A 113,089-nucleotide genomic window follows, 5' to 3' on the forward strand; every position below is an offset into this window, starting at 1 on the left:
AACGCAGCGACAAGAAGCATCTTCTTCATGCTCACCGACCTGCCGGAGTAGTCGGCAACGGCCGAAGATGGACAATCATTTCCTTTGATCCCCGGAGCGGCTATATGCCGCGCCACATCGTCGCCGCAAGCTCAGCTTGCGTCAACCGGACACCGGCCGGTGTTTGCCTCGCTCCAGCAGAGGCGGGCGTGGGCCTCAGCAGTGCACCGTACGCCCACTTGCGTAAGGGCCTTGATGGCCTCGAGTCCGAGCGCCATGGCCTGGCAGTCCACCGAATCCGCTTCGTGGATAAGGTCGGCCAGCAGACCCGTAAGTCCGCGCGCGTATTGCAGCCATTCGGTGGCGTCGTTTAAGAGATCGTGGACCGAGGCCTCTGAGCCGATCGGGTAGCCGGGGAAACTGGCTTCAGATCGTCCGGTTGTAATGGACATTTCGTTCTCCTTGATGTGCGGCCGCGTCGTCTTCCACGTGGGCATGCCAGGCCTGGCAAGGCATGCCCCGGATCATGCGGGCCCGCAGTTCATCGACTACCCGAGAACCGGGTGCCGGGTTTGATTGACGAGTCGCGTTGCGGCTCAGAGCCATTTCTCGGATGCGAACGATGCCGGGCCGGTTAGACCAGCCAAGAAACTTCGTATGAAAACGGCTCCCGCCGCGGTTCCTCGATCGTGTCTACGGTGTAGGCAGACGACCCGTTAACCGATGGGGATGTCGCCGAGGGGATTCGGCGGGCGAATGGGTGCCGTATGATCAGGGGTAGCCAAGATCAGCTCCAAGTCAGTTGGTTTGGTCAGCAGGTGAGGAGTGTCTCTAGCACTCCTCACCTGCGCTTTCACCGCATCAAGCGATGGTTGCCTGCGAGACGTTTCGATAAACCGCGCAGTCAACGAGGCGACCGTAACAAATCAACTTGCAGTTGTCTGTAGGGGTGAATCCCAATCACCACATGCTACGAGGCTCGTCACTCGGCAGCGGAAGGCGATCGGCCGGAACAGGCCAGCCCATCTTGCGAACAACGATCGGAACATTGCGATCCGCGATCTCCGCACTGACGACGGAAAGGAGCTCTTCGACGTCGTCGTAGTCGCTGCGCACGGTGAGCCTGGGAAATTTCTTCCTTTCGTCGGTAAAGAGCGCGTAGTGGCGAACGATCGCACCCTTGTAACCAACGTCGCGGCAACGCACGCTCGTGATCTCGTCCCAGGTCACGTGCCCGGAACGCACGCCAAACAGCGATCGGGCCAATCCGCCGGACATAAGCACCATATCCTGGGTGAGCATGAGCCCGGGAATGACGAGAAGCGACAGCAGTCCAAGCGCCAACGAGAATGTCCCAACGATATGCAACCAATCGTCGGTTTGCCTGACCTGACTTCTGGCCATGCCCAGGACAAATAGCAGCGCGACGAAGACGATGCCTCGAATCATGACTTTACATTCGCACTCGAAAACACGTTCGCTCGCTTTCATAGCGCCGCGCTCCCAGTGCGCTCTGACGACCCGAGAGCCCAGCCGCGCGACACTTCGGTCAGCCGAAGCGCCGACTTACGCGACAGCGTAAGCGTGCGCCCAAGCTCGGCATCGCCATCAAGGAATACTGCCGAGCGAATCAGGTATTTATGCCCTTTGGCCATGACCTCCGATTCTCGTACGACAACCTCGGACAGCCGGTGGCGGTCGATGAGGACGGCGTCGCTGAGGGGGATCGAGGCGAGTCGTCGCTCAAGAATGACCTCATCGTCGCTGACTCGAATGAGATCGTGCCTTGCGCATAGCCAGGAAATCCGTAAGCCGATCAGCAACGCGACAATGATGAACGGGGTACCGAACATAGTGACAAGAATGTCATGGAAAGAGCCCGCGCGAAAAATCCCGAACTGTCCTGCCGCGACACCCAGCAAGAGCAATGCGACGAGCGCACCGGACAGGCGACCTGCTCGCGGAAGGACGACCACGTGTGAAGCCTCACTTCCCGCTGCATTGATGTGATTCATCGACGTTTGTCCCCCGCTCCACCATCCACTCCGCTAGCCTGCCTTCCAATTGTCTTGCGATTCCCCATTCAGAAGGGCGGCGACGGCTTTCGCACCCTCATCCGATCCAACATCGATCTCGAGAGTCGTCCCGGAGAACTTTCCAAAAACGAAGGCTTTCACGATGACCTTTCCGTCAATAAGAATGAGGTCCCGGCGAGTGACGCCGCTCTTCAAGGCTTCTGAGAAAAGCTCGCCGATGGCATGACCTTCGGCCTCAGATATCGTCAGCACCACTTCGAGCTGTTCGGTCGCCTGGTTGTATCTGAGGTCGACCTTGCTCGGGGAAATCCGGACCTTTGCCGTGCCGTCCAGACATTCCTCCCGTGAACCCCCGTCGGGGATGCGTGGGTCCCAGTGGTGCGGCTCTCTGACGAGCGTTGGACTTCCTTCGCACCCCAAGCCGATGACCACGTGATGCGTGGCCGATGTTGTAGCCGGCTTGGCTGGCGTTGTCACCTCGTTCGACGTTGCCGCCATGGGAAGCAGAAGTGCCAGCCATGCGGCTCGGATGCCCATGACGCGCGCACGCGTCCATTGCGAAGTCAATGCGTTTCCCCTGTGGGCGATCCATCTTGGAGCCCTCAACTATCAGCGACGTTAGCCGAGGACGTGGCCGGGTCGCAAGATACACCCAAAAGAAAACGGCGACCCGAAGGCCGCCGCTGTTGTTAAACCTGCTTATGGGGGTAAGCTTATTTCGTCTGCGGCGCAGTCCACTCCTTCAGCCACTCATTCACCGTCTCGTGCCACTGCACACTGTTCTGCGGCTTGAGCACCCAATGGTTCTCATCCGGGAAGTGCAACAGCTTGCTCGGGATGCCACGACGTTGAAGCGCGGTGAACGCGCCCAAGCCTTGGGTTTCCGGAATGCGGAAGTCCTTGCCGCTGTGGATCACGAGCATCGGGACGCGCCAGTCCTTCACGTGGTTGATCGGGTTGAAGCGCTCGTAGTTTTCCGGGTGCTCGTACTGCGTGCCACCGTTCTCTTTTTCTTCAAACCAGAGCTCTTCGGTGTCGTAGTACATGGCGCGAGCATCGAAGACCCCGTCGTGATCGACGAGGCACTTCCACGGCTGGTTCCACACGCCTGCGATCCAGTAAACCATGTAGCCACCGTAGCTCGCGCCAAGGGCGCAGGCACGGTCGCCGTCGAGAAAGCTGTACTTCGAAAGAGCAGCGCTCCAGCCGGCCTTGAGGTCTTCGAGCGGCTTGCCGCCCCAGTCACCTGAAATTGCGTCAGTGAACTTCTGGCCGTAGCCGGTGGAACCGTGGAAGTTCACCGTAACGACGGCGAAGCCCTGCCCTGCATACGTCTGGGCATTCCAGCGATAGCTCCAGCTGTTGGTCATCGCACCCTGCGGACCTCCATGGATGACGAAGGCGACCGGATAGGTCTTGCCGTTCTTGTAGCCTACCGGCTTGACCACATAGCCCTGCACGCTGTCGCCGTTCGCACCCTTGAAGGTGAAGAACTCGAAGTCGCCGGTCTGTGCGCCCTTGATGCGCTTGGCATTGAAGTGCGAGACCTGCTTGAGGCTCTTGCCTTTGACGTCTGCCGTGTAGAGATCGGCGGGACGCTTCAGGTCGTCACGAGTGAGCAGCACCTTGTTGCCGCTGATCGAGAAGCCGCTGATCGAGCCGTCGGTGACCAGGGTGGTCGCCTTGCCCGTTGCCACGTCGATCGCGAACAGCGGGTGCTGGCCGTTATCGTCGGTGGTCGTATAAAGCGTCTTGCCGTCTGCCGACACAGTAAGGGACCCAGCCGACCGGTCCCAGGACGGGTCGACTTCGTGCTTCGAGCCCGACGCGATGTCCAGAGCCCAGATGCCAAAACGATCCGCTTCCGAGCCCGGATCCTTCATAGCCGTATAGAAGAGCGTCTTCCCGTCAGGCGACACCACCGGATTCGCATCCCAGGCCAGATTGTCGGCCGTGAGATTCGTCGGAGCAGCCGAGCCATCAGCAGGCACGCTATAGACATCGAAATTGGTCGACCAGGGTTCCGTCTTGCCGGCAATGCGTGCGTCGAAGTACACGGTCTTGCCGTCCGGCGAGAAGGTGAACTCGTCTTCGCCACCGAAGGGCTTGCTCGGGACATCACCGTCGATGCCTTTGCTCAGCAGCAGCGGCTGCGAGGCATTGCTGGCGTCAGCAATATAGAGCTGGTTGCGACGGCCGTCGGCCCAGGTGTCCCAATGGCGGACGAAGAGCTTGTCGTAGACCGTACCGGTTGACTTTTCCTTCTCGCGGCCGTCGAGGCGCTCCTTGGTGCAGGCCAGGTCGGCGCAGTCGGTAAAGACCTCGTAACTCAGGAGCAGCTTCGAGCCGTCCGGCGAGAGCTTGAACGAGCCGACATCGAGCGGAGCCGTGGTCACGGCATCGCCCGTACGGACGGTCAGGGCCAGGCCCTTGGCGTTGTCGGCGTCGAAAGCGCGATGCCAGACCTGGGCCACCCCATCCTTTGGAGCCGAATAGAAGATGGACTTACCATCCGGCGCCCAACGGGGCGACGAACCCTTCTCCACCACCTTGACCGGCTGCGGCGGCTTATTGAGATCCATCACATAGATAGATGTCACGCCCTTGTTGGCGGCGTAATCCGTGGCACGCACGGTAAACAAGGCATAGCGCCCGTCCGGCGACAGCTGCGGATCCCCTACCCGATCCATCATGACCAGGTCGCGGATCGAGAACGGGTGCGCGGTGGCGTTGTCAGCGTCGGCGGCCAGGACAGGGCCGGACGCCAGCGCGAGGGCCAGCGCGGCGAATAGAAGTTTCATAGGGGCTCCCTTGGTAAGGCCGCTGGGGACGGTACGGCCTGTGCGGCCCCGACGCAAGCGACATTACCTGCAAGCGAGTAGCTTTGGCCTTTACGATCACAGGCCTAACGACATACAGTCGTTCGCAGGGGGCAAACTTGAGCAGTTCAGCCGCGGACAAAAATTGGTCGGTAATCGTCATCGCCACATTGGCGGCTCTCGCCCTGCGCGCCTGGTTCGTCACTGCCGCGCATATCGACATTCCCAACCGAGGAGATGCCGGCGAGTACATCGCCTATGCGACGAACCTCGTGCAACATCAGGTCTTTTCCGTCGCATCGGGAAATATGTCGGCTCGTCCCGATAATTACAGGGACCCGGGCTACCCACTATTCTTGTCATTCTGGGTCACCTTCATTCACGACCCATCCCTCCGCTATACGTCGGTGCAATGGGCCCAGGCCTTGCTCAGCTCACTTACTGTTTCGGCTTATCTTCTGTTGGCCCGCCGCTGGCTGACACTACCTTGGCTAATCTTTTGCGCCGCACTACTCGCCTTCTGGCCACACTCAATCACGATGCCTGCGTACGTGCTAAGCGAAACCCTCCTGGGATTTCTCGTGGCTGCAGGCTTGTGCCTACTGGCTGAAGGGGCTGCGCGAGAGCAGGGTCGATGGCTGATGTGCGGCGCGGCAGCCTTCGGTCTGGCGGGGCTCACCAATGTGGTGATGGCTCCGTTCCTTCCCTTGCTGGCGGCAATAGCGTGGTTCACGCACCCGAGTCGACGGAATGCATTCGCACTCATCCTTTTGACCTCGCTCACTCCGCCTGCATGCTGGGCAATCCGAAATGCCCTCATTGTGCAGGGGAGTGCGGCGAGCTCTCGGGCTATCATAAACCTCGTGCAGGGCTCATGGCCGGAATACCACGACGCATGGCGGGCATCACTTCAGGGAAACGCTGCCGGAAAGGCGACAAGCGCATGTATCGAGGAGGAGGTCAGAGCTGCCATTCACTCTCCATCGGATGGAGTAATCAGCATCCTAAAACGCATCGACAAGCAGCCTCTGCGCTACATCGGATGGTACGCCTCGAAACCAGCCCTACTTTGGGACTGGAACATGCGAATCGCCGCCGCACCACTTTATGTGTTCCCAACGCAGGACTCCGCCCTCGAATCCGGTGACGTGTTGCGAATGCTTGTACGCGCCCTGAAGGCACTCAACCCGTGGATCGGAGTGCTGGCGTTTACTGGTTGTGGCATCGCTCTTTGGGGCCTGCGGACTTACGACGCTGCGATTACCGCTTTGCTTCTGCTACATGCGACCCTGATCTATGGTCTATTTCAATCGGAGCCTCGGTATGCCGTGCCCTTTCGAGGCGCAGAAATCGTAATGTCGATCCTGGCAATGGCTTGGGTGACTGGGACTTTGGCGAACAACGTCACATTCCTAATGGTCAGCCGGAAAAACCTTCGGCGATGGTACGGATCGTGCTGAATGTCTGGAACATTCCGCGAAGAATCAGCCATGTTACCGACCAAGCACACCAATGGCTTCACCCTGATCGAGCTCATGATTGTCGTGGCGATCATTGCCATCCTGGCTGCGATCGCCATTCCGGCATATCAGGACTATGCCGTGCGCGCGCAAGTCTCGGAGGGCATAAACCTTTCCACGGGCGCTAAGACAGCGGTGTGGGACTTTTTTGCCGACAAGGGTCGTTTCCCATCGGCCAATGGTTCAGCCGGCCTTGCGACCGAAACATCCATCGCCGGCCAATTCGTCTCCGCCGTACGCGTCACGGACGGAGCGATCAAGGTGTTCTACAACACGGGAAGGTCCAACCCTGACGTCCAGTCCAGTGCGCTCGTGCTGTCCCCGGTCACAAGCGCTGGCGCGATCGCCTGGGTGTGCAGGGGATCGCCCATGAATGCCCGGTACCTCCCGAGCGCCTGCCGGTAACGCGCCAATGCAAAGTGACGCTAAGTGTCACCTTGTGACGCGGAGTGTCATGACTCAGCGCATTGAAAAAGCAAGAAATTTTCCTGTTGCTCAACAGACGTGACACCCGGCACAATTCCGGCACGCGCAGTATGAGGAAATATGCGCCGTCACCCATGGCATGCAACATGCAGGTGACATCACGAGCTTCCTGGTCGTTCCTGACCACGTGAGTGAAAGGGGATCGGGCACCTTCCTAGGGGGATCCGATACCGGGGCTCAGGGGGCATCACAAACTTGGTTAGCTAACCACCTTTACCAAAGATAGGAACCGCCATGAAGACTGTGCAGAAGGGCTTTACCCTGATCGAACTGATGATCGTCGTCGCGATCATCGCCATCCTGGCCGCCATCGCTATCCCGGCTTACCAGGACTACACCATCCGCTCGCAGGTGACGGAAGGCCTCAGCCTGGCTGATGGCGCCAAGACAGCGGTTGCCGAGTTCTATACGAACAGGGGCGTCCTCACGAACACCGGCCAGAATTTGTCGGTTGGCTTGGCCACGGCCGGAAGCATCGGCGGTAGCTACGCTCAGAGCGTGACGGTCGAGACCACGGGCATCATCACCGTGAAGTACGGCAAGACTGGCGCGACCAACGGCTTCGGCACAAAGGCGAATTCGAAGATCGATGGCAAGCAGCTGGTGCTGTCGCCGATCACCAAGGCTGGCAGCCTGTCATGGACCTGCAAGGTCGCAGCTGCAACGCCGCTCGAAACGAAATACCTGCCGTCCAGCTGCCGCCCGTAATATGTGATTGATTCCGACGACCGTGCGGAAATCATCAGAAAGGCCGCTTATGCGGCCTTTCTTTTGTAAAAAAAGCCGCGGTAGCGGCTTTTTTTTAAAGTCACGTGGCACCATAGCGATGACGTTTCAGAATAGACATAACTCCATGCACATTCGCACGGCAGGGTTCGTCGGGCTATGCATCCTTCTCATCCTGACATGGATTGCTTATCGACCGGGTTTGACAGGCCCCTTCCTCTTCGACGATTACGCCAACCTGCCGAGCTTGGGCGAAGGTGGTCCGGTAACCGACGTAGCAAATTTTTTTCGTTACATCACATCGGGAACCGCCGATCCAACCGGCCGTCCCGTCGCGCTAGCGAGCTTCCTGCTCGATGCCCACAACTGGCCCGCCTCGCCTTACCCATTCAAACGCACAAACCTCATTCTTCATCTGTTGAACGGCGCTTTGCTTTTTCTCTTGTTGCGGCGACTCGGGCAGCATGTCGGGCGCGAAAATAGTGCTTTGCGAATCGAGCTCGCAGCACTTATTGCAACAGCTTGCTGGCTCCTGCATCCATTACTTGTCTCGACCACACTGTATGTTGTGCAGAGGGAGGCGATGCTTCCGGCCATGTTCACGCTTGTGGGCATGTTGGGCTGGCTTTCTGGGCGAGCGCGCCTGAGCCGAGGTATGTACCGCTCCGGCTCGGCCCTTATCGTCGCGGCGATCGTACTGGGCACGCTACTCGGCGCTCTATCGAAAGCTAACGGCATCCTATTGCCTGTCTTCGTCCTTCTGATCGAATACTTTCTGCTGCAAGATGCCAGCCCCCTCCGGGACGCTCAGGCTGTAAGGACGAATCGAAAACTTCTCGGCATTCTCTGCGTGCCGTTAACTATCATCATCGCTCTTGGCCTGCTGACAGTCGGCGCCCAGGGGCTGTTGCATGGCATTTCGCAAAGGCCCTGGACGCTCTCCGAGCGACTGATGACCGAGCCGCGTGTGTTATGGGACTACCTTCGGTTGCTGTGGCTTCCAAGCCCGTTTACCGCTGGCGTATTCAACGACCAATTCCTGGTCTCGACATCTCTAATCCGGCCCTGGACCACCTTACCCGCAGGTGTGGGACTGGGTGCACTGATCCTATTTTCATGGCGAGCGCGCCGCCGACATCCCGCCATCAGCACGGCGATGGCTTTTTTTCTCGTCGGGCATGTCATCGAGTCGACGACGATTCCGCTTGAGCTTTACTTCGAACACCGAAACTATGTTCCCGCCATGCTCATGTTTTGGCCATTGAGCTTATGGCTCGCTGGCGTGACCGACTGCAAACCTAGCAAGGTAACTCTGCCCCTCGGCCTCAGGGCGGCCATTGCTGCCGTCGTCATCCTGGGACTGGGCTTGATGACTTATTCGGGCGCGCAGCTATGGGGTAACAGCCGAGACCAAGCCGAGTTATGGGCCGTACTCAATCCAGACTCACCTCGCGCCCAAGTGAATGCTGCGCTAAGCGAGATCGCGCATGGAGATCCAGCCCGTGCGATCAATCGTCTCGAGCCCATGCTGGAGGGGCACCCTGATGAAATACAGCTCGCGTTGAACTTGTTGGCTGCGCGCTGCGCAACCGGATCACTATTGCCATCAGATCTGGAACGGGCACGAATAGCGATGCGGACTGCTCGCGATCCTGGCACACTCCTCGTGTCCTGGTTCGGTCGGGCAATTGCGGAGCAAAAGACTGGAGCATGCCCACCGCTCGATCTCGATGCGCTTGACTCATTGCTCGCGTCGGGCGCCCAGAACCCATACTTCTCCGCAGGGCGTCAGCAGGACTTGGCTTACGTTGAAGGCCTTATCGCGATTCAACGCAAATATCCGGTGGAGGCCCTTCGCGCCTTCAATCGCTCGTTGGCGCTCGAACCACGGTTGGGACTTGCCCTCGAGCAGGCGGCCACGCTAGGTTCCGCAGGCTATGCTGCCGAGGGACTCGAGCATCTCGCCGCGTTCGACTCAATCCCGATAACCTCGAAGCCAGGGATTGGCATGCCTGCGTTGCACGCGCGGATACTGACGCATCAAGGGTATTGGGCCCGCGAGCGAGCCCATCTCGACAGCACGTTGCGAAACGACCTACTCCGCAAACAGGAACACCCATGACGCTCGCTCGCCTGTATCGATGGTCCCAACATCCTTGGTTATGGGTTGCTCTGGGCCTACTCGTGGCGACAGCTATTTACAGCCCTGGCCTGTCCGGAGGGTGGCTCTTCGACGACTATCCCAATATTGTCGACAACCCCGGCGTGCACCCTACGGGCCACGATCTGCCTAGCCTAGTCAATGCGGCGCTGTCGTCGCCATCCAGCGATTTCAAGCGGCCGCTCGCGTCGCTAAGTTTCGCATTGAATTACCTAGCTGCGGGCATGGATCCACCTTCCATGAAGGCCACCAACCTAGTCATCCACCTTGCCAATGGTTTGGTGGTTTTCTTAGTAGTCCGTCTATTGCTGCGCTTGGACGGTAGTCGCGAGCGCTCGTCATCCGATCGAAGGGCCGCCCTCTTAACGACGGCGTGGCTGTTGCTCCCCATCAATCTCACAGCTGTGCTCTACGTCGTCCAGCGCATGGAGAGCTTGTCTAACTTGTTCGTGCTTCTAGGTCTCTATTCGTATATGTGTGGCCGAGTGCGGATGCTTTCTGGACGCCCTGCACTATTCCTCTGCTGCGGCGGCGTAGTGCTTGGGACAGGGGTCGGAGTACTGGCGAAAGAAACCGCCGTCATGCTTCCGCTTTACGCACTAGCCGCCGAGGTGATCGTATTCCGCTGGAAACGACCCAAGAACGATGGAGGCTACAACACTGACGTTCGTCTCGTTGCGTTCTTCATACTGGTGCTCGCAGTCCCGCTGGTGATTGGTGCGGTGTGGCTTGAACCCGTCCTGCTGAATCCCGAAACCTGGGCACGTCGTGACTTCACTCTTGGAACCCGACTACTTACCGAAGCCCGCGTCGTCATCAGCTATATCGACTGGACATTGCTTCCGACGCCATCAGCCTTGTCCTTCTATCACGACGACTTTGTCGTATCACACAGCCTGCTCGAGCCATGGAGCACACTGATCAGTGTCGTGCTGCTTGCGAGCCTCCTAGGTGCTTCCGTTGTGATGCACCGCTCCCGGCCGCTCGCCGCCCTCGGAATCGCTTGGTACCTCGGCTCCCAGTTACTGACGGGAACAGTGCTTCCCTTGGAACTTGTTTACGAGCACCGCAACTATTTCGCGAGCATGGCGCTTTTGCTGGCGACCTTTGATCTCGTCACGTTCGGAATTGCGACGTGGCGCATCGGCTCCTGGGTGACTATTGTCATCGCCGCGCTATTTTTGCTCTGGCAGGGGAGTTTGACTTTGATCACAGCGAGGGCATGGGGCAATCCCCTGTCGCTTGCGCGAGAACTTGCCTACCGAGGACCGCATTCTCCACGTGCCCAGTATGAACTTGGACGGACGTACATCATCTATTCCGGATACGATCCGGCATCGCCGTTCGTGGCAGCTGCAGTAGCAACACTCGAACGCGCCGCCATCATCGATGGATCTTCCATCCTGCCAGAGCAGGCGCTAGTTTTCATGACCGCCCGAATGCATCGCCCGATTGATCCGACGTGGTGGCTGAGCATAAATAGTAAACTAACAAGTCGACCGCCTACCGTCCAGGACGAAAGTTCCCTCGACGCGCTTTCTACATGCTTGCGAAACGCGGCTTGCGACTTTGACCCGCATAGCCTGTTCGACGCTTATGTCGCAGCGCTTTCGCACCCTGGTCCGAGTCCCCGCCTTCTAGGCCTGTACGCAAACTTCGCGTGGAGTAGTTTGAACGACAGGCAGCTGGGAATCCGCATCCAAAAGCAGACAGTGGAAGCGGCGCCCAACGAGCCCGCCTACCGTATCGGTCTGGCGCGAATGGATATCACCGCTGGGGATTTTCCCAACGCCGAAACGCAAATCGACAGTTTGCGGCGCATGAATATTGGAGGGAGACTGGATAAGGACATCGCCGCCCTAAGCACAATGCTCATCGATGTCAAACAGAAGAAGGAGGTGACCACGGATGACTGACCCCGTGCCGCTGAGATCGCGGCTTCGCGATATCGCACGAAGTCCGTTAGCCTCGCGCACTGCGGTGGCGACGGGATTCCAGCTGCTGCGTTTATCTTTACAAGTCGCCCTGCTGGTCCTTCTGGCGCGCGCGCTGACGCCCGTTCAATACGGCGTTTTCGTGGGTGTCGCCGGCCTCGCGAGCGCTGTGGCCGGCCTTTCAGGACTCGGTACTGGGATGCTGATGGTGAAACAGGTTTCGCTGCGTCCAAGTCTATGGAATGCAACGTGGGCACACGCACTCCGAATGTTCATATCGACCGGAGCCGTACTATCCGCCGCGTTTGTCGCGACCGCCCCCTTATTGTTACACGTGTCTCTCCCAGTCTCGGCACTGGCATGCATCGCCTTGTCCGAACTGGTCTGTGTGCCGCTGCTATATCTTGGCTCTTTTGCATTTCAGGCCTTCGAGCGCATTGCCTGGTCAGCCGCACTCCCATGCTTTATGGGAGCCTGCCGATTAACGGGCGTCGTCGCCTTCCTTGTCCTCGGTACGACACGCACGCTCGCAGAATACCTGGTGTTTCACGCAGTCGCATCCGCGACCGCGACTGCCTGCTCATTGGCACTCGTTCGACTAATGTTACGTCCCTCTAAGGTCTCTTCGGGTATCCCTAGAGGGACCACACTCGAAGCCCTTCGCTTCTGCGCCAGCTGGTTCAGTAACAATGCTCTAGTAGAAATGGACAAGTCGCTAGCTGTGCGCTTTGGCACGCCGGCCACCGCCGCCGCATACGCGCTGGCCTACAGATTAGCCTCAGCGCTCTCCACTCCGACGACGTCACTCGTTATGAGCGCACAACCTCGATTGTTCGCCGCGGGAAAAGCGCAACGTCAGCGCCTATCATTGCATATCGTCCTCGCAGCCACAGCGTGTTCTATGGCAGCATGTGCAGCGATGGTCGTACTGGCGCCCCTGCTCCCTTGGATATTCGGAGCGGCATATCAGGAGGCAAATCACTTTGGCCTACTTTTGGCCCTACTGCCCCTGGCATTCGGCATCCGCTTTGTCCTCGGGAGTCTACTCGTGGCAGAAGGACACCCCGGCGTTCGCGCTTTACTCGAAGCAATGGGTACGGTCGTGATGATCGTGGCAGGAGCGATACTCATTCCACGCTTCGGCGCAGAGGGGATGGTTGGCATGATCATGGCCGCAGAAATCAGTGTCGTTATCGCGGCGACGATCGCGTTGGCCATGTTAAGGCCGCGGAGGGTCAGTCCGGACGACCAAGATGTTTTCGTACTTCCAGAGTAAAGAGAATGGATGCCATCGGGATGAACTTGCTCAGCAGGTTGTCGGTCAATCTCGGAACCTTCGACAGCAACCTGTAGAGGAAAGGAATCAGGTAGGGCGTGTACTGCCTGTCGATCATCACGAACCCTCGTGACGTGTAGTCGCCGTAGATCTCGCCATCCGTAACGAAGTGATCGAGCGTTCGCCAGGCGTAGCCGCGCTGATGGGTGATGTCTTCATAGAGGGCTGCACTTCTAAAATGGGGCACGCGAATGATGACGCGTGCGCCGTGCCGACCGATGCGGTGGAGCTCCTGCATCACCCTTATCGGCTCGTGCAGGTGCTCTAAGACATTCATGCACCGGATCGCATCGAACGTGTCGTCGGCAAAAGGATAGGGCATGCTTTCAAGATCATGTCGGATGTCTGCTTTTACGGAATAGAAATCGACATTTACTGCACCGTCCAGGTAGTCGTTGCCGGAACCCAGGTTCAATGTCTTCATAGCTTCCGCTCCGCGTCATGCACATCCCTGAGATCGTTGTATAAGTCGATATAAGCATCCACACCTTTTTCCTCCGAAAAGTGCGCCAAGGCACGCTCACGCCCGGCGCGCCCCATCGTCCCCGCCAATCCGGGCTCCGTCGCTAGGCGTTGCGCTGCGCACGCCATCCCTTGAACATCATCGACTGCGACCATGAACCCGGTCAGCTGGTGGGCGATAATTTCATCGACCGCGCCACAGGCAAACGCTATCACAGGCTTCGCACATGCCATCGCTTCGAGGGCCGCATAGCCGAAGCCCTCGTACCTCGACGGAACCAGCACCGCGTCGCAATCACGGTAAGCCTCCACCAGTTGGTCTGTGGAAAGGCGCCCTAGGTGCCTTATAGCTCCGGCCCCCGCGACTTCGCCCCCCCCCCTCAATCCGCCCGTGCAGAGGATTTCGAATCCGGATCCGAGGAGCTCGGCGAGACGCGGTATAACGTCTGCACCCTTACGAAATGACCTGTTCCCCACGAAAAGAAGTCGAAATGGATCGTGCGCCGCGCCGTCGCGTATGGCCGAGCACCCTGGAGAAAAATGCTTCGCGTCGACCCACAGAGGAATCATCACCTGCCTGGTGTTCGGCGCCGCCCTTTGAAGCACGCGCTCTGTGAATCGACTCGGCGAAACCAACGTCGAGGCCACCGAAAAAGACCGTTTTGAAGCTCGGCCTGTCACGGCCAGCTGGTAAGCGTGCTGAACGATGGTTTTATAAGGCCGATATGCTGGATCAAGAACGTAGTGATGTTCGGAAACAACAAGAGGCACACCATGCCGCCGGAAGGCGAAAGCGTTGAGGCCGTTGGAGTGGATGATATCGACGTCTGAGGGCATCCGCTGAAAGACAAGCGCCTCCGGAAGGAACTCGTATGGTCGATTGAACCAGTCAATGGTGACTACGACTCCTCGACGACGAAGACCTTCGGCAAGACGCTCGATGAACACATCTGAACCGCTGTTGCCGCGAATGTTGGGCATCCAGACGTGTAATGGCCTACGGTCCGTCATTCGGCAATCTCTGGCGCGAGCGCCTCACGTATCGACTCAGCGAAGACTGGCCATGCAAAGCCGGCCGCGAACTTGCGGCACTTTTCCGTCACGCTGGTATCGTCCTCGGTCATCCTTTGCACTAGTCGCTGCACAAGCTCTTTGTAATCTCCCGCCCGCACGAGAGATCCGCTCGCCGGGTCGTCGATAGCGTCTGCGACGCCCCCCACTGCAAATGCGACCGTTGGAACACCGTAGGCAGCGGCCTCGATAGAAACCATGCCGAAACCTTCCACATCACCTATGACCTCGATGCCTGGAAATACGTGGACCGTCGCTGCGCTGAATGCTGCGCGTAGTTCGGACTCAGACACGGGCCCGAGGAGACGCACTGACGCACTTGCGCCAACTGAGCGTAGTGCCGCCTCCACTCGCGCTAGTTGTCCTACGCCTGAAGCATTCAATGCATCGGGCGCTTCGTCACCGACAACTACTAAGCGTGCGTCTGGTTGAAGCTCCAGCAAGGGCAAAAGTGCTCGCTCGATGAACTCGACGAGCCCCTTCCGATTAGTCAGCCGTCCTACCGAAAGTACGATCGGGCCAGAGCCTAGGCCATGCTTAGTTCGAAAGAAGGCTGCGTCGGCCCTCCGATCAGACAGGTCAACGGGAAGCGATACTCCGGGAAAGACAATGCGCAATCGCGACCGATTGACCCCCGCCCTTATCGCAAGGTCTCGCGTGTTATGGCTGTTGACGACGCACACGTTAACCCGTCGTATCGCAGGCAACCAAAGCATCCGATAAATTTGGCTTGTTACAACGATATCCAGGCCATGCAGGTAAACCGCGTGCCTGACGCCGGAAAGCCAACCGACCGTCAGCACCAGGGGGGCGACGAGGCCGCTCCCTCCCAATATGAGGGACGGCCGGTCAACGAATGCACGCCACATACCTGCGAACAAACCCCACAACAGATAGGACGTCAGTCCCGGAAACGGGCAACAGACGACGCGAACCGAAGGTGCGTCGTCAATGCGACTGCCTTTCGGCGCAATTACAGTCACGCGGTATTCGGCCGAAAGCGCCTCCGCCATATGCGCGTTCAGACGTTCCATTCCCCCGCGCAGGGGAGGCAAATTACGAGTCATAAGAAGCAGGGAACGAGAGCGGCCCACGTCGGACTCCGTATCTATGGCTCGCTCCGTTGACAAAAATGATATACCTGATATTGCCAGGGCAAGGGCCACGTCATCAAGGCCACAGCCTGCAATGCGCGAAGCGGCCAAGTAATGCCCTTGCCCATGGTGATCCAGGAAATACTCAACGGATGAAGGTCCCGTAATCGACGTGTCACGGTCAAGCCATTGGACGCAAACAATGCGGCCCAGGCCACGAGCGATTGCACGTCCTCCTTGATGCGAGCTTGCTGAGTGCCTCGATAAAGGCCAAGTCGTCGCGTCAGGAATCCAGCGTTGGGGACAAGAAGCACAAATTGTGCGCCAGGCCGCGCCACGCGGAGCATCTCCCGCAAAGCTGCGGGCTTGTCGACAAAATGCTCCAATGAGCCCATGCACGTAACAACGTCGAAGCTCGCATCCGCAAAAGGAAGAACCTCAGCCGCACCCACATGGAAGTCGCCAGCCGGATAGCGCCCGCGACAGGCTTCAATGGCGCGCGTGGAGAGATCGATGCCGCTGATCACGGATGCTCCACGATCTCGAAAGTAACCAAGCCAGTCGCCAAGGCCGCAAGCTACGTCGAGCACAGCCTTTCCCCTGATGTCTCCCAATAACGCTGCTGCACGGCGAGAGTGCCAAGGCAAGCGGTGCGCAACCTGGCCACCCGCGTAATACTCCTCGTCATAGAACTTTCGGATCTGCTCGATTTCGCTCGATTCGTCTGCGATGTTCATCAACGACGCTCCGCCACGTCACTCGGTCGATAGGTCAGTGAGGTTATTTGTTCGGAAACCAGACCGATCAGGAATACGATCACCGATGCGCTCCACATGAGCGTGCTGCCGTTTGTAAGGCGTCCTTCGTGGATGTACGTCCAGGCATAATTGATGCAGCCGAGCAAGAAAAACACCAAGCTGACGGGAAAGAACAACTTCAAGGGCGAATAGAGGGTCGCAATCTTGAAAATGATCAGGAGGAATCGCACGCCGTCCTTCAGCGGCTTGATGTGACTTTTACCGACCCGTTGACCGGCCTTGATCGGCTCATACGCCACTCCATAGGCGCTACGGAAGAAAGCCATCGTGCTAGTGGTTGGGTATGAGAATCCGTTGGGCAGAAGATGAATGAACTCGCGAAAACGGCTTGCCCGGACAGCGCGGAAACCGGAAGTCAGGTCAGCTACCGCTTGGCCCGTCATTCTGCTGGCCAACCAGTTATAGACAGTGTTAGCTACACCTCGACCAACCCCGGCTTGACTTTCCCAATCTCGAGCGCCGACGACCATGTCGTAGCCTTGATCGAGCCGCGCGAGCAGGCGCTGGATATCTGCCGGGTCATGCTGACCGTCTCCATCCATGAAGACGAGTAACTCCCCGGATGCCGCCCGGGCGCCACGCTTGATGGCTGCCCCGTTCCCCATGGAGTAGGGCGAAGACAAGCAGGTCAGGCCCAATGAGGCACACACTACGCGCGTGTCGTCGGTGGAACCATCGTCCACGACGATGATCTCAGCCTCCGGCTGGGCAGAGGTAAGGCGGGGCAAAAGGTCTTTCAGTGCGGCCGCCTCATTCTTGGCGGGCAGGATAATGCTGATACGGCTCAAGAGAATTCCCCGGTGATCGTTGAATCATAAGGGATATCCACGCCAGATAACGAGAATTCCGCCGCAGCGTTCACAGAATCGCGACGCGAGGGGCTTCGCGCGTGGATACGTGACCGGAAGCAGAATCTGGAGTAGATTCAGCGGCGTATCTCGGGGAAACGGGACCCAAAATGGCTTCACAAATGCAGGCGCCCATGCTGGCAGGTCTGACGGGTATGGCGCGTCGGTTAGTCACCGAGGGCGTCCTGCCCGAGGTCGATGTGCGCAAGGCAGTCCAGGACGCGGCGGAGAAGCGGGTATCACTGTCCGCCTGGCTCGTTGATCACAACCTGGTCGACAGCGCGAGGCTGTCCCAGGTGGCTTCGTCCGAGTTCGGCATGCCGCTGATGGACATCGCCAACATGGTCACGGCCAACATGCCGCTGGACCTGGTCACCGAGGCCCTGATTACCAAGCACCAGGCGCTACCCCTGTTCAAGCGTGGCAAGCGCCTGTTCGTCGGCATCGCCGACCCCATGCAGTCGCACGCGCTGGACGAGATCAAGTTTCACTCGAACCATATGGTCGAGCCGGTCCTGGTCGAGCGCGGCCAACTGCGCCGCATCATCGACAGCGCTCTGGCAGCGATGAACTCCCAGGTCGCCGGCTACGAGGACGGCACCCTTGATGAGCTATCCCTCGAAGGCGGCGACGAAGACGGCGAAACGACGACCGGCATCGACGCTACTGCCGGTGACGACGCCCCGATCGTCAAGTTCGTGAACAAAATTCTGGTCGACGCAATCAAGCGCGGCGCCTCTGATATCCACTTCGAACCCTTCGAAACCGTCTACCGCGTGCGCCTGCGCATGGACGGCATCCTTCGTGTGGTCGCCACCGCGCCTATCAAGCTGGGCAACCGCTTCGCCTCGCGCCTGAAAGTGATGAGCGGTCTGGATATCGCCGAGCGACGCATCCCGCAGGACGGTCGCATCAAGCTCAACCTCACCAAGACCCGTGCCATCGACTTCCGCGTCAGCACCCTGCCGACCCTGTTCGGCGAGAAGATCGTGCTGCGTATTCTCGACGGCTCCTCGGCGAAACTGGGCATCGACAAACTCGGCTACGAGGAGGTCCAGAAGAACCTCTACCTCGACGCCATCGAGAAACCTTACGGCATGGTGCTGGTCACCGGCCCCACCGGTTCGGGTAAGACGGTATCGCTGTATACGGCGCTAAACATTCTCAACACCGAGGGTCGCAACATCTCCACGGTGGAAGACCCGGTCGAAATCCGTGTCGAGGGCATCAACCAGGTTCAGCAGAACGTAAAGCGCGGCATGACCTTCGCCGCCGCACTGCGTTCCTTCCTGCGTCAGGATCCGGACGTGATCATGGTCGGCGAGATCCGTGACCTGGAGACAGCCGAAATCGCGGTGAAGGCGGCCCAGACGGGCCACATGGTCCTGTCCACCCTGCATACCAACGACGCGCCGCAAACCATCGCCCGCCTGATGAACATGGGCATCGCGCCCTACAACATCATATCGTCGGTCACACTGATCATCGCCCAGCGCCTGGCCCGCCGCCTGCATGACTGCAAGCGCGAGATCGCCTTGCCCGCGACGGCCTTGCTCGCCGAGGGTTACACCCAGGAAGAAATCGACACCGGCTTCAAGGTGTATGAGGCCGTCGGCTGCGACAGCTGCAACGAGGGCTACAAGGGCCGTGTGGGCATTTATCAGGTGATGCCGCTGGTCGAGGACATCCAGAAGATCATTCTGGAGGGTGGCAACGCCATGCAAATCGGGGAGGTGGCCCGCAAGAACGGCATCAACGACCTGCGCGCGTCCGCCTTGCTCAAGGTCCGCAACGGTATGACCAGCCTGGCCGAGATCAACCGAGTCACCAAGGACTGACAACGATTTGGGCCTTCCGGCGCGTCCAAGATGTGCGCCAGACGGCAGAATCGCCGATGACTAAAGCTTCACACTAGAATAAGAACAGGGGCCGACCGATAGGGGGCGGTCCCCTGAAGCATCCATCCGGGGGAAGACCGCGCCATGGCTATCGCCACCGCCAGCAAGAATACGCGCGCCGTTGGCGCTGCTCGCAGCCAAATAAGCACGCTTGTCTCGTACGACTGGGTTGCCCTGGACAAGCGCGGCAAGCGCATGAAGGGTGACATGCAGGCGAAGAACGCCGCGCTGGTGAAGGCCGAGCTCCGCCGCCAGGGGATGAATCCCCAGACGGTCCGCGAGAAGTCCAAGCCTCTGTTCGGTTCGACCGGCAGCAAGGTCAAGCCACGCGACATCGCCATTTTCAGCCGCCAGCTCGCCACGATGATGGCTTCCGGCGTACCCATGGTGCAGTCGTTCGACATTATCGTGGATGGCCAGAAGAACGCTCGCCTGAAAGCCATTCTCCTTGACGTCAAGACGGCGATCGAGGGCGGTTCATCGCTGCACGAGGCCATGGGCCTTCATCCGATTCAGTTCGACGAGCTCTACCGCAACCTCGTCCACGCCGGCGAATCGGCCGGTGTGCTCGATACCGTGCTCGACACCGTGGCGACCTACAAGGAGCGCATGGAGAGCATCAAGGCCAAGATTAAGAAGGCCTTGTTTTATCCGATGATGGTCCTCGCCGTTGCCCTGCTGGTCACTACCATCCTGCTGCTCTTCGTCGTACCGGTCTTCCAGGATACCTTTAAGGATGCGGGCGCTGCCCTGCCCGCACCAACGCAGTTCGTGGTCTCGGCTTCGCATTTCATGCAGGATTATTGGTGGCTGGTGTTCGGCGGCCTTGCCGGTGGAATCACAGCCCTCGTGATGGCCAAGAAACGCTCACCAAGGTTCGCGCATTTCCTCGAACGGATCATGCTGCGCCTGCCCGTCATGGGCAACATCATGCATCAGTCAGCGATCGCTCGCTTCGCCCGCACGCTCGGCGTTACCTTCCACGCGGGTGTGCCGCTGGTCGAAGCGCTGGAAGCCGTGGCTGGTGCAACAGGCAGCATCATTTACGGCGAAGCCATCATGCAGATGCGTGACGACATCGCCGTGGGTCACCAGCTGCAGCTCGCCATGCGACAGACGAGTCTGTTCCCGAACATGGTGGTACAGATGACCGCCATTGGCGAAGAATCAGGCTCGCTCGATCACATGCTCTTCAAAGTGGCAGAGTTCTACGAAGAAGAAGTCAGCAACGCGGTCGACAACCTCGCGACGCTGCTGGAGCCTATGATCATGGTCATCCTCGGTGTGTTGGTAGGCGGCATGGTCATCTCGCTGTATCTTCCGATCTTCAAGCTGGCCGGCACGATCTGACCCTGGCTCGCCCGCGCCATGCACAATAGGAACCCTTCGCCCTCACCGGCGGAGGGTTTTTTCTTTGGATCACGGATTGCCCATGCCCGATTTGCCCCTTTCTCTCTGGATCGGTATCGCCGGTGTCTTCGGCTTGCTGGTCGGTAGCTTCCTCAACGTGGTGATCCTGCGAGTGCCCGAGCGCATGCAGGCGGACTGGCGCAAGCAGGCCCGCGAGGTGCTCGAGATCGAGGCGCCCGAGGAGCCGCGACCGCCGGGCATCGTGGTCGAGGGCTCGCATTGCCCCAAGTGCAAGCACGCCCTCGCCGCCCGCGACAACATCCCGGTGCTTGGCTGGCTGATGCTGCGCGGCCGTTGCCGCTACTGCCGCGAGCCCATCTCGGCGCAGTACCCGCTGGTGGAGCTGCTGACCGGTCTCGCCAGCGTCGCGGTGGTGTGGCGCTTCGGGCCGACGATCGGCGCTCTCGCCGCCCTGGCGATGACGTACTTCCTGATTGCCCTGTCGGGGATCGACGCACGCACCCAGTTCCTGCCGGACGAACTCAACTACCCACTGCTCTGGATCGGCCTGGGTCTCACCCTGATCCCGGGCTGGCAGGCGCTGCCCGTGTCGCCCTCGTCCGCGATCCTCGGCGCGCTGATCGGCTACCTCAGCCTGTGGAGCGTGTACTGGCTGTTCAAGCTGATCACCGGCAAGGAAGGCATGGGCCACGGCGACTTCAAACTGTTGGCTGCCCTGGGCGCCTGGATGGGGCCGATCGCCCTGCTGCCGATCATCATGCTGTCCTCGTTTATCGGCGCGCTGGTCGGCGGCAGCCTGATGCTGTTCCGCAAGCACCAGCGCGAGGTGCCGATTCCCTTCGGCCCCTACCTTGCGGCGGCCGGCTGGGTCTGGCTGCTCTTTGGCGACTCCCTGCTCGCCGGCTACATGCACCTGTCGGGGATGCGATGAGCGGTTTTGTCGTTGCGCTGACCGGTGGCGTTGCCTCGGGCAAGAGCTCGGTGGAGCGCTGTTTCGAGGCGCTCGGTGTGCGTGCTTACGACGCCGACGTTGCGGCCCGTGCCGTGGTCGAGCCGGGGTCGGAAGCGCTGGCAGAGATCGCTCGCGCGTTCGGCACGGATGCGCTCGACAGCGAGGGTCGGCTGGATCGCGCCGCCATGCGCAAGCGCGTATTCGACAACCTGCTGGCACGTACGACGCTGGAAGGGATTCTTCATCCGCGTATTCGTACGTGGCTGCATGAGGCGGTCGCCGCGGACACCGGGCCCTACTGCATTCTCTCCATTCCGCTGCTAGTGGAGAATCGCGCCAATTACGAGTGGGTGGACCGGGTTTTAGTGGTCGATGTGCCCGAGGCTGTGCAAGTTGAGCGATTAACCCGGCGGGATGGCGTCGACGACGCGCTGGCGCGAAAGATGATCGCGGCCCAGGCCTCGCGGGAGCGGCGGCTAGGGATTGCCGATGATGTGATTGTTAATGAGGGGTCGGAGGCGGAGTTGGCTGGGAAGGTGGCTGAGCTGCATGGGCGTTACGTCGAACTCTCCGCTCGGTAGCCGGGCCCCCGCCTTTTGTGGGAGCCGCTTCAGCGGCGATGCTTTTGGTGATGTCGCGAACTGGTTTTCGCCGATGAATCGGCTCCTACACAGAGCCAATCAGACGAGGGACGCGGCGGCTATGCGCTCGGCGACGAAGGTTTCGGCCAGGACGGGCCGGCCTATGTGATAGCCCTGGACGAGGTCGCAGTCCATTTCGACGAGGCGGCGTAGGGTTTCTTCGTTCTCCACACCTTCGGCGACCGCTTCGAGACCGAGGCGGTGCGCTACGTCGACCATGGCCTGGACCAGTAGCTCCGTGCGGCGGTCGCCGATCATGGCGTGGACGAAGCTGCGGTCGATCTTGAGTTCGGTCGCGGGGAAGTGGCGCAGGTAGGCAAACGAGGCGTAGCCCGTGCCGAAGTCGTCGATTGCCACGCGTATGCCGTGGTCGCGCAAGCGGCGCAGCACGCGAACGCTCATGTCGAGGTCGGTGAGCAGCGCGGTTTCGGTGATCTCGATGATCGCCGATTCCGGCGGCACGCCCCAGATTTCCAGCGCACCGAGCATCTGTTCGGCAAAACCCTGTTCGACGAAGACACGTGGCGAGAGATTGATCGCCACGTCGAGCGGACAGCCGCCGCGGTGCAGTGTTGCGGTGTGTCGTAGCGAAGCGTTGAGGCTCCAGCGGGTCAGCGGCACGATGAGGTCGCTGCGCTCGGCGAAGGGAACGAAATCGGCCGGGGCCACTTCCACACCGGAGCGCGTGTTCCAGCGCGCCAGCGATTCCACGCGGACCACCGCGCCCGAACGCAGGTCGCACAGCGGCTGGAATGCGACGTGCAGGCGGTTGGCGTCGATGTCTTCGCGCAGCTCGCCATAGAGGATTTCGATTGGCGTGACGTCCTGCTGGTAGACCGCGAACGGCTCGCCCACGCGAAGGGCCTCGTCGTGCGCCAGCTCGGCGCGACGGTAAAGCAGCTCGGCCGTGGTGCCGTGCTCGGTGTACAGCGTGACGCCGATCACGGCACGGCCGTGCCAGGGACGCTCGCCGCGAAGCAGCGGCGCGTCGAAGGCACCGACGATGCGCGTGGAAGCGAGCAGCGCGTGCGTGCGGTTACGAATGGACGGCAGCACGGCGACGAAGGTGTCGTCGCCGGCGACGAAGATCTTGTCGACGTGACGCACGGCGTCGACGATCCGTTCGCGGGCGGCGAGCATCACTTCATTGCCGAAGTCGAAGCCGAAGCGCAGCTGCGCCTCGCGCATGCCTTGCAGGCGAATGACCAGGACAGCGCAAAGACCCTCCGCGTTTACCGCGCGATCGAGGATGGCCTGGATGGCCGGCAGGATATGTGAGCGCTCGCTGGTCATGGCAGGAAATACTCCCTCGGCTCGATACCGAAACTGCCGGCGGCCAGTGTGCGCAGAATCTCGCGTCGGACACCATCGGTCTGGCGCATGAGATCCACGATGATGAATTCGTCGAGATGGGTCTTGTCGGTACGGGTCAGGATCGCCACGCGCGGCTGCAGGCGGCGTGCCTGGTTCTGCACCATGACGATAGAGACCTCGCCGGTATTGAGCTCGACCAGGGAGCCGGTGGGGTAGACACCCAGGCAGGCCTGGAACTGCTCCACCAGCTCGCCCTGGAACTCACGATCGCGGCCCGAATAGATCTGCCGGATCGCCAGGTGCTGCGATACCGCCGGCCGGTAAGGCCGCGGCGTCGACATGGCATGGTAAGTGTCGATGATGGCAGCCATGCGACCGGCCAGCGGGATCTCCGTGCCGGCCAGGCCCTGCGGGTACCCGCTGCCGTCGAAGCGCTCGTGGTGGGTCAGCACCATGTCGCGGACTTCGGTGTCGGTTACACCGGAGTGATCGAGGATGGCGACGCCCTCATTCACATGCTGGCGTGCGAGCTCCCATTCGGCATCGTTGAGCGGGCCGCCGCGCTCGAGCATTTCCTCGGGCAGCTGCGACTTGCCCACGTCCAGCAGAAGGCCGCCCGCAGCGAGGCTGACGATGGCATCGCCGGTAAAGCCCATGTGCCGGCCGAAGGCGGCAGCCAGCGTGCTGCAGCCGACGGCGTGCTGGTAGGTATAGCTGTCGCGCTGGCGCAGGCTCTGCATCCAGAAGAAGGCGTCGCCGCTGCGCAGCACGCTCTCCACCATGGGGCGCACGGCGTTCTCCACGGCTTCCGGATCGATCACCCGACCAGCCTGGATATCTTCGATGATCTGCTCCGCGAAGCTGGCCACGGTGTCAAAAGCCGCGCGCGCACGCGGCATCTCGTCGTCGAAGGAGGCGGTGTCGTTGTAAGCGTGCCGGGTGACCAGGCGGGTATTGAGGACCGGGCGGGCGCTTGCTGTGCGGAGCGGCGCGACCACGGCGACCCGCGCCGGGGTGACCTTCCGATGGAGGTCGACGAAAACGTACTTGCAGAAGCGCCGCAGGGACTCGATGTCCTCGTAGGAGGTGATCGGCACCCCCTGCAACGGAAAGGGCGTGTCGGACCAGTCGCAATCGAGACGACTGACGTACATGCCGATCTCCAGATCGGTCACGAAGACGCGTCTCTCCACCAGGTCGTACGCCACTGTTTCCCCCTGCCTCCATCAATGCGCTGCCACCGCGGCGGGCAGATTGGTCATATAAACGTGGACATGGCGTCAATGCCCATTCCACTATTTTGCCGAATTCGTGCCGCTTTTTCTCGACCCACGGTCGCTTATCCGTTATCGGCGGGCCAGCCGTTAACTGTAGCGGGAAGGCGTGTCAGATTCCTGCGACTGGTCCGGTCTTATCTGGCAGGCCCCCTCCCCCGGAGATCAGCATGAACCGCCGTTCCCTGCTTGCACCGCTCCTGATCGCACTCACGGCCTGCTCCGCGGCCTCCGCCCGCGACGAAGGCGTTCGCCTGCCCGCCCCCACCGTGGACGCCGCTGCGGCGAAGGGCGACGCCACCGCCGTGTTCGCCGGTGGTTGTTTCTGGGGTGTCGAAGGCGTGTTCCAACACGTTCGCGGCGTGAAGAGTGTCCGCAACGGCTACACCGGCGGCGATGCCGCTCACGCCAATTACGACGATGTCAGCGACGGCGACACCGGCCACGCCGAGTCCGTGCGGGTGGTGTACGACCCGGCGCAGGTCACGTACGGCCAGCTGCTACAGGTGTTTTTCTCGGTCGCCCAGGACCCCACCCTGCTGAACCGCCAGGGGCCCGACTCGGGCACGCAGTATCGGTCGGCGGTGTTCTACGCCACGCCGGAACAGAAGAAGGTAGCCGATGCCTATGTGGCGCAGCTGACGGCGGCGCACGCCTTTTCCGCGCCGATCGTGACCCAGGTGACGCCGTTGAAGGCGTTCTACCCGGCGGAGGACTATCACCAGGATTACATGCGGTTGAATCCGGATGCCGCTTACATCGCGATCAATGACCGGCCGAAGGTGTTGGGCCTGCAGCGGATTTATCCGGAGCGGTATGTGGCTTCGTGGGCTAATGGGCGGTGAGGTAGTCCCCAATCGCCGCTGAAGCGGCTCCCACACAGAGCTGGCTCCCACACAAAGCCGGCTCCATGTGGGAGCCGCTTCAGCGGCGATGCTCGTCATGTGGGAGCCGCTTCAGCGGCGATGCTCTCAACCCACCATCGGCAAATTCAGCCCCTGCTCCTTCGCACACGCAATCGCATCCTCATACCCCGCATCCGCATGGCGCATGACGCCCGTGCCGGGGTCGTTCCACAGCACGCGCGCCAGTCGCTTGTCCGCCGCCTCGGTGCCGTCGGCGACGATCACCACGCCGCTGTGCTGGCTGTAACCCATGCCGACGCCGCCGCCGTGATGCAGGCTGACCCAGGTCGCGCCACCGGCCACGTTGAGCATGGCGTTGAGCAGCGGCCAGTCGCTGACGGCGTCGCTGCCATCGCGCATGGATTCGGTTTCGCGGTTGGGGCTGGCCACCGAACCGGAGTCCAGGTGGTCGCGGCCGATCACGATCGGTGCCTTCAGCTCACCGTTGCGGACCATTTCATTGAACGCGAGCGCGAGACGATGGCGCTGACCGAGGCCAACCCAGCAGATGCGCGCCGGAAGGCCCTGGAAGCTGATGCGCTCACGGGCCATGTCGAGCCAGCGGTGCAGGTGCGGATCGTCGGGGATCAGCTCCTTCACCTTGGCGTCGGTCTTGTAGATGTCCTCCGGGTCGCCGGACAGCGCGACCCAGCGGAACGGCCCCACGCCGCGGCAGAACAGCGGCCGCACGAACGCCGGCACGAAGCCGGGGAAGGCGAAGGCTTCGGTCAGGCCTTCGTCCTTGGCCATCTGGCGGATGTTGTTGCCGTAGTCGAAGGTCGGCACGCCCATGGCGTGGAAGGCCAGCATCGCCTCGACATGCTTGCGCATGGAGACCTTGGCGGCGTGCGAGGTGCCAGCGGGATCCGACTTGCGACGCTCGAACCACTCTTCCACGGTCCAGCCTGACGGCAGGTAGCCATTGACCGGATCGTGCGCGCTGGTCTGGTCGGTCACGGCGTCCGGACGGACACCGCGGCGCACCAGCTCCGGCAGCACGTCGGCGGCGTTGCCCAGCAAGGCCACGGAGACGGCACGGCCTTCCTTCGCGTAACGATCCAGGCGCGCCAGCGCGTCGTCCAGGTCGGTGGCCTGCTCGTCGACGTAGCGCGTCTTCAGGCGGAAATCGATGCGGCTCTGCTGGCATTCGATGGTCAGCGATGAAGCGCCCGCCAGGCTGGCGGCCAGCGGCTGCGCGCCGCCCATGCCACCCAGACCGGCCGTGAGGATCCAGCGGCCGGCGAGGCTGCCGCCGTAGTGCTGGCGCCCCATCTCGACGAAGGTTTCGTACGTGCCCTGCACGATGCCCTGCGAGCCGATGTAGATCCACGAGCCGGCCGTCATCTGGCCGTACATCATCAGGCCTTTGCGATCGAGCTCGTTGAAGTGCTCCCAGTTCGCCCAGGCCGGCACGAGGTTGGAATTGGCCAGCAGCACCCGCGGCGCATCCGGGTGGGACGGGAACACGCCGACCGGCTTGCCGGACTGGATGAGCAGCGTTTCGTCGTCGCGCAGTTCGCGCAGCGCACGCAGAATGGCGTCGAAGCATTCCCAGTTGCGCGCGGCACGGCCGATGCCGCCGTAGACCACGAGCTCGGCGGGGTTTTCGGCCACCTCGGGGTCGAGGTTGTTTTGCAACATGCGGAACGGAGCTTCCGTCAGCCAGCTGCGGCAGGTGAGTTCGGCGCCGCGCGGTGCGCGGACGGTGCGGGTCGTGTCGATGCGCGTAAAGGCCGTCATCGGGGAGGCTCCGTCGATCCAGGGGAATCGCCGATTATGGGCTTGCCGCCCAGCGCCTCGCCAGCCGCGTCGCAACAAACAACGCGTTAGTTGACTGCTTAGTGCCCGGCGGAGCCCGAATTGGCCGGCGCGGCGCGGCCGTTCGCATCCCGTGTGCGCGGCACGGTCGGGTGGGTGCGCACGGTCGCGTCCTGCTGCGACTGGTAGGTCTGCTGCTGAGCGCGGTCGGCGTTATCCAGCTGGTTGCGCAGGGCAGGATCCGTCGCGGTGCTGCGCTGCTGGTTCATGCTGTTCTGGCGCAGTTGCTGCTGCACGGCGCTCTGGTTCTGCTGGTTGATCACCTGCTGGCGATTGACCTGCTGATTGAACTGCTGGGTGTGCGACGGCACGGCGACAGCGGGCCTGGCGGCAGGCGCGGGCTTCGCCGGTGCGGCGGCTGCGGCCGCCCGTGCCGGCTGTGGCGGCGTTTGCGCCGCGACCGACAACGGCGCAGCGATCGTAAGAAGAAGCAGCAGGAACTTGTGAGATGAATTGGTCATGGGACTCGTCCATCATTGGCGGATTGCCTTGAATAAACCGAGCCTACGTCCCCCTTCATGAACGCCACGTCGTCCCTGCTGCAGCGCGCTTTCACTGCGCTTTTCGCGGTGGTCCTGGCCGGTTGCGCCACGCGCCCCGCCCAGCCCGCCACCCCGCCCGTCACGCCCGTGCTGTTGGTCTCGATCGATGCGTTCCGCCCGGATTACATGGACCGCGGTCTCACGCCGAACCTGGTCGCCCTCGCGACGGACGGCGCCCGCGCGCAGTACATGCTGCCGTCGTTCCCGTCGCTCACCTTCCCCAACCACTACACGCTGGTGACCGGTCGCGTCCCCGACCACAACGGTATCGTCAACAACACCATGCAGGACACGGTGCTGGGCAAGTTCAGCCTGTCCAACCACGCCGCGACCAGCGATGGCCGCTGGTGGGCGGATGCCGAGCCGATCTGGGTGACCGCGCAGAAGCACGGCCTGCATACGGCGACCATGTTCTGGCCGGGAACTGAGGCTGCGATTCACGGTGTACGTCCCGACCACTGGATTCCGTTCGACGATTCGCTCACCTCGCGCCAGCGCGTGGACAAGCTGCTTTCGTGGATAGACGAGCCGGGCCCGAAGCCGTCCTTCGACACGCTGTACTTCGACTCGGTGGACCACGCCGGTCATGAGCATGGCCCGGACTCCACCGAGTTGAACACCGCGCTCGGTGACGTGGACGATGCTCTCGGCTATCTGGTGGCGCAGCTGCGCCAGCGCGGTCTCTACGACCACATGAACCTGGTAATCGTGTCCGACCACGGCATGGCTTACGTGCCCAAGGGCAACATCGTCTTTGCCGACGATGCCACCGACCTCAACGCACTGGACGCGGTGTCGTATGGCGTCATGGCGACGTTCAATCCGAAGCCTGGCGTGGACTCGCATGCGGCCGTCGCGCGCCTGCTTGGCCCGCACGAGCACATGCACTGCTACCGCAAGCAGGATCTGCCCAAGCGGCTCGATTACGGCACCCACGCCCGCGTGCCCGCTTTCGAATGCCTGGCCGATACGGGTTGGTCGATCATCAGCCGCGATGGGCTCGCGAAACGCAAGGACCCGATGTCCCTGGGCGAGCACGGATACGACAACCTCGACCCCGCCATGCGCGCCCTGTTCGTCGCCCACGGGCCGGCATTCGCACGCGGCGTGACCGTCGCGCCGTTCCCCAACGTGGACGTGTATCCGCTGATCATGAGCGTGCTGCGGCTGCCCGCCGAGGCCAACGACGGTCACCTGACGGATGTGAAGGGCCTGCTGGCTCCGGCGCAAATCCCGTAGAATCGGCCTATGCGCCAACTCTATACCTCACCCCGCCCGGAAAACATCGACCGGATCGTGTCGCTCCTCACCGAGCACGGCATCGAAACGACCGTCACCAACCGGTCGACCTGGAATCGCCCGACCTACCAGCGCTTCAGCTATTCACAGCGCAACGACAACCGCGATTCGTGGCCGCAGGTATGGGTCCAGAGCGCCGACGACTTCCCCAGGGCCCGCGCCTTGCTGAAGGACATCGGCATCGAGCCGGTGGTGCGTTTCCAGGAAGAACTGCAGATGCACCGCTCGCCGGACCTCCGGCCCAAGCCGCAGCGCACCGCATCACGCGTGCGCCTGATGGCCCTGGCCATCGTCGCCGGCGTCGTCGTGGTCGTGGTGCTCAAGGCTGTCCAGGTGCTCTGAGTGGCCGGCGCCGCCGGTGTGACGCCCGCCCATCTTGTCCTGCGCGAAGCCACCCGGGATGCCCACGAGGCGGCCGAGGCGACGGCGGGCATGCGGCTTTTGCTGGCCGGTGAGCTGGGTGAAACCGGCTACGCCGCGTTGCTGCGGGCGCAACTGTCGTTATTTCGCAAGTGGGAAGCAGCGCGTTCCAACTGGCTGGCCGGGTTAACCGAGTGGCGGTACACGTCGCGGGCGACGCTGATCGAAGCCGACCTCCGTGAGAGCCGCTTCAGCGGCGACGCCCCTTGTGGGAGCCGCTTCAGCGGCGATGCTCTTTCCCTCTGTGGGAGCCGCTTCAGCGGCGATGCTCTTCCCCACGAAACCGCGACCCTGATCGCCGATAAATCGGCTCCCACAGTTAGTTTGGCTCCCACACTCAGCTCGGCTCCCACAGGAGGCAACGCCAACTGGGGCGAGCTCTACGTCATCGAAGGCTCCGCCCTCGGCGGCCGCGTCATCGCCCGCCGCCTTCGCGAGCTCTACCCGCAGCTCTCCCACACCTTCTACGCCGTCGGCGAAAACGCTCCCTCGAACTGGCGCCGTTTCCAATCCCTCCTCGACCACGCCCTCCCCGACGCAGCCTCCCAGCAGGCCGCCGTCGAGGCAGCGCGGCGCATGTTCGCGCAATTTCAACAGACGCTGACGGATCCTGCGGTCCATGACTGACCTGCCCGACCTGACCGCCTGCGACCGCGAACCCATCCATATTCCCGGCTCCATCCAGCCCCACGGCGTCCTTGTGGTGGTGGATGCGCAGACACGGGCCATCCTGCAGGTGAGCGAGAATGCCGCCGACGTGCTCGGTGCTGCGCTCGAAGCCACGCTGGATGCTCCGCTCGACGACGTCGTCACGCTGCCTGCGGATCTATTCGAGAACGACTTACGCCCCGCCCAAAGCGCCTGGGTTCCCGTCGCGTTCCCCAACGCGACCCATGAGGCCACGTGGTACGCCTGCGTGCATGCCTACGACACGCGCTGGATGATCGAAATCGAGCCACGCGCCGCTGACTTCGAAGAAAGCCCGAAACGTGTCGGTCGCGATCTCGCCCGTAGCCTCGAATCGGACAACAGCGTCGAACGCGCCGCAGCCCGCGTCGCGCGCACGGTGCGCACCCTGCTCGGCTACGACCGTGTCATGGTCTATCGCTTCGATCACGACTGGCATGGCGAAGTGGTGGCGGAAGCCCGCAAGCACGACCTCGAGGCCTACCTCGGCCTGCACTACCCCGCGACGGATATCCCCGTGCAGGCGCGAGCACTCTACCTGCGTAACCGCGTGCGCCAGATCAGCGATTGCCGCTACGTGCCGTCGCGCATCATGCCGGCCTACGACCCGGAAACTGCCGCAGCGACCGACCTCAGCGACGTTTCGCTGCGAAGCGTCTCGCCAGTGCACCTGGAATACCTCGGCAACATGGGCGTCACCGGCACCCTGGTGGCGTCGATCATCACCCACGGCAAGTTGTGGGGGCTGATTTCCTGTCACCACTACAGCCCGTTCTTCGCCGACCACTGCATGCGTGAAGCGGCCGACGCCATCGCAGGCGCCTTCGCGACGCGCGTGGCGGCGATCGAAGAGCTGGCTACGATCGAAAGCGAGAGCGTTCTGCTTACGGTGCGCGAGAAGCTGATCACCGCCTTCCATGAGCGCGACCGGATCGACCCGGAGCTGCTTGCCTCGCTCGCGCCGGAGCTGCTTGAAGTCGTGGACGCCGACGGTGTCGCTCTCTTTGTTGGCAACCGGGTGATGCGTTATGGGCAACTGCCGGAGGACGTGGCCTTGCTGCGGATCAAGGAGCTTGTCAGCGATAATGAGGCCCATGGCGTCAATGGAAAAGCAGACGGCGACGTGGGAAAGAACGCCGGCGCGGTAGGGAGCGTCGTGCACACCGACGAGATCGGCGCCCGCCATCCCGAACTGGCCGATCCGACGATCGCCAGCCTCGCGGCCGGCATCATCTTCATGCCGCTGGCCTTTGGTGTGGACGAAGACGTCGCCATCCTGTGGACACGCGCCGAACAGGTGCGCGACGTCCGCTGGGCCGGAAACCCCGCCCTCGCCAAACTGGAAAACTACCCCGGCGCGCGCCTCTCGCCGCGGCAGAGCTTCGAAACCTGGCAGGAGAACGTCCGAGGCAGGTCACGCCCCTGGTCGCCACTTCACGTCGACTCCGCCCGCAGCCTGCGCACCCTCATCCAATCCATGTAACACCCCGCGATGACGCCGCCCGGCCTACGCGCTATAACATCCCCATGACCGACCGCGTTCGCCTGTTCCAGACCTTGCCGCACACCTGCGGCTACTTCGCCGAGCGGACGGCGCAGAACCTCGTGGTCGATCCTGGCGCACCCAACCTCGATAAGCTCTACGGCCCCGCACTCGCCAAGGGCTTCCGCCGCGCCGGCGGCCACCTCTACCTGCCCCAGTGCGCCGCCTGCCAGGCCTGCGTGCCCTGCCGCATCGACGTCGACCGTTTCGCACCCGACCGAGCCCAGAAACGTTGCCTCAAACGCAACGCCGACCTGACCGTACGAGAAGGCATCCCCGGCTTCACGCCGGAGCGCCACGAACTTTACGAGCAGTACCTGCGCGCACGTCACAGCGGCGGCGGCATGGATGCAGCTGACGCCGAAGATTTTCAGCGATTCCTTGCCGCACCCTGGAGCCCTACCCTCTTCCTCGAGTATTACCTGGGCGAGCGCCTGCTCGGGGTTGCCGTAACGGACATTGCACTGGCGGGGGTTTCAGCCGTCTATACGTTCTTCGATCCCGCCGAGGAAGCGCGTGGACTTGGCACATTCGGCATCCTGCAGCAGGTGGAGTTGGCGAAGCGCCGCGGCATTCCGTACGTGTATCTTGGGTTCTGGATCGCCGGGCATCCAAAGATGGATTACAAGCGGCGGTTCCGTCCGTTGGAGATTCGACGGCACGGGCGTTGGATTGAGATGCCTTGAGGCTTCACAATCGGCGTTTACTCCGAACCGGAACCCCCATGGGCCCGCGCCGTATCGTCTGCCTCACCGAAGAACCCACCGAAACCCTCTATCTCCTCGGTGAGCAGGACCGCATCGTCGGCATCAGCGGCTTCACCGTGCGCCCTACCGAAGCGCGTCGCGATAAGCCCAAGGTCAGCGCGTTCACCAGCGCCAAGGTCGACAAGATCCTCGCGCTGAAACCCGACTTGGCCATCGGCTTCTCGGACATCCAGGCCGATATCGCGCAGGCGCTGATCAAGGCTGGCGTGGAAGTGTGGATCTCCAACCATCGCAGTGTCGAAGGCATCCTCGAGTACATCCGCCGTCTTGGTGCGATAGTCGGTGTTGCTGACAAGGCCGAACAACTGGCCGCCACGCTCGAACGTGGCCTCGACGAAACGCGCGAAGCCTCGGCACGTCTGTCGCGGCGACCACGCGTGTATTTCGAAGAGTGGGACGAACCGATGATTTCCGGCATCCGCTGGGTGTCGGAGCTGGTCGGCATTGCCGGCGGTGACGATGTTCTACCCGGACGTGCAGTGCAGTCGCTCGCGAAAGACCGGATCATTGCCGATGCGCAGGAAGTAATCGATACGGCGCCGGACATCATCATTGGCTCGTGGTGCGGGAAGCGGTTCCGGCCTGAGCAGGTGGTAGCGCGGCCGGGCTGGGAGAACGTTCCGGCGGTTCGCGACGGCCAGCTTTATGAGGTCAAGTCGCCGTTGATTCTGCAGCCGGGGCCGGCGGCGCTGACGGACGGGTTGGCTGAGTTGAGACGGATTGTGCACGGGTGGGCGGCTGGCTAGCACCCATCGCCGATGAATCAGCTCCCACTGGGAGACCTTGCGGTATGTAGGTAGTTTTGCGGAAGGCGGCTACGCACAACTGCGCTGTCGCGCTCCCTGGCGCGGACCGATCCTGCGAATCGGGATCCGTTTCGTGGGAGAGCGCTCGTGAATGCACGCATGGCTTGGCGGGTCGGCATGGCGGTCGTGCTTGCCCTTGGCGCTCCGGTCGCCCTGGCACAGTCGCCCGCGCCGGCGCCCACCGCACAAAACACCTCAACGGCCCCTGCCGCGCCGGTCTTCAAGAAAGAGCAGATCGACCAGTTCATGGCGCCCATCGCGCTGTATCCGGACGCCCTGCTCTCGCAGATGCTCATGGCTTCGACGTATCCCGCGGACGTCGCCGACGCTGCGGCCTGGTCGAAGGCCAATCCGAAGGCCACCGGCGATGCCGCCGTGAAGCAGGTCGCCAACCAGCCCTGGGATCCCAGCGTGCAGTCGTTGGTGGCCTTTCCCGAGGCCCTCGCGCAGATGGGCCTCCATCCGGACTGGGTACGTAACGTCGGCGATGCCTTCCTCGCCCAGCCGGACGATGTGATGGCGTCGGTGCAAAGGCTACGCGCGCAGGCACAGAAGGCCGGCAACCTGAAGACGACCGACCAGCAGAAGGTCATCGTGCAGCAAAGCACGCCGCAGACGACGGTCATCGAAATCGAGCCGGTCAACCCGCAGGTGGTCTACGTACCCTCGTACAACCCGACCGTGGTCTACGGCACCTGGGCCTATCCCGCCTATCCGCCGCCGTACTACCCGCCGCCTCCCGGCTATTACCACCCGATCGCCACGGGACTCGCTGCCGGCCTCGCGTTCGGGACCGGTATCGCTGTCGCCAATTCGTTGTGGGGCGGCTGCGACTGGGGCCATAACGACGTGCATATCGATGTGAACCGCTACAACAACATCAACGTCAACCACCACATCAGCGGCAACGGCAACGTCAACTGGAATCACAACGCGGCCAACCGTCGCGGTACGCCGTATCGCGGCTCCGCTACTCAACAGCGCTTCAACCAGGGCGTGGGCGGTGCGCAGCAGAGACAGGCGTTCCGTGGGCAGTCGTCCGGACGGGACGCCAACCGGCAGCGAGCGATGCAAAGCTTCGACCGCACGACGGGTGGTGGTGCAGCAGCCTCGGCACGGCGACCCGGCGAGACCTTCAATGGCTCGCGTAATGCCCGCGCTGGCGCCAACCGCGAAGGTGGTCTCACCCGCCCTGGCGGCAACGGCGGTGGCATCCAACACCAGCCAGGCGCCTCACAAGCGCGCGCCAATGCCTTCTCGGGCGTGCGTTCACCCGGTAACGGCGCGGCGCAGCGTCAACAAGGCCAGCACAGTATGCAAAACCTGCATAGCCAGCGCGGTGGTGCCGCTGCCGGACGCCAGATCAATCGCCCAGTCCCCGCACGCGCCGGTGGCGGCGGCGGCTTCCATCGTCGCTAGGAGCACGACATGACCCGATTCCCGACCAAGCGATTTGCGCAGTCCCTCCTGGCGTCGTCGCTGCTCGTCACGCTGGCCGCGTGGGCGGCCGCGGCGACCTACCCCACGCCGGATGCCGCGTCCGAAGCGCTCGTCACCGCGTTGCGGGCGCACGACCAACCGGCGCTCGCCAAGGTGCTTGGCGACGACTGGCGTACCTACATCCCGACCGACGGCGTCGATCGTGACGATGTCGATGCCTTCGTCGCCGACTACGACAGCTCGCACAAGATTGTCACCGAAGGAAACACCAACCACCTCGCTGTCGGTAGTGCAGGCTGGGTGCTGCCGATTCCGCTGGTGAAAGGCGCAAGCGGTTGGTCGTTCGACACCAAAGCTGGCCATGACGAAATCATCGCGCAACAGATCGGTCACAACGAAAGCTCGGTCCCACAGGCACTGCTTGCGTACTACGACGCACAACGCGACTACGCCTCGAGCGTGCATGACCAGGATGCCGTTCCGCATTACGCGAGCAAGCTGATCAGCACGCCCGGCAAACACGACGGCCTGTATTGGGACCCGCAGGAAGGCTCACCCGAGAGCCCGCTGGGGCCCTACTTCGTGACGCCACCCACGGGTGGCGGCTACTACGGCTATCACTATCGAATCCTCACGGCGCAGGGGCCATCGGCACCCGGGGGCGCCTATAACTACATGGAAGGCAAGGTGCTGGCTAACGGCTTCGCGTTGATCGCATGGCCGGTGCGCTATGGCGAAACCGGCGTGATGAGCTTCGAGATCAGTCATGACGGTCAGGTCTTCGAGAAGAACCTGGGTAAGGATACGGAGCACGCTGCTGCATCGATCACTCGCTTCGATCCGGACTCCAGCTGGACCGAAGTGCCGACCGACGGCCCGACCGCCGCAGGAGATACCCAATGATCGAGAACGTGCCCTGAGGTACAACACCATGCGCAAGGTCAAACTCGACTACTCGTACGAAGTGCGCTGCGTCCGTCACGAAAGCGACGTCGGCGCTTCGTGCTTCTCCGCGGACGCGATCATCCGGGATGCCGACGGGAAAGAAGTCGCGCGCATCGTCGGCAAACGTGTGCACAGCTATGTCGAAGCCGCTGAGGACGAAGCCGTGGAATCCGCGCGGCTGGAACTCAAGCGGCTCAATGCGGGACTGCCGACGGATGCTCACAAGCAACGAAGCTGAGCAGGCGTACCAGGACGCTAGGAGACCGGCTGGTCCGGGTCATGACCACCGTTGCCGGCACGGCCGCGTTCGCGGCGCTCATCCTGCCAGGGCCACCTTCCCTCCACCTCGAGGATGAGCGACCAGCTCAACAGGGTGCGGATGACAACCAGCAATCCGAGCGACACCACGCTCTCCCAGGTGGTGTCGAGGGCGATCGTGCGGACGATGTCGGCGGCAACGAGGATTTCGAGGCAGAGTAATAGTCCCCTGCCCAGTCGCTGTTTGTATCGCGTATATCGCGCGTAGGGATCCGAACCCGGGTGAAGGTAACCACCCAGGTAGATCGCCGTCGCAAAAAGAATAGCCACGATGATCAAAGCCGTCGCCAGCAGCTCAATACCGAGGGCGGCGGCTTCAATCAGCGAGTGCGCACTAAAGGAGGTTTCCATGGAGGGATCCGTATCCTAGTCGTGCCCGTGACTCATGAACTGCTCCACGACGTTCGACATGTCGAACGACTTGCCGCCCTGCACCGGTGGGTATTCGGCCAGGGTCTTCAGGTGTTCCTGCATGAGTTCGCCGAGCGGCCCTGTCTGCCAGGAAATCTTCTGCAGGAGATGCCCGTAGGAGTCGCTGGTGTCGTAGGACTCGAAGGGGTCCATGCGAATGTTGAAGACGAGCGGCTTGCTACGCCCGGAAATGTTGCCGTAATAGTCTTCGGTGAGTGAGAAATGCCACTTCCACGGGCCCATCCGAAGTGCGGTCAGCTTGCTTTCGTTGTAGTGGAAGATATGGTTTCGATGGGATGTCTTCGACTTGCCCGTCCAGTAGTCCAGGTTGTCGACCCCATCGAGGTACTGCTTCTTCTCTTTTTTCACCTTCTCCACGACATTAGTTACCCCCGCGGCTACCGCAAGGCCGGTGAACATGTCCTGGTGCGCCTGGATGCCATTGAGGACCTGGCCCGGCTTGATCTGCGCCGGCCAGCGCAACATCGAAATGACCCGCACGCCGCCCTCGTACGTGGTCATCTTCTCGCCGCGGAAGGGCGTCGTCGCACCGTGCGGCCATGACGAATGCTCGGGGCCGTTATCCGTCGAAAACCAGACGATCGTATCCTCCTCCAGCCCGTTCTCCTTGAGGAAGTCCAGCACCAGACCGATGTCGTGGTCGTGCTGCAGCATGCCCGAGCCGTGGAAGTCGGCTTCCGAGGTAAAGTTCTCCGCGGCGTAGCGCCACTTCTCATTGAGTCGCGTATACAGGTGCATGCGCGTGGTATTGAGCCAGACGAAGAACGGCTTGCCCTCGTCGGTCGCCTCCTTGATGAATTCAAACGCACGGGGAATCACTTCCGCTGCGTCGAAATCTTCCATGCGGTCCTTGTGCAGACGCCCGGTGTCGGTAATCTTCTGCTTGCCCACGACGCCGAAGCGCGGGTCGACGGTCGGATCGTTCTTCTTCGTTGCCAGCGAATGGATGACGCCACGGGCACCGAACTTTTTCGCGTAAGCGTCCGCGCTGCCCGAATAGGCCTTCGCGAAGTTCTGGTAATCGCGTTGCTCTTCCTGTTCGGAAACGTTCAGGTGGTAAAGATTGCCGAAGAACTCCTGGAACCCGTGGTTCGTCGGAAGATGCTCGTTGCGATCGCCCAGGTGGCTCTTGCCGAAGTGGCCGGTCGCATAACCTGCTTCGAGCAGAACCTCCGCGAGGCAGGGCGACTCAGGCTGGAGGCCCAACGGATCGCCAGGTTGCCCGACAGTCACCATGCCCGAGCGAATCGGATACTGGCCGGTAATGAATGCCGCGCGGCCCGCAGTGCACGACGGCTGGCCGTAGTGGTCGGTAAAGCGGATGCCCTCTTGGCCGATCCGGTCGAGGTTGGGCGTGGTGTAGCCCATCGTGCCCATGCCGTACGCGCTGACGTTCTGCCAACCGATGTCGTCGCCCCAGATCACCAGGATATTGGGTTGTTTCGCTTTCTTGGTTGCCGTTGCCATACATCCTCCGGTGGTAGAAAAGGGTCGATCTCGGTTCGCCTCTCCATGCTGCTCGCATCAGATTCAGGCGCTACCGATAAAACGCTTTTGCGCGATCAGTAGAACTACCGATAACTCCGGTGGCGGGAAATGTTTCGGGCAGGCGGACACGGGTAGTTCTACCCAGTCAGCCATAGGTAGTTGTTCAATTGTCCGCCTCGCTTTTATGCAAGACGCTTCAGTCCCATGCGCAGATTGCCCGCAGATGCACTGCCCGAATGAGGACGCCAATGAAATTTCCAGGGCTCGTTATCGGCGTGGTGCTGACAGCTTCCGCCACGCGGCTCTTCGCACAGTCCGCTCCCGGCAATGCCGGAGGCAATGACGCAGCCGACCTAGCCCAGGAGCTCTCCAATCCGGTGGCGTCGCTTGTGAGCGTGCCGTTCCAGTTCAACTACGACAGCAAGATAGGCGCCGACGAGCGCGGACACCGGCTGACGATGAACCTGCAACCGGTCGTTCCGGTGTCCATCAACGATGACTGGAACATGATCTCGCGCACGATTCTTCCGGTGACCAGCCAGGCCGATATCGCGCCGGGCTCGGGTAGCCAGTCGGGACTGGGCGATATCACGCAAAGCCTGTTCTTTTCGCCGAAACAACCCACCGCCGGCGGCATCATCTGGGGCGTAGGGCCCGCGTTTCTTTTACCCACGGCAACGGACGACTTGTTGGGCGCGAAAAAGTGGGGACTGGGGCCGACCTTCGTCATGTTGAAGCAGACCCACGGGTTCACGTTCGGCCTGCTTGCCAACCAGATCTGGTCCGTGGCGAGCGTCAAGAACAATCGCGATCGTCCGCCGTTGAGCAGCCTGCTTCTCCAGCCATTCGCTTCGTTCACGACGCCCACGGCGTGGACCTATACGCTCAACGCGGAGTCGACGTACGACTGGCACGCACACCAGGCCGCCGTACCGCTCAACTTTTCCGTGGGCAAGCTCACGAAGCTCGGACGCACACCGGTGAGTTTCACGGGAGGCATCCGCTACTGGGCTGCCAAGACCGACAGCAGCCCACGTGGATGGGGATATCGGTTTGTCGTCGCGCTTCTCTTCCCGAAATAACACCCTGGAAGCTCGCATGCGCACGGGGCCACTCTTCAGCGAAGCCACACACGTCGAGGTGCTCCGGCGCCTTCGGGTGGTCAGTGGCGACGATCGGCGTGAGGCTCTTCTCCGTATCGGCATAGCCATCGCGGTAACCTGGGCGCCGCTGCTGGTGCTCTCCATGCTGGGAAACGCGCGCGTCTCGTTCGCTTCCTTTCTTATCGATGCCGCCGTCCACGCCCGCTTCCTTCTCGCCGTGCCGCTGTTCATCGCGGCCGACTACATCGTGCTGCCTCGCCTGGATTCCATGGCGCGCTACTTCGCTTCCACCAACCTGGTGCCGCCTTCGCGGATGGCGGAATACGACGTGCTTCTCGCGAGCTGCCGTCGTTTGAGCACCGGCGTCTGGCCCTCGGGCTTTCTGTTCGCCGCCGTCTACGCCGTCGTGGTCCTGCTGGCGATCATGGTTCCCATGGCGGCCGTACCCCTGTGGCAGCGCGGCGATTTCCCTTTGGGCTTATCGCGCGCCGGGTGGTGGCACATGGGCGTAAGCCTTCCGGTACTCCTGGGTCTCATCCTGGCCTGGCTGTGGCGCCTCGGTGTCTGGATTCGCTTCCTGTGGCGCATGGCGCGCATGGGTCTCTACCTCGTCCCGGCGCACCCGGACCAGGCAGGCGGCCTGCAGTTCCTGGCCTGCTCGCCGCGGATCTTCGCCACGCTGGCCTTGCCGGTGGCCATCGTCGTCGCCGGCTCGTTGGCCAACAAGGTCATCGCCGGCGCATCGCCGATGGGCCACGAGGCCACGCCGTTCATCACGGCCCTCGTGATGCTGCTGCTTTTCGGCAGCCCGCCTCTCGTCTTCAGCCGCGCGCTCGTCGTCGCCTGGCGCATGGGGGTTTATCGTTACGGAAACCTCGCGTCCCGTGCGGGCGAGGCATTTGAAACCCGATGGTTCGACGAATCCAAGAAAATCGATGCCGACCTGCTCGAGCGTCCCGACTTCTCGGCGACCACGGATCTCTATGCGGTTGTTGCAAACGTCTACGCCATGCGCCAGGCCATCTACGACATCCAGAGCCTGCTGGCCGTCATCGTCGCCACGGTGCTGCCCTTCGCGCCGATCTGGCTCTCGGCGATACCGTTCAACACCATCGTCGATCATCTCGTCGACGCGCTGTTCTGACGGCGACGCGAGTCAGGGTGTCTTTGCGCGATCGGCGGCGCGATTTACCAGGAAGCTCTTGATTTCGGCTTCCGAGACTTTGCCGCGGTGACTGGTGTCGATGTCGGCAAAGTACTTCGCCGTGGTCGGCATGCTGCCCTTATCGGCCTCTTCCTTGGTCAGGAAGCCGTCCTTGTCGACATCCGCCGTCACGAACTTCTGATGAAGCATTCGCGTCGCGCGATCGAGGGTCGCCCCGGCACCGTTCTGCGCAAGTGCGTGAAACGACAACACGGCCAACAGCACCGACGCGGCGAACGTAACGAGGGATGGTCGACGAGTTGTCATGGCACGCTCGGTGAGGATAAAAGAAATCCCGCCTGCAAGTGGATCGGCGTGACCCCCCGGGGTGGGGGCGATCACAAAAACAGGGGCCGAACATTGCGCAGGCGGGAAAAACGATGCGGGATGGTGGTCATTATCGCATCGCCCTGTCGATCCCGCGTCCGCGCTTCTACGGCGACGCCGACCGTAAAATTACTGGCGCGTTGTTGAGGAGATACATCATGGACCACCTCTCACGCGCAGCATGGCTACGGATAGTGCGGATATACCCAGCACGCCGACGACCAGGCCGATGTAGAGCGCGGGCGAGGTACGGCGACTGCCATCGGTCGCGTGCAGCGTCTTGAGCAAGCCCCAATGCTCGAATATCCCCACGGTTACGGCAGCGATGCCGACAAGGATCATGACCAGGCCGAGGTAGTGCGTGCCGACATCCGCTCCCTCGGTGTTTCCCTTCTCCAGCACCTGAAAGAACTTCACGAGGCTGAAGCCAAAGGTAATCATCGAGAACGAGGTCCGCACCCACGCCATGAGGGTCCGCTCCCCAGCGAAACGCGTCCGCTGCAGGGCAAGACCTTCGCTGGTGGTGAAATCGTGTCCGTGCTTGTCGGTTGGCAGACTCATGCCGTCAATCCGGGTAAGAGGAAGGCCTTAATCCGTACTTCGCAGGAAGGTGGCCATGGGCTCCTGCGGCACGCGCACCAGTCCGTGCTTTGGCGAGTCGAGGTCCGCCACGAGACCGAGTGCGAGCACGACGAGAACGAATACCAGGGTGGTAGCGGTGCGATAAAGACCGCGCAGATAACCGGTGAGCCCGGCGGCCACGATGCAGTAGAGGGCAAGCGTGCCGAACAACCGCGTTGGCACGTGTGCGGCCGCCGCCGCGGTACGTTCGCCCGCGGTATCGATCATTTCGTTGGCAGGCCCCAACAGAAACTGCGCGAAGGGAGTCGTACGGTCGGGCTTTACGTCACTTGCCAGTTCGTTCCACAGACGGACCTGTATCTCGTCCGCACGCTGGCTGGCCTGTGCGATCTCGGGGACGTCTTCGGCAAGGCCATAGGCCAGTCTCGCCGCAGCGTACTGGCGCATGAGGTCGCGCGCACGGCTGCGCTGTTCGGGCTCGAGCAGGTCGAAGCGCAGCCAGGTCGTACCCATGGCGTTCGCCTCGGTTACGACCAGCACGCGGCGCGTCTCGTAACGCGTCAGGGCAATCGAGAAGGTGAAGCCGATAAGCAGCGCCAGCAGGCCAAGCACTGCGCTGAGCGTGAACTCGTCCTTCGCTTCACCGACGTCGGTGCCGGTTGGCCGACGCCTCTGGTGGATGAAGTGACCGGCTTCGCGCCCGATCACCATCACGACGAGGAGGGACAGGCTCAGTAGCCAGGGGGGCATCGCGGAGAACATGGCTTACGGTGCCGGCGAACGTGGGGTGACTGAGGGATCGAACACGGTCTTCCAGTCGTTCTTCATGCTGACGACGCGGAAGTGGTAACGGGTGGCCGCGGCGAGGGAATCGCCATTCTTCTCGGCGTACACGAACTCACGCGTGGCATCGTCGTGATTCACCAGCAGGGCGAAGGACGGGCCGCCGCGGTCCATGGCGTAGCGCATCATCGCCACGTCGCCTACGCCACCGACATTGCCACCGACGAATACGGGTCTGCGGCCGATCGCCAGGTGGATGACCGGCGGCTTGCCCTCGCGATCGGTGATGTGCTCCACCTTGCCGGTGTAGGTCAGTACGGTCTTGCCGTCGCGCTCATCAAAACGTGTCTGCAACGAGCTGCCGATGATCCGTTCGGGCGGGATACCGAAGACTTCCTGTGACATGCCGCGTGTATAGGCAACCGGGGATCCGCTGCATATCCACGTCTGGAATCCATTGGCTTCGAGGTAGCGCAGAAGCTCCACCATCGGCCGGTAGGCCAGCTTCGTATAGGGCTGACCGAAGTGCGGATTGGGCGCCGCGCGCTCCTCGCGCGCCATGTCGACGGATACCTCGTCCGCGGTGCGACCGTCGATCGCCGCGGCGACGATCTGCGCAAGACCACTCTCACCAAGCGCCTGAAGGCCCTTGAGATCGCCGGTGAGCAAGGCCGCCACGCCAGGCTGCTGCTTGAGTTCGGGATGCCTGGCCACGGCCGTCTTCACGTCCGCTACCAGCGGTAACAAGGCGCCCGGCAACGGCTTCTCGGGCATGAGCGTGCCATCCATGTCGAAAACGGCCACGCGTGCTTCCGGTGCGATGTAACCCGGATCGCCCTGCCTGGTCGCCGCGGTGACGAAGTCGATGACGGCCGCGCGCGTCGGACCGTCTGTCCACGAAGGCAGCGCGTCGCTCCCGCCATCGACATGGGCACGCCCGGTGGTAATGAAGAGAAAAAGAAGGGCAAATGTCGCGATGGTGTGCCGAAGTTCCCAGCGATAGCAAAGCATGGATGCACCCTCCCTCGATGCATTCGATGATCCGCAAGCGGCACGTCCTTCCAAAGCGTAGTAGTTCCCACATGGCGCTAGGTAAATCTACCGGACCACCACCTTACGTAGAAATACCCAGCGGTTTGACGAAGGTTTGCGCTGTGCCTTCAGGGCTAGCCCGGTAAAGCTCGACTCATGCATAGCGCAACGATCTCACGCCTCGTGTGCGGGTGGCTGATACTACTGGCCCCTGTGTGCGCGCCTGCCGCCAAAGAGTCCGTGTGGCAGCTCATGCACGACCCGAACGACCATGCGATCGACATGTCTCGCTGGCTGTTGCAGCACAAGGGTGCGCTCATCGTGCCCATCATCATCACCGAGCCTGCGGTCGGAAATGGCGGCGGTGCCGCTGCTGTGTTCTTCCGTCCCGCAAAGCAATCGCAGGCGTCCAAGGATCGGGGCGAACGCATTCCGCCCGATATCTATGGGTTCGGCGCCGCGAAGACCCAGAACGGGACCTGGGGCGCTGCGATGGCCGGCGAGTTCCACTTCCGCGATGACATGTGGCGCTATAAAGCAGCCCTGGGCAAGGCTTCCATCAACCTGGACTATTACACCCAGGGAGTCGTTCTGGCGCCGCGCAAGATCGGCTACAACCTCGATGGCTACTTCTCCTTCCAGCAGGTGCAGCGCCGGGTAGGCGATACGCCGCTGTACTTCGGCGTGCGCTGGATCTACATGGACCTGGACAGCCGGCTCAACATTGAAAGCAACAGGCAGTTCTTCAAACCGCGTGATTTCACCAGCAAGGCGTCCGGCTTCGGTCCCGTGATCGAGTACGACACGCGGGACAATACGCTGACCCCGTCGCGCGGCCTGCTTGCCATGGTCGACACGACCTTCTACATGCCCGGCATCGGCAGCGACAACACCTTCCAGTCGTACCGCGCGCATGCGCTCGACTACATCCCCATCGGCAAGAGCCTGGTGCTGGGCCTGCGCGCCGATTACCGCACGGCGCCGGGCGATGTGCCGTTCTACCAGATGCCATCGATCGACCTTCGCGGCATTTCCCAGGGCCGCTACCAGGACAGTTCGGTCGCCATGGTCGAGGCCGAGTTGCGCTGGAACATGACGAAACGGTGGGCCACCCTCGCCTTCGGTGGCGCAGGCCGGGCCTGGGGCAAACACAACTCGTTCGATGACGCATCCACCGAGACGACGAAAGGCGTGGGGTTCCGCTATCTCATTGCCAGCGCGCTCGGTCTGTATGCCGGCGTCGACTGGGCCTGGAGCCACGAAGACCACGCCTGGTACGTACAGGTAGGCAGCGCGTGGCGTTGACGAGGAGACTGGAAATAATGAATACCCCACCCAGCGACTACCATTACGCCCCTGCTGCAGCCGACGGCGTCATCAAGAACGACCCTGCCGTGGAGCTCTCGGCGCGTCGTACCGGCATGTCGTTCCAGCGCACCCGCATGAGTACCGACCGCACCCTGATGTCGGTGATGCGGACGTCGGTCTCGTTGATCAGCTTCGGTTTCACCATCGCGCAGTTCTTTCAACACCTGCGCGCGGCGAAGCTCTTGCCGCAGGAGAGTGCGGCCCCGCGCAACTTCGGTATTGCCCTCGTCGGACTGGGCATCGCCATGCTGGTACTCGGCATCATCTATCACCTGCACTACATGCGTGCCCTTCGCGCCGAGCGCCACGCGATGGCGCAGGAAGGCCTGATCCACGGCGAAACACCCTATCCGGTTTCGCTCACACTGCTCATCGCGATGGTCATGCTGATGTTTGGCATCGTGGCCATCATCAGCATGACCGCCCATGTCGGCCCCTTCGACTAACGAATCACGCCGTCCGCCTTCATCTTCGGAATCAGCGTCTTCGACAGCTCGGTGGTCGCCTTGGGAATATCGTTCCTGGCGACTCCCTGGGTCGTCACGGTCCACACCAGCTTCTGGCTGCGCACGTCCCACAGGCTGGTTTCCAGGGTGACGACCGTCGTCTGCGTCACTTCCGGCGTGTTGTCCCAGGCACCGCCGTACCAACCATAGAAGCCGCCGTAGCCGGGCCCCGGGCCAGACGGCGTGACGTTGATCCGGTCCTCGACGCGCTGGATGCGCGTGACCAGCACGGCGTCGCTTCCCGTGCTGCGGATCACGTCGCCCAGTTTCGCTGAGCCCTCATGCCCGGGAGGAATGGCGGCGTAGCTGGCTTCCGCGCGGACGCCAGCGGTGACGAGGTCGCGGGCGAAGGTATCTTCAAACAATCGGCGCATGGTGTCGCTCCGCGCAACACCGATCACCAGGATGTTCGAAGCCGGCGGCCCCGCCCAGGAAGGATCCTTCCACTCGTTGGTGACGCTGTAGGTCGCGCACCCGGACAACAGCAACGCGACCACGATGCCTGCACGATAGTTCATGACGAGACCTCCCTCGGGTTAGAAGTTTTTTTGACCTGTGTCGCTATCGCGGGGCGCCGTGTAAGGGCCGCCCGGGTCGCGAATGAGGCCCATCCGGATCGCTTCGCGTACCAGCGCCACGCCGCTGTGCACATGGAAGAGATCCAGCAGGGACTGGCGATGACTCTCCACCGTACGCACCGAAATTCCGAGTTCCAGGGCGATCTCGCTGGCCCGCAATCCGTGGGCCATGCGCTCGAGCACCTCGCGCTGCCGCCGTGTGAGGCGGTGGACCGACGGTGGCGCATTGACCAGCGCGGCCATCAATCCAGGACTGACGTAGCGATGACCGCCCAGCACGTCCTTGATTGCGTCCAAAAGCTCGCTACGAGGTGACTGCTTGAGTACATAGGCCCACGCACCCGATTGCATCGCGTCCTGAACGATCAATGGTTCGTCGTGCCCGGAGAGCGCGATGAACCGGCTGCCATCCCGACGGTCCGCCACGCGACGCAGCGGCTCGAGTCCTGGCATGTCGGGCAGATCGATGTCGCCGACGACCAGCATGCCTGGCGTCAGGCGCTCGAGCAGCGACGCCGCCGAATACACGAGGACCACGGAACGGACATGGGGGGTCAGCAGCGCAGAAACACCTTCGGCCACCACCCTGTGGTGATCGGCGACGACGATGTCGACCGCCAGGGGTGAGCCCTCCGCCGGATGATGCATCGCCGTTAAAGTGCTAGCGTCATGTTCAGCACGAGTGGCTCGCCTTTGATGCGATTCTTCACATCAAACTCCTTGACCCAGCGAAGGGTGAAATCGATGCTGCTTTCCTTGCTGAAAGACTTCTTGTAAGCGAGGGCGGGGCCTGCGCCGTATGACCGGCCTTTGAAGCCATTGAGCCGGTCCGCGGTGGCGCCCTTGTCGTCGTCGAGCTGGCGAAGCATACCAAGCACGCCACCGAAGCCCCAGCCGCTCGGGGTCCGCTTCATCGCCAGCACGTCGAGACGGAAGACGGCTCCGTTCTGGTAGCCGGTGTCGTGGTTCTTCGAATAGAAATCCACGCCGGCGAGTGCGCTGATTTCGAACGAGCCTTTGTCGTATAGGTGCGTGTAGCCCACAGCCGGCGAATAGGTCCACACATTGAGACCCTTGTTCGCCAGGCGGTCCTTTGAATAGTCCGCGGTGGGCGCGTAGATGTAGACGCCGAACGACCAATGCTCGACTTCACTCACGTGGTAGCTGGCGATCACGGGCGCGAAGTACAGGTCGAACAGACCAGAGGCGCGATCGTTGGCCGCACCTGCGCGCTGACCGACAAAGAGCGACGCCGATGCCGTGGGCCGGATGTATGGCACGGTAAACATGCTGGCGAAGTTCCAGCGGCCCTTGCCCGTGTCCCATATGTACGCGAACGTCGCTGCGTATAGATCGAGCTTGGCGTGCAGGTTCAACGCGGTGGTGCCACCGATCGGCACGGACCGGCTGCCGCCGATGTTGCCGTCGTAGTTTATGTAGCTCACCGAGACATTCAGTCCGGGTGTCGGCGGTACGATGCCCACGTACGGCGTGATCTGCGCGCCCGTGATCGACCTTCCCAACGCGCTCTCCGTCGCGTTCGCAGTCACGGGCGTGAGGATCGCGGCAATCAGGACAAAGGCGATTCGACGATTCATGATCACGATCCGGCATCGATGACGGTTACCTGCAGAGTGCTGCCCGTCCGGCCTTTCGATAAGCGAACTTTCACCCTATGCGCGTAGGTAAAACTACCGGACTCACAGTCTGGGGCGCAGTAGTGAGCCGAAGCTCAGGTAGACAGCGGTGTGTCCACCTGCTGCGTGGCCCAGGCCGAGGAAGACCGGACCCAGGGGAGACTGCACGCCCGCGAAGATGCTTCCCGCGTAGATGAGCGAGCCCATGCTGACGTCGTTCTTGTTCTGCCATGTGTTGCCGGCCTCGAGGCTCATGCCGATGAAGATGGGCGTGGAGAACAGGGCGTCGAGGTTTCCCGTTCGACGATAAAGCACCGCTCGCCCGAGAAACGACTGGTTACCGTGGAGCGACCTTTCACTGTAACCGGAGAGGTTGAGGAAGCCGCCGAGGAAGCCCTGGCCCTCGAAGAAGTTGGAATTGTCTATCGCACTGGAGGCACGCAGGCCGAACAGCAGGTGGTAGCGTCCGGTGCTCATGCCCCAGTCCGGCACCCAGTCGGCGACAACGCGCGCGACGTCCCCTTTGACATCACCGCCAAGGACCGGCCGGTACATGTCGTACTCGAGATTGACGTGCGCACCGCGCGTCGGGAATGCCGCATTATCCAGGCTGTCCCAGTCGACCTTGGCTCCCGCAGAGGCGAAATCGGAGATACCACTCGGGAAGGTCGTCGGTGAACCGACGCGCAGGTCTCCGTTGTCGCGGCCGCGCGTGAATACCGTCGACACCCGCCAGTAGGACGCAGGTGTCCAACCAAGCTCGAAGCCACCAATGCTGCGCCGGATTCGGTATTCGGCCAGCTGGTGCGTCGCGCCGTGGTCGAAGACGGGTATGTCTTCGTTACGCAGCACGGCGAACGGCATTACGTACGCGGTAGCGCCCTGCCCGAACGGTTGGTAGAACTCGGAGCGAATGCCGCCGATGCGACCGCTCCATAACGTGTTCCGCCATTCGCCACCACTGTCGTTGAGATTGGTCGCGGTGATCTCGGCGGAGATCAGATACTCGCTGCGGCCATTGAAATCGTCATCCAGCTGAAAGCCCATCTTGCCGTAGATGGGTCCCCACGATTTGTCGACGGGCGTGAGGCGGATACCGCGATCCTCGCCCCGCTCCACCAGGTGATAGTCGACCTGCTGGTAGCTACCCTGCCCATAGATGGTACCGATACGTGCTTCGACATCCTTGGGATCGAAGGGCTTGCCCACCTCCGGCTGCAGACGGCTACCCGCGAATGTGCCGCTGTGCGTGCTCTTGGTATCCACGTCGATGAAGGCAACGAGTTTCGGATCGAACTCGCGCTGCCGGTGAGTGTCCTCGAAGGCTTGCCACGCCGGCGGCGACGCGGTGAGTGCACGCAGGCGTGGGAGCGCCGCCTCTGCAGCAGCGCGGCCTATCGCGATGGCCTCCTGCGCCCGGTTGAATTCTCCCGCCCCTAGGTTGCCCAGGGCAGGACGGATGAGTATGTCCTTGTCCTGCAGGGCGCCCAGCTGGCGCGCCGTCTTCTCGGCCATCAGCGCACTGACCATCTGGTTGAGCAGGGCCACCGGATTGGTCAGGGTCGACTGCTCGGCCAGCGGCGAGCCGACGTCCACCACGATGAGGCGATCTGCGCCCATCTCGCGCACTACGTCGATCGGCACATTGTCCATCAGGCCACCGTCGACGAGGAGCTTGCCATCGACATTGGTGGGCGCGAATGCCCCGGGAACCGACATGCTGGAGCGGATCGCCAGCGGGAGGTCGCCGTGCGCGAAAACCACGGGCTTCCCCGCCACGATATCGGTGGCCACCGCGCGGAACGGTATCGAGAGATTGTCGAAGTCGCTCACATTCCAGGTCGAGATCAACAGGCGGCGCAGGAGAAGGAGGAGCTTCTGGCCCTGGACGACGCCTGCGGGTGTAACGATATGGCCATTCTTGTAGCCAACTTCGAAGTTCAGCAGATAGCGATAATCGGCATCTTTTCGCCGCATCGGCTCTTCGACGCGGTCGGGATCGTCTGAAAAAAGGTCTTTCCAGTCGAGTTGGCCGATGACATTGGCCATCTCGTCGGAGCTGTACCCGGCGGCGTAAAGGCCGCCGACGATCGAGCCCATGCTGGTGCCCGCGATCCGACAGATCGGAATGTGCTCGCGCTCCAGTACCTGGATCACGCCGATATGGGCGGCACCACGCGCCCCGCCCCCGCCGAGCACCAGGCCGACGCAGGGCGAAGGGTCGCGCGGCGCGGCGTGCGCTGTCGTCACGCACGCGAGGAGGCCGAGTGCCAGTATCGGCAGCCATGGAATGGACAGGCGCATGCGGTTTGCCCTTGTCGGCATCGGTTCCGAAGTGTCGTCCGCGGAACGGCCGAGGGGCAGCGAAGAACAGGACCAGGTAACTGCGCAGATTTACTTAGACAGGAATGAGACGGCCGTCCAGATGGCATACACCCCAAGCGGGTATCGCACGCGTATAGTCGACCGGGGGTGCGGCGGGGGCCGCCCCTGACTGTCACGACAGCTGGTCTGGGCTACCCCTGCGGGGGTGGCGGGAGAAGCAATGACGCAGGCGTTGGCATCGAAGCACAACGTAACCCATTGGTGTGGGGGCGTCTTCGCGGGCGTCATCGCTGCCCAGTTGCTGTCCGCCGCCCTGTGGAGCCACCAGGGCGGAACGCACATCGTCTGGTTCCCCGGCGCCGTGCTCCTTGGCGCCCTGCTTGCCGTGCCGCGGCGCTCCTGGCTCGCGCTCATGGGCGCCGCCCTGCTCGGCCTGGTGGCCACCGGCGTGGCCTTTGGTCTGCCGCTGACCGATACAGCCCTGGTGGTGTCGCCGGCGGTGCTGCTTACTCCGGTGGCCGCGTGGCTGCTGCAGCTCGTTCCCTCCTATGCGCCGCCTCTGGAAGACTTCACGCGGCTCTACGTCTTCGCCGCGGTCGCGGTGTTCGCGCTACCCGCGGCCTGCGCGACGCTCATCGAACACGCCAGCCACTACACGTCGTTCCGCGGGACGGTGCTCAGCGACTGGCCGAACATCGCGCTCGCCCATGCCCTTGGTTACGTGCTGTACGTCCCCGTGTGGATAAGCGTGCGGAGCCCGGAGGCCGCGGTACGCCACGAGCCGCGCCTTCCCACCGATTTCTTCCTGCTCATGGTGGTTTCCATCGCCCTGCTCGGGGTGGTCTGGTACGGCTATGGCCAGCACGCGGAGCTCGTACCCGTGCTTTGCCTTGCGCCGGCACCGATCATCATCGCCGCGATCATCCGGGCGCAGATGACCGGCAGTTCCATCGCGGTCTTCATCATCGTGATCATGGCCGGCCACCTGAGCGTAAGCGGACACGGTCCGTTCATGGCATCCACGCCGCAGCAAACCACGCTGGCCCTGCAGCTGTGGACGATCACCGCAGCGCTATCCGCCCTGACGCTGGGCGTCGTGGTAGAGCAGCGCTTCGCCAGCCGCCGCGCGCTCGGCTATGCCCACGACGAACTACGCGAGATGACCGGCCGTATCATCGCCACCCAGGAGCAGGAGCGGGCCCGGCTGGCGCGCGACCTCCACGATGACATCAACCAGCGCCTGGCGGCGGCCTCGATCGGCTTGAGCTCCCTGCGCCGACGTGTACCACCCGCGATACAGGCAGAGGTGAATCACATCCAGCACCAGGTGATCGCTTTGTCGGAGGATGTTCGCCAGTTGTCACACGAGCTTCATCCAAGCTGCCTGCACCATGCCGGCTTGCGGGATTCGCTTGAAGCCCTGTGTCATACGTCGCGCCGGCCCCGTGCACCGCACGTGGTCTTCATCGCGGACCGGGCCATCGACGTACTGTCGCCGGATATCGCGCTGTGCTTCTATCGCGTCACGCAGGAGGCCCTGGCAAACGCGCTTCGTCATGCCGAGGCTAGCCAGGTGACGATCAAGGCGTCGGTAACCAGCGACCTTGCGTCGCTGTGGATCTTCGACGATGGTAAGGGTATCGATCCCGCCGAGTTGCCGTCATCGGGCCCGGGGATCGGTCTGATCAGCATGAACGAACGCGTGAAGCTGCTGGGGGGCAGCTTTGAATTACGTACCGCACCGGGGAAGGGAGTGGATTTATGCCTGCGCATTCCGTTGGAAACGAATTGACCTGCGACGTCCTACCTCGCATCGTATTCGCCGACGACCACCGCATGGTCGCCGAAGGCATCGAGCGGCTGCTCGATGACGACTTCGAGCTTGTCGCCCTGGCCCAGGATGGTCGCAGCCTGCTCGATGTCGTCGAACGTGAAACACCCGACCTGATCCTGTCCGATATCAACATGCCCGGCGGCAACGGGCTGGATGTGCTCAAGACCCTGCGTGCCCGCGGCAACAGCACACCTTTCGTGTTTCTCACGATGCATGCCGAACCTGCCCTCGCGGCCTCGGCCATGCGCGCTGGCGCAAACGGCTATGTGCTCAAGGTTTCCGCCGGCGACGAGCTGCTTAGTGCCCTGCGCCAGGTATTGGCCGGTGGGACGTATGTCACGCCCTCCCTCGGAGCGCGATATTTGCGCGGACGCATGGCTGACCTGCACGAACTCACTCCCAAACAGCGCGAAGTGCTGCGTCTGGTCGGGTCGGGCCTGCGCTCCAAGCAGATCGCCGCGCAACTCGGCCTCTCGGTACGCACGGTAGAAGCGCACAAGTACACCATCATGCAGATACTGGACGTGCACAGCACGCTCGAGTTGGTACGGCGATCAGAGGACCTCGGCCTGCTGTTCTGAGCGGGGTACACGGAAGTAGATATACGCAGCGGTAGTCGCGTGCCTTTACGCTGGCTCGCACCCGCTGAGACGCGGAGAGTGTGAATCATGGACGACACGCCCTACACACGTTTCAGACCCAGCGTTGTCCTGGCGGATGACCATCCCCAGACCGCACACGAGATCGAACGCCTGCTTCGCGAAGATTTCGACGTGGTCGGCGTGGTGGCGAACGGAGCGGCGCTTATCTCCCTTGTCGAGATCCTGCGACCGGATGCTGTGGTCACGGACATCGCCATGCCCGTCATGGATGGCCTCGAGGCGGCGAGTCGCCTCGCCCTGAGTTGTCCCGGGCTGCCTGTGATATTCGTGAGTTGCCACGACGACGCCGGGATCGCGCGAAAGGCGCTTTCGGTTGGCGCCGCCTACGTGGTCAAAGCCTCGGCAGGCGAGGACCTCCTGGACGCTGTCCACGCCGCCCTTCGTGGCGATGCGTATGTGTCGTGCTCGGTACGCATCGGCTACCGCGACACTCCGTAAATCTACTTGAGCGGGAACCGTAGTTCCTCGGTCGCAGGGCCACCGTCGACGCGCGAGCATGAAGGCCGACATTCTTTTCCCCGTTCGCCACGGCAGGCGGAACACGGAACAGGCCACCACCACCCCCGGTGCCCTGCCGTCAACGTGGCGAGCGGGTCCTTATTACTTCAGGGAAGCGACCATGGCCCTCGCACATCCGGCACACCGTTATCCCGCCACTCCGCGGCACGACGACATGTTCCGGCTCGAAGGCGGCATGTTCCGTATGGGCTCGGAACGCTTCTATCCCGAAGAACAGCCGGTGCACCGTGTTCGCGTGGATGCCTTCCTTATCGACCGCACACCCGTCACCAATGCGCAGTTCGCCCGCTTCGTGGAAGCGACGGGCTATAAGACCTTTGCCGAGATCCCCCCGCGCGCCGAAGACTATCCTGGGGCGCTGCCCGAAATGCTGCACCCCGGATCCCTGGTGTTCGTGCAACCCGAGGGCCCCGTACCGATGCAGATCGAATACTGGTGGCGGTTCGTGCTGGGGGCAGACTGGCGACACCCTACCGGCCCCGACAGCAACCTCGACAATCTCGACGATCACCCCGTGGTGCACGTCACGGCATCGGACGCCGAGGCCTACGCTGCATGGGCAGGCAAACGCCTGCCCACCGAAGCCGAGTGGGAGTTCGCCGCACGTGGGGGGCTCGATCATGCCGAGTACGCCTGGGGCGACTTTCTCGAGCCCGCGGGCCACTTCCTCGCGAACTACTGGCAAGGGCGATTCCCGTACGAGAACACCGCCGCCGATGGGTTTGAGCGAACATCGCCGGTGGGGTCCTACGCACCGAACGGTTATGGACTGGTCGACATGATCGGCAATACCTGGGAATGGACGTCCGACTGGTACCGGGCCGGCCACGTGGCCGAAGTACAGAAGGCATGCTGCGTGCCCGCCAATCCCCGAGGCGGCGGCATGGAGCAGAGCCATGATCCGCGCACGGCAGGCCCCGCCATTCCGCGGCGCGTGCTCAAAGGCGGATCGCACCTGTGTGCGGCCAATTACTGCCAACGCTACCGTCCGGCCGCGCGCTATCCGCACCCCATCGACACATCGACCAGCCACATCGGTTTTCGCTGCGTCGCGGACATCGCACCGGAGGCGTCATCGTGAATACCGTCATTGCCTTCCTGCAAACCGCTGTCGACGCGGGCGGCGAACAGGGCGCACAGCTCCTGAGTCTTACGCAGGTGTTCACCCTGCTCTTCATCGTCATGGGGCCGCCGCTGAAGACCCCACTCGCCTACTACGCCCGCATGCAGACCTTCGATGCGGCCACGCGCAGAGGCCTCGCGTACAAGACCACTGCGCTGGCCACGATCGCCGTACTGATCGGGGGCTTCGTCGGCCTGGCGCTCCAGCGTAACTGGCAGATCTCGCTGCCAGCGATGCTGCTCTCGGGTGGAGTGATCTTCTTCCTGGTCTCGCTGCGGACGGTGCTGGACCAGTACACCGCGAGCCCCGTGCCGCATCCTGTGCCCGAAGGCACGGTGCCTGCACGACCGCCCGTGCCCAGCGCCTTCGACCTTGCCGTGCCGATGATCGTCACACCGTACGGCCTGGCAGGCCTCATAAGCCTGCTCGCATCGAGCCACACGATGGAACGCACGCTGGGCGTCGTTGCGATGCTTGTACTGGTGATGATCTGCCATCTGCTGGCCATGCGGTTCTCGGGCCCGATCATCCGCGGTATCGGACCGCTGCCGTTCAAGCTGTTCGGCACGATCATCGGTTCGCTCACCGTCGCGCTGTCCGTGCAGATGATGATTCTCGGTTACCGGGCGCTCACATCGACGCTCGCGGTCAGTGGCCCAATAACGTTACCGTGACCTTGCGCTGATGCGCTTCGTGGCGATGCTCATAGAGGAATAAGCCCTGCCAGGTGCCCAGCAACGGGCGCCCGCCGTGCACGGGCACCGAGAGCGAAACACCGGTAAGCACCGCGCGCACATGCGCGGGCATGTCGTCGGGACCTTCGTCCTGATGACGGAACAACGGATCGCCGTCGGGCACGAGCCGCGCGAAAAAACGCTCGAGGTCGGCCACCACGGTCGGGTCGGCGTTCTCGCCGATAAGCAAAGAAGCACTGGTGTGCTGGACGAACACGTGGGCGATGCCCGTCGTGACGCCGCTCGCCGAGACAGCATCGGCGAGTCGGTCGGTGATCTCGATGAGCGAGCGGCCGCGCGTGTGCACGGTAAACGTGGTCTGCGCGATGTGCTGTACGGGCTGGGCGCGGCTCATCGCGAACTCCGGTGAGGTATCAGGGGTAAAGCAGGCGGCTCGTCCAGCTTGTACCGTGTTCGGCGTGCACGATGCGTTCGTGCAGGCGGAACTCGGCGCCGTACCAAAACTCGACGCGATCCGGCTTAAGGATGTAGCCGCCCCAATGCGGAGGACGCGGAACGTCACGGCCTTCGAATTCTTTTTCGAAATGCGCTACGCGGTCTTCGAAGGTCTGCCTGTCCGGCAGTTCCTGGCTCTGCTTCGATGCCCATGCGCCGATCTGGCTGCCGCGCTGGCGACGCACGAAGTAGGCGTCCGACTCAGCGGCGGTGGCCTTGCTGACGCGCCCTTCGAAACCGGACCTGGATGCCATCGCGGATCTGCTTCCAGTGGAAGCACACGGCGACCTGGTCGTGCGCGGCCATTTCACCGGCCTTCGCGCTTTCGTAGTTGGTGAAGAACCCGAGGCCGTTCTCGTCGATGTGCTTGAGCAGGACGATGCGTGAATGCACACGGCCGCTGGCGTCCACGGTGGAGAGGTTCATCGCGGTGGGTTCGCGATCGCCGCTGGCTTTCGCTTCATCGAGCAGGCCGCGGAAGGTGTCGAGGATCTCGGGAGTCAGCATGGGTGGGCTATGCTTGCCGGTATGGAATCAGCCGATGCTATCACGCTCGCCGAGCAGGTCCTGGGGCGTTTCGCCGCGTCCGTCGAGCACGCCTCGTCGCCATTCATCCTGGGCATTTCCGGGCTGCAGGGCAGCGGCAAGAGCACGCTCGCGACCGAACTGATCGACGCCGCGCGCCGACGCGGCTGGTCCGCGGTGTCGCTCTCCCTGGACGATGTCTACCTGACCCGGGCAGAGCGCGAGTCGCTGGGCCGGGAGGTTCATCCGCTGCTGCGCACGCGAGGCGTTCCCGGCACCCACGACCTGGCTCTCCTCGCCTCGACGCTTGATGCGCTGGAGAAGGCCGCTCCCGAGCGCCCCGTTTCCATCCCGCGCTTCGACAAGGGACAAGACGATCGCTACGCCTTGCCGCTCTGGCCCGAAGTCCCACAACCGCCCATGCTGGTGCTCCTGGAAGGCTGGTGCCTCGGCCTCGAGCCGCAGGCGGAGGCCGATCTGGTCAAGCCGATCAACACACTGGAAGCCGAGGAAGATTCCGACGGCCTCTGGCGCCGCTGGGTGAACGCGAAGCTCGCCGATTACCTCTCGGTCTGGCGCCGCCTCGACGCCCTGGTGGTGTTGCAGGCGCCATCCTGGGGTGTCGTCGCCCGTTGGCGCGACGAAGCCGAGTGGCCGCTGCGCGCGCGGGGCGAGCCTCGTGCCATGGACGAGGAAGAAATGACCCGCTTCCTCCAGCACTACGAGCGCCTGAGCCGCCACGCGCTGGCTACGTTGCCGGCCAAGGCCGATCTTGTCGTGACACTCGATCCGGATCGCAATCAAACCGGATAGCTCGCTTCGCGAGCCCATGCCTTTATTGTGGGAGCCGCTTCAGCGGCGAATAGTGAATAAACCCGCTGCGCAGCAGCGCTCCCCCAAGGTTGCTGGCCTCGGCCCCCATCGAAGGAAAGCCAGAGCAGCGCCGCGTAGCTAAAGAAGCGCCGCGTAACCCATCCGCGCATCAGGCCAGCGGCACTGGAATCCCGATTCGCGCAGGCGTGCATTCGACATACGCTTGTTGCCGATGCCGGCGGCGGCCGGACCGTCGGGCGGAGGTGCCGCGCCGAGCAGGCCCGCGAGATAATCGTAGAGTTCGTCGACGGGCAACGGTGTGTCGTCGACACCGACGTAAACCGACGCTGGGGCATCCAGTGCGAGCAGATGCACAATCGCCGCCGCCGCGTCGTCGACGTGGATGCGATTGGCGAAGACGCTGCGGCCGCGCGGCACGGACACCTTACCCTCGCGCAGTCGGTCCAGCAGTTGCGTTCGTCCCGGCCCGTAGAGACCCGCCAATCGCAGCGACACGCCACCGACCTCGCGCGATGCCAGCCACCTTTCCGTATCTACGAGCACGCGCCCATTGAAGCCGGGTGGATCCACCGGCGTTGACTCATCCACCCACTCGCCGGCGTGCTCGCCATATACAGCTGTCGAGGAGACGAAAACCGTACGGCCCGGCACTGCCGGAAGCGCCTCCATCAGATGCCGGAGACCGTCGAGGAACACGTCCCGGTACGCCGCTTCGTCACGCGCATCCGGCGTGGGCGCGAAAACCACGGCATCCACCTTCGGCAGGTCGCGCAAGGTATCCGGGCGGGTCAGGTCACCGCGCAGCCAGCGTATGGCGGGGTCCGGCGGCATGGCGCCCCGGCGCAGCGCAAACACCTGCTTTCCCTGCGCCACGAGGCGCCGGGCCACCCGACTGCCGACGTCACCGGCGCCAGCGATGAGGACAGTTTCGTTCTTCTGCGGATGGCTTATTGCTAGCATGGGTGCGATGAATCCTTCGCCCAACCTGTTCCTCGTCGGCCCCACGGGGGCCGGCAAGACCACGATCGGACAGCGCCTCGCGGCGCACTATGGCCTGCCCTTCGTCGACCTCGACGTGGAAATCGAAGCACGCTGTGGCATGACGATCGCCGCGATCTTCGAAAGCGAAGGCGAGGCGGGTTTCCGGGCGCGCGAGTGCGAGCACCTGGCCGAGTTTAGTCTGCGCGACGGCATCGTGCTCGCTACCGGTGCCGGTGCCGTGGTCGCCCCCGCCAACCGTGAGTTGCTGATGAGCCGCGGCACTGTGCTGATGCTGGGCGTGGAAGTGAACGAGCAGCTTGATCGGCTGCAGCACGACCGCCTTCGCCCGATGATCGCCGGCGCCGACCGCCGGGGCCGCCTCGAAACCCTGGCCCACGATCGCAACCACCTCTACGAAGAAGTGGCCGACCTGATCTTCCGCGGGCGACACGAAGGCGTCGATGACGCCGCGCCGCGTGCGATCGCCCTCCTCGACCGCCACTGGAAACGCAGCTGATGGAAACCGTCGATGTCGCCCTTGCCGGGCGCGATTACAGCGTCTGGATCGGCCCCGGCCTGATTGCCGACAGTGCCCGCTGGCGTGCACGAATTCGCGGCAGGCACGTGCTGGTGGTCAGCAATACGACCGTCGCCCCGCTCTATCTCGCCGGGCTGGCGAAGGGGCTTGAGGGCCTGACCTGGGCGTCCTACCTGATCGATGATGGCGAGACACACAAGACGTTCGCCAACGTCGGCCACGTGCTCGAAGCCCTCGGCAAACTCGGCGCCACGCGCGACGCCTGCGTCATCGCGCTCGGCGGGGGCGTCGTCGGCGACCTCGCCGGTTTCGCCGCATCCTGCTGGATGCGCGGTATCGACTTCATCCAGGTACCCACCACCCTGCTGGCCATGGTCGATTCGTCGGTCGGCGGCAAGACGGGCGTGAACCTGCCCGCAGGCAAGAACCTCGCCGGCGCCTTTCATCAGCCGCGTGCCGTCGTCGCCGATGTGGACGTCCTGTCCACACTGCCGCAACGCGAATACCGCGCGGGACTGGCCGAAATCGTGAAAGGCGCAGCCATTGGCGACCCGGAATTTTTCCTCTGGCTCGAAACTCACGCTGATGCACTGGCGAGGCGCGACCCCGACATCCTGATCGAGGCGATCGCACGCAAATGCCGCTACAAGGCGGGCGTCGTCGCGCGTGACGAAACCGAACAAGGCGAGCGCGCCTTGCTCAACCTTGGCCATACCTTCGGGCACGCACTGGAGACCGCTGGCAACTACAGCGAGATCCTGCACGGCGAAGGCGTCGCCATCGGCATGGTGCTGGCGGCCCGCTTGTCGGAGAAGCTGGGCATGGCATCCTCTGCGGATACCCAGCGCCTCACCGCCCTGCTCCAGCGCCTTGGCTTACCGACGACGCCGTCGCGCGAACACGCCGCCAGCCGCCTGCTCGACCTGATGCGTCTGGACAAGAAGAACACCGCGGGCACGCTCAGGCTGATCCTCTGGCGTGGCATCGGCCGCGCGGAGATCGTGTCCGGGGTGCACGACGCCGACGTGCTCGCCGTGCTGGATTGACGCATACCGTGCGTACCCCCGGGCGACCGCCTACAATGATCGGCCCTGCGCCAGCCCGGATCGTTTGATGCGGATCTACATGCAAACCATGCCCGAAGCGGCCGCGGAAGCGCCCCGCTTCGTCCAGATCACGCTGGAGCAGGATCTCCTCGGCGGCTGGACCCTATACCGCGAAGCCGGTATCCAGGGCGGCAAGACGACGCTGAAGCGCGAGGTCTACCTCGAACGCGACGCCGCCCAAGCCGCCTTCGAGAAAGCGCGCGATGCGCAGATCAAAAAAGGATTCAAAGTGATGTTCAGCCAGGGTCAGGAGTCCGCGCATGGCCGCTGACGTCCTCCGCAACGACCGTTTCCTCCGTGCGCTGCGCCGCGAGCCGACCGACACCACGCCGATCTGGGTGATGCGCCAGGCCGGACGCTACCTGCCGGAATATCGCGCCACGCGCTCGAAAGCCGGCAGCTTCATGGGCCTGGCGACGAATCCCGAGTACGCCTGCGAGGTCACGTTGCAGCCGCTCGCGCGCTTCGATCTGGATGCGGCGATCCTCTTCTCCGACATTCTCACCATTCCCGACGCGATGGGCCTGGGCCTGTCGTTCGCGCAGGGTGAAGGCCCGCGCTTCGAACGCCCGCTGCGCGATGCCGCCTCGATCGAGAAACTCGTCGTGCCCGATATGGACGGCGAATTGCGTTACGTCATGGACGCCGTGCGCCTGATCCGTAAGGAACTCGATGGCCGCGTCCCGCTGATCGGCTTCTCCGGAAGCCCGTGGACGCTGGCCTGCTACATGGTCGAAGGCGAAGGCTCGAAGGACTTCGCGCGGGTCAAGGCACTTGCCTGGAACGAGCCCGCCCTCGCCCACCATCTGCTCGACACCATCGCCCGCTCGGTTGCCGCGTACCTGGTTGCCCAGGCACACGCCGGTGCGCAGGCACTGATGATCTTCGACACCTGGGGTGGCCTGCTCGGCCCGTCGCCGTTCAAGGACTTCTCGCTGCGCTACATGGCGCAGGTGGTCGAGGCACTGAAGGCCGACCCGGTCAGCCGCGACCTTCCGGTCATCCTGTTTTCCAAGGGCGCCAGCGGCCAGCTCGAAGCCCTCGCCGATACCGGCTGCACCGGCCTCGGCGTGGACTGGACCATCGACATCGGCGAAGCGCGCCGCCGCGTCGGCGATCGTGTTGCCCTGCAGGGCAACCTCGACCCGTCGGTGCTACGCACCTCCCCGGAGATCGTGGCGCGCGAAGCACGGGCGGTACTGGATTCGTTCGGCAACCACCCCGGACACGTGTTCAACCTCGGACACGGCATCACGCCCGAAGTCGACCCGGAAAACGTGAAGGTACTGGTCGATACCGTGCATGAGCACGGGCGGGTTGTCCGGGCCCGCTGACTAATGTGGGAGCCGCTTCAGCGGCGATGCTCTGTGCAGAAGCATCGCCGCTGAAGCGGCTCCCACACAAAGCCGGCCAATCGATTAAAACCGATTAGGCCCCGCAATATGGCACTTCCCTACCTCAGCCCGGGCTGCCATGGCCTGGGTCTGGTCGTTCGCCTGCATGCGCATTTCGTAAATGGTCTGCCAGTTACGCGCGCAGAGGCTGCCCGACTTCGGGCCCATGTCGAACGACTGCCTCGCCAGCTTCTCGGCCAGCGGGAAATCCTGCATGCGCACTGCCACTTCGGCGCGGTCCTGGATCAGTTCCGGCGCCTGGGGCGCCATCTTCAGGGCCTGCACGAGCTTGGCATCCGCGTCCGGATAGCGGCCGGCCTGTTCGTCCGCCTGGGCGGCCTTTTCCAGGCCCTGCACGCCAGGATCGCGTAACGGGGCGACTTCGATCGCCGACTTCTCGCGCTCACCCGCAGCGCGGATCTGGGCGACGAGGTCGTAGGCGGGTTTGCTGGGACGGGTAGCCTGCGGCGGGGCGGGCTGGCTGCACGCCGCGACAAGCGCGACGGCGGCAATGGCACAAAAGCGAAGGCGATGCATGGGTCAATCCGTAGGATTACTGGGAACGGGCGGCGCCGGCTGGGCGTCACCGCCGCCGAACATACCCTTGAATTGCTGCCAGAAACAGCCCTCCTCGGCATCCGGCACGTAACCGGACACGAACGGGAACTGCCGGGCACCCTGACAGGAGGGGTCCGTGCGCTTGCCGGTCTGGGGGTTTACCCAGGCCATTTCGAGGCCCTGGCCCGGCGCCGCCGGCAACGCACGCGTCGGCAGCTTGCGGAACAGCTCCTGCCACACACGCATGCTGCCCGTGGCGCCATAGAGCCCGGTGGGCTTGTTGTCGTCGCGACCCATCCAGATCACCGCGAGGTGCTCGCCCGTGAAGCCGGCGAACCAGCTGTCGCGCTGGCTATCGCTGGTGCCGGTCTTGCCGGCGGCATGAAGCGAGCCCAGCGCTGAGTTGCCGATGGCAGCGGCGGTACCGCTGTTGACCACCTGCTGCATGGCCCACGTGGTCAGGCGCGTGGCTTCCTGGTATTCACCCTCACCGCCCTTCACCTCGTAGCGCTTGATCGCCTGCCCCTTGTTGTCCATGACGCCGCTCACCGCAATCAGCGGCAGCGCGTGGCCATCGGCAGCGATGTACTCGTAGAGCTGCGCCACCTGGTACGGCGACAGGTCGATCGCACCGAGCAATAACGACGGACTCGGGTTGACGTCTTCAAGACCGAAGGATTCGAGGAAACCCTTGATCCGTGGAACACCGACCTGCAAGCCCAGATGCACCGTGGCGAGATTCCACGAATGCACCAGCGCGTCGAGCATCGGCACCTGCCCGTGGATCTCGCGATCGTCGTTCTGCGGAGTCCAGGGCTTGCCGTCGGGCTGGGTCATGTTGACCGGCGTGTCGTCGACGATCGTAGCCAGGGACCATTTCGCCGGCTGCGACCAGGCGACGAGATACACCAGCGGCTTCACCAGCGAGCCGATCGAACGGCGCGCATCCAGCGCACGATTGAAGCCCTGGTCACCCGGATCGCGTGAGCCGACCATGGCCAGCACATTGCCACTGGCCGTGTCGGTGACCACGGCAGCGGCCTGGGCGGCCGCGCCACGCTTACCCAGCGACTTGGCGGTGGTCAGGATCGCCTGCTCCGTGTAGAGCTGGGCGGCCGGATCGAGCGTGGTGAAGATGCTGAGGCTGCCGTCACGCAGGGCCGCTTCATCGAAATCGGCGGTGATCTGCGACCGGACCAACTGCATGAAAGCGGGGAATCGGTTGTGCGGCAACTGTGCATTGTCGGCGACACCCAACGGCGTGGCCTGCGCAGCTTTGGTCTGCGCGTCGTCGAGCAGGCCCGTATCGTGGAACTGCTGCAGCACAAGGTTGCGCCGCGACAGCGCGCGATCCGGATAGCGGCGCGGATCGTAATAGCTCGGCCCCTTCACCAGGCCCACGAGCAGGGCGATCTCCTGTGGTCGCAGGTCTTCCAGGCGACGACCGAAGAAGAACTCGCCACCGGCAGCGAAACCGTGCACGGCCTGGCTACCCTGCTGGCCGAGGAACACCTCGTTGACATAAGCCTCGAGGATCCGGCCCTTCGAATAGTGCGCTTCCATCAACACCGAAAGGATCGCTTCGTTCACCTTGCGCAACATGTTCTGGCTGCGGTCGAGGAACAGGTTGCGCACGAGCTGCTGGGTCAGCGTCGAACCACCCTGCACGGCGTGGCCGGCGCGAAGGTTGGCCAGCGAGGCGCGCGCGATGGCGGAGAAGTCGATGCCGATGTGATGGTTGAAGTCGCGATCCTCGACGGCCTGCAGGCCCTGCACAAGCAGCGGCGGCACGTTTTCGAGGCGGACGATGCGGCGCTCTTCCTGCTGCGCGCCGTAGAGCGTGGCGATGCGCGCGGGATCGAGGTGGATCGCCTTGATCGGCTTGTCGTTCGTATCGTCGACGAGCTGGCTGACCTGCCCATTGGCGAGGCTCACGCGCAAACGATGCGGCAGCTCGCCGCCATCCGGACCCGAGTAGCCATGCGAAGCGATGATGAACCGCGATCCGTTCTTCGAATAGCTGCCCTGCACCTTGCCACCGCCTTCGTTGGTGTATCCGGCAAAGGTGAGCTCCAGCTCCAGTGTGCCGGGCGTCATGGCGCGGCCTACTTCCAGCGGCAGCGGTCGCGCGTAGACGCGCGTCGGCACCGCGAAAACGAGGTCGTTGAAGCGATCCTGCAGGCGGGCATTGAGGATCAGTGTGTAGGGCAGGAGGAAGCCGAACACGAGACCCATGACGAGCCAGAAGGGAATGCGCAGCCAGGGCCAGCTGGCGCGCAGGAGGGAGCCAAGACGATTCAGGAAAGCCAACGCGGGGAGGTCCTGGAGAAAGAGACGTAGCCGGATGATAGGGGCACTGCCCCGGCGCCCATCTGAACGAATGCTGGCAACTCGATGACCCGCATGGTCAGGAGACGGTCTTCCAGGTCTCCGAACCCGGAAAGAAACCCCGGGGATGGATGCCTAATGTCGCCGTCAGGTCGCCATTGTCGGCGATCAGGTCACTATCGAGACGCTTTACGGGTCCACGCACGGTCGAAGACATCCACCCTGCGGCGTTCAGGATAAATCGAGGAACCGGCAGGGGAAACGTTGTTGAACCGGCCGTCCGACGTGCCCGACGAAACATCTCGGCAGCGCTGAGCCGCTCACCGCCGCCTATGGAGAAGGTCCGGTTACGGCCAGCAGGAAGGGTCAGGGCGGCCACGATGGCGGCGGCGATATCGTCGGCGTGCACGGGTTGCCGCAGGCCGCGACCCGCAGGCAAAGGGAATACGTGACGACGCAGCGCAGCCTGAACTATCGGCGTCAGGCTCTTGTCCAGGCCGGCCCCATAGATCAGGGTCGGGCGAAAAATCGTCCACGGCATGCCCCGCGAGGCACAGGTCGTGCTCAGCTGGGTCTCGGCATCGCGTAGCAGGCGCGCCAGATTGCGCTCCTGCGGATCGGGCGAATCACGCTTGGTTTCGGCGCTCATGGACGAGGTCGCGACGATATGGGGCGTACCGGGGAGGCGGGTAGCCGCAAGCCAGGCTGCCAGGCCGTCCAACGGACCCAGGCAGACGATCGCCTTCAGCGCCGGCAACAGAGGCATGCCGCCGGGAAGATGACCGACCAGCCAACCGGGTCGATCGTCGCGAGGCTGCCGGCTCAATGCGAGCACCGACTCGTCGAGGGCGGCGAGGCGAGGCAGCAGGAAGTAACCGATCTGGCTCGACGCGCCGATGACGAGGATCTGCGAGCCGCCGTCGCTCATCGTCCCGTCGCGATGCGCTCATAAGCGCCCTGGAGGCGCGGGTCGTCAGGTGCGTAATGGCGCGCTCGGTCGAGCGCCTGGAAGGCGCCCTGACGATCGCCCTGCGAGGAACGCTGCAGCGCGCTGTCGATCCACGCACTACCCAGACGATGACGCATTTCGCCCTGCGAGGCATCGCCCGGGGCGAGATCGGAAAGCGTCGCATAGAGATCTTCGGCGCGCTTCACATTGCCGTTCGCGACGGCCTGCTGCATCAGTTTCTCGACCTGTCCCGGCAGCCCCTGGAGGCCCGCGCGGGCGGCGGGATCGTTCCCGTCGATAGCCAGCGCGTTGCGGTAAAGATCGTAGGCGCTGTCGCCGGGCGGATCCATGATGTCGCCGCGACTCGCCGCGGCCTGGGCCCGACCAACCAGCGCGACGACCTTGGCCTTCTGTTCCGGACTGACGGCCAACGATGCCTCGGCCGTGTCGCCGCCGGCCGCAGCGGCCGCGACCCCATCGGAAGCTGGCACATGTTTGGCACCCTTTGCCTCGCCGCCACCGATACGCGCACGCGCGGCAGCGAGTTCGGCGGACTTGGGCGCGAGCTTGGCGGCCTGGTCGAGCAGCCGTGACGCCTGGGCATCGTCTTCGCTGTCGAGCGCAGCGTTAGCCTGGACAATCAGGGCCTGGGCAACCTGCCCAAGCCCTGCCCTGGCGTCCGCGTTGTCCGGATCCGCTGCGAGGGCAGCACGGAAACGAGCCAGCGCGTTGTCGTCGCCATCGCCCGTGAAGCGCCCGGCGCGCATGGCATCGTTACCCTGCTGGATGAGCGCGGTGACGGCAGAGTCGTCCTGCTTGCGGTTTTCCGCCAGCGAGGCGCGCAGCGACGGCAGGTCGCCGTAACCCGGCACGAGAATCGCGATGCGGTCGACCAGCGCGTTCGCCTTCGCCCTGTCGTTGTCGGCAATGGCCTGGCGTGCCTGCGCAGCGAGCGCGTCGCCGACCTTGTCGAGGCCGCGGGCGGCGACGGCATTGGATTTATCCGCATCGAGCACGCGGCGATAAAGCGCACCGGCGCCGTCGTCGCCGTCGAGCTTCCCGGCAGCGAAAGCCTGCTGGGCCTGATCGATCAGTGAAGCGGTGTGTCCCTGCGGATTGCGCGCCTGCGACAGACGCGCGCTCAACTGCTCGACATCGCTACCGCCGCCGAGCAGTTCCCGGGCGACATTGAGTGCGGCGTCGGCCTCGTCGAGGCGGCCGGCGGTAAGCGCCTGGTCGGCGCGGGCGATTTCGGCCTGCCCGACGCGGCGAAGACCGTCACGGGCCTGGTCGCTGTCCGGTTGCTGGTCACGCGCCTTCTCGAACAGCTCACGTGCGCTATCGCCCTGCGTGCCGTCGAGCTTGCCGGCATCGAGTGCCTGGTTGGCCTGGGTGAGCACGTCGTTGAGTTCGGTGCTGGGAACGAGGTTACGCAGGCGGTCCTGCTGCAGCCAGAGGCCGGTCGCAGCGCCGATCAATACGAGCACCAACACCGGAATCAGCCAGCCGCGTTTGCGGGCACGACGCGGTGGCGGCGTGGGCCCGCCTGTGCGCCGACGCGGTTCGTCGACGACGAAATGCGGCAAGCCGTCGTCGACCGGCGGTGCCGGCTTGTCGAGGTCGTCGAGCCGACCAAGGGTCGGTTCGGTGCGTCCGCGTGGTTCGTGGTCGTTGGCGTCTCGGCGTCCGCTCATCGGTCAGGCATCTTCCCTAGGAGCGCAGCAGCTTAACATCGGGGTGTGAACGCCCGTTCAAAGCTCGACGCGGATGCGGCTCGCCGCACGCTTGGCTTTCTCCAGCGCCTCTTCGACCGTCGCACCACGAGCAAGCGTGACGGCCATGCGACGACGCCCACGCACCTCCGGCTTACCGAAGATCCGCAACATCGTGCCGGTTTCGGCCAGGGCGTCGGCAATGCCGTGATACGTCGGCGCCGTGCCCTCCCCCTCGACCAGCACGGCGCAGGACGCCGCCGGAGCGAAGACGTGAATTTCCGGCACGGGCAGGCCGAGAATCGCACGTGCATGCAAGGCGAATTCGGAAAGATCCTGCGAAATCAGGGTGACCAGGCCGGTGTCGTGGGGACGCGGGCTCACCTCGGAAAAAATGACCTCGTCGCCGCGCACGAAGAATTCCACGCCGAAAACGCCCCAACCGCCGAGGGCGGCCGTGATCGCGTCGGCCTGCTGCTCGGCCGATGCGCGTGCCTTATCGCTCATCGGTTGCGGCTGCCACGATTCGCGGTAATCGCCGTCTTCCTGGCGGTGGCCGATCGGTGCGCAGAACGACACGCCGTCACGGTGACGCACGGTGAGCAACGTGATTTCGTAGTCGAAATCGATGAAGCCCTCGACGATGACGCGACCCCGTCCGGCGCGACCGCCGGACTGTGCGTATTCCCAGGCGGCATCGGCATCGTCCGGCTTACGCACGACGCTCTGCCCCTTGCCCGACGAGCTCATCACCGGTTTGACGACGCAGGGCGTGCCGAGCGTGGCGATGGCAGCGAGGAACTCCTCGTGCGTATCGCAGAAACGATACGGCGAGGTCGGCAACCCGAGTGTTTCCGCAGCGAGGCGCCGGATGCCCTCGCGATCCATGGTGAGCCACGCGGCTTTCGCGGTGGGGATGACCTTGAGGCCTTCCTTTTCCATCTCGATGAGGGTCTGCGTGTGGATCGCCTCGATCTCGGGGACGACCAGATGCGGTTTCTCTTCTTCGATCAGCCGACGCAGGGCCGCGCCGTCGAGCATGTCGATCACGTGACTACGATGAGCCACCTGCATGGCCGGCGCATTCGGGTAGCGGTCCACCGCGATGACCTCGACCGCGAAACGCTGCAGCTCGATGGCGACCTCCTTGCCAAGCTCGCCGGACCCCAGCAGAAGCACCTTGAGGGCGTTGGGGGAATGCGGGGTGCCGAAGCTGGTCATGGGGCGGGTCCGGGTGGGATCGAAGCCCCCATTCTACCGGGCCGGACCACGACCAATGGGGTACTTGACTCCAGCCACGAAAGTGCTGTCATGCAGATGTCCCCAACAATCCGGAAGTACGCTCATGAGACGTCGTCTTGCCGCCGTCGCCGTACTGTTGTGTCTGACCGCCAATTCGGCCCTGGCGGATCAGCGCTGGATGACCGTTCTCCTCGACGGTCGCAAGGTAGGAAACCTCCAGATCGACCGCGACCAGGCGGACGACAAGGTGACCACCACCCAGGTGCTCAACTTCCGCCTGACCCGCGTGCACACCCCGATCCTGCTCGAAACCCGGATCAAGGCCGTGGAATCCCCGCTGGGCGCGCCGCTGGCGTTCTATGCCAGCACCAACATGTCGGCGCAGCAGAACCTCGTCCAGGGCGAGGTGCGCAACGACGGCGCCTTCCAGGTGGCCAACACCGTCGGTGGCCAGTCCAAGGTCAACCTGCTGATCTGGCCGACCGGCGCCTCGCTGGCCGAAGGGCAGCGACTGACCATGGTCGCCCAGGGCTTCAAACAGGGCACCACCTACCAGATCCGCAACTTCGATGCCGTGAAGCAACAGGTGGCGAACGTCCAGGTACTCGTGGTCGGCGACGAAATCATCGACATGCCGGACGACCGCAAGGAGACACTTCACCACCTGCGCGAGTCCCTCGTCGGCGTCACCGGCGACCACAGTGTCGACATCTGGATAGACAACCAGGGCTATATACGCCGCGGCATCTCGCCGCTGCTGGGTTTCCGCCTGGAAATGGCCGCGTGCAGCGAGGCCTGCGCCAAGGCACCCGACCAGGACGTCGACCTCCTCCGCGCCGCCATGATCCAGTCGCCACGGCCCATGGTGATGGGGCTGCGTGCCGCTGCGGTGCGCTACACGGTCACGGTGCGTGGCAACTTCCCGCAACCCTTCGTCGACACCGACGAGCAACGCGTGAGCTCCCTGGGCGACGGTGTCTACATCATCGACGTGGGCTTCGGCCACATGACCACCGATGAAGCCAGCCCCTCACCCGAAGACACCGCAGCGAACGCCTGGGTGCAGTCGGATTCGCCGCAGATCCGGGCGTTCGCGAAGCAGATCACCGGTGACGCGGCGAACGACCTCCAGCGCATGCGCCGCCTCCGCTCCTATGTTTCCGATTACATATCCAGGAAGGGCCTCGACGTGGGCTATGCGTCGGCACTGGAAACCATGGAGAGCCGCAACGGCGACTGCACCGAGCACGCGGTACTGCTTACGGCGCTGGCGCGATCGTTGGGCATACCGACGCGCGTGGTCACCGGCATCGTCTATGCGGAACGCATGGGAGGCGCGACGCGGGTATTTATTCCGCACGCCTGGACGCAGGCGTTCATCAACGGACGATGGATCAGCTTCGACTCGGCGCAACGGCGATTCGATTCGACCCATATCGCGCTGGGCATCGGTAACGGCGACCCCTGGCGGTTCTTCGCGGCGATGAGCACCCTAGGGCACATCACGATCGACCGGGCGATCGCGGCGTCGAACCTGATGGACTTGCCGATGCCCTCGGGAATTACGTCCAGCGCAGGGGGCGGCAAGGGGTCCAATTGATCGGATCCGATAGTCACGCAGAGCATCGCCGCTGAAGCGGCTCCCACAGGAAGCGCGCCCTCGCCTTATGTGGGAGCCGCTTCAGCGGCGATGCTCTGCGCGCAACGACAACCCAACCGCCACCCACCCAACGATAAACGCCACTCCGCCCACCGGCGTCACCAGGCCCACCAGCCGGGGCGCCCCCAGCGCGAGCGCATACAGACTTCCCGAGAACAGGACGATACCCACCGCGAACAAGGTCATCGCCACGGACTTCGCTCGCCCCGGCGGCAACCCGATCGCCGCGGCGAACAACGCCAGCGCGTGCCAGAAATGGTATTCCACGCCCGTATGCCAGATCTCCAGCCCGTGGTCGTCCACCACCCCGCGCAGGGCATGGGCACCGAAGGCACCGAGGGCGACCGCCGACGCGCCGGCGATACCGACGAGAAGGGCCTGGGTGCCGCTGACAGGTTGTCGCATCCGGAGGGTTCCCGTGGAATGAAGTGCCTGAACGCCGGCACAGGTGGCGTATCCTTCGCGGGATATGTCGCGGAGTGTCGCATGAAGCCTTCGTTCTCCCGCCGGGTCCTGTGGGCCTTGCTGATCCTGATCGCCCTTGTCGGTGTGGGCGGCTGCCAACGCCAGCCACAACCGGAGTGGAAGCTGACCGATGTATCCGGCCACCTGCCCGATCTCGACTTCCGGCTGACCGATGACAACGGCAAGGCCGTGACCGGCGCGGACTTCAAGGGCAAGGTCACGCTGATGTACTTCGGCTACACCCATTGCCCCGATGTATGCCCGCTGACACTGACCCAGTTGCACGTGGTGCTGGATCGCCTGGGACCGTCGGCCGACAACGTTCGCATCCTCTTCGTCAGCGTCGATCCCAAGCGGGATACGCCCGAGATCATGCACGCCTATGTCAATGCCTTCGACAAGCGCGCCGTCGGCCTGGTCGGTTCGGACGCCGACGTCGAAGCACTTGCCAAGCGCTATCGCTCCGCCTTCACGCGAGAGCCGGACCGCGGCAATGGCGTGTACGACGTCAGCCACAGCTCGGCCATCTATTTCTTCGACGCCGCGGGGAAGGCCCGTCTGCTGGCGACACCGTCCGCTTCACAGGACGACATGGTGCACGACCTGCACCTCCTTACTTCCCTGGGAGCACAGTCGTGACGTTACGCTCGCTTGCGATCGCCCTGCTGCTCGTTGCCGGTGTAGCCAATGCCACGGATTCTCCCACGGTCAAGGCCAGCAACGGCTGGCTCCGTGTGCTTCCAGGCAGCCTGCCTGCCGGCGGTTATGTGAGCTTCGAAAACGTGTCCGATCGCGCCGTGTCGATCGTGGGCGCGTCATCGCCGGACTATGCCGACGCGATGATCCATCGCAGCAGCACGGACGGCGGCATGGGCCGCATGGAAATGGTCGACAGTGTTCCGCTGCCGCCAAAGGGAACGGTGGCGTTTTCGCCGGGCGGCTACCACGTGATGCTGATGGACGCGAAGCATCCGGTGAAGCCCGGCGACAAGCTTGTCGTGACCTTCAAGCTTTCCGACGGCGAGACGCTACCGGTGACGCTGCTGGCAAGGCCGGCGAACGCGACCGGCCCCACGGACTGACTTCTGCCCGTTCCGGGTTGACATCCGCCCGTTCTGGGCTGACTTCCGGCTCCCACAACAGCTATGTCGCCCGAGATTTTACCGGTGGGGCGAGGTTTTACCGGGTAATGAAGTCCGATGGCGCGTCGTGTGCGCCGAGGTCTTCGCGGTAGAGCTCATTGACCTCGGCCGAGTCGGGGCCGTCGTGCAGCCATACCTCCAGCTTGTCGATGGCCGCCGCCTCGCCGTAGACGACCACCTCGACACTGCCATCCAGCAGGTTGCGGGCGTGGCCGGTGAGCTTGAGCGCCTTTGCATGCTCCCGCGCCGAAGCACGAAAGAACACGCCCTGCACCTTCCCCCTGACGACGAAGCGAGCGGCTTTCATCTTATTTCCCCTTGCTGATGGCCTCGCCGAGGCTCTGCCCGGTAACGGGACCGACGAACTTCTTCGCGACCGTACCGTCCGGCGCGATGAGATAGGTCGTCGGCAGACCCTTGGGCGCCTCGAAGGCCTTGGGCGGATCAGTGACATCGACCTGAGCAATCGGGTACACGACCGGGTGCTTGGCCACGAACGCGCTGATTTCCTTCGCGTCGGTATCTTCGAAGGCCAGGCCAATCGCCGCGACGTTCTTGTGGCTCTTCACGAAGGCCGAGATATCCGGCATTTCCTTGATGCAGGGCACGCACCATGTGGCCCAGTAATTCACGATCACCCACTTGCCGCGCTGCGCGGCGAGGTCGAACGACTTGCCGTCCAGCGTGGTGATTTTCAGCTCGGGCGTGGTAGCCGTAGCGGCGAGCGCCGAGCCGGTGAAGGCCAGCGCGGCAACAGTGACGGCGAGAAAGCGGCGAATCATGCGGGGGTGTCCTCGGTGGGGGCGTTGACGACAGCAGGGGGAAAGAGCTGGTCGAGCCGCGCACCCAGCGTCGCGTCCAGCGCGGCGGCAAGGTGGTCGAGCAGCACGAGCAACTCGGTGGGGAGATAGATGCCCAGCCGCTCCACCTGCTCGCGCGGATGCAGTGGCAGGCGGTAGGACGTGCAACGGTAGACGCGGAGCAGTTCGGTGCAATCCAGACTGCGGGTAAGCAGCCAGCCGCCCGCTTCGCCGCGCTGGATCATGTCGGAGCGCTGGAGGTCGTCGAAATAGCAGGTGATCGCGCTGGAGGGCAGGTACGGTGCGCGCACACGTACCGTGGCAGGATCCACGCTGTCGCCGGCGCGCTGCGCCTCGACAAAGTGCTGCAACACCACCAGCAGGCCGATGAACTCCGCCCCTTCCGGCAACGCTTCCTGCGGCAGGGTGTATTCGAACGCGGAGATTGATGCGGCGATCGACGCACCGAGGATCACGATGATCCAGGACAGGTAGATCCACAGCAGGAAGATTGGGATCGCCGCGAGGGCACCGTAGATTTCCTCGTAGGTCGGCGCGTTACGGATGAACAGCGTGAAGCCCCAGCGTGCGATCTCGAACAGGATCGCACCGAGCAGGGCGCCGATGCCCGCGTGCCGCCAGTTGACCCGGCGGTTGGGCACCATGGTGTACATGAGCACGAGGGTGACGAAGGTGATCACGAACGGCAGGAAGTTGAGCAGCCGGCTCTGCGTCGCGATCTGGTCCGCCGCCGCATGGAGCAGCGGGAAGGCGGTGATGTAAGAGGTAAGCACGAGACCGCCGACGACCAGGATGGGACCCAGCGTGAGTGCCGCCCAGTAGAGCAAAAGACGCGAGGTCCATCCGCGCGGCTTACGTACGCGCCAGATACGGTTCATGCGATCTTCGATACTGATCATCATCGACACCGCGCTGAACAGCATGACCAGGATGGAGATGCCCGTCAGCTGGCTGGCCTTGTCCGCGAAGGCCAGCATGTATTCCTGGATCTTGATGCCGGTGGCGGGCACGAAGTTCTGGAAAGCATAGTTGGCCAGGCTGCCCCGCCACTCGGCGAACACCGGGAAGGCCGAGAGGATGGCGAAGACGGCGACCGTCAGCGGCACGAGCGAGACGAGCGTGGTGTACGACAACGCGCCGGCCGTCTCGAAGCATTTGTCGTCGACGAAACGCAGCCACGTGAAGCGGGTGAAACTCAGGGCGCGGTCGCGATCGAAGCGAAGCGGCGGCATGTCTGTCCTTAATCCTGTCCCGAAACATTGGGAACGTGTGGCAGTTCTGCGAGACTAGCGCCTTCGCACAGGCGCCCATCCATGTCCCACGACGTCCTCGTACTCTACTACAGCCGTAGCGGCCACACGGCCCAGCTCGCTCGCCTCATCGCCCGCGGGATCGAGGAAGTGCCTGGCATGCGCGCGCGCCTGCGCCAGGTCCCACCGGTGGCGCCGGTGACCGAAATCGCCATGCCACCGGAGCCGGACGAAGGCGCGCCCTACGTCTCCCGCGCCGACCTGGTGGAGTGCGTGGGCATGGCCATGGGCAGCCCGACACGCTTCGGCAACATGGCCGCGCCGCTGAAGTACTTCCTGGACACCACCGGGGCCGAGTGGGCGTCGGGTGCACTGGCGGGCAAGCCCGCCGCCTTGTTCACCTCGACCAGCACGATGCACGGCGGCCAGGAGGCAACCTTGCTGACGATGGCCCTGCCGCTGCTGCATCACGGGATGCTGCTCGTCGGCATTCCCTATACCGAGCCGGCACTGACCAGCACGACCAGCGGCGGCACACCCTACGGCGCCAGCCATGTGGCCGGCGGCCGCGGCGACAACAGTATCAGCGAACACGAACGCGAACTGGCTCGCGCCCTGGGCAAGCGCCTGGCGGATGTCGCCCGACGGCTGGGTACGCCGGCGTGACCGGACCGCTGAGCACCACGCAGAAAACCGGATTGTTCGCCTGGGCCGGGCTATTGGCGCTACAACTGGTCTGGTATTCGCTGTATCCGCCCATCTCCATTCCAGCCTGGGTCGCCTTCGCGCTGACGGTTCCACCGTTGCTGCTGCCGTTGTTGTCGCTGCCCAGGGTGACCCGCGCCCTGCTCTGGGTCGGCGTCCTGGCCCTCTTCTATTTCTGCCATGGCGTTACCGAGACATGGAGCGGCGGTCCCGACCGCTGGCTGGGCGTGATCGAGCTGGTACTCACCCTGCTGCTTATCGGCACGCTGGGCGTAGGGGTACGCCGGCCGCGTTGACCCTCCAAAGTCATCGGCGCAGGCTAGCCCTGCCTACTGACGGAGAGGATGCCACGATGGGTTTTCTACAGGACGCGCCGCGACTGGCGCATCCGTTTCGTACCGATCGCGTACTGAACGCATGGCTCGGTCGCGTGTTGCCGCCGGGACGCCTGGACGCGATGCGCCCCGACCTCGACGCGCTGGGCGATTACGCGCTGATGGCCTGGGAACGGCGCGGCCGCACTCCCCGTACGGAGCCGGTGCTCACGTCGTGGGACGCATGGGGCGCGCGCGTGGATCGCATCGCCCTCACGCCCGCCTGGGAAGAGGGCCCCGGCATCACCACGCGCCACGCCGTACTCGCGGCCGGCCACGACGCATCGCCCTGGGCGCGCGTCGAGGAATTCGCCCGCGTTTACCTTTATCACGTTGCCAGCGAGTTCTATTGCTGCCCCCTGGCGATGACCGACGGTGCAGCGACGGCGATCCGCGCCTCCGGCCACACCGCGCTGATCGATCGGGCGCTGCCGCATTTTCTCAGTCGCGATGCCTCGACCTTCTGGCTCTCCGGACAGTGGATGACGGAAACGCCGGGTGGCTCGGATGTCGGCCGGACCGAAACCATCGCCCGGCAGGACACCGACGGACAATGGCGCCTCCACGGCCGCAAATGGTTCAGCTCCGCCGTAGTGGGTGAGGCCGCGCTGGCGCTGGCAAGGCCGGAGGGCGCGGGCCACGGGACATCGGCCCTGGCACTGTTCTATGTCGAAACCAAAGACGAAAGCGGTGCCTGGCGCGGCATCACCATTGACCGGCTGAAGAAGAAGCTCGGCACGCACGAGTTACCAACCGCCGAAATTCACCTCGACGGCCTGCCGGCAACACCCGTGGGACCGCTCGACCACGGCGTACGCCAGATTGCGCCGATGCTCAACGTCACCCGGACGTGGAACGCCGTTTGCGCGGTCGCCAGCATGGCCCGCGCGATTTCGCTTGCGCGCGACTACGCCACGCGGCGCAGCGCCTTCGGCGCTCGCCTGATCGACCAGCCGTTGCACGCGCGCACGCTGGCCGACATGCAGGCGGAGTTCGAAGCGGCGTTCTCACTCACCTTCTTCGTCGCCGAGTTGCTGGGCCGCACCGAGCGCGGCGAAGGCGCGGCACACGAAGCCGCCCTGCTCCGCCTGCTGACGCCGCTTGCCAAGTTGTGGACGGCAAAGGTGTCGATACGCATCGTCTCCGAGGCCCTCGAATGCTTCGGTGGCGCCGGCTACATCGAAGACACCGGACTCCCGCAGCTGTTGCGCGATGCGCAGGTGTACGCCATCTGGGAGGGTACGACCAATGTCCTCTCGCTGGACATGTTGCGCGCGATCGGTGCAGCGGGCCTCGCCCCGCTACGCCAGGCGATAGACGAACTGATCGGGGCCGATGCAGCCGAACGCGGCGTGATCGTTGGCGCCCTGGATGCCACCGAGGCGTTGCTTGGCGACGTCGTTGCCGATCGCGCCTCGCTGGAAGCCTCCGCACGCGGCGTCGCATTTACGTTGGCTCGCACGGTGGCAGCGGCTCTCCTGACCCGCTCCGCCCGATGGGCACAGGCCGAGGGTGACGCTCGTCCTGCCGCCGCGTGCCGCCGATTCATCGCCCGCGGACTCGATCGGCTATCCCTTCCGGAAAATGATGAGGACGCCCTCCTTGCGACGGACGCCTCGCCCAGGGCCCGGGGCGGAACGGCGGCCGCTGACGCGGTGGCCGTCCCGGACACGAGGTAGACCGGACACGAGGTAGAATGGCCGCCCCGCTCCACCCGGCTTCCCAGGTCAGACATGCAGCAGCTCACCATCGTTACCACCGGCGGCACGATCGACAAGGTCTACTTCGACGACAAATCGGACTACCAGATCGGTAGTCCGCAGATTGCGGATATCCTCAAGCAGCTCGGCGTCGCCTTCCAGTTCGAAGTGATCCCGATCCTGCGTAAAGACAGCCTGCATGTCACCGACGAAGACCGCGCTCTGATGCGCAGCACGATCGAGGCGCAACCGCATCGTCATGTACTGGTGACCCACGGCACCGATACGATGGTCGAGACGGCGCGCGTACTGGCGGGTATCGCCGGGAAGGTCATCGTCCTTACCGGCGCCTTGAACCCCGCGCGTTTCCAGGGCTCGGATGCCGTCTTCAACGTCGGCTGCGCCGTCGGCGCGGTGCAGACCCTGAAAGACGGCGTGTACATCGCCATGAACGGCCGCGTCTGGGACCCTGCCACCGTGCGCAAGAACCGCGACGCCAATCGCTTCGAAGCGATCTGATTCACCGGATCAGGATGGCGGCAGGTGGAAGATGCGATCTTCCACCACCGCGTCGACCGTTGCACCCGCATCGATCAGGCCGGCACCGCAACCCTTCGGGCAGGGGCCGGGTAGCGGCCTTGCGTTGTCGATGAGCTGCGCCGTGATCTCGTCCACCCCGATAAGCGGATCGACCGAGCGCATGAGAGCGACCAGGCCTGCAACCTGCGGCGCCGCCATCGATGTGCCTGCGTAGTATTTGAATATCGGACGCTGGCGACCGCGCTGCCCTGCGTCAACCGACGAAAGGATATCGTCGACGCCAGGCCCTCCCAGCGAGCAACCCGGCGCGGCCACGGTCACCCCGTCGCCATAGTTCGAGTACCAGGCCATGCTCCCGTCCCGCGCAAGGGCGGCGACCGAGATCACCCCCGGGCAATTCGCTGGCGATACGCCGGAGGCCTTGATCGAATCATTGCCCGCCGCGGCCACCACGGCAGTGCCGCGACTGCGCGCCTGGGCGATCGCGCGACCCATCGCCATCCCACACGCGCCCGGCATGCGCAGGCTGAGGTTGATGACATCGACCGGCGCCCGGCGCGGAACGCCTGCGACTTCACCGCCGGAAGCCCAGACGATGGCGTCCGCCACATCCGACAAGCGGCCACCACAGCGACCGATGACACGTACCGGCACGACCTTTGCCTCCGGCGCGACGCCGACGATGCCTGGCAGATTGCCTGCGCGCGCAACGACAATGCCGGTCACGTGCGTGCCATGCCATGACGACGGCGTGCTCCGTATCGACCCACAGTCGCCCGGGTCGGTCCAGTCGCCTTCGTCGGCGGGATTCGCATCGCGACCATCGCCATCACGCGCCACCTTCGCATCAGCGATGAAGTCGTAACCGGGCAGGAGCTGGCCATCGAGTTCGGGATGCGGCGTGACACCGGAATCCAGCACCGCTACGACGGCGCCTTCGCCTCGTGTTTCGCTCCATGCCACAGGCGCCTCGATGCCGACCCGGGGGTCGTGCATGTACCACTGACGACGCCAGAGTGGATCGATGATGTTGGCGGCCAGGGTGACCACGCGATCTTCTTCGACGGCAACGATGCCCGGCGTTTTCTCCAACACGCCGACCTCGCGCGCGGACAGTTCGAACAACTCGCCACCTCCCGCAAGACGGCGCACATGGCGCACCGACGAACCCCGCTGCGCACTGGCACGCGTCAGCCCTGCCCCGGCAACGCGCATGGAGACGGTGTCGTCGAAGTGCACGATGTAGCGCTTCGTCGGCTCATTCGCGGCTGTCGCAGGCGTGCTCGCCGCGAGACCGAGCGTTGCCATGGCAAGAGACAAACAGAGGGGCTTCGACATGACTGCGTTCCTTCGACAAGACGCTCGTGGCGCCGGTCGAACCAAGCTAGAAGACGCGCATCGTCGCCACCATTGGCTGGGGCCCGACACCCCGTGTGAGGGCCACCCGTGCATCGCCCTCACCAATGCTTACAACACTAACCTGTCCCCTCCTGACAAGCGCTCGAAAAAAGGGCCCGGCGCTTCCGCCGGGCCCTCTGTCAAACCAACAACGTGGGTTACGGCGTCCAGGTAGCCTTCAACGACACACCTGAGAAGGCCGTGTAACCACGGACTTTCACGTAGTACGTGCCGGCCTGCGTTGTCGCGAACGAGCACGACTCGGCGTTACCCGAAACGTACGGACGGCAGTTGTAGCTCGACGTGGTCGGTGCGGAACCGAACTTCACGTAGAGGTCCGCGTCACCCGAGCCACCGCTCGTGTTGATGACCAGGTTATGCGCACCCGCAGCCACCACCACCGTGTAGCTCAGCTCCTGGCTCGCGCTGCCGGCGAGGCCCGTCTTGGCCACACCGTTCTGCAGCGCCGTGGTACCACCGCCGCCACCGCCGGTCGAGCACGTCACGCCGACACCGGTGAACGCAGCAGCGACGGCAGTTGCCGAAAGCCCCAGGTCGGTCGCCGCGCTGGCGACACCGCAAGAACCGCTGTTGAAGGTGGAGCTAGCGGTCCAGTACAGGGCGTTGGCGCGCGCGAATACCTTGAACGCATTGACCGTGCCCCACCCGCTGGTCTTCGCCAACAGGCAGAACGCCTTGTTGTAGACACCGGAGGAGTAATGCACGTCGAGTCCGTTCGTGTAATTGGCTGCATTACCGATCGAACCCCCGTCCTGCGGCGGGTCGCACATGTAGCGCAACGCGGTGCCGATACCGGCACTTGCCTTGACGATGTCCGCTCCGACCAAGAAGTCGTTGGTGCCGCGGTCATAGAATTCGGCCGCTTCGCCGGCGATGTCCGAATAGGCCTCGTTCATGCCGCCCGACTGACCGCTATAGGTCAGGTTGGAGTGCTGCTCGGTGTAGCCATGGCTGATTTCGTGCGACGTCACGTCCAGCGCCACCAGCGGGTAGAACGTGCTGGCGCCGTCGCCGAAGTTCATGGAGCTGCCATCCCAGAACGCGTTCTCATAGCTGGAACCGTAGTGCACCTTCATGATCAGCACCTGGTTCAGCGGCGCGGCGCCGGTGTACGCGGTGTACATGTCGTGCACGACGCCGCCGAAGTGATGGGCGTCGTTGATCGGGCCATAGGCACCATTGACCGCATCGCCGGTGGAATTGAAGCAGGTGAAGCTCCACAGTGTTCCCGCGCCGGACGTGGCGTGGTTGAGGTTGTAGGTCTTCACGTTGGTGTTCTGCGCGGTGCAGGTGTTGCCCGACTGCGTCACACGCAGCGCCGGCTTGCCGCCGGCACCCCAGGTGTACTGCCCGGTCTTCTGGTTGCCACCCGGTCCGGTTGCATCCACTTCAGCGTAGGTCAGGCCTTCCCACTGCTCGATGATCGCGCCGGTATTCGCATCGATGATCGCGGTGGGACGGGTCGGATGATCTCCGCCGGAGAAGAACGAGGTCAGGTAAACCAGGCGCGCGGGAACGCCATCGCCCGGATAGACGTACAGATCCGCCTTGGCGTTTTCGGGCCTGGCCACTGCACCGGCGAGTGTCTTGGCCTGCTTGCCGAGAAGCGCGATGGCGCGGGCTTCGTCGATCTTCGGCGTCACGGACGCGAGATCGACCTGAAGGTCGGAGGTCACGATGCCATTGGCGACGAGAGAATTGCCCTGCGCATCCTGCTCCACGGCGATGCTGCGGCCAAAGACCGGTACACCCTTGAACGTCTGCTGCATGCGTACAGTCTGCGTGCCCTTGACGGTCGGTAGCGAGGTCTTCGCGACAAACGCGTTGTCGGCCGAGAGGCCGAGTTTTGCAGCCAGCTGGCTGGCGGGGACGGCTCCCAGGCTCTGCGCCCGCAGGGCCTGCTCGGTGGCCGCCGAAGCGACGGTGCAGGTTGCGATGCCCAGCGAAGCGACCAGGAGTTTCAAGCGAACATGACTTGCCATTACGTTCCTCCTCCAGGAAGAGGCCACACGAATCCGTTGCGGTCGTGTGAACCACATTCCGAACGATATGATTGACGCGCCGAAGCGCGATGCCCGTTGCAACCTTCGGCCCCCCGCCGAAAGTCCTTGTCAACCTAGCGCAAGTTTTCGCGGTCGACTACCTAGGGATTTCCCTAGGCCCCATGAAATTGCGAAGATGCCGATCATGACGCAGCCCACCGACATCGACCTCGACCTTCGCCAGATGACGCCTTCGGTGCGCGTCTCTTTCCGACTCACATCGGAACGGCACACCCTCGACCATCTGGTTGGCGAACTCCGCGTGCCAACGTCAAGGAGCTGGCAGCGTGGGGAGACCGAAGGGGCTTCGCTGCAGCGGCGCAGCCATGGTTGGTGCGTGGAGCTGGACGAGCAGCGCACTTACTCGCTGGACGATGCGCTCAGCCAGTTGCTCGCCGTGCTGGCACCGCATCGCGACGATATCGTCGCTACCATTCGAAGCCTCGAACTGGACGCGCACTTCGGGCTGCACGTGCAGGTGACCGGAGACCGCGTGCCGGCCTGCTACTGGTCACCCGTGAATATCAGGACCATCGCCCTCTACGAGGCGTCGCTCGAAGCCGACATCGCCGTCTCGCCCGTGGCTTAAAGCATTCCGGTTTCGAGCTTTGCCGCGTCGGACATCATCGAATGGTTCCAGGGCGGATCGAACACGAGGTCGACATCGGCCTCGGTCACCGTCGGAATCAATTCGAGTTTGGTACGAACGTCGTCGACGAGGATGTCGCCCATGCCGCAGCCGGGCGCGGTAAGGGTCATCTTCACGTACGCCTTGCGCGCGCCCTCGTCCGTGGACTCCAGGCTGACGTCGTACACCAGGCCGAGCTCGACCACGTTGATCGGGATCTCGGGATCGAAGCAGGTGCGCAGCTGCTGCCAGACGAGTTTTTCCACCTCGTCGTCCGACGCGCCATCTTCCAGTTCGATCGGGCGCGGGGGTTCCTTACCGAGTGCATCGGCGTCGCCACCGGCAATGCGGAACAGGTTGCCTTCCACGTACACGGTGAAGCTGCCACCCAGGGCCTGGGTGATGTAGCCGATCTGGCCGGCCGGAAGCGTCACCGTTTCTCCCTGCGGCACCATGACTGCCTGGCAGTCACGCTCGAGGGTGAAAGGTTCGCTGCTGAGGCTGAAACCGCTCATTGGTGTCCTGTGAAGGCCGACCTACGGCCGCAAAGTCGTCGATTATGCGCCCGCCACGAGGCTGACGGTACGCATCCTGCATGGTAAGTCGGGGCGACCGCCCACCGCCTCAAGAGCGCGACGACCGCCAGCCCGCTATCATTGCCCCCCTTTGCCCACGTCGGGATCCCATGCGCCATCCGAAGGAACACCATGCCGGCTGAGCGCATCCGCCGTCTCGCCGGCCTCCTGTTCGGTGCGTTTTGTGCCGTCGCGTTCGGTTTCGCCGCCGGTGCCGTCTGGATGGTGCCGTCGATGATGTTCGGCCGCGCCCTGCCGGCCCTGGTGCTGCCGGTGGGCTGGGTGCTCGGCATCGTCGTGCGCCGCTGGCTGCGCATCGAGGGCGGCCCGGGCGCCGCCCTGGCGGCCCTCGCGACCCTAATCGCCGCGGTGTACACGGCCTGCCTGGTCGCCGCGGCGACGATCTCCAGCATGATGGGCCTTGGCTTCGGCCAGACCATCCATGATGCCGGCGCCTCCATGCTGCTCGAGCTGGCCCGCCTGGCCCAGGGCCCGTGGGACCTCGCGCTCTACGTGTCCGGCGCCCTTCTGGCCGCCCTGGTCGCCTGGCCGATCGGACGCCGGGCCCCGGGACGCCCCTGACTTCATAAGCGGTAAATCGCCGGCCTAGGAAGATGGCCGGTGCAGACCAGTCAACCGGCGGTCGCCGACCGCGTTTACCGGAGTGATCCAGGCTATATGGAGCATGAGGATGCCAACACCGACGAAGCGAAGGGCGCCGTGAACGGCTCGCTCGCGCTCGACAGCGCATCTCTGGACGACGTCCGCGAGGTACCGGCGAACATGAACGCCTTCCTGGCGGCCATCGAGCGCCGGGCCTGGCGCATGGCCGAAATCCACCTGGGAAACCGTGAGGACGGCATGGATGCCGTGCAGGACGCGATGCTCCGTCTGGTTCGTCATTACGCGGACAAGCCGCCCGGCGAATGGACCCCTTTGTTCTGGGGCATCCTCCGCCGCCGCATCGTGGATCTCCAGCGCCGGCGCAAGGTTCGCTCGATCATCGTCGGCTGGATCGGTGGAGGCCGCGATGACGACGGCGATGAGTTACCCGCCTGGGAACCGGCGGACGACAGTCCGGACCCTTCGGCCCGGCTGCAGGATTCACAGGCGTACGGCGACATTGTCGTCGCGGTGCGCAAGCTGCCCCAGCGCCAACGCGAGGCGTTCACGCTGCGCATCATGGAAGGGCTGGATGTCGCCGAAACGGCAGCCGTCATGGGCTGCTCCGACGGCAGTGTAAAGACTCACCTTTCGCGCGCGATGCATGCGCTGCGCGATCAACTGGAGGCTTGGCGATGAGCCAGCACGATCGAGACCTCGAACGTCGCGCCCGGGAACTCTACCTGCGCGCCAGCCGCGATGTGGACCCGGCCACGGCCGGCCGCCTGCGCGCGGCCCGGCGTACGGCCCTGGCGGCGCCGCACGAATCCGCGGTGCGTCGCCTGATGCTTCCCGCCGGCGCCTTCGCCGTCGTGGCCCTGGCATCGCTGATGCTCTGGCAGCCGGGCGGCGCGCCGCCTTCGGCGCCGCCGGCCATCATGCAATCGGCCGACGCCGATGCAGCGACCGATCTTCCGCCGGATCCGGACAGCACCGACCCCGCCCTGTACCAGAACCTGCAGTTCTATAGCTGGCTGGCCTACAACGATACGCAGCCGTCCGCCGCCCACAAGTGATCGCCATGCGCCGCCATTCCCTCGTCATCGCCTGCCTGCTCGCCCTGGCTGTGCCCTTTGCCGCCGGGGCGCAGGACAGGCCGTCGCCGCCCGGCGGGTCCGACTGGCCCAACAGCGAGCATCCCCCGGTGCCACCGCGCCCGTGGAGCCAGCTGACGCCCGACGAGAAAGACATCCTTTCCCCGGTGGCTCACGACTGGGATGGCTTCACGCCGCGAAAGCAGTCGCACATGCTCGAGATGGCGCAGCGCTGGAAAGGCCTGCCGCCCGAGCGTCGCGCCCAGATCCGCGAGCGGATCGACCGTTGGCAGCACATGACACCGGAAGAACGCGCGGAAGCCCGCAAGAACCAGCAGAAATTCCAGGACCTCAGTCCTGAACAACGCGCCAAGCTGCATGACGCCTTCGAGCGCTTCCGCAACCTGCCTCCCGCGCAGAAGCAGGCCCTGATGGAGAAATGGCGCAACCAGACGCCAGAACAGCGTCGCCAGGCCATCGATACCATGGGCCCGAACGACGCGTTGCCGCCGCCTCCGGGTGACCGTGGGCCGCCGCCGGGCGGTTCCGCTAAACTGGGCGGATGACGCAGACCACACTGGACCTCCTCGACCATCGCCGTTCCGTGCCTTCGCGCCAGCTCGGCGAACCGGCGCCTGACGAAACCACTCTCAAGCGCCTGCTCGAAGCGGCGATCCGCGTGCCCGATCACGGCAAGCTGGAGCCGTTCCGCATTCGCGTGTTGCGCGGCGAGGCCAAGCGTCAGTTCGGCGCTCAACTGGCGAAATTCGCCGTAGAGGCCAATCCGGACCTCTCCGAATCCAAGCGCGAAAAAGAGCTGCGCCGTTACGACCACGCGCCGCTGGTGCTGGTCGTGTCGGCGAAGATCGACGACGAGAGCAAGGTGCCCGAGCTCGAGCAGAACCTCACCGCTGGCTGCGTGGCGTACAACGTGCTGCTCGGCGCGCAGGCCCTCGGCTACGGCGCCCAGTGGCTCACCGGCTGGGCCGCCTACGACCGCAACGTGGCAAAGCTGCTGGGCATGAAGAAAAGCGAACACGTCATCGGCTTCCTCCATATCGGCACGCCCTCGATGGACGCGCCGGAGCGCGAGCGGCCGGCTTACGACGATATCGTGAGCGTGTGGGCACCGTGAGCGGGGACTCCCTCGTCCACCTGGTGGACGGCAGCCTCTACGTGTTTCGCGCCTGGCATTCCATGCCGGACGAGTTCCACGATCAGGACGGCGAGTCGGTCAACGCGGTGCACGGCTTCACGCGATTCCTGTGCGAACTGCTCGAACGCACTCGCGCGGAACACGTGGCGGTCGCCTTCGACGCCTCGCTGACGACCTCGTTCCGCAATGCGATCTATCCGGCCTACAAGGCCAACCGCGAGCTGCCGCCTCCGCAGCTCGTGCGCCAGTTCTCGCTGTGCCGGGAGATCTCCGCGGCCCTGGGCCTCAGCGTGCTCAACGACCACCAGTACGAAGCCGACGACCTGATCGGCAGCGCGCTGTGGGGACTGCGCTCGCATGGCTTTCGCGGCGTCATCGTCTCGGCGGACAAGGATTTCGGCCAGCTGCTCGGCGAGCACGACGAACAGTGGGATTTTGCCAAGAATCTCCGCTGGGGTCCGGCTGGCGTTTTCGACAAGCTCGGCGTGCATCCCCACCAGGTGGCCGACTACCTCGCGCTGTGCGGCGATGCCGTCGACAACATTCCCGGCGTGCCCGGCATCGGCGCGAAAACGGCAGCCGCCCTGCTTGCCCACTTCGGCAGCCTTGACGCCGTGCTCGACCGGATCGACGAGGTGCCGTACCTGCGCATCCGCGGTGCGGCGGCCTGCGCGGTGCGGCTGCGCGAACATGCGGAGCAGGCCCTGCTCTGCCGCCGCCTGACGCGCATCGCCCTGGATATCGCCGTGGCGGAGACCGCCGATGCGCTGCGCCGTCGCCAGGGCGAGGCCGCCACGCTCGACGAACTGTGTGAGCGCCTGCGCTTCGGCCCGCTGACCCGGTCGCGGCTGCGCGCCCTGATCTGATCGGGGACGACTTTCCACCCAACGTCACACGGCCGCGCTACCCTTGGACGGATACTTCGTATCCATCGCCAAGGAGCCCGCCCATGCAGACCAGCCCGTTGCCCCACGCCTCGCCGATCCCTGACGACGCCAGTGCGCCGGAAGAGGTGCTGCATAAGGCCAAGTGGCTGACCCTGAAGCGGCGGGGCCGCTGGGAGTACGCCGAGCGGAACAATCCCGGTGGTGCCGTGATCATTCTCGCGGTCACGCCCGACGACAAGGTCGTCTTCGTCGAGCAGTACCGCGTATCCATCCTTGCCAACACGATCGAGATGCCCGCCGGCCTGGTGGGCGATCTTGCCGACGCTGAGGACGAGGACGTGCTGATCGCCGCGCGGCGTGAACTCGAGGAAGAAACCGGCTACGCCTGCGGCAGGATCGAGTTCATCCACGAAGGCCCTTCGTCGGCAGGCATGAGCACCGAGATGATCGCCTTCGCCCGCGCCTGGGATCTGGTCCGCGTCGGCAAGGGCGGCGGCGACGAAACCGAGAACATCATCGTGCATGAAGTGCCCCGCGCCGAAGCCGGCAAGTGGCTGTTCGACCGGGCTGCGGAAGGCTTCTCGATCGACGCCAAGCTTTTCGCCGGCCTCTGGTTCATCGACCACCCCGAAGCCCACATGCGGTAATCAGGAAATGCCAGAGCGTCGCCGATGAATCGGCTCCCACAGGGGTAGTTGGTAAAGTCAATTCTTGTTCCTGACCCCCTGCCCGGTTAGCCTTCCCTCTGCTTCACCCGGCGCCGCCCATGTCTGTTCGCTTTGCCCATCTTCACCTGCACAGCGAGTACTCGCTGGTCGATTCGACCATCCGCATCAAGCAGTTGGTCGCCGCGTGCGTGCGTACAGGCATGCCTGCCGTCGCACTGACCGATGAGAACAACCTCTTCGGTCTGGTCAAGTTCTACAAGCAGTGCACGGCGGCGGGTATCAAGCCGATTGCCGGCTGCGACATCTGGGTATCGAGCCCGGATGACCCGCGCCCCTGGCGCCTTACCCTGATGTGCCAGGACCGCGATGGTTACCTCAACCTCTCGCGCCTGGTCTCGCGCGCCTGGCGTGAGGGCCAGGGCACCGGCCGCGCCCTGGTCGATGCCACCTGGATGCACCCGGAAAGCGTGCGCGGTCTCATCGCGGTCGCCGGGCGCGAAAGCGAACTGGCTCGCGTGGCCCTCGGCGCCGGCCTGCCCGCTGCCGGCCTGCGACTCGAATCACTGCGCCGCCTGTTCCCCGATCGCCTTTATCTCGAGCTGACCCGTACGGGTCGCCAGCATGAGGAAGATTGGGTGCGTGCGGCGATGGCCCTCGCCGGCGACTACGAGTTGCCGGTGATCGCCAGCAACGACGTCCGCTTCCTGGAACGCGAAGGCTTCGAATCGCACGAGGCACGCACCTGCATCAACCAGGGCCGCGTGCTCGCCGATCCGAAGCGTCCGCACGACTACAGCGAAGAGCAGTACTTCAAGAGCGCGGAGGAAATGGAGGCTTTGTTCGCCGACATTCCCGAAGCCCTCGAGAACACGGTGGAACTGGCCAAGCGCTGCAACCTGGAACTGACCTTCGGTGAGTATTTCCTGCCGAACTTCCCGGTGCCCGAAGGCCACACGCTGGACACGTTCATTCGCGCCCAGGCACAGGCCGGTCTCGAGGAGCGCCTCGCCGTTCATCCACTTGCCGCGGGCAAGACGCGCGAGGACTACCAGGCGCGGCTGGACCGCGAAGTCGACGTCATCATCGGCATGGGCTTTCCCGGCTACTTCCTCATCGTGGCCGACTTCATCGGCTGGGGTAAGGACAACGGCATCCCGGTCGGCCCCGGTCGCGGTTCCGGTGCCGGCTCGCTCGTGGCCTGGGTGCTCAAGATCACCGACCTGGATCCGCTCCAGTTCGAGCTGCTGTTTGAGCGCTTCCTCAATCCCGAACGCGTGTCGATGCCCGACTTCGACATCGACTTCTGCATGGATCGCCGCGACGAAGTGATCGACTACGTGGCGCGCAAGTACGGTCGCGACCACGTCAGCCAGATCATCACCTACGGGTCCATGGCGGCGAAGGCCGTGCTGCGCGACTCCGGTCGCGTGCTCGGCATGGGCTACGGCCAGGTGGATCGCCTCGCCAAGCTCATACCCAACCGCCCCCTCGACCTCACGCTGGGCGACGCACTGGGTCGCACGGAAAAGTCGAAGAAAGAGCCGGACCGCATCGTCAAGGAATTCTGCGATGTGTATGAGCAGGAGGAAGAGCCGCGCCAGCTGATCGACCTCGCGCTCAGCCTCGAAGGCCTCACGCGTAACGCCGGCAAGCACGCGGGCGGCGTCGTCATCGCGCCCACGCCACTGACCGACTTCGCGCCGCTGTACTGCGAAGCGAGCGGCGAAGGTGTCGTCACCCAGTACGACAAGGATGACGTCGAAGCGGTCGGCCTGGTGAAGTTCGACTTCCTCGGCCTGCGTACGCTCACGATCATCGACTGGGCGGTCAAGGCGATCAACAAGCGCCGCGCGAAGGAAGGCACCGAAGCACTGGTGATCGAAGCGTTGCCGCTGGACGATCCCAAGGTCTACGACCTGCTGAAAAAAGCGCAGACCGTCGCCGTTTTCCAGCTCGAGTCACGCGGCATGCAGGGCATGCTCAAGGACGCCCAGGCCGACCGTTTCGAAGACATCATCGCGCTGGTGGCCTTGTACCGTCCCGGCCCGATGGACCTGATCCCCAGCTTCTGCGCGCGTAAGCACGGTCGCGAAGCCGTGGAGTATCCGGATCCGCGCGTCGAACCCATTCTGAAAGAGACCTACGGCATCATGGTCTATCAGGAGCAGGTGATGCAGATGGCGCAGATCGTCGGCGGTTACACGCTCGGCGGCGCCGACCTGCTTCGTCGCGCGATGGGTAAGAAGAAAGCCGAGGAGATGGTCAAGCATCGCGCCACCTTCCGCGAAGGCGCGGCGAAGGACGGCATCGATTCGATCAAGGCCGACGCGATCTTCGACCTGATGGAGAAGTTCGCGGGCTACGGCTTCAACAAGTCCCATGCCGCTGCGTATGCGCTGGTGTCCTACCAGACCGCGTGGCTGAAAGCGCACTATCCCGCGGAGTTCATGGCCGCGACGATCTCGTCGGACATGGACAACACCGAGAAGGCCGTCACCTTCCTCGAAGAAACCCGCAATATCGGCATCAAGGTGCTGCCGCCGGACGTCAACGCATCGGACTGGATGTTCGAAGCGGTTGAACCGAAGGTCGTGCGCTACGGTCTTGGCGCGATCAAGGGCGTTGGCCAGGGCATCTGCGAAGAAATCGTGGCCGAGCGCAAGTCCAACGGACCGTACCGTGGCCTGGTGGATTTCTGCCAGCGCGTCGGCTCGAACAAGCTCAACAAGCGCACGATGGAAGCGCTGGTGCAATCGGGTGCGCTCGACGCGCTCGGCGAGAACCGCGCCACCCTCATCATGCATCTGCCCGAAGCGATGCGCGCAGCCGACCAGGAAGCGAAGAATCGCGCCTCCGGCCAGGTCGACATCTTCGGCAACGCCTTCGGCGCGGCGGAAGCGCCGAGCATCATCGAACTCTCCGGCGCCGTGCCCGAGTGGCCGCTCGAACAGTTGCTGCAGGGCGAACACGACACCCTGGGTCATTACCTGTCCGGTCATCCCACCGATCCGTGGAAAGGCGAGCTCGCGCAGTTGTCGAGCTGCCCAATCGGCGAGATTCCGCAGCGCTACCAGCCGCCCAAGCCACGTCGCAACGACGACGATGAGAACGCCAGCCGTTTCCGTCGCGGACCGGAAACGCCGTGGACGGTGGCGGGGATGGTGGTGGGCATGCGCAAGCGTGGCGACAGCGATGCGTTCGTGCAGATCGAAGATGCTACCGGCTTGCTGGAGACCAGCTTTTTCCGCGAGGTGTTCACGGACGCGGCACCGTTGCTTACGCGCGGCACGCTCATCGTGGTCGAAGGCGGCTTGCGCATCGACGATTTTGCCGGCGGCTACCAGCTTCGCGCACGCAAGGCGTACGCCCTGTCGGAAGCCATGGAGCATTTCGGCCGCCTGCTGACACTACGACTGAACGGCATCGGCCCGGATTTCCCGCAGCATCTTCGCCAGGCGCTGATGGGGTACCGCGGCGGACGTACGCCGTTGATGCTCTCCGGTTACCGCAATGACACCGGACAGGCCAGCTTCGAACTGGGCGAGGCATGGCGCGTTCGCGCCATGCCTGACCTCTTGCGTACGCTTCGCGCCTTGCCCGGCGTGCTGGGCACCGACCTCCGCCTGGTTCGTCCGGCGGACTGAGTCAGAAGTCGATGTGAACTTCCTTCGCCTCGACCACGGCGACGTCCTGGATCAGAAGCGGTGTTGCATCCCCCGTCTTCCCGAGTGCAACACCTAACTGGGTAACTCGGGTGTTCGGTGGAACTTCCAGCCGCGCTTCGAACATGCCAGGACGTTCGGACGTGCCGGCCTTCGCATCTTCGAAGGCTATCGACACCTTCTCGCCGTCTTCGTCGGCGGCGATGAGCTTGATGCCCAGTCCGACACTACCCTTTCCGCCATAAGGGGCGTAGGTGACGCGAACGGTGTATGAGGTCGCGCCGTCCCACGTACCGTCGTCCCCGGGAACCGGAAGCCACTGGAAGACGCTGTCGCCCGGATGGCTCACGACGACGCCCGGCCTCGCGTTCACGCCCGTGGCATAGGACGGCTCACCCTCGCCCAGGTAACCCCACGGCATAAGGTGATCGCGAACGGGATGTTCCGTACGTGGCGTGATCTGTGTCCAGCTGAAGGCGGGCTCCCAGGGGTGCCTGTAATTACCGGTTTCAGAGCCGGCCGGTCGCGGCGCGCCGGCAAAATTGCCATTCGGCACCGCGACGAGACACCAGCTCACCAGCGTTGCGCGCGGGTCGCTTGCCCTGTCACGCCCCTTGTCGCACGAGGTGGCATCGAAGAGGGAGCCACTACGGGCGTCGGCAAGCTGCGGCAGAGCAAGCAGGGCCGCCGCCGCCAGCATGCCGCAGACGAACATGCCACGATTCATAGGCCGGCCACCTCTGCGTCGCTGCTCTGGATGAGCACGATGTCGTCGACCTGAACGGTAGCAGGCGTACCGCCTTCGTTATCGATCGTGACAAGTACGTGCGCTGGCGCCGCATACGGTCGACCCTGCACGCTCAACTCCACCGTGCTCCATTCGTCGGTGAGCGCCATGCTGGTGACATGGCCGAGGGGAACCAAGTCAGTCCGCTCGGCCGTGCTCATGGCGAGCGTGGCGCGCACATCGGCCGGTGCATGCTCGGCGCGGATGCGGAAGCGCAAGGTGTAGACGACGTCCGCCGTGTTCCGCGCCCCGTGTGCGTAGACCGCTTGCTGGATACCACTACCCAACGGGAGTGCGGCATACGTGCTGCCGTCGACCGCGATACCGTGGCCTGGAAGACCGACACGTTCCCAGGATGCCAGCATCCCGTCATCGAAGCCGCCGTTCTTCAGCGCGAGGAAACAGGCACCTTCAGCGAAGTATCCGCCCGTGCAGGAAGGCAGCGAGGGGACCGATCCGGCATGTCCGGCATGCGCCATGCTGACGCTGCCGAGCGCCAGGGCGGACGCGAATGCGAACGCGGCGAGGACGTTCGTCCTCATCGTGCCGTCACTCCCAGCGGCGTCCGCTCGATGCGTACGTCGTCGACCTGCAACATGGTCGATGCATTGCCGTCCGTGCGCTCGATGGCTACCAACAGCAATCCCGGCTCCGGCCCGACAATGCCATCGACACGAAAGTCGAGATCGACCCAGTCCCAACCGACGGTACGGGTGGTCGAGGCGAGTTCGCGCACGCTGTCGGGATCGCCCTGCTTTGCGACGCCAAGGCTGACCGCCACATCGGCCGGCAATGCGCCGGAACCACGAGCGCGCAGCTTGACCGTATACGTGTGCTCGGGATCGGCGGGAGCTACCGAACCGAAAGGAAGGGCGACCGACGACAACGCCGATGCGCCCTTGCCGGGCAAGGCGAGCACCCGCGAGTCCGGCGTCTTGCCAAGGTAGGGAGCAGGCGAATACTTGCCGGCCGTCAGATACCAGCCATAGACGCCATCGGGCTTGTTCTGCTCCTCGAAATCGCCGTTGGCAAGGCCGGCCCGGCACAGTGCCTGACTGGTCGTGTCGCGGCAGACCACCATGCCGCGCGGGGACGGCTCCCAGGCGAGCGCCAGCCGGACGAGCTTGGCCATCAGTACGCCCGTCGCGACAATCGGGACGACGATGACGGGACTACGCTTGACCCGGGCGCCAGCGTCGGAATTGTCGGTGGCGGCAAGCGGCGTGGTGTGTGCCTGCAGCGCTCCGGCGTGCAGGGCGAGTGCGAGCAGGCCTGAGCGAATCAGCAGGGTCTTCTTGACGTGCATGGGTGCGTCCTTTCGTGTGGGGTGGCGGCATTCCACCAAAGTCAGCCGCGCATTTGGGCGCGCCCTACGGCGAGCAAGCCGTTCGCTGACGCCACGTCCCGCCTTTGGCTTACTTCGCGGCAAGGGCCTCGTGCCGGAACGGCGCGGAGCGACGACGACTTTCCGTTCAACGACTTAGCTGACGTTGCCAGGACCGTACCCCGGCGCACGCCGACCTCCTTCGGCACCCGGTATACTGTCGGGTCTTCCCGAACCACCGTTGCCCATGAATCCCAATTTCCTCGATTTCGAACAACCCATCGCCGAACTGGAGGCAAAGATCGAAGAACTTCGCCACGCCAGCAGCGGCCAGGCGTTCAATATCGATGAGGAAGTCGGCCGGCTTCGCGAGAAGCTGAAGATCAAGACCGCCGAGATCTTCCGCAACCTCACGCCGTGGCAGGTCAGCCAGGTGTCGCGTCATCCGGGGCGCCCGTACACGCTGGATTACATCCAGGCCATGTGCGAGGAATTCCACGAGCTCAAGGGCGACCGCATGTTCGCGGACGACCAGGCGATCGTGGGCGGCCTTGCCCGCATCAACGGTCGCTCGATCATGATCGTCGGCCACCAGAAGGGCCGCGACACCAAGGCGAAGGTCAAGCGCAACTTCGGCATGCCGCGTCCTGAGGGCTATCGCAAGGCGCTGCGCCTGTTCAAGATGGCCGAGCGTTTCGGCATCCCCGTATTTACGTTCATCGATACCGCCGGCGCCTGGCCGGGCATCAACGCTGAAGAGCGCGGCCAGTCCGAGGCCATCGCGCGAAACCTGCTGGAGATGGCCGAGCTACGCGTGCCGATCATCTGCACCGTCACGGGTGAAGGCGGTTCCGGCGGCGCGCTGGCCATCGGCGTCGGCGACCGCACCCTGATGCTGCAGTATTCGACCTACTCGGTCATCACGCCGGAAGGCTGCGCTTCCATTCTGTGGAAGAGCGCCGACAAGGCCAAGGATGCCGCCGAGGTCATGGGCCTCACCGCCCCGCGCCTGCTCGAGAACGGCCTGATCGACAAGATCGTGCGTGAGCCACTGGGCGGCGCGCATCGCAATGCCCAGTCCATGGCGATTCGCCTCAAGGCCGTCCTGCTCAACGAACTCGACACACTCGAGACGCTGACCACCGACCAGTTGCTCGAGAAGCGCTACAAGCGCCTGCGCGGCTACGGCGCCTTCATCGAAGGCTGACGCGAGCCGCGTCACATCGATCGGGCTACCATCGGGGCTACACGCCCCGACCGCGGATCGCCCCATGGCCAACGACGTCACCGATAAACTCGCCGTCCTCATCGACGCGGACAACGCCCGCCCGGCGATAGTCGACGGCCTTCTCGCCGAGGTGGCGAAGTACGGCACGGCGCATGTGAAGCGCATCTACGGCGACTGGACCGGCCCCCACCTCAATGGCTGGAAAACCGCCCTGCTCGACCACTCGATCCAGCCGATCCAGCAGTTCGCCTATACCTCGGGCAAGAACGCCACCGACTCGGCGATGATCATCGATGCGATGGACCTTCTCTACTCGAACCGCTTCGACGGCTTTTGCATCGTTTCCAGCGACAGCGACTTCACGCGCCTGGCTTCGCGTATCCGCGAAGCTGGCCTCATGGTTTACGGCTTCGGCGAGCAGAAGACGCCGAAGCCTTTCGTTTCCGCCTGCGACAAGTTCGTCTACACCGAAGTGCTCGTCGGTACGGTGGAGAACGAAGCGGCCGAGCCACCCGTGCAGCGTTCGGCGCACGAACTGCGCGGCGACACCAAACTGGTGAACCTGATTCGCAACGCCATCGATGCCGGCTCCGACGAGAACGGGTGGGCGAGCCTCGGCGCGATCGGCAGCATCATCAACAAACGCTCACCCGAGTTCGATTCGCGCAACTACGGTTATTCGAAGCTGAGCGGCCTGATCAACGGCGTCGGCTTGTTCGAGGTCGAGGAACGCCAGCTGGGTAATGCACGCCATCTGTTCGTTCGCCTGCGCGCGAAGGGCAAATGAGCAGCTCACTGACCGATCACCTGGCTCGCGCGCTCGACGAGGTGTCGGGTACGCCGTTGGTCGTCGCCTTCAGCGGCGGCCCCGATTCCACCGCGCTGCTGCACGCGCTGGCCGGCCAGATGCCAAGGCCACCGTTGCGCGCATTGCATATCGACCACGGCTTGCACGCCGAAAGCGCTGCATGGGCAGTGCACTGCCGACGCTTGTGTGACTCGCTCGGCGTGCCGATCGAGGTCGTGCGGGTCACGGTGGACCTCACCCGGGGCGAGGGCATCGAAGCCGCAGCGAGACGGGCAAGGCACGACGCATTCGCGTCCGCCCTGAAACCGGGCGAGCACATCGTGCTCGCCCACCACCGCGACGACCAGATGGAAACCGTCCTGCTCAAGCTGCTGCGCGGCGCGGGGCCGGAGGGCCTTGCCGGCATGAAGCCGCTGCGACCGCTGGCCGCCGGCATGCTGTGGCGTCCCCTGCTGGATCTCCCGCGTGCCGCCCTGCTCGACCACATCACGGCCAATGGCCTGTCCACCCTGCATGATCCGTCCAACGACGATCCGCGCATCGCACGTGGCTTCCTGCGCGCCACGATCATCCCCGCCCTGATCGACCAGTGGCCGCAGGCCGCCGTCAGCATCACGCACAGTGCCCGCCTGTGCCGCGAGGCGGCGGATGGCTTGCGAGAGGGCTGGATCGATGCCCTCGAACAACTGCGCCTCGATGAGAACACCCTGGACGCTCACGGCTGGCTCGAGCTGCGTCCGGCATGGCGCGCGCCTATGCTCGACCACTGGCTTCACGCCGCCGGCCTGAGTTCACCCACCTCCGCACAACGCGAGGCGCTCGAACGCCAGATCCGGGAAGCATCGGCAGAGCGCCTCCCCCTGGTGGGCTGGCAAGACACGGAGGTGCGCGTGTGGAAGGGGCGGCTGTGGGCGATGCCACGATGCCACCCCTTCGACACGGATTGGTCGAGCCCCTGGCATGGCGAATCGCTGGTGCTGCCGGGCGGCGGCGTGCTCACCCTCGACGGCGCCCGCCTGGCTACGCCGCTCACGGTCCGCTACCGACAGCCCGGCGATCGCATACGCACGGCAGGCAACCACATCACCAAGGAACTGCGCGACCTGTTCCAGGAAGGCGCCGTGCCGCCCTGGCGGCGGCCACGCATGCCGCTGCTATGCGAGAACGGCAAGCTGGTTGCGGTGGCCGGCCGCTGGCTGAGCGATCGCGGCAAGGCGATATTCGACCAGGCAGGTGCGCTCCCGGCATGGCAGGACAGCGTTTCCGATTGATCAAAAAGGCCATGTGAGCTAATTTTGCGGGCATGCCGAAGTCCCCTGCCCCCGCTGCGCCCGTGTCGTCCATTGCCGAATTCGAGCACTCGCTCGATGAACTGGAGCAACTGGTCACACGCATGGAAGGCGGCGAGTTGAGTCTCGACGAATCACTGAAGTCGTTCGAGCGCGGCATCGGCCTTTACCGGCACTGCCAGACGGCGCTGGAGCAGGCGGAACTCCGCGTGCGCCTGCTACTCGACCCCGAAGCCCCCGATACCGCCGAACCCTTTGATTCCCACATCGACTGATCTTCCGGCGCCGCTGAAGGCGCTGGTCGGCCGGGCAGATGACGCGCTCGCGCGCGCGTTGCCCCGCGGCGACCTCCCTCCCGTGGAACTGCATGGCGCCATGCGCTACGCCGTGCTCGGCGGCGGCAAACGCCTGCGTCCGCTGCTGGTCTACGCCGCAGGGCATGCCCTCGGGCGCGACGACGGCATCCTCGACGCGCCAGCCTGCGCGGTGGAGATCATCCACGCCTACTCGCTGGTGCACGACGATCTGCCGGCCATGGACGACGACGCCCTGCGCCGCGGCCAACCCACCTGCCATATCGTTTACGGCGAAGCCATGGCGATCCTCGCTGGGGATGCCCTGCAGGCGCTGGCCTTCGAGATCCTTGCCACCCCCTACGGTGACCACGACGACCCAACGGCACGCATCGCCATGCTGCGCGCCCTGGGTGCCGCCTGCGGTGCCGAGGGCATGGCCGGTGGGCAAGCCTTCGATCTCTCCGCCGTCGGCCAGAAGCTGTCGCTGGTCGATCTCGAGCGCATGCATGCCTATAAGACCGGCGCACTGATTCGCGCCTCGGTTCGCCTGGGCGCCCTCGCCGCCGGCTGCACCGACCCCGAACTGCTCGGTCGCCTGGATCGTTACGGCCATGCCGTGGGCCTAGCCTTCCAGGTCCGCGACGACATCCTCGACGTGGAAGGCGAGTCGGCCGTGATCGGCAAGACCGCCGGCAAGGACGCCGCCGCCGACAAGCCCACCTTCCCCTCGATCATCGGCCTGCCCGCGTCACGCGAGCGCCTCGACACCCTGGTCCGCGACGCCCTCGAGGCGATCGAACCCCTCGGCGAACGCGGCGAATGGCTAGCCGACCTGGCGCGCTACTCAGCCCACCGCGCTCACTGACCGTTCTTGTGTGGGAGCCGCTGAAGCGGCTCCCACAATGAAGGCATGCGCCGCAACGCGGCGATCCTTTAGAAGAGAAAGCCCGCTTTCGCGGGCTTCCTTTCACACATGCATCGTTGACTCAGCTAACCAGTCGCAACGCGAACGGATAGCGGTAGCTGCCTGTCTGGCTGACGCGGACCGCGGCGAGGATGCAGAACACAATGTTGAGAATCCACAACACCACGTGCAGGAACGCGCCGATCAGAATCACGGTGAGAATCCAGCAGATCACGTAGCCCAGCAGGACGGTGATCTGGAAGTTCAGCGCTTCCTTCGACTCGGTCACTAGGTAGGACTTGTCGCCCTTGTCCTTGTTGATCAGCCACACGATCAACGGAACGAGGATGCTGAAGAGGAACCCCGACAGATGCGTGAGCATTGCGAGATTCTTGTCGTCGTTCGCATGGGAAACCGGCGTGACCGGCTCGTACGGCGGCGGGCTCGGCGGCGGCGGGCTCGGCGGAGGAGACGGGGGAATCTGGTCGGACGGCGTACTCATGGTGCGACTCCGGTGGCGATGTCGGTCCCACTGTCGGAGAGCGCCGCTGGCGTGTCAAGCCGTGCTTCCGGCACATACCGCCCCCGCAGGGGCGGCACGGGAGCATTATTCGCCGGCGATCGTCATGTTTTCGATCAGCCACGAGCCGGTGAGGATGTGCGAACGACGGTCGACGTCGTTACCCACGGCGACGAGGTTGGTGTACATGTCGCGCAGGTTGGCGGCGATCGTGATCTCTTCGACCGGATAGGCGATCTCGCCGTTCTCGACCCAGAAACCCGAGGCGCCGCGCGAATAGTCGCCCGTGATGATCGACACGCCCTGCCCCATCACCTCGGTGACCAGCAGGCCGGTGCCCAGCTTGCGCAGCATGCCCGCGAAGTCGTCGTCGCCGGTTTTCACGAACAGGTTGTGCACGCCACCCGCGTTACCGGTGGATGTCAGGCCGAGCTTGCGTGCCGAATAGCTGCCGAGGATGTAACGCTCGAGCACGCCGTCGACGATCAGCGGCGCATCGATCGTCGCCACGCCCTCGGCGTCGAATACCGACGAGCCCATGGCCCGCGGAATGAGAGGTTTCTCATCGATACGGAACCAGGATGGCAGGATCTGCTTGCCGACATGGTCGAGCAGGAAGCTGGACCGGCGATAAAGCGACCCGCCACTCACGGCACCGAGCAGATGACCGATCAACGAACGGGAAATCTCAGGCGCGAACAGTACCGGCGCCTGACGGGTGCCGAGGCGCCGCGCATTGAGGCGGGAGAGCGTGCGCTCGGCGGCCTTGCGGCCAATCGCCGCCGGATCCATGAAATCGGTGGCGCTGCGCTGGCTGTCGTACCAATAGTCGCGCTGCATGCCGTCATCGTCGTCACCGGCGATCAGGGCCACGGAGAGCGAATGCCGCGTCCCGCGCTCACGGCCCAGGAATCCGTGGGAATTCGCATAGACCGACAGGCTCCGCCCCGCGTTGACGCTGGCGCCGTCGGAGTTCGTGATGCCGCTGATGGCACGGCCGGCGTCTTCGATCTCCTGGCCCAGGGCGATGGCGTGGTCCACGTCCAGGTCCCAGGGGTGCCAGAGATCGAGGTCCGGGAAGCTCGTGGCCATGCGGTCGGCGTCGGCCAGGCCGGCGGCAGGGTCGTCCTCGGTGAACCGGGCGATGGCGCAGGCCTGGTCGATCGTGGCCTGGATCGAGTCCGGATTCAGGTCGGCCGTGCTGGCCGAGCCCTTGTGCTGGCCGAAATATACGGTGAGCGCGAAGCCCCGGTCCCGGGTGTGCTCGACGGTTTCGACCTCGCCAAGGCGAACGTTCACGCTCAGCCCGACATCGACGCTGGCTGAAACCTCGGCCTGGGTCGCGCCGGCGGCACGGGCGCGGCGGATGGTGTCCTCGGCAAGGGTGGCGAGGCGATCGAGGTCCTGCTGGCTGGTGTCAACGGTGGAAACGAGGCTCACGTGGGCTTCCCGGGGGCTGGCGGTTAGAATGGCAGGCCGCACGCGGCCAATCCCATCCAGATGGGGTCGCGTCACCCGATTAAAAAGCAACGCACCGCGCATGGTGCCATGGAACACATATGAGCATCCGTGTCGGCTTCTACCGCCACTTCAAGGGCATGCCCTACCGCGTACTGGGCACTGCCCGGCACAGCGAAACCATGGAAGAACTCGTGGTTTACCAGGCCCTCTACGGCGAACACGGCCTGTGGGTCCGCCCCGCGTCGATGTTCGCCGAAACCGTCGAGCACGACGGTCGCACGCAACCCCGCTTTGCCTTCGAAGGTGAAGCCACCGACCTATTTGCCACGCCGGAGACCCAGTCATGAAGCCCTACGACGATCGCCCGAAGAAGGACGACGAAGAAGAAGACCTGGGCCCCAGCCGCAGCGAACTGCGCCGCAATGCCCTGGACATGCTCAAGCTGGCCAAGCAACTGGTGGAACTGCCGCCCAGCCGCATCCCCAAGCTGAAGCTGCCCGAAGACATCGTCGACGAGATCGGCCGCACCCGTAAGGTCACCGCCCACATCGCCCACAAGCGTCAGCTGGCTTTCCTCGCCAAGCAGATGCGCCGTCACGGCGATGAAGCGTTCACCGATGCCCGCGCCGCCCTCGGTGAAGACCGCGACCGCCAGCGTCAGGAAGCCGCACACATGCACCGCCTGGAAGCGCGGCGCGAAAAGCTGATGGAGGGTGGTGACATCGCGCTGGGCGAGCTGTTCGACGAATACCCGCACCTGGACCGCCAGCACCTTCGCTCCCTTGTCCGCCAGGCCAAGGCCGAACGCGAAGCGAGCAAGCCGCTGCATGCGTTCCGCGAGTTGTACCGGATCATCAAGGAACTCGAAGCCGGTTCGTCCGAAGAGGAAGCGTGAGCCTCAGTTCCAGGTAAAAGCAGCTTTATGTGGGAGCCGATTCATCGGCGATGCTCTTCCCACAAAGAAAAAGCCAGCGCTCTACAGCGCTGGCTTTTTTTGTTCTGCGTGAATTGAACGGGACAGGCTCAGGTTGGCCCCATCTCAATCGAGCCCGATCAGGCATTACTCCGGGGCACGAGCTCAGCGAACAGCGACGACGAAGGCGGCGGCTGATGCAACGTGCGTGGCGGGCGAAACGATGAAGGCACCGAGCATCAGCAGGCAGGTCAGGACGCTGGCGGCGAAGAAGGTCTGCAGCATGGCGGTTTCGAATTTCATGGTCGTTGTCCTTTGACGATGTTTTAGGTGGGTTCGTGGATACGGCTGCATCAGACGTGCCAACTGGCGGAATGGGCTGCAGGGCGCATTTCTCGGCGGTTTTCGCTGCGACGGCGCGCGCGTAATGGGTGTCCGCGGACGGAAGGCGGGGCGTCCGGACGGGTGTCCGGGCGGTGAGGTGGGCTGGATATCGCCGCTGAAGCGGCTCCCACATAAGAGGCATGAGCTCGCGTAGCGAGCTGTCCGCTAAAGAGGCAGCGCACGGCGATCTGGTTTTCGCCGATGAATCGGCTCCTACAAAAGAAGAAAGCCCGGCGTTTAGCCGGGCTCTCCTTTTCGAAAGAGGCGGCGAATAGCCGCCGCCCCTGTGTCGCTATTACCAACCGATCCCGAGTTCGAGATGTTCCGGCTGCGTCTCGATCAATGTCGAGCTCTGGTCGGACACATCGTCGTACGCGAAGCCGTAGGCCTTGCCGTTCACGCCATGCAGGTGCCAGAAGCGTGAGTAGTAGTTCGCCGGCGACTGCAGGTAGAACGAGGAAGCATCCTTCCACTGCGTGGTGTCTTCCATCACGTGGCGGTTGAACGCTGCGCAGATCTGCGCCTCCAGCTGGCCTTCGACACCCCAGGGGTCGTTCGACCGGGCAAGGGCGCCCTTGCCTTCCAGCACGTCCTGCGTGGTCGGCTTCTGCACGTTGAAGAGCATGCCTTGCGGCTCGTCTGCTTCGTGCGTGTCCGCCCAGTTCGTGTGACGGAAGGTCAGCACGCCATTCACCACGCTGCCTTCGAACTGCTTGGCACCGATGGTCATCTCCAACAGATGGCTCTGGTAGAACGTCCACGAGTCATCGATGTAGCCGTCGAAGTAATGCTCCTGCGGCTTGCCGACATCGAACTGGTCCTTGCCCGGGGCGAGGATCCGGATCGGATCGGCCTCGGTCAGTGCGAACTCAGCCGGCACTTCCTGGTTGTACTGCGAGAAGATCTGCGCGCGCGTCTGCGTGATGCCCGATGCCACGTGCCTGGTCTTGCTGCCGCCGAAGACATCGAGCGCGAGCGGGATGGAGAACTGGTCCACCTGCGTCGTGTTGATGAAGATGGCGTTGTCGTTCCAGGTGAACTCGTACCAGTCGTAGTACACCCCGATGTTCGGGTCGGTACCGTTGAGCGGGTTGGGACCCGCGAAACCGATCGAATCGTCGGCTGCCTTGAGCACCTTGATGTACATCGGTTCGCCGACCGAGACGAAGATGCGGCCCGAATCCAGCTTCGGCAGCAGGAGCAGCTTGGACTGCGCCAGCGTGAAGAAGTAGTTCGGATAGTTCTGGCCGTTCTTGGTCAGGTGACCGGCACCGTCGTTGTCCTCGACCTTCAGCGGTGCCACCGTGCCATCCGGCTTCACCCACGAGAACACGTTGGTCTTCGGATCGCGACCGATCACCGCGACGTACACCTTGTCGTCGGTCCACTTGCCATTGGTCGTGTTGCGCAACTGGGTGCCGATGAAGCCCGGGTATACCGAGTAATCGAAGCCCTGCGACGGATCGTTGGAGCCCGGGTTGGTCGGCTGGGTCGGCGTCGTGCCATCACCATCCGTGCCGTACACCTCGAGTTCCCACAGCGAGTAACCGTACTGCGTGCTGCGCTTGATGCCATGCATGCGGACGTACCGCGCCGAGACCGGCGTGAACGTGCGCGTTTCCACCCCACCGGTGCTCGCCGGATTCGCATCCGCCGTCTGCCAGGTGGTGTGGTCGGTCGACACTTCGATCGCATACGACGTGGCGTGCGCGTTCTCCCAGTTGAGCACGACCTTGTTCACCAGCTTGACCGAACCGAGATCCACCTCGATCCACTGGTCATCGGTAAAGCCAGACGACCAACGCGTGCCTGCATCGCCGTCGTTGACGTTACCCGGCTTGAACGCCACCGGATTCTCCGAATCCGACGCGACCACCGGACGGTTGAGGGCGAGGTTGCTCGTGCCCGACACCGGCTGCTGCGGAGCGGCCGGCTGCTGCACGGTAAGCGTCGCCGCCTGGCTCGTCGCGCTGCGACCCGCTGTGTCGGTGACGACTACATCGTAGTTGCCCGCATCGGCCATCGCGGCCGTGAAACCGAGGCTGGCCTGGGTGGCACCGGCGATCGACGCATTGTTGTGGCGCCACTGGTAACCCACCGTGCCATTCGCCTTCACACCGACGGTGAAGTTCGCCGCCTGCCCTGCCGTCACGCTTTGCGACTGCGGCTGACCGACGATGGTCGGGGCCGTCGCGGCGTACACCTCGAACTCGAACATCGAGACGCCGTAGTCGGTGTTGCGATGCAGGCTGTTCATGCGGACGTACTGTGCGGTCTGCACCGGGAAAGTCTGCGTGTCCACGCCACCCTTGCCGACGACGGGGCCGACCACGGTGTTCCAGGTCTTGCCATCCGACGACACATCGATCGTGTACTGGGCCGACGAAGCGTTCTCCCAGCGCATGATCACGTGATCGAAGCTCTTCGGCGCACCGAAGTTCACGATCAGATCGACCGGATCCTGCTTCTGCACGGAACCCCAACGGCTGTTGAAGTCACCGTCGATCGCCGCAGCCGGATTGAGGTCCGGACGCTCGGTGCCGTAGGACGACGATGCCGTGGCACCGATGGCGATGTTCACGCCACCCTTGCCGTCACCCGGCGTACCCGGGCTGGGCGGATTGCCGCCACCGTTGTCGTTGCCACCACCGTCGTTCGGCTGCGTGACCGGACCGGCCCACGTCGGCGGATCGATACCGGCCGTGGAGTTGTCCACCGTCAGCAGCACGTTGTTGCTCGCGGTGGTGAGGCCCTGCGCACTGACGACATTCACGCGGTAGACGGTGCCATTCTGCGCGGCGGTGAGGGCCCGCGTTGCATAGGTGCCGTCCGCCGTGCTCGACACGAACGTGAGTACGTCCTGGTCGTTGGCGTCCTTGGTCACGGTATACCAGTCGTAGCTGAGCGGACCGACGCCCGTTGCCTTCACGCTGAAGGGAGCGGAGCGGCCCACGCCAGCGGTCTGGTTGCCGGGCTGTGCCGTAATGGTCGGTGCGACCACCTTCGTACCCTTCACGCAGAGCACGTGGCCCGGGTTGTTCTCCGCCACTTCGCGGCGGATATCACCCAGCGAACTCACCTGGAAGGCGAACGTGTTATCCGTCGGATCCTGACCTTCGGTCCACGTATTCCACGAACCCGGGAACGCTTCGGTCGAGGCGTTATGGCCGCTGATGGCCAGCGCTTCGTCGACGGTCGGCAGGCGCATGCTGCTCTTCGCGCATTCCTGGATGGCGACCGACTGCGTGAACTGCGCACCCTGGTCGGTGAAGCCGCGCTGCACGCGATCCCACTGCAGGCCGCTCAGGTTGTCGGTAACCAGGTTTGAGCCGGTCGCGACCGTATAACGATCCGTCGCGGCGCAGCAACCAGCCGAGTTGTACACCTCGAACTCATACAGCGAGTAGCCATAGTCCGTGGCGCGCTTGATGCCCTGCATGCGCACGTAGCGACCCTTCACCGGATGGTCGAAGGTGAAATCCTCCGTGCCGCCCGTGCTGGTATCGGTGTGGTACGCGTCCTGGAAGCCCGTATCCGGGCTGTCCGAGTACTGGATCTTGTACTCGCTGGCGTGAGCGTTTTCCCACTTCAGCACGACGCGGTTGAACGTGCGCGACGAACCGAGATCGACCGTCATGAACGCCGCGTCGTCACCGATCTTCGAGCCCCACCGGGTCGTTTCGTCACCGTCCACGGCCTGCCATGCGGCCGTGCCCTGGGGGTTTTCCACCACCGAGGAAGCAGTCACTTTTTCACGCGCGAGGTTCGCACCTGGCGGCGCCAGGGTGAGTTTCGCCGTCGTGGTCGCCACCGCGCCGGTGATGTTGGTCACCGTAACGGTGTACGTACCGACATCGCTCTGCTGCACGGATGGGATCGTAAGGGTCGGCAGATCGTCGCCTACTGCAACACCACCCACGGACCACTTGTAGTGGAACGGCGAGGTGCCGGCCACCAGGGTGGTCGCGTCGAACGTCGCCGGCTGACCCGGATTCGCACGAACGTCGGCCAGCGTACCGGTGAAGACCGGCGGACGCGGCGCATTGACGGTAAGCGCCGCTGCCGTCGAAGGCACGGAGCTACCGAAGTTGCCGATGACGACGGAGTAATTGACGTTGCTGTCGGCGATGCTCAGCGTCGGCGTGTCATAGCTCGGATCGTTCGCACCCGGAATGGCCGAGGCGCCCTTCATCCACTGGTAGGTCAGCGTCGGGGAGCCCGATGCCACGACCTGGAAGTGGGCTTGCTGGCCTGCGTCGACATTCTGGGCCGTCGGCTGCGTGGAGATGACTACCGGGCTGAAGGCAAATACCTTGAGCATGGCGGCACCCGACTCCTGGTCAGGACCCTGCCCGTGTACGACGACACTGTAGGTCGAGCCGTCATCGCCACGCGTCGAAGCCGGCGTGACGTAGCTTGCGCTCGTCGCACCCGGGATTTCCACGCCGTTCTTCTTCCACGTGAAGCTCAGCGGCGGTGTGCCGGAGGCGGTTACGGAGAAGTGACCGACATCGCCTGTGGTGATGCTCTGGTCGATCGGCTGCGCAATGATGGACGGCGGACCCGATGCGGTCGGCGGCGCCGGCACGTTGACGATCGCGAACGTGGCGGAGCCTGCCGTCAGGCCGGCTGCCGTCGCGGTGACCGTCACCTGGCCCGGCGTGAACTTCGAGCGCAGCGCGATCTTCTGCAGGCCACCCTCGAACTGAAGTTCCGGCGAGCCCGGCGAGTGATAGCTGTGAACCGGCTCCGGAATGCCGCCGTTGGTGTCCGGCACTTCGCCGGCGCTGTAGTCGACATACTGCTGCGTGCCACCCTGGTAAGTCACGATGGACGCGCCACTGGTGACTTCGAAGGTGACCTTCTGCGCGGCATCGGGAACGACGATGTTGTTCGCATCGACGACCTTGGCGACGATGAAGGCGGCATCCGAACCGTTGGCGGTGACCTGGAAGCGCGTACCGTCCGGCTTGACGACGTTCGGAACGACATCGAGCTCGATGTGGTCCGCCTTGCCGGCCGTGGTCAGCGTATCGGCGACGGGCTGGCCGTCCGAACCGGTACGCACGCTACCCAGTGCGTCGATGCACTGCGCGGTAGCGGTACCCGCCTGCCACGTCACGTTCCAATGCACCTGGCCCGGCAGCTTCGTCGTGGCCTGCGCCTTGTCCGAACCAACGATCTTGCCGGTGTCTTCGTTGGTAGCACCGTTCTCGACGTTGTACGACGCGTCATCGATCGTGTCCCACGGGTTCGGTACCTGGTCGCTACCCTGCGCCACGCCGTTCACCAGCAGGCGAACCTTCGGGCAGTTACTGAAGGCATTGACCTGGATATCGCCCGTGCGGTTCCACGTGTTGGCCAGCTTGACGACCGGACGCAGGTCGTAAGGTACCCACACCGACTCATAGATGTAATAGAGCATGCGCGGGAAGCGGTTCGCATCCGTCATCGATGCGTTGTTGCCACGCACGTTATGACGGAAGCCCTTGATCGGCTTGCCGTCCGGATGCGTGGCGATGCTGCCGTCCGCGTTTTTCTGGTACGCCCAGTGCGTGGCATCCTCGAGACCTTCGACCATCTCGATGACTTCGCCCGGGGTATCGGACATGTACCACTGAGCCATGCCGAACGTGCCGACCTTGCGTGCCTGCGAGTACGGCACGAGGTAGTTCAGCGCGAAGGCCAACTCGTAGTCGTACGAGTGACGCAGCGTGCCCGGTCCCCAGTATTCCGCGCCCCAGGCGGGCTTGTTCGGGAACTCGTTCGAGTGCAGGTAGGTTTCGCAACCGGCCTTCGAGCAGCTGAGGATGTCGCCATTGGCGGCATCCGGCGTGCGATCGGCCGCGGCGCGCGGGTTGATGCTGTCCCACGTGCGGGCCAGCGCGCGAAGCTCGACCGCAAACGGCGTCGACATCACGCCATTGTCGTGCTCCCACGCGAGGATCGACGGGTGGCTGCGATCGCGGATCACGATGTCACGATGGACCTCGCGCTTGATCGTCCACATGTCGTTGCAGGCCCGGTCGCTGGCCGCGCAAGGCGTGGCGAAGCCGTTCTCGCCATCGCCGCTGGGCTGGACGATGAACACGCCGAGCGCATCCGCGGCTTCGACGAACTCGGGGCTCGACGGCGAATGGCCGGGGCGCCACAGGTTGCCACCACCGGCGGCAAGCTGCTGCAGGTCGCGCCACTGCTGCTCCTCGGGCACGGACGAACCGAGCGCGGGATAGTCGTAGCGGCCCGAGCCGCCCCACATGTACTGCTTGGCGCCATTGACGTACGGGAAGTCCTTGTCCCAGGTGATGACGCGGATGCCGAGCGTGCTCTGCTTCGCATCCACCACCACGCCGTCGATGCTCACGGTGTGGAGCACCTTGTAAAGGTACGGCTTACCGTTGACGCTGTTGTTCGGGTACCACAGGTGCGGACTGCTCACCTGGAGGGTTTCGTCGAACACCGGCGTTTCATTGCCCGGTACGAAGTTCGCCGGCAACGTCTTCTGCTGCTGGTCGGACTTGACCACGTTGCCGTCGGCGTCGACGATCTGCGTGGTGAGTACCACCGTCTTGGCCACGTTGGTCTCGTTGGCCACGTTGGTCTGCACTTCGACGGTCGCCGTCGAATGGTCGGCGCTGAGGCTCTTCGTGCCGACGTACGTACCCCAGGTCTTCTGGCCTGCGTAGACGTTCTCCGGGATATGCACGAAGTTGGTCACGTGCAGCTTTACCGGACGGAACAGGCCGGCTTCGGCCTGGCCGAAGCGGAACGATCCGGAGAAACCCGGATCCTCGAAGAAGCCACCGCCACCGCGACTGACCTTGACTGCCAGCACATCGGTGCCGTCGAACTTGAGGAAGGGTGTCAGGTCGACGATGTGCGGCAGGAAGCCGATGACGTGCGTCGCGTCGGCATCCAGCTGGCCCGGCTGGTTGAGCACGCCGGTACCCGGGACAAAATGGCCGTTGATGTAAACGCGGTCACCGGTATGCGCACCTTCGAACTCGACCATGACTTTCTTGCCGACGAACTTCGCCGAGTCGTCGAGTTTTACGCGGTACCAGCTGGTCTCGCCGTCCAGGCTGCCCTGGCCGCCGCCCGATTCCTGGTTGATGAAGGTGGTGAAGTCGTTGGCGGCGTGCGGGATACCGACCGTCAGCCATGCGCTGTCGTTATAGGTCGGTATGGCACCGTCGTCGCCATTGGGAAGTGGTGCGTACACCACCGGATCGTTCGGGTTCTGCACGGCCTGCTTGGTGTATTTCCAGGGCCGTGCGCCGAGGTTGATGTCCTGGCGATCCGAGGGCGCGACCGTGACCGCTTGCGCGGTCATCGTCGCGCCAAGGAGTACGGCGGCGAGCAGGCTTGCCAGCCGCCCTCGTCCGTTCGCCCCGCGCGTGTGTATCGGGTGTGTCTGCATTGGGTGTGGGTCCCCTGTGAGAGCCGCTGAGGGACAGCGCGTTCGCAACAGGCACGACGGCACGAGCCGGCGGTCTGAGCTGCCGGCTGTACTGCGGTCGATACGAGGTGAGTGGAAGGCTACAAGCCCGACGAGTCGTCCTGCCCGAACGATGCCTTGGGGGATTTAGCCGTCCATACGCTGTCTGCCGGCGGATCATCCGCCTGCCGGATGACAGTCACAATACTTTACGAGACCCCATCAGGTACTTTCGCCACCATACGCTCGCGTTCCGTGACGCACGTCATATTTATGCGGTGGTGGATAGAATTCAACAAGACCGTTTTATCGGATCGTGCGGTCATTTGTTCTTGGACAGGGCGTCGAACTGCTGCTGCAGGTAGCTGCTCGTGCTGCCCAGCTTGGTCATCATGGTGTCCAGCGCCGTGTACTGCTTGGTGATGCGGTCGACGAAGGATTGCATCGTGATTTCGAAGTCGGCCGACTTCTTGTCGATGTCCTTCTTACTCGAATTGAGGTTGGCGGTGCGCTGACTGAGGATGCCTTTGGACGATGTCCAGTCGGCGATCATCTTGTCTAGCTTCACGGTCACGCCTTGGGGGCCACTGAGGAGCGCCTGGGTTTCCCCCGGCGAGGTTGCCAGGGCCTTGGTCAACTTAGTCGCGTCGAACTTCAGCGTTCCGCCCAGCTGAAATGCCACGCCCAGGTCACTTAGCGATCGCGGTCCCGCCGTGTTGCCGGACGACTGCGAGCCCAGCAAGGCTGTCATCTGGCTCTTGATCGACGTGACGGTCGCATCGCCGATGAGCGCGCCGACCTGCTGGTTGGTCTGGTCGTACTTGGTCAGCGTCTGATACAGCGCGACGAATTGGTTATAGGCCGTGACCAGCGAGGTCAGTCCGGTGGCGACGGCACTCGTGTCGGTCTGGATGGCCATAGTGGCAGTGCCAACTTTGCTCAGCGTAAGCGTCACGCCATCGATTGCCGACGCCACGGTGTTCGTAGGACTTGTCGCCTTGGTGTTGCCGTCGATGGTGAACTCGGCGTCCTGCGCGATGGTCGTCGCCGTGTCGGTCGCTGGATCGAAGGCGAGCTGCTGCAGCGCGGGATCGCCGTTGGCCGTGACCTTGAATGCGTTCTGCTTGCCGGTCGAGGCCGACGTGAGCGTCAGATGGGCGCCGTCCGAACCGGTGACGATGCTGGCCGTGACGCCGGGATTGTTTGACGCTTTGTTGATGACGTCGCGGATGTTCTCGAGCGTGTTGCCGGGCGGCTTGATGTCGATAGTCATCGCTTTGTCGCCGATGGAAAACGTCAGCGAGCCCGATCCCAACACCGTCTTGCTGCTGGCAAAGGGGACGGAGTTCGTCTTCTGGGCCGTCGCGAGCTTGGTGACGTCGATGGTGTATGTGTTGGACTGCGCGTCGGCATCGGTAACGGCAGTAAGCACGGTCGGTTCGCTCACCGTCGTCTTGTGCGTCTTGAACGCCGTGCCGTCGGACAGCGCTTTCATCGCGTTCTGCAGGTTCGTCAACGACGAAGTGAAGTTCCCAACCGCGGAGATCTTCGTCTTGTTCGTGTCGTAAAGCTTGGCGATCGCTTTGTCCGGCTCTCTTCGCTTGTTGTCGGACAGCCCCTTGACGACGCCGGCGACGTCGAGCGAGCTCGAGCCGAGGTTGATGGTGTTGGTTGCCATGCGATTCTCTCCTTGAGAACGCCCGTCCGGGGCGTCGAGTTCTTGACGGCCGGGGCGCCGTCAAGCTGCTTTCCCTGTTCGCAAGCAATTACGATGCCATCGCAACTTAGTGCGGTCACCGCCTCACTGCCGGCCCCGCCTCACTGTGGGAGCCGCTTCAGCGGCGATGCTCTGCGGCATCACCGCTCCGTCGGCTTTTCGCCGATGAATCGGCTCCCACAGTGAAGCAGCCTCACATTTGAATCGGCTCCCACATTGCCTTTATCAGGAGGCGGTGCCGCCTACCGTCATGGCATCCACGCGCAGCGTGGGCTGGCCGACGCCGACCGGGACGCTCTGCCCATCCTTGCCGCACACGCCCACGCCTTCGTCGAGCTTTAGGTCATTGCCGATCATCGAGACCCGGGTGAGGACCTCCGGGCCGGAGCCGACCAGGGTGGCCCCCTTGACGGGGCGTGTCACTTTCCCGTCTTCGATGAGGTAAGCCTCGCTCGCCGAGAAGACGAACTTGCCGTTGGTGATGTCCACCTGGCCGCCACCGAAGTTCACGGCGTAGAGCCCCCGCTTCACCGAACGGATGATTTCTTCCGGTTCGCGGTTGCCCGCCAGCATGTAGGTATTGGTCATCCGTGGCATCGGCAGTTGCGCGAAGGACTCGCGGCGGCCGTTTCCGGTGGACTTCACACCCATCAGGCGGGCATTGAGCTTGTCCTGCATGTAGCCCTTGAGGATGCCGTTCTCGATCAGCGTGGTGCACTCGGTCGGCGTGCCTTCGTCGTCGATGCTCAGCGAGCCGCGGCGACCCGGAAGGGTACCGTCGTCGACCACGGTGACACCCTCGGCGGCAACGCGCTGGCCGATCCGGCCGGCGAAGGCCGAACTACCCTTGCGGTTGAAATCGCCTTCGAGCCCATGGCCGATCGCCTCGTGCAGCAGCACGCCGGGCCAGCCTGGCCCGAGGACGACGGTCATGCTGCCTGCGGGGGCGTCGACCGCTTCGAGGTTGACGAGTGCCTGACGAACGGCCTCATCGGCGAACGCATGGGCGCGACCGTTGGCGATCAGCTCGCCATAGCCATAGCGACCGCCGCCGCCGGAGTGACCCTGCTCGCGCCGGCCGTTCTGCTCGACGATCACCTGGATGTTGAGGCGAACCAGCGGACGCACGTCGGCCGCCAGCGTGCCGTCCGAGGCGGCGACGAGGATCGTGTCCAGCGTGGCGGCGAGGCTGACGACCACCTGCTTGACGCGTGGGTCGCGCGAGCGCGCGTAAGCGTCCACCTCGCGCAATAGCTTGATCTTGTCCTCGTTGGGCAGGCTCTCGACCGGATCGATCGCGGGGTACAGGCCGCGACCGGAGGCGATGGCCAGCGGCTTGCCCGCACCGGCGCCGCCCTGGGCGATGGCCCGGGCCGCGCGCGAGGCTTCGAGCAGCTGCGGAAGCACGATCTCGTCCGAATACGAGAAACCGGTTTTCTCGCCCGAAATGGCCCGGACGCCGACACCCTGTTCGATGGAATGACTGCCGTCCTTCACGATGCCCTCTTCCAGCACCCAGGATTCGCTGCGCGAATGCTGGAAGTACAGGTCGGCCGCATCGATCGACGGGCCCATGAGCTGGGAGAACACGCGATCCAGATCAGTGGAAGCGAGGCCGCCCGGGGTGAGCAGGCGGCGTTCGGCGAGGGAAATCAGGGAGTCCATCAGGTCTGCCGGTAGGGAATCGGGATAACCCCGGAAATGGGGGTGCACGGGCCCAGCTTAAACCCTGTAGCCGCCCTACTCCCACGCAAATTGCTACGATGACCCCGAATCCAACGGGGACGGACCACACGATGAGCAAGGGAATCAAACGAGACTTCGCGCGCCGCGCCGCGACAGCGCCTGTCCGGCGTGCCGAAGCGGTGGTGGACGAAACCCGCGACCTGCTCCACAAGAGCGGCGAACTTTCGCCACGCAAGGCCATGGTCAGCACGGCCATTGCCCTGTCGCTGGGCTTCCTCTGCCTGCTGGGCGTGATCGCCTTTCACTATCCCCAATACCTGACCACCCCTGACCTGCGCCATCGGTATTCGGTGGATGTGCTGCGCCAGGCCCTTCTTGGCGCGCTGCTCATCGCTGGCGGCCTCTCACTAGCCAATGTGATCCTCGGCCGCAAGCGCAATCTCAATATCGCAGCCTTCGTCATGGTGGTCGCGGCGGTCGCGCTGGGCGGCTCACGCGTGCCGGTAGGCGCCTTTCCCGATCACACGCCGTATATCGGCCTGGACTGGTTCATCCTCGACCTGCTCGGCTCGACGGTGCTTTTCGTGGTGATCGAGAAGCTCTTTCCGCTTTACCGGGGCCAGAGTGTCTTCCGCTTCGAGTGGCAGACCGACATGAAACATTTCGCGGTGAACCATTTCATCGTCGGCCTCGCGCTGTTGATCGTGAACTTCCTGATCCACCATGCGTTCGGCTGGCTGGTCAGCAGTCATTTCCAGCAGATGGTGGCCAGCATTTATTTCGTACCACAGCTGCTCCTGTGCGTGCTCGTCGCGGACATGGCCCAGTACTGGACGCACCGGGCGTACCACGAGGTGCCGTTCCTCTGGCGCTTCCACGCCGTGCACCACAGCGTGAAGACGATGGACTGGCTGGCCGGCTCGCGGCAACACATGTTCGAACTGATCTTCACGCGCGTCTGCGTGCTGGCACCGCTTTACGTGCTCGGCTTCAGCGAAGCGGTGATGAATGCTTACATCATCGTCGTCGGCTTCCAGGCCGTGTTCAACCACGCCAACGTCCACCTGCCGTGGGGACCGGTGAAGTACGTTCTCGTGACGCCGGACTTCCACCACTGGCATCACGCGTCGGATGACGAAGCGATCGACAAGAACTATGCCGCGCATTATGCGTTTCTCGACTATCTGTTTGGCACCGCCGTGAAGGGAACCAGGCAGCAGTTTCCGGAGAAGTACGGCGTTGTCGGCGACTACATGCCGGAGGGATTCATCCGGCAGCAGCTGTTTCCGTTTCGTCGGCAGAAACCCTGATCAGGGGCGCGGGTTGCGTTTCGGGGCTGGCGTCGATCGGCGGGTCCCCGGCTTTTTCGTCGGGGTGGTTTTCGATAGCTGAGACCAGGGGACGATGGCCGCGAGCGTGTCGGCCATGAGGTCGCGGGTCATCTCGCGATCGTAGCTCGCCTGAAGACCCGTCCAGAATTCCGGGGATTGTTCAAAGAAACGCGACAACCGGAGAGCGGTGTCCGCCGTGATCGCGCGTCGCTCGGCAACAATCTCGCCGATTCGCGGAGCCGGAACACCAATCGCTTTCGCAAGACGATACTGACTCAGCCCCAAGGGCTTCAGATACTCTTCGAGCAGGATTTCGCCAGGATGGGGAAAGGGGACTTCGCGCACGGTGGCTCTCCTTAGTGGTAGTCGACGACGGTCACATGATGGGCGTTGCCATGAATCCACACGAAGCAGATCCGGAATTGGTCGTTGATCCGGATGCTGTACTGTCCGCTCCGATCCCCTTGCAAAGATTTGAGCCGGTTGGAAGGAGGATCACGCAGATCTTCCAATCTTCGTGTGTCATCGAGCACAGCGAGTTTGCGCATCAACGTTCGCTCGATGTTGATCCAGCGCCGTATTCGCTCACCTTTGAAAAACGCCTGCACATCGGGATCACCGAAAGACATGATCATGACTAATAACGCCGCTCGATAGTAACGAGCTACGATATTATTCACAAGGCAGGCTTCGGGCTGTCGGTGATCGCAGTCGCGCGGTGCCGGGAGGCAGCTTCGCGCTGGCGGGGGCTCGCTCTGCAACGGAGGCATCGCCGATGGTTCGGCTCCTACAGGAGCGGAAGCGTGGCTCCTACGGTTTTTCGCCGTCGGGTCAGAGCAAGGGGGCGGTGGGGGGAGTGCCTTTTTCTATCGGGGTGAAGATGGGTTTTTCCCACGTGCCGGTGACGTGGTAGCGCTTGCCGGCGGCCCGGTTGAGGCCGTGACCCAGGATGCCCTGGACGGCGAGGCCGGCCGCAGCGCCGACGGGTCCGCCGGCGATGGCACCGACGATCGGCAGGCTGCTGCCGAGGTGGGGTACCACGAGCACTTCCTGGTCGTAGTCGTGGGTCTTGAGTCCGGTACGGCCGGTGATGGTGATCTCGGCGGCGGGGCCGCGGATCTTGAGGTTCTGTGTGCTCGCATCGCCATTGGCGAAGCGGAAATCACCGGTGATCGAATCGAAACCAAAACCCTTGCCGACCACGTCGCCAAAGTCGAGTGCGAGGCGACGCGGCAGTTCAGTGACCGAGACGAGGCTGAAGAGACGACCGACGCCGGGCTGCACCTCGAGGATGCGGCCGTTGGCAACGTCCACCTTGAGCGTGCCGTCCATGTTTGCCAGCGCTAGGGCTGACGGACCGCCCGGCCACACCGCGTCGAGTTTCGCCGACGTGCGCCCACCCTGGAAAATACCGACGAAGCCGAGCGCGTCGAGCATGCGAGCGACGTCTTCCGAGGCGAAGTCCATGGTCAGGTGCGTGCGGCTGCGTTTCTCGTCGCCATTCCAGTCACCGGAGGCGGTGATCTGCACGTTCTTCGACTGCGCACGCAGCTGGTCGATGTGCATGCCTTCGTCCGTGGGCCAGGTCTCCAGCCGTGCCTCGCCGAGCTTCGCCTTGCCCAGGCGCATGTCACTCACCTGCAGATGCAGGGGCGGCAGGCTGGCCGGGGCGACGCCCGCCTCATTCGCGTCCGGCGGGTTCTTCGTCGCGGCAGCGGAAGCCACGGCGCCACTAGCCGAACCGCTGGCTGTCGTAGTCGATGCCGCACTGGCACTGCCGGACGCCGTGGCCTTGTCTTCGGCCTTCAACGTCGTGGACGCCACGGTCGCAGCGGCGCCAGCGGCTGCCTTACCTTTCTTCGTCGCATCCGCTGTGTCGTCCGCGGCAGGCCACCACAAGCGGTCCATGCGCGCGGTGATGCCACGACGACGCATGTCGTCGTTGGGAACGGTAAGTTGACCGGCCATGGCGTCGCTATCGACGCGCAGGGAGAGATCCTTCGGGCCGGGTCGCGCCACGATGTGCATGTTGGAAAAATGCTGGCCGAACACTTCGCCGTCGTCCGTACCGATGTCCAGCCCACTCAGGCCAGGACCACCGCTGCCGCTGGCAGACATGCCAACCACGTATTGCACCCATCCGGAAACATCGAGTTTCGACGCGTGGCCGCCAATGAGATAACCCTGCGCCGGCATAGCCGTCGGCACGGTGGATCCGAGGTTGAACGCGGCAGCGATCGGGGCCTTGTCGCTGGGCAGGCGCAGACGGCCGCGCACGACGTCACCAAGAGCGAGGTCCAGACGTGCACCGTCCACGGGAAGCCCCACGCGCAGGGACAAAGGCTCCGCGGGCGCGGCTGCCTTCTTGACTGGTGTAGGCAGGAGAAGCTCGACACCGCGAAGGTCCGAATCCACCGTCAATGCCTGGGTTGTCGCGTCACCCTGCCCTGTCTTCGAAAGGACATAACCGACACGGAAATTGCCGCGACCCTTGGCGGTATCGCCGAGCCACTTCAGGTTCT

General features: G+C 63.8%; 108 protein-coding genes and 1 pseudogene (2 of these 109 cut by a window edge). 57 read left to right on the top strand and 52 right to left on the bottom strand.

The window, feature by feature from the left end; genetic code table 11:
• The 6 genes from ACVWWJ_RS17495 to ACVWWJ_RS17520 form a co-directional block, all read right to left on the bottom strand.
• A protein-coding gene (locus ACVWWJ_RS17495) for a hypothetical protein (protein WP_456968877.1) crosses the window boundary here: on the bottom strand, positions 1-29 show its start. Its footprint begins 400 nt before the window's first position; only the first 29 of its 429 coding nucleotides appear in the window; its start codon is at positions 27-29; its stop codon lies beyond the left edge, outside the window.
• 102 nt (positions 30-131) lie between these two features.
• Positions 132-431: a hypothetical protein gene (locus tag ACVWWJ_RS17500; RefSeq protein ID WP_456968878.1), complete on the bottom strand. Its 300-nt coding sequence runs from the start codon at positions 429-431 to the stop codon at positions 132-134.
• Positions 432-939: 508 nt separating this feature from the next.
• The gene (locus ACVWWJ_RS17505) at positions 940-1,428 is read right to left on the bottom strand and encodes a hypothetical protein (RefSeq protein WP_456968879.1); all 489 of its coding nucleotides are present in this window, start codon (positions 1,426-1,428) and stop codon (positions 940-942) included.
• A 38-nt stretch (positions 1,429-1,466) separates the two neighbouring features.
• Positions 1,467-1,955, bottom strand: a complete 489-nt coding sequence (locus tag ACVWWJ_RS17510; protein WP_456968880.1) for a hypothetical protein — start codon at positions 1,953-1,955, stop codon at positions 1,467-1,469.
• Positions 1,956-2,027: 72 nt separating this feature from the next.
• Positions 2,028-2,552 carry a hypothetical protein gene (locus ACVWWJ_RS17515; RefSeq protein WP_456968881.1) on the bottom strand — a complete coding sequence of 175 codons (525 nt, stop codon included), beginning with the start codon at positions 2,550-2,552 and terminating at the stop codon, positions 2,028-2,030.
• Between the two features lie 176 nt (positions 2,553-2,728).
• Positions 2,729-4,816, bottom strand: coding sequence for a prolyl oligopeptidase family serine peptidase (locus ACVWWJ_RS17520; RefSeq protein WP_456968882.1), 2,088 nt, complete (start codon positions 4,814-4,816; stop codon positions 2,729-2,731).
• A 137-nt stretch (positions 4,817-4,953) separates the two neighbouring features.
• Here ACVWWJ_RS17520 and ACVWWJ_RS17525 point away from each other — a divergent pair, with 137 nt between their 5' ends.
• The 5 genes from ACVWWJ_RS17525 to ACVWWJ_RS17545 all read left to right on the top strand — a co-directional run bounded on the left by ACVWWJ_RS17525 (position 4,954) and on the right by ACVWWJ_RS17545 (position 11,643).
• Complete coding sequence (locus ACVWWJ_RS17525) at positions 4,954-6,294, top strand: hypothetical protein (protein ID WP_456968883.1); 1,341 nt, start codon at positions 4,954-4,956, stop codon at positions 6,292-6,294.
• 30 nt (positions 6,295-6,324) lie between these two features.
• A complete protein-coding gene (locus tag ACVWWJ_RS17530) occupies positions 6,325-6,759 on the top strand; it encodes a pilin (RefSeq protein ID WP_456968884.1) in 435 nt (144 codons plus the stop codon).
• Positions 6,760-7,074: 315 nt separating this feature from the next.
• Positions 7,075-7,548 carry a pilin gene (locus ACVWWJ_RS17535; protein ID WP_456968885.1) on the top strand — a complete coding sequence of 158 codons (474 nt, stop codon included), beginning with the start codon at positions 7,075-7,077 and terminating at the stop codon, positions 7,546-7,548.
• Positions 7,549-7,693: 145 nt separating this feature from the next.
• Positions 7,694-9,688 (top strand): tetratricopeptide repeat protein, encoded by a 1,995-nt coding sequence (locus ACVWWJ_RS17540; protein WP_456968886.1) that lies wholly within the window; start codon positions 7,694-7,696, stop codon positions 9,686-9,688.
• Positions 9,685-11,643, top strand: a complete 1,959-nt coding sequence (locus tag ACVWWJ_RS17545; RefSeq protein WP_456968888.1) for a hypothetical protein — start codon at positions 9,685-9,687, stop codon at positions 11,641-11,643. The genes ACVWWJ_RS17540 and ACVWWJ_RS17545 overlap by 4 nt, the downstream gene beginning before the upstream one ends.
• Positions 11,644-12,896: 1,253 nt before the next feature.
• On the opposite strand, the gene ACVWWJ_RS17550 is transcribed toward ACVWWJ_RS17545, so the two are convergent.
• The 5 genes from ACVWWJ_RS17550 to ACVWWJ_RS17570 all read right to left on the bottom strand — a co-directional run bounded on the left by ACVWWJ_RS17550 (position 12,897) and on the right by ACVWWJ_RS17570 (position 17,230).
• Positions 12,897-13,421 carry a class I SAM-dependent methyltransferase gene (locus ACVWWJ_RS17550; protein WP_456968889.1) on the bottom strand — a complete coding sequence of 175 codons (525 nt, stop codon included), beginning with the start codon at positions 13,419-13,421 and terminating at the stop codon, positions 12,897-12,899.
• Positions 13,418-14,440: a glycosyltransferase family 4 protein gene (locus tag ACVWWJ_RS17555; RefSeq protein WP_456968890.1), complete on the bottom strand. Its 1,023-nt coding sequence runs from the start codon at positions 14,438-14,440 to the stop codon at positions 13,418-13,420. The genes ACVWWJ_RS17550 and ACVWWJ_RS17555 overlap by 4 nt, the downstream gene beginning before the upstream one ends.
• Positions 14,441-14,466: 26 nt before the next feature.
• A complete protein-coding gene (locus tag ACVWWJ_RS17560) occupies positions 14,467-15,564 on the bottom strand; it encodes a glycosyltransferase family 4 protein (protein ID WP_456968891.1) in 1,098 nt (365 codons plus the stop codon).
• Positions 15,565-15,638: 74 nt separating this feature from the next.
• Positions 15,639-16,361, bottom strand: a complete 723-nt coding sequence (locus ACVWWJ_RS17565; protein ID WP_456968893.1) for a methyltransferase domain-containing protein — start codon at positions 16,359-16,361, stop codon at positions 15,639-15,641.
• Positions 16,361-17,230, bottom strand: coding sequence for a glycosyltransferase family 2 protein (locus tag ACVWWJ_RS17570; RefSeq protein ID WP_456968894.1), 870 nt, complete (start codon positions 17,228-17,230; stop codon positions 16,361-16,363). Before ACVWWJ_RS17570 ends, ACVWWJ_RS17565 begins: the two co-directional genes overlap by 1 nt.
• A gap of 170 nt (positions 17,231-17,400) precedes the next feature.
• On the opposite strand from ACVWWJ_RS17570, the gene pilB reads away from it, so the two are divergent.
• The 4 genes from pilB (at position 17,401) to coaE (ending at position 22,092) form a co-directional block, all read left to right on the top strand.
• Complete coding sequence (gene pilB, locus ACVWWJ_RS17575) at positions 17,401-19,128, top strand: type IV-A pilus assembly ATPase PilB (RefSeq protein WP_456968895.1); 1,728 nt, start codon at positions 17,401-17,403, stop codon at positions 19,126-19,128.
• A 144-nt stretch (positions 19,129-19,272) separates the two neighbouring features.
• The gene (locus tag ACVWWJ_RS17580; RefSeq protein WP_456968896.1) at positions 19,273-20,538 is read left to right on the top strand and encodes a type II secretion system F family protein; all 1,266 of its coding nucleotides are present in this window, start codon (positions 19,273-19,275) and stop codon (positions 20,536-20,538) included.
• A gap of 82 nt (positions 20,539-20,620) precedes the next feature.
• Entirely contained in the window at positions 20,621-21,490 is an 870-nt protein-coding gene (locus ACVWWJ_RS17585) for a prepilin peptidase (RefSeq protein ID WP_456968897.1), read from the top strand.
• Positions 21,487-22,092 (top strand): dephospho-CoA kinase, encoded by a 606-nt coding sequence (gene coaE / locus ACVWWJ_RS17590; protein WP_456968898.1) that lies wholly within the window; start codon positions 21,487-21,489, stop codon positions 22,090-22,092. The genes ACVWWJ_RS17585 and coaE overlap by 4 nt, the downstream gene beginning before the upstream one ends.
• A gap of 99 nt (positions 22,093-22,191) precedes the next feature.
• On the opposite strand, the gene ACVWWJ_RS17595 is transcribed toward coaE, so the two are convergent.
• Entirely contained in the window at positions 22,192-23,445 is a 1,254-nt protein-coding gene (locus ACVWWJ_RS17595) for a putative bifunctional diguanylate cyclase/phosphodiesterase (RefSeq protein ID WP_456968899.1), read from the bottom strand.
• A complete protein-coding gene (locus ACVWWJ_RS17600) occupies positions 23,442-24,674 on the bottom strand; it encodes an HD-GYP domain-containing protein (RefSeq protein ID WP_456968900.1) in 1,233 nt (410 codons plus the stop codon). Before ACVWWJ_RS17600 ends, ACVWWJ_RS17595 begins: the two co-directional genes overlap by 4 nt.
• A gap of 236 nt (positions 24,675-24,910) precedes the next feature.
• On the opposite strand from ACVWWJ_RS17600, the gene msrA reads away from it, so the two are divergent.
• Positions 24,911-25,585, top strand: coding sequence for a peptide-methionine (S)-S-oxide reductase MsrA (msrA, locus tag ACVWWJ_RS17605; RefSeq protein WP_456968901.1), 675 nt, complete (start codon positions 24,911-24,913; stop codon positions 25,583-25,585).
• Between the two features lie 126 nt (positions 25,586-25,711).
• On the opposite strand, the gene hutU is transcribed toward msrA, so the two are convergent.
• On the bottom strand, positions 25,712-27,385 hold the full coding sequence (hutU, locus tag ACVWWJ_RS17610; RefSeq protein WP_456968902.1) for a urocanate hydratase: 1,674 nt from the start codon (positions 27,383-27,385) through the stop codon (positions 25,712-25,714).
• A 98-nt stretch (positions 27,386-27,483) separates the two neighbouring features.
• Entirely contained in the window at positions 27,484-27,924 is a 441-nt protein-coding gene (locus tag ACVWWJ_RS17615) for a hypothetical protein (RefSeq protein ID WP_456968903.1), read from the bottom strand.
• 57 nt (positions 27,925-27,981) lie between these two features.
• Here ACVWWJ_RS17615 and ACVWWJ_RS17620 point away from each other — a divergent pair, with 57 nt between their 5' ends.
• The 9 genes from ACVWWJ_RS17620 to ACVWWJ_RS17660 all read left to right on the top strand — a co-directional run bounded on the left by ACVWWJ_RS17620 (position 27,982) and on the right by ACVWWJ_RS17660 (position 36,150).
• Positions 27,982-29,244: an alkaline phosphatase family protein gene (locus ACVWWJ_RS17620; protein ID WP_456968904.1), complete on the top strand. Its 1,263-nt coding sequence runs from the start codon at positions 27,982-27,984 to the stop codon at positions 29,242-29,244.
• Positions 29,245-29,253: 9 nt separating this feature from the next.
• Entirely contained in the window at positions 29,254-29,646 is a 393-nt protein-coding gene (locus ACVWWJ_RS17625) for a putative signal transducing protein (RefSeq protein ID WP_159891418.1), read from the top strand.
• The gene (locus ACVWWJ_RS17630; protein ID WP_456968905.1) at positions 29,647-30,351 is read left to right on the top strand and encodes a biliverdin-producing heme oxygenase; all 705 of its coding nucleotides are present in this window, start codon (positions 29,647-29,649) and stop codon (positions 30,349-30,351) included.
• On the top strand, positions 30,344-31,894 hold the full coding sequence (locus tag ACVWWJ_RS17635) for a GAF domain-containing protein (protein ID WP_456968906.1): 1,551 nt from the start codon (positions 30,344-30,346) through the stop codon (positions 31,892-31,894). Before ACVWWJ_RS17630 ends, ACVWWJ_RS17635 begins: the two co-directional genes overlap by 8 nt.
• A gap of 44 nt (positions 31,895-31,938) precedes the next feature.
• Positions 31,939-32,640: an arginyltransferase gene (locus ACVWWJ_RS17640; protein WP_456968907.1), complete on the top strand. Its 702-nt coding sequence runs from the start codon at positions 31,939-31,941 to the stop codon at positions 32,638-32,640.
• A gap of 38 nt (positions 32,641-32,678) precedes the next feature.
• On the top strand, positions 32,679-33,467 hold the full coding sequence (locus ACVWWJ_RS17645; protein WP_456968908.1) for a cobalamin-binding protein: 789 nt from the start codon (positions 32,679-32,681) through the stop codon (positions 33,465-33,467).
• Positions 33,468-33,614: 147 nt separating this feature from the next.
• A complete protein-coding gene (locus tag ACVWWJ_RS17650; RefSeq protein WP_456968909.1) occupies positions 33,615-34,946 on the top strand; it encodes a DUF3300 domain-containing protein in 1,332 nt (443 codons plus the stop codon).
• 9 nt (positions 34,947-34,955) lie between these two features.
• Positions 34,956-35,870, top strand: a complete 915-nt coding sequence (locus ACVWWJ_RS17655) for a DUF2950 domain-containing protein (RefSeq protein WP_456968911.1) — start codon at positions 34,956-34,958, stop codon at positions 35,868-35,870.
• A gap of 28 nt (positions 35,871-35,898) precedes the next feature.
• Positions 35,899-36,150 (top strand): hypothetical protein, encoded by a 252-nt coding sequence (locus ACVWWJ_RS17660; protein WP_456968912.1) that lies wholly within the window; start codon positions 35,899-35,901, stop codon positions 36,148-36,150.
• Positions 36,151-36,167: 17 nt separating this feature from the next.
• On the opposite strand, the gene ACVWWJ_RS17665 is transcribed toward ACVWWJ_RS17660, so the two are convergent.
• Both ACVWWJ_RS17665 and ACVWWJ_RS17670 read right to left on the bottom strand, forming a co-directional pair.
• Positions 36,168-36,581: a DUF1622 domain-containing protein gene (locus ACVWWJ_RS17665; RefSeq protein WP_456968913.1), complete on the bottom strand. Its 414-nt coding sequence runs from the start codon at positions 36,579-36,581 to the stop codon at positions 36,168-36,170.
• Between the two features lie 15 nt (positions 36,582-36,596).
• On the bottom strand, positions 36,597-38,129 hold the full coding sequence (locus tag ACVWWJ_RS17670) for an arylsulfatase (RefSeq protein ID WP_456968914.1): 1,533 nt from the start codon (positions 38,127-38,129) through the stop codon (positions 36,597-36,599).
• 269 nt (positions 38,130-38,398) lie between these two features.
• On the opposite strand from ACVWWJ_RS17670, the gene ACVWWJ_RS17675 reads away from it, so the two are divergent.
• The gene (locus ACVWWJ_RS17675; protein WP_456968915.1) at positions 38,399-39,232 is read left to right on the top strand and encodes a transporter; all 834 of its coding nucleotides are present in this window, start codon (positions 38,399-38,401) and stop codon (positions 39,230-39,232) included.
• A 16-nt stretch (positions 39,233-39,248) separates the two neighbouring features.
• Entirely contained in the window at positions 39,249-40,397 is a 1,149-nt protein-coding gene (locus ACVWWJ_RS17680) for a hypothetical protein (protein ID WP_456968916.1), read from the top strand.
• A gap of 12 nt (positions 40,398-40,409) precedes the next feature.
• Here ACVWWJ_RS17680 and ACVWWJ_RS17685 read toward each other — a convergent pair whose 3' ends face one another.
• The 4 genes from ACVWWJ_RS17685 to ACVWWJ_RS17700 form a co-directional block, all read right to left on the bottom strand.
• Entirely contained in the window at positions 40,410-40,724 is a 315-nt protein-coding gene (locus ACVWWJ_RS17685; protein ID WP_456968917.1) for an EF-hand domain-containing protein, read from the bottom strand.
• 216 nt (positions 40,725-40,940) lie between these two features.
• Positions 40,941-41,345 carry a YidH family protein gene (locus ACVWWJ_RS17690; RefSeq protein ID WP_456968918.1) on the bottom strand — a complete coding sequence of 135 codons (405 nt, stop codon included), beginning with the start codon at positions 41,343-41,345 and terminating at the stop codon, positions 40,941-40,943.
• 27 nt (positions 41,346-41,372) lie between these two features.
• Positions 41,373-42,116, bottom strand: a complete 744-nt coding sequence (locus tag ACVWWJ_RS17695; protein ID WP_456968919.1) for a bestrophin-like domain — start codon at positions 42,114-42,116, stop codon at positions 41,373-41,375.
• Between the two features lie 15 nt (positions 42,117-42,131).
• Positions 42,132-43,160 carry an HAD family hydrolase gene (locus tag ACVWWJ_RS17700; protein ID WP_456968920.1) on the bottom strand — a complete coding sequence of 343 codons (1,029 nt, stop codon included), beginning with the start codon at positions 43,158-43,160 and terminating at the stop codon, positions 42,132-42,134.
• A gap of 273 nt (positions 43,161-43,433) precedes the next feature.
• Between ACVWWJ_RS17700 and ACVWWJ_RS17705 the strand changes: the two genes are divergently transcribed.
• A complete protein-coding gene (locus ACVWWJ_RS17705; protein WP_456968921.1) occupies positions 43,434-44,486 on the top strand; it encodes a BamA/TamA family outer membrane protein in 1,053 nt (350 codons plus the stop codon).
• Positions 44,487-44,503: 17 nt separating this feature from the next.
• Positions 44,504-44,995: a YidH family protein gene (locus ACVWWJ_RS17710; protein ID WP_456968922.1), complete on the top strand. Its 492-nt coding sequence runs from the start codon at positions 44,504-44,506 to the stop codon at positions 44,993-44,995.
• Here ACVWWJ_RS17710 and ACVWWJ_RS17715 read toward each other — a convergent pair.
• From ACVWWJ_RS17715 to ACVWWJ_RS17730, 4 genes are all read right to left on the bottom strand, one after another.
• Positions 44,992-45,573: a hypothetical protein gene (locus ACVWWJ_RS17715; protein ID WP_159891479.1), complete on the bottom strand. Its 582-nt coding sequence runs from the start codon at positions 45,571-45,573 to the stop codon at positions 44,992-44,994. The genes ACVWWJ_RS17710 and ACVWWJ_RS17715 overlap by 4 nt on opposite strands.
• Before the next feature lie 18 nt (positions 45,574-45,591).
• A complete protein-coding gene (locus ACVWWJ_RS17720; protein WP_456968923.1) occupies positions 45,592-46,281 on the bottom strand; it encodes a response regulator in 690 nt (229 codons plus the stop codon).
• A gap of 5 nt (positions 46,282-46,286) precedes the next feature.
• Entirely contained in the window at positions 46,287-47,231 is a 945-nt protein-coding gene (locus ACVWWJ_RS17725; RefSeq protein ID WP_456968924.1) for a SphA family protein, read from the bottom strand.
• 102 nt (positions 47,232-47,333) lie between these two features.
• On the bottom strand, positions 47,334-49,574 hold the full coding sequence (locus ACVWWJ_RS17730; protein WP_456968925.1) for a patatin-like phospholipase family protein: 2,241 nt from the start codon (positions 49,572-49,574) through the stop codon (positions 47,334-47,336).
• Positions 49,575-49,815: 241 nt separating this feature from the next.
• Between ACVWWJ_RS17730 and ACVWWJ_RS17735 the strand changes: the two genes are divergently transcribed.
• The 5 genes from ACVWWJ_RS17735 (at position 49,816) to ACVWWJ_RS17755 (ending at position 54,407) form a co-directional block, all read left to right on the top strand.
• Positions 49,816-51,387 carry an MASE1 domain-containing protein gene (locus ACVWWJ_RS17735; RefSeq protein ID WP_456968926.1) on the top strand — a complete coding sequence of 524 codons (1,572 nt, stop codon included), beginning with the start codon at positions 49,816-49,818 and terminating at the stop codon, positions 51,385-51,387.
• Positions 51,384-52,010, top strand: a complete 627-nt coding sequence (locus ACVWWJ_RS17740; RefSeq protein WP_456968927.1) for a response regulator — start codon at positions 51,384-51,386, stop codon at positions 52,008-52,010. The genes ACVWWJ_RS17735 and ACVWWJ_RS17740 overlap by 4 nt, the downstream gene beginning before the upstream one ends.
• Before the next feature lie 87 nt (positions 52,011-52,097).
• Complete coding sequence (locus ACVWWJ_RS17745) at positions 52,098-52,529, top strand: response regulator (protein ID WP_456968928.1); 432 nt, start codon at positions 52,098-52,100, stop codon at positions 52,527-52,529.
• A 181-nt stretch (positions 52,530-52,710) separates the two neighbouring features.
• A complete protein-coding gene (locus ACVWWJ_RS17750) occupies positions 52,711-53,691 on the top strand; it encodes a formylglycine-generating enzyme family protein (RefSeq protein ID WP_200851628.1) in 981 nt (326 codons plus the stop codon).
• Positions 53,688-54,407, top strand: a complete 720-nt coding sequence (locus tag ACVWWJ_RS17755) for a MarC family protein (protein ID WP_159891493.1) — start codon at positions 53,688-53,690, stop codon at positions 54,405-54,407. Before ACVWWJ_RS17750 ends, ACVWWJ_RS17755 begins: the two co-directional genes overlap by 4 nt.
• Here ACVWWJ_RS17755 and ACVWWJ_RS17760 read toward each other — a convergent pair.
• Both ACVWWJ_RS17760 and pdxH read right to left on the bottom strand, forming a co-directional pair.
• Entirely contained in the window at positions 54,382-54,822 is a 441-nt protein-coding gene (locus tag ACVWWJ_RS17760) for a secondary thiamine-phosphate synthase enzyme YjbQ (RefSeq protein ID WP_159891495.1), read from the bottom strand. The two genes, ACVWWJ_RS17755 and ACVWWJ_RS17760, sit on opposite strands and share 26 nt — an antisense overlap.
• Positions 54,823-54,841: 19 nt before the next feature.
• Positions 54,842-55,430, bottom strand: a pseudogene (gene pdxH, locus ACVWWJ_RS17765) (pyridoxamine 5'-phosphate oxidase).
• Between the two features lie 21 nt (positions 55,431-55,451).
• Here pdxH and ACVWWJ_RS17770 point away from each other — a divergent pair.
• Positions 55,452-56,261: a kinase gene (locus ACVWWJ_RS17770; protein ID WP_456968929.1), complete on the top strand. Its 810-nt coding sequence runs from the start codon at positions 55,452-55,454 to the stop codon at positions 56,259-56,261.
• Between the two features lie 138 nt (positions 56,262-56,399).
• Here ACVWWJ_RS17770 and ACVWWJ_RS17775 read toward each other — a convergent pair whose 3' ends face one another.
• The gene (locus ACVWWJ_RS17775; RefSeq protein ID WP_456968930.1) at positions 56,400-57,242 is read right to left on the bottom strand and encodes an NAD-dependent epimerase/dehydratase family protein; all 843 of its coding nucleotides are present in this window, start codon (positions 57,240-57,242) and stop codon (positions 56,400-56,402) included.
• 7 nt (positions 57,243-57,249) lie between these two features.
• On the opposite strand from ACVWWJ_RS17775, the gene ACVWWJ_RS17780 reads away from it, so the two are divergent.
• From ACVWWJ_RS17780 to hemE, 4 genes are all read left to right on the top strand, one after another.
• Positions 57,250-57,780: a shikimate kinase gene (locus ACVWWJ_RS17780; RefSeq protein WP_456968931.1), complete on the top strand. Its 531-nt coding sequence runs from the start codon at positions 57,250-57,252 to the stop codon at positions 57,778-57,780.
• Positions 57,780-58,847 carry a 3-dehydroquinate synthase gene (aroB, locus tag ACVWWJ_RS17785; RefSeq protein WP_456968932.1) on the top strand — a complete coding sequence of 356 codons (1,068 nt, stop codon included), beginning with the start codon at positions 57,780-57,782 and terminating at the stop codon, positions 58,845-58,847. Before ACVWWJ_RS17780 ends, aroB begins: the two co-directional genes overlap by 1 nt.
• Before the next feature lie 67 nt (positions 58,848-58,914).
• Positions 58,915-59,178: a WGR domain-containing protein gene (locus ACVWWJ_RS17790; protein WP_159891503.1), complete on the top strand. Its 264-nt coding sequence runs from the start codon at positions 58,915-58,917 to the stop codon at positions 59,176-59,178.
• Positions 59,168-60,241: a uroporphyrinogen decarboxylase gene (gene hemE, locus ACVWWJ_RS17795; RefSeq protein ID WP_456968933.1), complete on the top strand. Its 1,074-nt coding sequence runs from the start codon at positions 59,168-59,170 to the stop codon at positions 60,239-60,241. The genes ACVWWJ_RS17790 and hemE overlap by 11 nt, the downstream gene beginning before the upstream one ends.
• A gap of 84 nt (positions 60,242-60,325) precedes the next feature.
• Here the strand turns inward: hemE and ACVWWJ_RS17800 are convergent, their stop codons facing one another.
• The 5 genes from ACVWWJ_RS17800 to purT all read right to left on the bottom strand — a co-directional run bounded on the left by ACVWWJ_RS17800 (position 60,326) and on the right by purT (position 67,069).
• On the bottom strand, positions 60,326-60,838 hold the full coding sequence (locus ACVWWJ_RS17800) for a tetratricopeptide repeat protein (RefSeq protein WP_456968934.1): 513 nt from the start codon (positions 60,836-60,838) through the stop codon (positions 60,326-60,328).
• Between the two features lie 3 nt (positions 60,839-60,841).
• Complete coding sequence (mrcB, locus tag ACVWWJ_RS17805) at positions 60,842-63,169, bottom strand: penicillin-binding protein 1B (protein WP_456968935.1); 2,328 nt, start codon at positions 63,167-63,169, stop codon at positions 60,842-60,844.
• 97 nt (positions 63,170-63,266) lie between these two features.
• Complete coding sequence (locus tag ACVWWJ_RS17810; RefSeq protein WP_159891511.1) at positions 63,267-64,115, bottom strand: NAD-dependent epimerase/dehydratase family protein; 849 nt, start codon at positions 64,113-64,115, stop codon at positions 63,267-63,269.
• Complete coding sequence (locus tag ACVWWJ_RS17815; RefSeq protein ID WP_456968937.1) at positions 64,112-65,830, bottom strand: hypothetical protein; 1,719 nt, start codon at positions 65,828-65,830, stop codon at positions 64,112-64,114. The genes ACVWWJ_RS17810 and ACVWWJ_RS17815 overlap by 4 nt, the downstream gene beginning before the upstream one ends.
• Positions 65,831-65,887: 57 nt before the next feature.
• Positions 65,888-67,069: a formate-dependent phosphoribosylglycinamide formyltransferase gene (gene purT, locus ACVWWJ_RS17820; RefSeq protein WP_456968938.1), complete on the bottom strand. Its 1,182-nt coding sequence runs from the start codon at positions 67,067-67,069 to the stop codon at positions 65,888-65,890.
• Between the two features lie 124 nt (positions 67,070-67,193).
• On the opposite strand from purT, the gene ACVWWJ_RS17825 reads away from it, so the two are divergent.
• Positions 67,194-68,690 carry a transglutaminase-like domain-containing protein gene (locus ACVWWJ_RS17825; protein WP_456968939.1) on the top strand — a complete coding sequence of 499 codons (1,497 nt, stop codon included), beginning with the start codon at positions 67,194-67,196 and terminating at the stop codon, positions 68,688-68,690.
• An 81-nt stretch (positions 68,691-68,771) separates the two neighbouring features.
• On the opposite strand, the gene ACVWWJ_RS17830 is transcribed toward ACVWWJ_RS17825, so the two are convergent.
• Entirely contained in the window at positions 68,772-69,155 is a 384-nt protein-coding gene (locus ACVWWJ_RS17830) for a DUF423 domain-containing protein (protein ID WP_456968940.1), read from the bottom strand.
• A gap of 81 nt (positions 69,156-69,236) precedes the next feature.
• On the opposite strand from ACVWWJ_RS17830, the gene ACVWWJ_RS17835 reads away from it, so the two are divergent.
• Together ACVWWJ_RS17835 and ACVWWJ_RS17840 are read left to right on the top strand one after the other, a co-directional pair.
• On the top strand, positions 69,237-69,854 hold the full coding sequence (locus ACVWWJ_RS17835) for an SCO family protein (protein ID WP_159897063.1): 618 nt from the start codon (positions 69,237-69,239) through the stop codon (positions 69,852-69,854).
• Entirely contained in the window at positions 69,851-70,297 is a 447-nt protein-coding gene (locus ACVWWJ_RS17840) for a copper chaperone PCu(A)C (RefSeq protein ID WP_456968941.1), read from the top strand. The genes ACVWWJ_RS17835 and ACVWWJ_RS17840 overlap by 4 nt, the downstream gene beginning before the upstream one ends.
• Before the next feature lie 97 nt (positions 70,298-70,394).
• Here ACVWWJ_RS17840 and ACVWWJ_RS17845 read toward each other — a convergent pair whose 3' ends face one another.
• Genes ACVWWJ_RS17845 through ACVWWJ_RS17855 form a run of 3 tightly spaced genes read right to left on the bottom strand, consistent with a single transcriptional unit; the run spans position 70,395 to position 72,410 of the window.
• Complete coding sequence (locus ACVWWJ_RS17845) at positions 70,395-70,664, bottom strand: acylphosphatase (RefSeq protein ID WP_159897067.1); 270 nt, start codon at positions 70,662-70,664, stop codon at positions 70,395-70,397.
• A 1-nt stretch (position 70,665) separates the two neighbouring features.
• Positions 70,666-71,139, bottom strand: a complete 474-nt coding sequence (locus ACVWWJ_RS17850) for a TlpA family protein disulfide reductase (protein ID WP_456968942.1) — start codon at positions 71,137-71,139, stop codon at positions 70,666-70,668.
• Positions 71,136-72,410 carry a YihY family inner membrane protein gene (locus ACVWWJ_RS17855; protein ID WP_159897071.1) on the bottom strand — a complete coding sequence of 425 codons (1,275 nt, stop codon included), beginning with the start codon at positions 72,408-72,410 and terminating at the stop codon, positions 71,136-71,138. The genes ACVWWJ_RS17850 and ACVWWJ_RS17855 overlap by 4 nt, the downstream gene beginning before the upstream one ends.
• 81 nt (positions 72,411-72,491) lie before the next feature.
• Here ACVWWJ_RS17855 and wrbA point away from each other — a divergent pair, with 81 nt between their 5' ends.
• Genes wrbA through ACVWWJ_RS17875 form a run of 4 tightly spaced genes read left to right on the top strand, consistent with a single transcriptional unit; the run spans position 72,492 to position 75,726 of the window.
• A complete protein-coding gene (gene wrbA, locus ACVWWJ_RS17860) occupies positions 72,492-73,094 on the top strand; it encodes an NAD(P)H:quinone oxidoreductase (RefSeq protein WP_159897073.1) in 603 nt (200 codons plus the stop codon).
• Positions 73,091-73,429, top strand: a complete 339-nt coding sequence (locus ACVWWJ_RS17865) for a DUF2069 domain-containing protein (protein WP_456968943.1) — start codon at positions 73,091-73,093, stop codon at positions 73,427-73,429. The genes wrbA and ACVWWJ_RS17865 overlap by 4 nt, the downstream gene beginning before the upstream one ends.
• A 56-nt stretch (positions 73,430-73,485) precedes the next feature.
• The gene (locus ACVWWJ_RS17870; protein WP_456968944.1) at positions 73,486-75,186 is read left to right on the top strand and encodes an acyl-CoA dehydrogenase family protein; all 1,701 of its coding nucleotides are present in this window, start codon (positions 73,486-73,488) and stop codon (positions 75,184-75,186) included.
• Positions 75,187-75,240: 54 nt separating this feature from the next.
• The gene (locus tag ACVWWJ_RS17875) at positions 75,241-75,726 is read left to right on the top strand and encodes an asparaginase domain-containing protein (RefSeq protein ID WP_159896325.1); all 486 of its coding nucleotides are present in this window, start codon (positions 75,241-75,243) and stop codon (positions 75,724-75,726) included.
• A gap of 9 nt (positions 75,727-75,735) precedes the next feature.
• Here the strand turns inward: ACVWWJ_RS17875 and ACVWWJ_RS17880 are convergent, their stop codons facing one another.
• Positions 75,736-77,085 (bottom strand): S8 family serine peptidase, encoded by a 1,350-nt coding sequence (locus ACVWWJ_RS17880; RefSeq protein WP_456968945.1) that lies wholly within the window; start codon positions 77,083-77,085, stop codon positions 75,736-75,738.
• A 218-nt stretch (positions 77,086-77,303) separates the two neighbouring features.
• Positions 77,304-79,148 (bottom strand): M4 family metallopeptidase, encoded by a 1,845-nt coding sequence (locus ACVWWJ_RS17885; RefSeq protein WP_159896329.1) that lies wholly within the window; start codon positions 79,146-79,148, stop codon positions 77,304-77,306.
• Between the two features lie 205 nt (positions 79,149-79,353).
• On the opposite strand from ACVWWJ_RS17885, the gene ACVWWJ_RS17890 reads away from it, so the two are divergent.
• Complete coding sequence (locus tag ACVWWJ_RS17890) at positions 79,354-79,797, top strand: DUF4279 domain-containing protein (RefSeq protein ID WP_456968946.1); 444 nt, start codon at positions 79,354-79,356, stop codon at positions 79,795-79,797.
• Here the strand turns inward: ACVWWJ_RS17890 and sufT are convergent.
• The gene (gene sufT, locus ACVWWJ_RS17895) at positions 79,794-80,351 is read right to left on the bottom strand and encodes a putative Fe-S cluster assembly protein SufT (protein ID WP_456968947.1); all 558 of its coding nucleotides are present in this window, start codon (positions 80,349-80,351) and stop codon (positions 79,794-79,796) included. The genes ACVWWJ_RS17890 and sufT overlap by 4 nt on opposite strands.
• Positions 80,352-80,543: 192 nt before the next feature.
• Between sufT and ACVWWJ_RS17900 the strand changes: the two genes are divergently transcribed.
• From ACVWWJ_RS17900 to dnaE, 8 genes are all read left to right on the top strand, one after another.
• Entirely contained in the window at positions 80,544-80,993 is a 450-nt protein-coding gene (locus tag ACVWWJ_RS17900) for a hypothetical protein (protein WP_456968948.1), read from the top strand.
• Between the two features lie 96 nt (positions 80,994-81,089).
• On the top strand, positions 81,090-81,713 hold the full coding sequence (locus ACVWWJ_RS17905; protein WP_456969735.1) for an RNA polymerase sigma factor: 624 nt from the start codon (positions 81,090-81,092) through the stop codon (positions 81,711-81,713).
• Complete coding sequence (locus tag ACVWWJ_RS17910) at positions 81,710-82,090, top strand: hypothetical protein (RefSeq protein ID WP_159896337.1); 381 nt, start codon at positions 81,710-81,712, stop codon at positions 82,088-82,090. The genes ACVWWJ_RS17905 and ACVWWJ_RS17910 overlap by 4 nt, the downstream gene beginning before the upstream one ends.
• Positions 82,091-82,095: 5 nt before the next feature.
• Positions 82,096-82,674 (top strand): DUF3106 domain-containing protein, encoded by a 579-nt coding sequence (locus ACVWWJ_RS17915; protein ID WP_159896339.1) that lies wholly within the window; start codon positions 82,096-82,098, stop codon positions 82,672-82,674.
• Positions 82,671-83,243 (top strand): nitroreductase family protein, encoded by a 573-nt coding sequence (locus ACVWWJ_RS17920; RefSeq protein ID WP_159896341.1) that lies wholly within the window; start codon positions 82,671-82,673, stop codon positions 83,241-83,243. The genes ACVWWJ_RS17915 and ACVWWJ_RS17920 overlap by 4 nt, the downstream gene beginning before the upstream one ends.
• Positions 83,240-84,130 (top strand): 5'-3' exonuclease, encoded by an 891-nt coding sequence (locus tag ACVWWJ_RS17925; protein WP_456968950.1) that lies wholly within the window; start codon positions 83,240-83,242, stop codon positions 84,128-84,130. The genes ACVWWJ_RS17920 and ACVWWJ_RS17925 overlap by 4 nt, the downstream gene beginning before the upstream one ends.
• Positions 84,131-84,213: 83 nt before the next feature.
• Positions 84,214-84,798 (top strand): NUDIX hydrolase, encoded by a 585-nt coding sequence (locus tag ACVWWJ_RS17930; RefSeq protein WP_159896345.1) that lies wholly within the window; start codon positions 84,214-84,216, stop codon positions 84,796-84,798.
• A 119-nt stretch (positions 84,799-84,917) separates the two neighbouring features.
• Positions 84,918-88,463, top strand: a complete 3,546-nt coding sequence (gene dnaE / locus ACVWWJ_RS17935; RefSeq protein WP_456968951.1) for a DNA polymerase III subunit alpha — start codon at positions 84,918-84,920, stop codon at positions 88,461-88,463.
• A gap of 1 nt (position 88,464) precedes the next feature.
• On the opposite strand, the gene ACVWWJ_RS17940 is transcribed toward dnaE, so the two are convergent.
• Genes ACVWWJ_RS17940 through ACVWWJ_RS17950 form a run of 3 tightly spaced genes read right to left on the bottom strand, consistent with a single transcriptional unit; the run spans position 88,465 to position 90,574 of the window.
• Positions 88,465-89,208: a hypothetical protein gene (locus ACVWWJ_RS17940; RefSeq protein ID WP_456968952.1), complete on the bottom strand. Its 744-nt coding sequence runs from the start codon at positions 89,206-89,208 to the stop codon at positions 88,465-88,467.
• Positions 89,205-89,810 (bottom strand): hypothetical protein, encoded by a 606-nt coding sequence (locus ACVWWJ_RS17945; protein ID WP_456968953.1) that lies wholly within the window; start codon positions 89,808-89,810, stop codon positions 89,205-89,207. The genes ACVWWJ_RS17940 and ACVWWJ_RS17945 overlap by 4 nt, the downstream gene beginning before the upstream one ends.
• Positions 89,807-90,574 (bottom strand): hypothetical protein, encoded by a 768-nt coding sequence (locus ACVWWJ_RS17950; RefSeq protein WP_456968954.1) that lies wholly within the window; start codon positions 90,572-90,574, stop codon positions 89,807-89,809. Before ACVWWJ_RS17950 ends, ACVWWJ_RS17945 begins: the two co-directional genes overlap by 4 nt.
• Before the next feature lie 265 nt (positions 90,575-90,839).
• On the opposite strand from ACVWWJ_RS17950, the gene ACVWWJ_RS17955 reads away from it, so the two are divergent.
• The 5 genes from ACVWWJ_RS17955 to ACVWWJ_RS17975 all read left to right on the top strand — a co-directional run bounded on the left by ACVWWJ_RS17955 (position 90,840) and on the right by ACVWWJ_RS17975 (position 95,078).
• Positions 90,840-91,799, top strand: coding sequence for an acetyl-CoA carboxylase carboxyltransferase subunit alpha (locus ACVWWJ_RS17955; protein WP_159895415.1), 960 nt, complete (start codon positions 90,840-90,842; stop codon positions 91,797-91,799).
• 64 nt (positions 91,800-91,863) lie between these two features.
• The gene (locus ACVWWJ_RS17960) at positions 91,864-92,607 is read left to right on the top strand and encodes an NYN domain-containing protein (protein WP_159895417.1); all 744 of its coding nucleotides are present in this window, start codon (positions 91,864-91,866) and stop codon (positions 92,605-92,607) included.
• Positions 92,604-93,899: a tRNA lysidine(34) synthetase TilS gene (gene tilS / locus ACVWWJ_RS17965; protein WP_456968955.1), complete on the top strand. Its 1,296-nt coding sequence runs from the start codon at positions 92,604-92,606 to the stop codon at positions 93,897-93,899. The genes ACVWWJ_RS17960 and tilS overlap by 4 nt, the downstream gene beginning before the upstream one ends.
• Before the next feature lie 32 nt (positions 93,900-93,931).
• On the top strand, positions 93,932-94,192 hold the full coding sequence (locus ACVWWJ_RS17970; RefSeq protein WP_159895421.1) for an exodeoxyribonuclease VII small subunit: 261 nt from the start codon (positions 93,932-93,934) through the stop codon (positions 94,190-94,192).
• Complete coding sequence (locus ACVWWJ_RS17975; protein ID WP_456969736.1) at positions 94,176-95,078, top strand: polyprenyl synthetase family protein; 903 nt, start codon at positions 94,176-94,178, stop codon at positions 95,076-95,078. The genes ACVWWJ_RS17970 and ACVWWJ_RS17975 overlap by 17 nt, the downstream gene beginning before the upstream one ends.
• Before the next feature lie 121 nt (positions 95,079-95,199).
• Here ACVWWJ_RS17975 and ACVWWJ_RS17980 read toward each other — a convergent pair whose 3' ends face one another.
• Both ACVWWJ_RS17980 and pmbA read right to left on the bottom strand, forming a co-directional pair.
• A complete protein-coding gene (locus ACVWWJ_RS17980) occupies positions 95,200-95,619 on the bottom strand; it encodes a DUF4870 domain-containing protein (protein ID WP_159895423.1) in 420 nt (139 codons plus the stop codon).
• Between the two features lie 105 nt (positions 95,620-95,724).
• Positions 95,725-97,077 (bottom strand): metalloprotease PmbA, encoded by a 1,353-nt coding sequence (gene pmbA, locus ACVWWJ_RS17985; RefSeq protein ID WP_456968956.1) that lies wholly within the window; start codon positions 97,075-97,077, stop codon positions 95,725-95,727.
• A 119-nt stretch (positions 97,078-97,196) separates the two neighbouring features.
• Here pmbA and ACVWWJ_RS17990 point away from each other — a divergent pair, with 119 nt between their 5' ends.
• Together ACVWWJ_RS17990 and yjgA are read left to right on the top strand one after the other, a co-directional pair.
• Positions 97,197-97,445, top strand: a complete 249-nt coding sequence (locus ACVWWJ_RS17990) for a DUF1653 domain-containing protein (RefSeq protein WP_456968957.1) — start codon at positions 97,197-97,199, stop codon at positions 97,443-97,445.
• Positions 97,442-97,993, top strand: a complete 552-nt coding sequence (gene yjgA / locus ACVWWJ_RS17995) for a ribosome biogenesis factor YjgA (RefSeq protein ID WP_456968958.1) — start codon at positions 97,442-97,444, stop codon at positions 97,991-97,993. The genes ACVWWJ_RS17990 and yjgA overlap by 4 nt, the downstream gene beginning before the upstream one ends.
• Positions 97,994-98,176: 183 nt before the next feature.
• Here the strand turns inward: yjgA and ACVWWJ_RS18000 are convergent, their stop codons facing one another.
• The 4 genes from ACVWWJ_RS18000 to tldD form a co-directional block, all read right to left on the bottom strand.
• Positions 98,177-98,314: a hypothetical protein gene (locus ACVWWJ_RS18000; RefSeq protein WP_159895429.1), complete on the bottom strand. Its 138-nt coding sequence runs from the start codon at positions 98,312-98,314 to the stop codon at positions 98,177-98,179.
• A gap of 376 nt (positions 98,315-98,690) precedes the next feature.
• Positions 98,691-105,815, bottom strand: a complete 7,125-nt coding sequence (locus tag ACVWWJ_RS18005) for a beta-1,3-glucanase family protein (protein WP_456968959.1) — start codon at positions 105,813-105,815, stop codon at positions 98,691-98,693.
• Between the two features lie 340 nt (positions 105,816-106,155).
• Complete coding sequence (fliD, locus tag ACVWWJ_RS18010) at positions 106,156-107,511, bottom strand: flagellar filament capping protein FliD (RefSeq protein WP_456968960.1); 1,356 nt, start codon at positions 107,509-107,511, stop codon at positions 106,156-106,158.
• Positions 107,512-107,775: 264 nt separating this feature from the next.
• Entirely contained in the window at positions 107,776-109,215 is a 1,440-nt protein-coding gene (gene tldD / locus ACVWWJ_RS18015; protein ID WP_159895435.1) for a metalloprotease TldD, read from the bottom strand.
• Positions 109,216-109,346: 131 nt separating this feature from the next.
• On the opposite strand from tldD, the gene ACVWWJ_RS18020 reads away from it, so the two are divergent.
• Positions 109,347-110,546 (top strand): sterol desaturase family protein, encoded by a 1,200-nt coding sequence (locus tag ACVWWJ_RS18020; protein ID WP_456968961.1) that lies wholly within the window; start codon positions 109,347-109,349, stop codon positions 110,544-110,546.
• Here the strand turns inward: ACVWWJ_RS18020 and ACVWWJ_RS18025 are convergent, their stop codons facing one another.
• The 3 genes from ACVWWJ_RS18025 to ACVWWJ_RS18035 form a co-directional block, all read right to left on the bottom strand.
• Positions 110,547-110,912, bottom strand: coding sequence for a HigA family addiction module antitoxin (locus tag ACVWWJ_RS18025; protein WP_159895439.1), 366 nt, complete (start codon positions 110,910-110,912; stop codon positions 110,547-110,549).
• An 11-nt stretch (positions 110,913-110,923) separates the two neighbouring features.
• The gene (locus ACVWWJ_RS18030; protein ID WP_456969737.1) at positions 110,924-111,202 is read right to left on the bottom strand and encodes a type II toxin-antitoxin system RelE/ParE family toxin; all 279 of its coding nucleotides are present in this window, start codon (positions 111,200-111,202) and stop codon (positions 110,924-110,926) included.
• Positions 111,203-111,398: 196 nt separating this feature from the next.
• Positions 111,399-113,089 carry the 3' end of a YhdP family protein gene (locus ACVWWJ_RS18035; protein ID WP_456968962.1) on the bottom strand. The gene runs 2,245 nt beyond the window's last position, so the window shows 1,691 of its 3,936 coding nt (coding positions 2,246-3,936); the start codon falls outside the window, past its right edge — the gene reads right to left on this strand; its stop codon occupies positions 111,399-111,401.

It is taken from the genome of Luteibacter sp. HA06 (assembly GCF_054061215.1).

Coding starts and splice junctions, on each gene's coding strand:
- ACVWWJ_RS17500 (WP_456968878.1), bottom strand. CDS start 431: ATGTCCATTACAACCGGACGATCTGAAGCCAGTTTCCCCGGCTACCCG.
- ACVWWJ_RS17505 (WP_456968879.1), bottom strand. CDS start 1,428: ATGATTCGAGGCATCGTCTTCGTCGCGCTGCTATTTGTCCTGGGCATG.
- ACVWWJ_RS17515 (WP_456968881.1), bottom strand. CDS start 2,552: ATGGGCATCCGAGCCGCATGGCTGGCACTTCTGCTTCCCATGGCGGCA.
- ACVWWJ_RS17520 (WP_456968882.1), bottom strand. CDS start 4,816: ATGAAACTTCTATTCGCCGCGCTGGCCCTCGCGCTGGCGTCCGGCCCT.
- ACVWWJ_RS17530 (WP_456968884.1), top strand. CDS start 6,325: ATGTTACCGACCAAGCACACCAATGGCTTCACCCTGATCGAGCTCATG.
- ACVWWJ_RS17535 (WP_456968885.1), top strand. CDS start 7,075: ATGAAGACTGTGCAGAAGGGCTTTACCCTGATCGAACTGATGATCGTC.
- ACVWWJ_RS17540 (WP_456968886.1), top strand. CDS start 7,694: ATGCACATTCGCACGGCAGGGTTCGTCGGGCTATGCATCCTTCTCATC.
- ACVWWJ_RS17545 (WP_456968888.1), top strand. CDS start 9,685: ATGACGCTCGCTCGCCTGTATCGATGGTCCCAACATCCTTGGTTATGG.
- ACVWWJ_RS17550 (WP_456968889.1), bottom strand. CDS start 13,421: ATGAAGACATTGAACCTGGGTTCCGGCAACGACTACCTGGACGGTGCA.
- ACVWWJ_RS17555 (WP_456968890.1), bottom strand. CDS start 14,440: ATGCCCAACATTCGCGGCAACAGCGGTTCAGATGTGTTCATCGAGCGT.
- ACVWWJ_RS17560 (WP_456968891.1), bottom strand. CDS start 15,564: ATGGAACGTCTGAACGCGCATATGGCGGAGGCGCTTTCGGCCGAATAC.
- ACVWWJ_RS17565 (WP_456968893.1), bottom strand. CDS start 16,361: ATGAACATCGCAGACGAATCGAGCGAAATCGAGCAGATCCGAAAGTTC.
- pilB (WP_456968895.1), top strand. CDS start 17,401: ATGGCTTCACAAATGCAGGCGCCCATGCTGGCAGGTCTGACGGGTATG.
- ACVWWJ_RS17580 (WP_456968896.1), top strand. CDS start 19,273: ATGGCTATCGCCACCGCCAGCAAGAATACGCGCGCCGTTGGCGCTGCT.
- ACVWWJ_RS17585 (WP_456968897.1), top strand. CDS start 20,621: ATGCCCGATTTGCCCCTTTCTCTCTGGATCGGTATCGCCGGTGTCTTC.
- coaE (WP_456968898.1), top strand. CDS start 21,487: ATGAGCGGTTTTGTCGTTGCGCTGACCGGTGGCGTTGCCTCGGGCAAG.
- ACVWWJ_RS17595 (WP_456968899.1), bottom strand. CDS start 23,445: ATGACCAGCGAGCGCTCACATATCCTGCCGGCCATCCAGGCCATCCTC.
- msrA (WP_456968901.1), top strand. CDS start 24,911: ATGAACCGCCGTTCCCTGCTTGCACCGCTCCTGATCGCACTCACGGCC.
- hutU (WP_456968902.1), bottom strand. CDS start 27,385: ATGACGGCCTTTACGCGCATCGACACGACCCGCACCGTCCGCGCACCG.
- ACVWWJ_RS17615 (WP_456968903.1), bottom strand. CDS start 27,924: ATGACCAATTCATCTCACAAGTTCCTGCTGCTTCTTCTTACGATCGCT.
- ACVWWJ_RS17620 (WP_456968904.1), top strand. CDS start 27,982: ATGAACGCCACGTCGTCCCTGCTGCAGCGCGCTTTCACTGCGCTTTTC.
- ACVWWJ_RS17625 (WP_159891418.1), top strand. CDS start 29,254: ATGCGCCAACTCTATACCTCACCCCGCCCGGAAAACATCGACCGGATC.
- ACVWWJ_RS17635 (WP_456968906.1), top strand. CDS start 30,344: ATGACTGACCTGCCCGACCTGACCGCCTGCGACCGCGAACCCATCCAT.
- ACVWWJ_RS17640 (WP_456968907.1), top strand. CDS start 31,939: ATGACCGACCGCGTTCGCCTGTTCCAGACCTTGCCGCACACCTGCGGC.
- ACVWWJ_RS17645 (WP_456968908.1), top strand. CDS start 32,679: ATGGGCCCGCGCCGTATCGTCTGCCTCACCGAAGAACCCACCGAAACC.
- ACVWWJ_RS17655 (WP_456968911.1), top strand. CDS start 34,956: ATGACCCGATTCCCGACCAAGCGATTTGCGCAGTCCCTCCTGGCGTCG.
- ACVWWJ_RS17660 (WP_456968912.1), top strand. CDS start 35,899: ATGCGCAAGGTCAAACTCGACTACTCGTACGAAGTGCGCTGCGTCCGT.
- ACVWWJ_RS17665 (WP_456968913.1), bottom strand. CDS start 36,581: ATGGAAACCTCCTTTAGTGCGCACTCGCTGATTGAAGCCGCCGCCCTC.
- ACVWWJ_RS17670 (WP_456968914.1), bottom strand. CDS start 38,129: ATGGCAACGGCAACCAAGAAAGCGAAACAACCCAATATCCTGGTGATC.
- ACVWWJ_RS17675 (WP_456968915.1), top strand. CDS start 38,399: ATGAAATTTCCAGGGCTCGTTATCGGCGTGGTGCTGACAGCTTCCGCC.
- ACVWWJ_RS17680 (WP_456968916.1), top strand. CDS start 39,249: ATGCGCACGGGGCCACTCTTCAGCGAAGCCACACACGTCGAGGTGCTC.
- ACVWWJ_RS17685 (WP_456968917.1), bottom strand. CDS start 40,724: ATGACAACTCGTCGACCATCCCTCGTTACGTTCGCCGCGTCGGTGCTG.
- ACVWWJ_RS17690 (WP_456968918.1), bottom strand. CDS start 41,345: ATGAGTCTGCCAACCGACAAGCACGGACACGATTTCACCACCAGCGAA.
- ACVWWJ_RS17695 (WP_456968919.1), bottom strand. CDS start 42,116: ATGCCCCCCTGGCTACTGAGCCTGTCCCTCCTCGTCGTGATGGTGATC.
- ACVWWJ_RS17700 (WP_456968920.1), bottom strand. CDS start 43,160: ATGCTTTGCTATCGCTGGGAACTTCGGCACACCATCGCGACATTTGCC.
- ACVWWJ_RS17705 (WP_456968921.1), top strand. CDS start 43,434: ATGCACGACCCGAACGACCATGCGATCGACATGTCTCGCTGGCTGTTG.
- ACVWWJ_RS17710 (WP_456968922.1), top strand. CDS start 44,504: ATGAATACCCCACCCAGCGACTACCATTACGCCCCTGCTGCAGCCGAC.
- ACVWWJ_RS17715 (WP_159891479.1), bottom strand. CDS start 45,573: ATGAACTATCGTGCAGGCATCGTGGTCGCGTTGCTGTTGTCCGGGTGC.
- ACVWWJ_RS17720 (WP_456968923.1), bottom strand. CDS start 46,281: ATGCATCATCCGGCGGAGGGCTCACCCCTGGCGGTCGACATCGTCGTC.
- ACVWWJ_RS17725 (WP_456968924.1), bottom strand. CDS start 47,231: ATGAATCGTCGAATCGCCTTTGTCCTGATTGCCGCGATCCTCACGCCC.
- ACVWWJ_RS17730 (WP_456968925.1), bottom strand. CDS start 49,574: ATGCGCCTGTCCATTCCATGGCTGCCGATACTGGCACTCGGCCTCCTC.
- ACVWWJ_RS17735 (WP_456968926.1), top strand. CDS start 49,816: ATGACGCAGGCGTTGGCATCGAAGCACAACGTAACCCATTGGTGTGGG.
- ACVWWJ_RS17745 (WP_456968928.1), top strand. CDS start 52,098: ATGGACGACACGCCCTACACACGTTTCAGACCCAGCGTTGTCCTGGCG.
- ACVWWJ_RS17750 (WP_200851628.1), top strand. CDS start 52,711: ATGGCCCTCGCACATCCGGCACACCGTTATCCCGCCACTCCGCGGCAC.
- ACVWWJ_RS17760 (WP_159891495.1), bottom strand. CDS start 54,822: ATGAGCCGCGCCCAGCCCGTACAGCACATCGCGCAGACCACGTTTACC.
- ACVWWJ_RS17770 (WP_456968929.1), top strand. CDS start 55,452: ATGGAATCAGCCGATGCTATCACGCTCGCCGAGCAGGTCCTGGGGCGT.
- ACVWWJ_RS17775 (WP_456968930.1), bottom strand. CDS start 57,242: ATGCTAGCAATAAGCCATCCGCAGAAGAACGAAACTGTCCTCATCGCT.
- ACVWWJ_RS17780 (WP_456968931.1), top strand. CDS start 57,250: ATGAATCCTTCGCCCAACCTGTTCCTCGTCGGCCCCACGGGGGCCGGC.
- aroB (WP_456968932.1), top strand. CDS start 57,780: ATGGAAACCGTCGATGTCGCCCTTGCCGGGCGCGATTACAGCGTCTGG.
- ACVWWJ_RS17790 (WP_159891503.1), top strand. CDS start 58,915: ATGCGGATCTACATGCAAACCATGCCCGAAGCGGCCGCGGAAGCGCCC.
- hemE (WP_456968933.1), top strand. CDS start 59,168: ATGGCCGCTGACGTCCTCCGCAACGACCGTTTCCTCCGTGCGCTGCGC.
- ACVWWJ_RS17800 (WP_456968934.1), bottom strand. CDS start 60,838: ATGCATCGCCTTCGCTTTTGTGCCATTGCCGCCGTCGCGCTTGTCGCG.
- ACVWWJ_RS17810 (WP_159891511.1), bottom strand. CDS start 64,115: ATGAGCGACGGCGGCTCGCAGATCCTCGTCATCGGCGCGTCGAGCCAG.
- ACVWWJ_RS17815 (WP_456968937.1), bottom strand. CDS start 65,830: ATGAGCGGACGCCGAGACGCCAACGACCACGAACCACGCGGACGCACC.
- purT (WP_456968938.1), bottom strand. CDS start 67,069: ATGACCAGCTTCGGCACCCCGCATTCCCCCAACGCCCTCAAGGTGCTT.
- ACVWWJ_RS17825 (WP_456968939.1), top strand. CDS start 67,194: ATGAGACGTCGTCTTGCCGCCGTCGCCGTACTGTTGTGTCTGACCGCC.
- ACVWWJ_RS17830 (WP_456968940.1), bottom strand. CDS start 69,155: ATGCGACAACCTGTCAGCGGCACCCAGGCCCTTCTCGTCGGTATCGCC.
- ACVWWJ_RS17835 (WP_159897063.1), top strand. CDS start 69,237: ATGAAGCCTTCGTTCTCCCGCCGGGTCCTGTGGGCCTTGCTGATCCTG.
- ACVWWJ_RS17845 (WP_159897067.1), bottom strand. CDS start 70,664: ATGAAAGCCGCTCGCTTCGTCGTCAGGGGGAAGGTGCAGGGCGTGTTC.
- ACVWWJ_RS17850 (WP_456968942.1), bottom strand. CDS start 71,139: ATGATTCGCCGCTTTCTCGCCGTCACTGTTGCCGCGCTGGCCTTCACC.
- ACVWWJ_RS17855 (WP_159897071.1), bottom strand. CDS start 72,410: ATGCCGCCGCTTCGCTTCGATCGCGACCGCGCCCTGAGTTTCACCCGC.
- wrbA (WP_159897073.1), top strand. CDS start 72,492: ATGTCCCACGACGTCCTCGTACTCTACTACAGCCGTAGCGGCCACACG.
- ACVWWJ_RS17870 (WP_456968944.1), top strand. CDS start 73,486: ATGGGTTTTCTACAGGACGCGCCGCGACTGGCGCATCCGTTTCGTACC.
- ACVWWJ_RS17875 (WP_159896325.1), top strand. CDS start 75,241: ATGCAGCAGCTCACCATCGTTACCACCGGCGGCACGATCGACAAGGTC.
- ACVWWJ_RS17880 (WP_456968945.1), bottom strand. CDS start 77,085: ATGTCGAAGCCCCTCTGTTTGTCTCTTGCCATGGCAACGCTCGGTCTC.
- ACVWWJ_RS17885 (WP_159896329.1), bottom strand. CDS start 79,148: ATGGCAAGTCATGTTCGCTTGAAACTCCTGGTCGCTTCGCTGGGCATC.
- ACVWWJ_RS17890 (WP_456968946.1), top strand. CDS start 79,354: ATGACGCAGCCCACCGACATCGACCTCGACCTTCGCCAGATGACGCCT.
- sufT (WP_456968947.1), bottom strand. CDS start 80,351: ATGAGCGGTTTCAGCCTCAGCAGCGAACCTTTCACCCTCGAGCGTGAC.
- ACVWWJ_RS17900 (WP_456968948.1), top strand. CDS start 80,544: ATGCCGGCTGAGCGCATCCGCCGTCTCGCCGGCCTCCTGTTCGGTGCG.
- ACVWWJ_RS17905 (WP_456969735.1), top strand. CDS start 81,090: ATGGAGCATGAGGATGCCAACACCGACGAAGCGAAGGGCGCCGTGAAC.
- ACVWWJ_RS17910 (WP_159896337.1), top strand. CDS start 81,710: ATGAGCCAGCACGATCGAGACCTCGAACGTCGCGCCCGGGAACTCTAC.
- ACVWWJ_RS17915 (WP_159896339.1), top strand. CDS start 82,096: ATGCGCCGCCATTCCCTCGTCATCGCCTGCCTGCTCGCCCTGGCTGTG.
- ACVWWJ_RS17920 (WP_159896341.1), top strand. CDS start 82,671: ATGACGCAGACCACACTGGACCTCCTCGACCATCGCCGTTCCGTGCCT.
- ACVWWJ_RS17930 (WP_159896345.1), top strand. CDS start 84,214: ATGCAGACCAGCCCGTTGCCCCACGCCTCGCCGATCCCTGACGACGCC.
- dnaE (WP_456968951.1), top strand. CDS start 84,918: ATGTCTGTTCGCTTTGCCCATCTTCACCTGCACAGCGAGTACTCGCTG.
- ACVWWJ_RS17940 (WP_456968952.1), bottom strand. CDS start 89,208: ATGAATCGTGGCATGTTCGTCTGCGGCATGCTGGCGGCGGCGGCCCTG.
- ACVWWJ_RS17945 (WP_456968953.1), bottom strand. CDS start 89,810: ATGAGGACGAACGTCCTCGCCGCGTTCGCATTCGCGTCCGCCCTGGCG.
- ACVWWJ_RS17950 (WP_456968954.1), bottom strand. CDS start 90,574: ATGCACGTCAAGAAGACCCTGCTGATTCGCTCAGGCCTGCTCGCACTC.
- ACVWWJ_RS17955 (WP_159895415.1), top strand. CDS start 90,840: ATGAATCCCAATTTCCTCGATTTCGAACAACCCATCGCCGAACTGGAG.
- ACVWWJ_RS17960 (WP_159895417.1), top strand. CDS start 91,864: ATGGCCAACGACGTCACCGATAAACTCGCCGTCCTCATCGACGCGGAC.
- tilS (WP_456968955.1), top strand. CDS start 92,604: ATGAGCAGCTCACTGACCGATCACCTGGCTCGCGCGCTCGACGAGGTG.
- ACVWWJ_RS17970 (WP_159895421.1), top strand. CDS start 93,932: ATGCCGAAGTCCCCTGCCCCCGCTGCGCCCGTGTCGTCCATTGCCGAA.
- ACVWWJ_RS17980 (WP_159895423.1), bottom strand. CDS start 95,619: ATGAGTACGCCGTCCGACCAGATTCCCCCGTCTCCTCCGCCGAGCCCG.
- ACVWWJ_RS17990 (WP_456968957.1), top strand. CDS start 97,197: ATGAGCATCCGTGTCGGCTTCTACCGCCACTTCAAGGGCATGCCCTAC.
- yjgA (WP_456968958.1), top strand. CDS start 97,442: ATGAAGCCCTACGACGATCGCCCGAAGAAGGACGACGAAGAAGAAGAC.
- ACVWWJ_RS18000 (WP_159895429.1), bottom strand. CDS start 98,314: ATGAAATTCGAAACCGCCATGCTGCAGACCTTCTTCGCCGCCAGCGTC.
- ACVWWJ_RS18005 (WP_456968959.1), bottom strand. CDS start 105,815: ATGCAGACACACCCGATACACACGCGCGGGGCGAACGGACGAGGGCGG.
- fliD (WP_456968960.1), bottom strand. CDS start 107,511: ATGGCAACCAACACCATCAACCTCGGCTCGAGCTCGCTCGACGTCGCC.
- tldD (WP_159895435.1), bottom strand. CDS start 109,215: ATGGACTCCCTGATTTCCCTCGCCGAACGCCGCCTGCTCACCCCGGGC.
- ACVWWJ_RS18020 (WP_456968961.1), top strand. CDS start 109,347: ATGAGCAAGGGAATCAAACGAGACTTCGCGCGCCGCGCCGCGACAGCG.
- ACVWWJ_RS18030 (WP_456969737.1), bottom strand. CDS start 111,202: ATGATCATGTCTTTCGGTGATCCCGATGTGCAGGCGTTTTTCAAAGGT.